The 115,343-nt window shown below is 60.8% G+C and carries 95 protein-coding genes and 1 pseudogene (1 of these 96 running past the window's edge); 57 read left to right on the top strand and 39 right to left on the bottom strand.

The window, feature by feature from the left end:
• On the bottom strand, window positions 1-484 hold the 5' end (the start) of the coding sequence (locus ACIPZF_RS20130; RefSeq protein ID WP_400802422.1) for a class II fumarate hydratase. It extends 911 nt beyond the left edge of the window; the window shows 484 of its 1,395 coding nt (coding positions 1-484); its start codon is at window positions 482-484; its stop codon lies off the left edge, out of view.
• A gap of 152 nt (window positions 485-636) precedes the next feature.
• Between ACIPZF_RS20130 and ACIPZF_RS20125 the strand changes: the two genes are divergently transcribed.
• From ACIPZF_RS20125 to ACIPZF_RS20095, 7 genes are all read left to right on the top strand, one after another.
• Complete coding sequence (locus ACIPZF_RS20125; protein ID WP_400802420.1) at window positions 637-1,161, top strand: DUF2059 domain-containing protein; 525 nt, start codon at window positions 637-639, stop codon at window positions 1,159-1,161.
• Window positions 1,162-1,171: 10 nt separating this feature from the next.
• Window positions 1,172-1,471: a BolA family protein gene (locus ACIPZF_RS20120; protein WP_400802418.1), complete on the top strand. Its 300-nt coding sequence runs from the start codon at window positions 1,172-1,174 to the stop codon at window positions 1,469-1,471.
• Between the two features lie 226 nt (window positions 1,472-1,697).
• A complete protein-coding gene (locus tag ACIPZF_RS20115) occupies window positions 1,698-2,630 on the top strand; it encodes a rhodanese-related sulfurtransferase (protein WP_400802416.1) in 933 nt (310 codons plus the stop codon).
• Between the two features lie 3 nt (window positions 2,631-2,633).
• The gene (locus tag ACIPZF_RS20110; protein WP_400802414.1) at window positions 2,634-3,266 is read left to right on the top strand and encodes a DsbA family protein; all 633 of its coding nucleotides are present in this window, start codon (window positions 2,634-2,636) and stop codon (window positions 3,264-3,266) included.
• A complete protein-coding gene (locus ACIPZF_RS20105) occupies window positions 3,259-5,091 on the top strand; it encodes an ABC transporter ATP-binding protein (RefSeq protein WP_400802412.1) in 1,833 nt (610 codons plus the stop codon). The genes ACIPZF_RS20110 and ACIPZF_RS20105 overlap by 8 nt, the downstream gene beginning before the upstream one ends.
• A gap of 221 nt (window positions 5,092-5,312) precedes the next feature.
• Window positions 5,313-7,769 carry an EAL domain-containing protein gene (locus ACIPZF_RS20100; RefSeq protein ID WP_400802410.1) on the top strand — a complete coding sequence of 819 codons (2,457 nt, stop codon included), beginning with the start codon at window positions 5,313-5,315 and terminating at the stop codon, window positions 7,767-7,769.
• Between the two features lie 40 nt (window positions 7,770-7,809).
• Window positions 7,810-8,595, top strand: coding sequence for a TenA family transcriptional regulator (locus ACIPZF_RS20095; RefSeq protein WP_400802408.1), 786 nt, complete (start codon window positions 7,810-7,812; stop codon window positions 8,593-8,595).
• Window positions 8,596-8,704: 109 nt separating this feature from the next.
• Here ACIPZF_RS20095 and ACIPZF_RS20090 read toward each other — a convergent pair whose 3' ends face one another.
• The 3 genes from ACIPZF_RS20090 to ubiG form a co-directional block, all read right to left on the bottom strand.
• Complete coding sequence (locus tag ACIPZF_RS20090) at window positions 8,705-9,445, bottom strand: YciK family oxidoreductase (protein ID WP_400802406.1); 741 nt, start codon at window positions 9,443-9,445, stop codon at window positions 8,705-8,707.
• 148 nt (window positions 9,446-9,593) lie between these two features.
• Window positions 9,594-10,265: an N-acetylmuramic acid 6-phosphate phosphatase MupP gene (gene mupP / locus ACIPZF_RS20085; RefSeq protein WP_400802404.1), complete on the bottom strand. Its 672-nt coding sequence runs from the start codon at window positions 10,263-10,265 to the stop codon at window positions 9,594-9,596.
• Window positions 10,266-10,267: 2 nt separating this feature from the next.
• Entirely contained in the window at window positions 10,268-10,966 is a 699-nt protein-coding gene (gene ubiG / locus ACIPZF_RS20080; RefSeq protein WP_400802402.1) for a bifunctional 2-polyprenyl-6-hydroxyphenol methylase/3-demethylubiquinol 3-O-methyltransferase UbiG, read from the bottom strand.
• Window positions 10,967-11,075: 109 nt separating this feature from the next.
• Here ubiG and mtnA point away from each other — a divergent pair, with 109 nt between their 5' ends.
• The 23 genes from mtnA (at window position 11,076) to ACIPZF_RS19965 (ending at window position 42,237) form a co-directional block, all read left to right on the top strand.
• Window positions 11,076-12,152, top strand: a complete 1,077-nt coding sequence (gene mtnA, locus ACIPZF_RS20075) for an S-methyl-5-thioribose-1-phosphate isomerase (RefSeq protein ID WP_400802400.1) — start codon at window positions 11,076-11,078, stop codon at window positions 12,150-12,152.
• 358 nt (window positions 12,153-12,510) lie between these two features.
• Window positions 12,511-15,273 (top strand): DNA gyrase subunit A, encoded by a 2,763-nt coding sequence (gene gyrA / locus ACIPZF_RS20070; RefSeq protein WP_400802398.1) that lies wholly within the window; start codon window positions 12,511-12,513, stop codon window positions 15,271-15,273.
• A 71-nt stretch (window positions 15,274-15,344) separates the two neighbouring features.
• Window positions 15,345-16,430, top strand: coding sequence for a 3-phosphoserine/phosphohydroxythreonine transaminase (gene serC, locus ACIPZF_RS20065; RefSeq protein ID WP_400802396.1), 1,086 nt, complete (start codon window positions 15,345-15,347; stop codon window positions 16,428-16,430).
• Window positions 16,430-17,524 (top strand): prephenate dehydratase, encoded by a 1,095-nt coding sequence (gene pheA / locus ACIPZF_RS20060; protein WP_400802394.1) that lies wholly within the window; start codon window positions 16,430-16,432, stop codon window positions 17,522-17,524. The genes serC and pheA overlap by 1 nt, the downstream gene beginning before the upstream one ends.
• A 156-nt stretch (window positions 17,525-17,680) precedes the next feature.
• Window positions 17,681-19,921, top strand: a complete 2,241-nt coding sequence (locus ACIPZF_RS20055) for a bifunctional prephenate dehydrogenase/3-phosphoshikimate 1-carboxyvinyltransferase (RefSeq protein ID WP_400802393.1) — start codon at window positions 17,681-17,683, stop codon at window positions 19,919-19,921.
• Window positions 19,918-20,604, top strand: a complete 687-nt coding sequence (gene cmk / locus ACIPZF_RS20050; RefSeq protein ID WP_400802392.1) for a (d)CMP kinase — start codon at window positions 19,918-19,920, stop codon at window positions 20,602-20,604. The genes ACIPZF_RS20055 and cmk overlap by 4 nt, the downstream gene beginning before the upstream one ends.
• Window positions 20,605-20,728: 124 nt before the next feature.
• Window positions 20,729-22,405 carry a 30S ribosomal protein S1 gene (gene rpsA, locus ACIPZF_RS20045; RefSeq protein ID WP_400802390.1) on the top strand — a complete coding sequence of 559 codons (1,677 nt, stop codon included), beginning with the start codon at window positions 20,729-20,731 and terminating at the stop codon, window positions 22,403-22,405.
• 280 nt (window positions 22,406-22,685) lie between these two features.
• Entirely contained in the window at window positions 22,686-22,988 is a 303-nt protein-coding gene (gene ihfB / locus ACIPZF_RS20040; protein ID WP_400802388.1) for an integration host factor subunit beta, read from the top strand.
• Window positions 22,989-23,007: 19 nt separating this feature from the next.
• Window positions 23,008-23,271, top strand: a complete 264-nt coding sequence (locus tag ACIPZF_RS20035; RefSeq protein WP_400802386.1) for a LapA family protein — start codon at window positions 23,008-23,010, stop codon at window positions 23,269-23,271.
• Window positions 23,272-23,374: 103 nt separating this feature from the next.
• The gene (locus ACIPZF_RS20030) at window positions 23,375-24,823 is read left to right on the top strand and encodes an MBL fold metallo-hydrolase RNA specificity domain-containing protein (RefSeq protein ID WP_400802384.1); all 1,449 of its coding nucleotides are present in this window, start codon (window positions 23,375-23,377) and stop codon (window positions 24,821-24,823) included.
• A gap of 308 nt (window positions 24,824-25,131) precedes the next feature.
• Window positions 25,132-26,574 carry a mannose-1-phosphate guanylyltransferase/mannose-6-phosphate isomerase gene (locus ACIPZF_RS20025; protein WP_400802383.1) on the top strand — a complete coding sequence of 481 codons (1,443 nt, stop codon included), beginning with the start codon at window positions 25,132-25,134 and terminating at the stop codon, window positions 26,572-26,574.
• Window positions 26,575-26,702: 128 nt separating this feature from the next.
• Complete coding sequence (locus ACIPZF_RS20020) at window positions 26,703-28,064, top strand: phosphomannomutase (RefSeq protein WP_400802381.1); 1,362 nt, start codon at window positions 26,703-26,705, stop codon at window positions 28,062-28,064.
• 2 nt (window positions 28,065-28,066) lie between these two features.
• Window positions 28,067-28,861, top strand: a complete 795-nt coding sequence (locus tag ACIPZF_RS20015; protein ID WP_400802379.1) for an ABC transporter permease — start codon at window positions 28,067-28,069, stop codon at window positions 28,859-28,861.
• The gene (locus ACIPZF_RS20010; protein WP_400802377.1) at window positions 28,858-30,072 is read left to right on the top strand and encodes an ABC transporter ATP-binding protein; all 1,215 of its coding nucleotides are present in this window, start codon (window positions 28,858-28,860) and stop codon (window positions 30,070-30,072) included. The genes ACIPZF_RS20015 and ACIPZF_RS20010 overlap by 4 nt, the downstream gene beginning before the upstream one ends.
• Window positions 30,072-31,478: a class I SAM-dependent methyltransferase gene (locus tag ACIPZF_RS20005; protein ID WP_400802375.1), complete on the top strand. Its 1,407-nt coding sequence runs from the start codon at window positions 30,072-30,074 to the stop codon at window positions 31,476-31,478. Before ACIPZF_RS20010 ends, ACIPZF_RS20005 begins: the two co-directional genes overlap by 1 nt.
• Before the next feature lie 5 nt (window positions 31,479-31,483).
• The gene (locus ACIPZF_RS20000; RefSeq protein ID WP_400802373.1) at window positions 31,484-34,003 is read left to right on the top strand and encodes a glycosyltransferase family 4 protein; all 2,520 of its coding nucleotides are present in this window, start codon (window positions 31,484-31,486) and stop codon (window positions 34,001-34,003) included.
• 163 nt (window positions 34,004-34,166) lie between these two features.
• Entirely contained in the window at window positions 34,167-35,249 is a 1,083-nt protein-coding gene (gene rfbG / locus ACIPZF_RS19995; RefSeq protein ID WP_400802505.1) for a CDP-glucose 4,6-dehydratase, read from the top strand.
• Window positions 35,246-36,055 (top strand): NAD-dependent epimerase/dehydratase family protein, encoded by an 810-nt coding sequence (locus ACIPZF_RS19990; RefSeq protein WP_400802371.1) that lies wholly within the window; start codon window positions 35,246-35,248, stop codon window positions 36,053-36,055. Before rfbG ends, ACIPZF_RS19990 begins: the two co-directional genes overlap by 4 nt.
• 32 nt (window positions 36,056-36,087) lie before the next feature.
• Complete coding sequence (locus ACIPZF_RS19985) at window positions 36,088-37,050, top strand: glycosyltransferase family 2 protein (protein WP_400802369.1); 963 nt, start codon at window positions 36,088-36,090, stop codon at window positions 37,048-37,050.
• A 10-nt stretch (window positions 37,051-37,060) separates the two neighbouring features.
• Entirely contained in the window at window positions 37,061-37,828 is a 768-nt protein-coding gene (gene rfbF, locus ACIPZF_RS19980) for a glucose-1-phosphate cytidylyltransferase (RefSeq protein ID WP_159409301.1), read from the top strand.
• 8 nt (window positions 37,829-37,836) lie between these two features.
• On the top strand, window positions 37,837-38,844 hold the full coding sequence (locus ACIPZF_RS19975; protein ID WP_400802367.1) for a lysylphosphatidylglycerol synthase transmembrane domain-containing protein: 1,008 nt from the start codon (window positions 37,837-37,839) through the stop codon (window positions 38,842-38,844).
• 31 nt (window positions 38,845-38,875) lie between these two features.
• Window positions 38,876-40,180: an NAD(P)/FAD-dependent oxidoreductase gene (locus ACIPZF_RS19970; protein WP_400802365.1), complete on the top strand. Its 1,305-nt coding sequence runs from the start codon at window positions 38,876-38,878 to the stop codon at window positions 40,178-40,180.
• A gap of 242 nt (window positions 40,181-40,422) precedes the next feature.
• Window positions 40,423-42,237: a hypothetical protein gene (locus tag ACIPZF_RS19965; protein ID WP_400802363.1), complete on the top strand. Its 1,815-nt coding sequence runs from the start codon at window positions 40,423-40,425 to the stop codon at window positions 42,235-42,237.
• 56 nt (window positions 42,238-42,293) lie between these two features.
• Here the strand turns inward: ACIPZF_RS19965 and ACIPZF_RS19960 are convergent, their stop codons facing one another.
• From ACIPZF_RS19960 to ACIPZF_RS19950, 3 genes are all read right to left on the bottom strand, one after another.
• On the bottom strand, window positions 42,294-43,400 hold the full coding sequence (locus ACIPZF_RS19960; RefSeq protein ID WP_400802362.1) for an acyltransferase family protein: 1,107 nt from the start codon (window positions 43,398-43,400) through the stop codon (window positions 42,294-42,296).
• Between the two features lie 207 nt (window positions 43,401-43,607).
• Window positions 43,608-44,753 carry an acyltransferase family protein gene (locus ACIPZF_RS19955; protein WP_400802360.1) on the bottom strand — a complete coding sequence of 382 codons (1,146 nt, stop codon included), beginning with the start codon at window positions 44,751-44,753 and terminating at the stop codon, window positions 43,608-43,610.
• A gap of 151 nt (window positions 44,754-44,904) precedes the next feature.
• Window positions 44,905-46,002, bottom strand: coding sequence for an FkbM family methyltransferase (locus ACIPZF_RS19950; RefSeq protein WP_400802359.1), 1,098 nt, complete (start codon window positions 46,000-46,002; stop codon window positions 44,905-44,907).
• A gap of 1,237 nt (window positions 46,003-47,239) precedes the next feature.
• Between ACIPZF_RS19950 and ACIPZF_RS19945 the strand changes: the two genes are divergently transcribed.
• Window positions 47,240-49,960 carry a hypothetical protein gene (locus ACIPZF_RS19945; RefSeq protein ID WP_400802357.1) on the top strand — a complete coding sequence of 907 codons (2,721 nt, stop codon included), beginning with the start codon at window positions 47,240-47,242 and terminating at the stop codon, window positions 49,958-49,960.
• Between the two features lie 261 nt (window positions 49,961-50,221).
• Here ACIPZF_RS19945 and ACIPZF_RS19940 read toward each other — a convergent pair whose 3' ends face one another.
• The 14 genes from ACIPZF_RS19940 to ACIPZF_RS19875 form a co-directional block, all read right to left on the bottom strand.
• On the bottom strand, window positions 50,222-51,154 hold the full coding sequence (locus tag ACIPZF_RS19940) for a GSCFA domain-containing protein (protein ID WP_400802356.1): 933 nt from the start codon (window positions 51,152-51,154) through the stop codon (window positions 50,222-50,224).
• Window positions 51,155-51,240: 86 nt separating this feature from the next.
• Window positions 51,241-51,789 (bottom strand): dTDP-4-dehydrorhamnose 3,5-epimerase, encoded by a 549-nt coding sequence (rfbC, locus tag ACIPZF_RS19935; RefSeq protein WP_400802355.1) that lies wholly within the window; start codon window positions 51,787-51,789, stop codon window positions 51,241-51,243.
• Entirely contained in the window at window positions 51,789-52,670 is an 882-nt protein-coding gene (rfbA, locus tag ACIPZF_RS19930) for a glucose-1-phosphate thymidylyltransferase RfbA (RefSeq protein ID WP_400802353.1), read from the bottom strand. Before rfbA ends, rfbC begins: the two co-directional genes overlap by 1 nt.
• Before the next feature lie 12 nt (window positions 52,671-52,682).
• A complete protein-coding gene (rfbD, locus tag ACIPZF_RS19925) occupies window positions 52,683-53,585 on the bottom strand; it encodes a dTDP-4-dehydrorhamnose reductase (RefSeq protein WP_400802352.1) in 903 nt (300 codons plus the stop codon).
• Window positions 53,582-54,682: a dTDP-glucose 4,6-dehydratase gene (gene rfbB, locus ACIPZF_RS19920; RefSeq protein WP_400802351.1), complete on the bottom strand. Its 1,101-nt coding sequence runs from the start codon at window positions 54,680-54,682 to the stop codon at window positions 53,582-53,584. The genes rfbD and rfbB overlap by 4 nt, the downstream gene beginning before the upstream one ends.
• A 34-nt stretch (window positions 54,683-54,716) precedes the next feature.
• Window positions 54,717-55,898: a hypothetical protein gene (locus ACIPZF_RS19915; protein WP_400802349.1), complete on the bottom strand. Its 1,182-nt coding sequence runs from the start codon at window positions 55,896-55,898 to the stop codon at window positions 54,717-54,719.
• A 106-nt stretch (window positions 55,899-56,004) separates the two neighbouring features.
• Window positions 56,005-57,141, bottom strand: a complete 1,137-nt coding sequence (locus ACIPZF_RS19910) for a polysaccharide pyruvyl transferase family protein (protein WP_400802347.1) — start codon at window positions 57,139-57,141, stop codon at window positions 56,005-56,007.
• 109 nt (window positions 57,142-57,250) lie between these two features.
• A complete protein-coding gene (locus ACIPZF_RS19905) occupies window positions 57,251-58,537 on the bottom strand; it encodes a glycosyltransferase family 4 protein (RefSeq protein ID WP_400802345.1) in 1,287 nt (428 codons plus the stop codon).
• A 5-nt stretch (window positions 58,538-58,542) separates the two neighbouring features.
• Window positions 58,543-60,327, bottom strand: coding sequence for a glycosyltransferase family 2 protein (locus tag ACIPZF_RS19900; RefSeq protein WP_400802343.1), 1,785 nt, complete (start codon window positions 60,325-60,327; stop codon window positions 58,543-58,545).
• A 22-nt stretch (window positions 60,328-60,349) separates the two neighbouring features.
• On the bottom strand, window positions 60,350-61,393 hold the full coding sequence (galE, locus tag ACIPZF_RS19895) for a UDP-glucose 4-epimerase GalE (RefSeq protein WP_400802341.1): 1,044 nt from the start codon (window positions 61,391-61,393) through the stop codon (window positions 60,350-60,352).
• Window positions 61,390-63,846, bottom strand: coding sequence for a glycosyltransferase (locus ACIPZF_RS19890; protein ID WP_400802340.1), 2,457 nt, complete (start codon window positions 63,844-63,846; stop codon window positions 61,390-61,392). The genes galE and ACIPZF_RS19890 overlap by 4 nt, the downstream gene beginning before the upstream one ends.
• Complete coding sequence (locus ACIPZF_RS19885; RefSeq protein WP_400802338.1) at window positions 63,846-66,305, bottom strand: glycosyltransferase family 2 protein; 2,460 nt, start codon at window positions 66,303-66,305, stop codon at window positions 63,846-63,848. Before ACIPZF_RS19885 ends, ACIPZF_RS19890 begins: the two co-directional genes overlap by 1 nt.
• Window positions 66,306-66,448: 143 nt before the next feature.
• Window positions 66,449-67,849: a DUF4214 domain-containing protein gene (locus ACIPZF_RS19880; RefSeq protein ID WP_400802337.1), complete on the bottom strand. Its 1,401-nt coding sequence runs from the start codon at window positions 67,847-67,849 to the stop codon at window positions 66,449-66,451.
• A gap of 17 nt (window positions 67,850-67,866) precedes the next feature.
• Window positions 67,867-68,748 carry a hypothetical protein gene (locus tag ACIPZF_RS19875; protein WP_400802503.1) on the bottom strand — a complete coding sequence of 294 codons (882 nt, stop codon included), beginning with the start codon at window positions 68,746-68,748 and terminating at the stop codon, window positions 67,867-67,869.
• 590 nt (window positions 68,749-69,338) lie between these two features.
• On the opposite strand from ACIPZF_RS19875, the gene ACIPZF_RS19870 reads away from it, so the two are divergent.
• The 11 genes from ACIPZF_RS19870 (at window position 69,339) to ACIPZF_RS19820 (ending at window position 83,039) form a co-directional block, all read left to right on the top strand.
• Window positions 69,339-71,150, top strand: coding sequence for a type I secretion system permease/ATPase (locus tag ACIPZF_RS19870; protein ID WP_400802335.1), 1,812 nt, complete (start codon window positions 69,339-69,341; stop codon window positions 71,148-71,150).
• A gap of 12 nt (window positions 71,151-71,162) precedes the next feature.
• Window positions 71,163-72,488 carry an HlyD family type I secretion periplasmic adaptor subunit gene (locus ACIPZF_RS19865; RefSeq protein WP_400802334.1) on the top strand — a complete coding sequence of 442 codons (1,326 nt, stop codon included), beginning with the start codon at window positions 71,163-71,165 and terminating at the stop codon, window positions 72,486-72,488.
• A 35-nt stretch (window positions 72,489-72,523) separates the two neighbouring features.
• A complete protein-coding gene (locus ACIPZF_RS19860) occupies window positions 72,524-73,891 on the top strand; it encodes a TolC family outer membrane protein (RefSeq protein ID WP_400802501.1) in 1,368 nt (455 codons plus the stop codon).
• 309 nt (window positions 73,892-74,200) lie between these two features.
• Window positions 74,201-75,232, top strand: a complete 1,032-nt coding sequence (gmd, locus tag ACIPZF_RS19855; RefSeq protein WP_400802332.1) for a GDP-mannose 4,6-dehydratase — start codon at window positions 74,201-74,203, stop codon at window positions 75,230-75,232.
• Complete coding sequence (locus ACIPZF_RS19850) at window positions 75,232-76,128, top strand: GDP-mannose 4,6-dehydratase (RefSeq protein ID WP_400802330.1); 897 nt, start codon at window positions 75,232-75,234, stop codon at window positions 76,126-76,128. The genes gmd and ACIPZF_RS19850 overlap by 1 nt, the downstream gene beginning before the upstream one ends.
• On the top strand, window positions 76,125-77,270 hold the full coding sequence (locus ACIPZF_RS19845; protein WP_400802328.1) for a glycosyltransferase family 4 protein: 1,146 nt from the start codon (window positions 76,125-76,127) through the stop codon (window positions 77,268-77,270). Before ACIPZF_RS19850 ends, ACIPZF_RS19845 begins: the two co-directional genes overlap by 4 nt.
• Window positions 77,267-78,385 carry a glycosyltransferase gene (locus ACIPZF_RS19840; RefSeq protein WP_400802327.1) on the top strand — a complete coding sequence of 373 codons (1,119 nt, stop codon included), beginning with the start codon at window positions 77,267-77,269 and terminating at the stop codon, window positions 78,383-78,385. The genes ACIPZF_RS19845 and ACIPZF_RS19840 overlap by 4 nt, the downstream gene beginning before the upstream one ends.
• 50 nt (window positions 78,386-78,435) lie before the next feature.
• Complete coding sequence (locus tag ACIPZF_RS19835) at window positions 78,436-79,404, top strand: UDP-glucose 4-epimerase family protein (protein WP_400802325.1); 969 nt, start codon at window positions 78,436-78,438, stop codon at window positions 79,402-79,404.
• A complete protein-coding gene (locus ACIPZF_RS19830) occupies window positions 79,401-80,405 on the top strand; it encodes a glycosyltransferase family 4 protein (protein WP_400802323.1) in 1,005 nt (334 codons plus the stop codon). Before ACIPZF_RS19835 ends, ACIPZF_RS19830 begins: the two co-directional genes overlap by 4 nt.
• Window positions 80,406-80,509: 104 nt before the next feature.
• Window positions 80,510-82,519, top strand: a complete 2,010-nt coding sequence (locus ACIPZF_RS19825) for a polysaccharide biosynthesis protein (RefSeq protein ID WP_400802322.1) — start codon at window positions 80,510-80,512, stop codon at window positions 82,517-82,519.
• A 187-nt stretch (window positions 82,520-82,706) separates the two neighbouring features.
• Window positions 82,707-83,039, top strand: a complete 333-nt coding sequence (locus ACIPZF_RS19820) for a ComEA family DNA-binding protein (protein ID WP_400802321.1) — start codon at window positions 82,707-82,709, stop codon at window positions 83,037-83,039.
• Between the two features lie 51 nt (window positions 83,040-83,090).
• On the opposite strand, the gene ACIPZF_RS19815 is transcribed toward ACIPZF_RS19820, so the two are convergent.
• Window positions 83,091-83,258 carry a DUF2897 family protein gene (locus ACIPZF_RS19815; protein ID WP_008089871.1) on the bottom strand — a complete coding sequence of 56 codons (168 nt, stop codon included), beginning with the start codon at window positions 83,256-83,258 and terminating at the stop codon, window positions 83,091-83,093.
• 182 nt (window positions 83,259-83,440) lie between these two features.
• Here ACIPZF_RS19815 and pyrF point away from each other — a divergent pair, with 182 nt between their 5' ends.
• Window positions 83,441-84,142: an orotidine-5'-phosphate decarboxylase gene (gene pyrF / locus ACIPZF_RS19810; protein WP_400802319.1), complete on the top strand. Its 702-nt coding sequence runs from the start codon at window positions 83,441-83,443 to the stop codon at window positions 84,140-84,142.
• Window positions 84,143-84,335: 193 nt separating this feature from the next.
• Here pyrF and kdsA read toward each other — a convergent pair whose 3' ends face one another.
• Both kdsA and ACIPZF_RS19800 read right to left on the bottom strand, forming a co-directional pair.
• Window positions 84,336-85,178, bottom strand: a complete 843-nt coding sequence (gene kdsA, locus ACIPZF_RS19805) for a 3-deoxy-8-phosphooctulonate synthase (RefSeq protein ID WP_400802317.1) — start codon at window positions 85,176-85,178, stop codon at window positions 84,336-84,338.
• Window positions 85,179-85,288: 110 nt separating this feature from the next.
• Entirely contained in the window at window positions 85,289-86,290 is a 1,002-nt protein-coding gene (locus ACIPZF_RS19800; RefSeq protein ID WP_400802315.1) for an NADP-dependent oxidoreductase, read from the bottom strand.
• Window positions 86,291-86,550: 260 nt separating this feature from the next.
• Between ACIPZF_RS19800 and ACIPZF_RS19795 the strand changes: the two genes are divergently transcribed.
• Window positions 86,551-87,312 (top strand): SDR family oxidoreductase, encoded by a 762-nt coding sequence (locus ACIPZF_RS19795; RefSeq protein WP_400802314.1) that lies wholly within the window; start codon window positions 86,551-86,553, stop codon window positions 87,310-87,312.
• Here the strand turns inward: ACIPZF_RS19795 and ACIPZF_RS19790 are convergent.
• Complete coding sequence (locus tag ACIPZF_RS19790) at window positions 87,299-88,468, bottom strand: MFS transporter (protein WP_400802313.1); 1,170 nt, start codon at window positions 88,466-88,468, stop codon at window positions 87,299-87,301. The two genes, ACIPZF_RS19795 and ACIPZF_RS19790, sit on opposite strands and share 14 nt — an antisense overlap.
• A 211-nt stretch (window positions 88,469-88,679) precedes the next feature.
• Between ACIPZF_RS19790 and ACIPZF_RS19785 the strand changes: the two genes are divergently transcribed.
• Window positions 88,680-90,065 carry a PLP-dependent aminotransferase family protein gene (locus ACIPZF_RS19785; protein ID WP_400802311.1) on the top strand — a complete coding sequence of 462 codons (1,386 nt, stop codon included), beginning with the start codon at window positions 88,680-88,682 and terminating at the stop codon, window positions 90,063-90,065.
• Between the two features lie 15 nt (window positions 90,066-90,080).
• Here the strand turns inward: ACIPZF_RS19785 and ACIPZF_RS19780 are convergent, their stop codons facing one another.
• From ACIPZF_RS19780 to ACIPZF_RS19765, 4 genes are all read right to left on the bottom strand, one after another.
• On the bottom strand, window positions 90,081-91,913 hold the full coding sequence (locus ACIPZF_RS19780; RefSeq protein ID WP_400802310.1) for an ABC transporter ATP-binding protein: 1,833 nt from the start codon (window positions 91,911-91,913) through the stop codon (window positions 90,081-90,083).
• Between the two features lie 63 nt (window positions 91,914-91,976).
• Window positions 91,977-92,534 carry a peptidylprolyl isomerase gene (locus ACIPZF_RS19775; protein ID WP_400802308.1) on the bottom strand — a complete coding sequence of 186 codons (558 nt, stop codon included), beginning with the start codon at window positions 92,532-92,534 and terminating at the stop codon, window positions 91,977-91,979.
• Window positions 92,528-93,340 carry an alpha/beta fold hydrolase gene (locus ACIPZF_RS19770; protein ID WP_400802306.1) on the bottom strand — a complete coding sequence of 271 codons (813 nt, stop codon included), beginning with the start codon at window positions 93,338-93,340 and terminating at the stop codon, window positions 92,528-92,530. Before ACIPZF_RS19770 ends, ACIPZF_RS19775 begins: the two co-directional genes overlap by 7 nt.
• A 13-nt stretch (window positions 93,341-93,353) precedes the next feature.
• On the bottom strand, window positions 93,354-94,277 hold the full coding sequence (locus tag ACIPZF_RS19765; RefSeq protein ID WP_400802305.1) for a LysR family transcriptional regulator: 924 nt from the start codon (window positions 94,275-94,277) through the stop codon (window positions 93,354-93,356).
• Window positions 94,278-94,325: 48 nt separating this feature from the next.
• Here ACIPZF_RS19765 and ACIPZF_RS19760 point away from each other — a divergent pair, with 48 nt between their 5' ends.
• Together ACIPZF_RS19760 and ACIPZF_RS19755 are read left to right on the top strand one after the other, a co-directional pair.
• A complete protein-coding gene (locus ACIPZF_RS19760) occupies window positions 94,326-94,640 on the top strand; it encodes a 3-phosphoglycerate kinase (RefSeq protein WP_400802303.1) in 315 nt (104 codons plus the stop codon).
• A gap of 108 nt (window positions 94,641-94,748) precedes the next feature.
• Window positions 94,749-95,348 (top strand): FMN-dependent NADH-azoreductase, encoded by a 600-nt coding sequence (locus ACIPZF_RS19755; RefSeq protein ID WP_400802301.1) that lies wholly within the window; start codon window positions 94,749-94,751, stop codon window positions 95,346-95,348.
• Window positions 95,349-95,723: 375 nt separating this feature from the next.
• Here the strand turns inward: ACIPZF_RS19755 and ACIPZF_RS19750 are convergent, their stop codons facing one another.
• Window positions 95,724-97,862 carry a TonB-dependent siderophore receptor gene (locus ACIPZF_RS19750; RefSeq protein ID WP_400802299.1) on the bottom strand — a complete coding sequence of 713 codons (2,139 nt, stop codon included), beginning with the start codon at window positions 97,860-97,862 and terminating at the stop codon, window positions 95,724-95,726.
• Between the two features lie 186 nt (window positions 97,863-98,048).
• Window positions 98,049-98,429, bottom strand: coding sequence for a hypothetical protein (locus ACIPZF_RS19745; RefSeq protein WP_400802298.1), 381 nt, complete (start codon window positions 98,427-98,429; stop codon window positions 98,049-98,051).
• Between the two features lie 393 nt (window positions 98,430-98,822).
• Between ACIPZF_RS19745 and ACIPZF_RS19740 the strand changes: the two genes are divergently transcribed.
• From ACIPZF_RS19740 to ACIPZF_RS19720, 5 genes and pseudogenes are all read left to right on the top strand, one after another.
• Window positions 98,823-100,283: a serralysin family metalloprotease gene (locus ACIPZF_RS19740; protein WP_400802296.1), complete on the top strand. Its 1,461-nt coding sequence runs from the start codon at window positions 98,823-98,825 to the stop codon at window positions 100,281-100,283.
• A 70-nt stretch (window positions 100,284-100,353) separates the two neighbouring features.
• Window positions 100,354-100,713 carry an AprI/Inh family metalloprotease inhibitor gene (locus ACIPZF_RS19735; protein ID WP_400802294.1) on the top strand — a complete coding sequence of 120 codons (360 nt, stop codon included), beginning with the start codon at window positions 100,354-100,356 and terminating at the stop codon, window positions 100,711-100,713.
• A 47-nt stretch (window positions 100,714-100,760) separates the two neighbouring features.
• A complete protein-coding gene (locus ACIPZF_RS19730; protein WP_400802292.1) occupies window positions 100,761-102,482 on the top strand; it encodes a type I secretion system permease/ATPase in 1,722 nt (573 codons plus the stop codon).
• Window positions 102,479-103,771 (top strand): HlyD family type I secretion periplasmic adaptor subunit, encoded by a 1,293-nt coding sequence (locus ACIPZF_RS19725; RefSeq protein WP_400802291.1) that lies wholly within the window; start codon window positions 102,479-102,481, stop codon window positions 103,769-103,771. The genes ACIPZF_RS19730 and ACIPZF_RS19725 overlap by 4 nt, the downstream gene beginning before the upstream one ends.
• Before the next feature lie 10 nt (window positions 103,772-103,781).
• Window positions 103,782-105,113: pseudogene (locus tag ACIPZF_RS19720) on the top strand (TolC family outer membrane protein); the annotation flags it as partial.
• On the opposite strand, the gene ACIPZF_RS19715 reads toward ACIPZF_RS19720, so the two are convergent.
• Window positions 105,049-106,278: an MFS transporter gene (locus ACIPZF_RS19715; RefSeq protein ID WP_400802289.1), complete on the bottom strand. Its 1,230-nt coding sequence runs from the start codon at window positions 106,276-106,278 to the stop codon at window positions 105,049-105,051. The pseudogene ACIPZF_RS19720 and the gene ACIPZF_RS19715 sit on opposite strands and share 65 nt — an antisense overlap.
• A 49-nt stretch (window positions 106,279-106,327) precedes the next feature.
• Window positions 106,328-107,077, bottom strand: a complete 750-nt coding sequence (locus tag ACIPZF_RS19710) for a 3-oxoacyl-ACP reductase family protein (protein ID WP_400802287.1) — start codon at window positions 107,075-107,077, stop codon at window positions 106,328-106,330.
• A gap of 117 nt (window positions 107,078-107,194) precedes the next feature.
• Here ACIPZF_RS19710 and ACIPZF_RS19705 point away from each other — a divergent pair, with 117 nt between their 5' ends.
• Window positions 107,195-108,127: a LysR family transcriptional regulator gene (locus ACIPZF_RS19705; protein ID WP_400802286.1), complete on the top strand. Its 933-nt coding sequence runs from the start codon at window positions 107,195-107,197 to the stop codon at window positions 108,125-108,127.
• A gap of 103 nt (window positions 108,128-108,230) precedes the next feature.
• Here the strand turns inward: ACIPZF_RS19705 and ACIPZF_RS19700 are convergent, their stop codons facing one another.
• Both ACIPZF_RS19700 and ACIPZF_RS19695 read right to left on the bottom strand, forming a co-directional pair.
• Window positions 108,231-108,701, bottom strand: coding sequence for a GreA/GreB family elongation factor (locus tag ACIPZF_RS19700; protein ID WP_400802284.1), 471 nt, complete (start codon window positions 108,699-108,701; stop codon window positions 108,231-108,233).
• Window positions 108,701-109,093 carry a hypothetical protein gene (locus ACIPZF_RS19695; protein ID WP_400802282.1) on the bottom strand — a complete coding sequence of 131 codons (393 nt, stop codon included), beginning with the start codon at window positions 109,091-109,093 and terminating at the stop codon, window positions 108,701-108,703. The genes ACIPZF_RS19700 and ACIPZF_RS19695 overlap by 1 nt, the downstream gene beginning before the upstream one ends.
• Before the next feature lie 132 nt (window positions 109,094-109,225).
• Here ACIPZF_RS19695 and earP point away from each other — a divergent pair, with 132 nt between their 5' ends.
• Together earP and efp are read left to right on the top strand one after the other, a co-directional pair.
• Window positions 109,226-110,359, top strand: a complete 1,134-nt coding sequence (gene earP / locus ACIPZF_RS19690) for an elongation factor P maturation arginine rhamnosyltransferase EarP (RefSeq protein ID WP_400802280.1) — start codon at window positions 109,226-109,228, stop codon at window positions 110,357-110,359.
• A 48-nt stretch (window positions 110,360-110,407) separates the two neighbouring features.
• Window positions 110,408-110,977: an elongation factor P gene (efp, locus tag ACIPZF_RS19685; protein ID WP_133210833.1), complete on the top strand. Its 570-nt coding sequence runs from the start codon at window positions 110,408-110,410 to the stop codon at window positions 110,975-110,977.
• Window positions 110,978-111,037: 60 nt separating this feature from the next.
• Here the strand turns inward: efp and ACIPZF_RS19680 are convergent, their stop codons facing one another.
• The 3 genes from ACIPZF_RS19680 to ACIPZF_RS19670 all read right to left on the bottom strand — a co-directional run bounded on the left by ACIPZF_RS19680 (window position 111,038) and on the right by ACIPZF_RS19670 (window position 113,075).
• Window positions 111,038-111,466, bottom strand: a complete 429-nt coding sequence (locus ACIPZF_RS19680; RefSeq protein WP_400802278.1) for an organic hydroperoxide resistance protein — start codon at window positions 111,464-111,466, stop codon at window positions 111,038-111,040.
• Window positions 111,467-111,607: 141 nt separating this feature from the next.
• Complete coding sequence (locus tag ACIPZF_RS19675) at window positions 111,608-112,063, bottom strand: MarR family winged helix-turn-helix transcriptional regulator (RefSeq protein WP_400802277.1); 456 nt, start codon at window positions 112,061-112,063, stop codon at window positions 111,608-111,610.
• 55 nt (window positions 112,064-112,118) lie between these two features.
• On the bottom strand, window positions 112,119-113,075 hold the full coding sequence (locus ACIPZF_RS19670; protein ID WP_400802276.1) for a LysR family transcriptional regulator: 957 nt from the start codon (window positions 113,073-113,075) through the stop codon (window positions 112,119-112,121).
• Between the two features lie 114 nt (window positions 113,076-113,189).
• On the opposite strand from ACIPZF_RS19670, the gene ACIPZF_RS19665 reads away from it, so the two are divergent.
• Window positions 113,190-113,939: a sulfite exporter TauE/SafE family protein gene (locus ACIPZF_RS19665; RefSeq protein WP_400802274.1), complete on the top strand. Its 750-nt coding sequence runs from the start codon at window positions 113,190-113,192 to the stop codon at window positions 113,937-113,939.
• 4 nt (window positions 113,940-113,943) lie between these two features.
• Here ACIPZF_RS19665 and ACIPZF_RS19660 read toward each other — a convergent pair whose 3' ends face one another.
• Complete coding sequence (locus tag ACIPZF_RS19660; RefSeq protein ID WP_400802272.1) at window positions 113,944-114,795, bottom strand: LysR substrate-binding domain-containing protein; 852 nt, start codon at window positions 114,793-114,795, stop codon at window positions 113,944-113,946.
• 96 nt (window positions 114,796-114,891) lie between these two features.
• Between ACIPZF_RS19660 and ACIPZF_RS19655 the strand changes: the two genes are divergently transcribed.
• The gene (locus tag ACIPZF_RS19655) at window positions 114,892-115,110 is read left to right on the top strand and encodes a DUF1127 domain-containing protein (protein WP_400802270.1); all 219 of its coding nucleotides are present in this window, start codon (window positions 114,892-114,894) and stop codon (window positions 115,108-115,110) included.
• Window positions 115,111-115,343 lie beyond the last annotated feature (233 nt).

Genomic DNA, 115,343 nt, shown 5'->3' with positions numbered 1-115,343 from the left:
TCGCTGGCAGCAGATGCGCATGCACGGCCTGCGCGGCGGCGATGTGCATGGCGGTGGGGAAGCAGTCGTTGGAGCTCTGCGAGCGGTTGACGTGGTCGTTGGGGTGCACCGGCGCCTTGCCGCCGCGGCCCTTGCCGGCCAGTTCGTTGGCCCGCCCGGCAATCACTTCGTTGACGTTCATGTTGCTTTGCGTGCCACTGCCGGTCTGCCAGACGACGAGCGGGAATTGCGCGTCATGCTCACCGTCCAGCACTTCGTCGGCGGCCTGCTCGATCAGCCGGGCGATGTCGGCCGGCAGGTCGCCATTGCGGTCGTTGACACGCGCAGCGGCTTTTTTGATGAGTGCCAGGGCGTGCAGCACCGCGAGCGGCATGCGTTCCTTGCCAATGGCAAAGTTGATCAGCGAGCGCTGGGTCTGCGCGCCCCAGTAGGCGTCCTCAGGAACTTCGACCGGGCCCAGGCTGTCTGTCTCGATACGGCTCATGCTGCTTCACTCCTTTGTCAGTCAGAATCAGCAGTTTAGGCCCTCATGCGAACGTGCGGTTCATTCGCTCGTCGTGCTACTTGAGCGCTGTGCCTGTGCAGGCGCAGAATGCTCTACTCTGAGGTACCGCCTCCCCCCTTGAAGGAAATGCAATGACCCGTGTCCGTGTCCTCTGTGCCGCCGTCGCCCTGGCCTGTGCCAGCGGCCAGGTACTCGCTGCCACCGCCAGCCACAACGCTGCCGCCGAGAAATTCCTGACCCTGGCCCACGCCGACAAGCTGGGCACCCCGGTGTACATGCAGGTCCAGCAGATGTTCGCCCAGCGCTTTGCCCAGACCAAGGCCCCGGCCGCCAAGCAGAATGTCCTGGAAAGCTACCAGGCCAAGGCCAACGCCGCGCTGGACGGTGCCATCGGCTGGAACAAGCTGAAGCCGAAGATGGTCGACCTGTACACTCAGACCTTCACCGAGCAGGAGCTCAAGGACCTGGTCAAGTTCTACGAGTCGCCACTGGGCAAGAAAGTCCTGACCCAGATGCCGAAAGTCACCCAGCAGTCGGCCCAGCTGACCCAGCAGAGCCTCGAGCCTGCGGTACCGGTGGTCAACAAGCTGCTCGAAGACATGACCAAGGAGCTGGACCCGAACGCCGGCAAGGCCGCCGCGCCTGCGAAGAAGTGAGTAACACCCGATGACCATGCAGCAACGCATCGAGCAGCAGCTGGCCGCGCTGGCGCCGCAGCACCTTGAAGTGCTCAACGAAAGCCACATGCACAGCCGTGGCCAGGAAACCCACTACAAGGCGGTGATCGTCAGCGAGCAGTTCGCCGGGCTCAACAGCGTCAAGCGTCACCAGAAGGTCTACGCCACCATGGGCGAGCTGATGGGCGAAATCCACGCCCTGGCGATCCACACCTACACCGCCGAGGAGTGGGCTCAGGTGGGCGCCGCTCCGGCCTCGCCGGTGTGTGCAGGTGGCGGCAAGCACTGAATCCTTTCCGTCATTCTGGTAGACTGCGCGAAAACCGGGGCCGCTCTGCGGCCCATTCGCGGCACAAGGCCGCTCCCACAGGTTCCCTGCTGCTCTCATGAGTTACGCGGTCTCTGTGGGAGCGGCCTTGTGCCGCGAATGGGGCGCGCAGCGGCCCCTTGCATGACCCCGTTATAACAACCCGGTTCGCCCCTTACGAGGGCACCCACCTGGAGATCTACCGCAAATGTCCCAAGCTATCGTCGTGGCGGCGCTGTACAAGTTCGTCACCCTGGAAGACTACGTCGAGCTGCGCGAGCCGCTGCTCAAGGCCATGGCCGACAACGGCGTCAAAGGCACCCTGCTGCTGGCTCATGAAGGCATCAACGGCACCGTCTCGGCTACCCGCGAAGGCATCGACGGCCTGCTCGCCTGGCTGCGCAACGACCCGCGCCTGGTGGATGTCGACCATAAAGAGTCCTACTGCGATGAGCAGCCGTTCTACCGCACCAAGGTCAAGCTCAAGAAAGAGATCGTCACCCTCGGCGTGCCGGGCGTGGACCCCAACCAGGCGGTCGGCACCTATGTCGAGCCCAAGGACTGGAACGCCCTGATCAGCGACCCGGAAGTGCTGCTGATCGACACCCGCAACGATTACGAGGTGGCCATCGGCACCTTCAAGGGCGCCATCGACCCGAAGACCGAAACCTTCCGCGAGTTCCCCGAGTACATCAAGGCCAATTTCGACCCGAGCAAGCACAAGAAAGTCGCCATGTTCTGCACCGGCGGCATCCGCTGTGAAAAAGCCTCCAGCTACATGCTCGGTGAAGGCTTCGATGAGGTCTATCATCTTAAAGGCGGCATCCTGAAATACTTCGAAGAAGTGCCTCAGGAACAAAGCCTGTGGGACGGTGACTGCTTCGTCTTCGACAACCGCGTCACGGTGCGCCATGACCTGAGCGAAGGCGAGTACGACCAGTGCCATGCCTGCCGCCACCCGATCAATGCGCAGGAGCGCGCGTCCGAGCACTATTCGCCAGGTGTGAGCTGCCCGCATTGCTGGGACAGCCTGAGCGAGAAGACCCGGCGCAGCGCCATCGACCGACAGAAGCAGATCGAGCTGGCCAAGGCCCGCAATCTGCCGCACCCGATCGGTTACAACTACAAAGCCGAGGCCTGATGCATGACTGCTCGCCTGCTTTATGTGATGGACCCGATGTGCTCCTGGTGCTGGGGTTTCGCGCCGGTGGCCGAGGCCCTGATCGCCCAGGCGCGTGAAGCGGGCGTGGCCACGCGGCTGGTGCCGGGTGGCCTGCGCAGCGGCGGCAGCGCGCTGGATGCCTCGACCCGCAAGTACATCCTCGAACATTGGCAGGCGGTGGCCGAGGCCACCGGTCAGCCGTTCCGTTTCGAGGGGGCAATGCCTGACGGCTTCGTCTACGACACCGAGCCTGCCTGCCGAGCGCTGGTCACCGCCCGCGAGCTGGATGCCGAGCGCGTATGGCCGCTGCTCAAGCTGATCCAGGGTTCGTTCTACGCCCAGGGCGTGGACGTCACCACCGCACCGCAGTTGGTCGAGCTGGCGGAGCAGGCCGGCTTCGATCGCCCTGCCTTTGCCGACGCCTTCACCCGTGCCGAAACCCGCGCCGCCACGGCCGCCGATTTCAGCTGGGTGCAGGGCCTGGGCATCGCCGGCTTCCCGACCCTGCTGGCCGAGCGCAACGGCCAGCTGGCGCTGTTGACCAATGGCTACCAGCCGCTGGACAGCCTGCAACCCTTGCTTGGCCGCTGGCTGCAGCAGGCCGTCTGTGCTTGACCTGCCAGGGTCGCCCGACCCTGTGCCAGGGAAGCCTGCTGCTGTGCCTGATCGCCTGAGCTGGGCGGAAATCCGCCGCCTGGCGCTGCACCACAAGAAAAACCTCTGGACCGCCAACCTGATCGCCGTGCTTGCAGCCTGCTGCAGCGTGCCGATCCCCTTGCTGCTGCCGCTGCTGGTCGACGAAGTGCTGCTTGGCCATGGCGATGCGGCGCTCAAGTTCATGAACCATCTGCTGCCCAGCGGCTGGCAGGTGGCAGCGGGTTACATCGGCCTGATGCTGGTGGTCACGCTGTGCCTGCGCCTGTTCGCGCTGGGGTTCAACGTGGTCCAGGCCAAGCTGTTCGCGGGCCTGGCCAAGGACATCGTCTACCGCCTGCGCATTCGTCTGATCGAGCGGCTCAAGCGCATCTCGCTCAAGGAATACGAAAACCTCGGCAGTGGCACCGTGACCACGCACCTGGTCACCGACCTGGACACCCTCGACAAGTTCGTCGGCGAGACCCTCAGCCGCTTCCTGGTGGCCATGCTGACCCTGACCGGCACGGCGGCGATCCTGATCTGGATGCACTGGCAGCTGGCCTTGCTGATCCTGCTGTTCAACCCGCTGGTGATCTACTTCACCGTGCAGCTGGGCAAGCGCGTCAAGCACCTCAAGAAACTCGAAAACGACAGCACCTCGCGCTTCACCCAGGCGCTGGCGGAAACCCTTGATGCCATCCAGGAAATCCGCGCCGGCAATCGCCAGGGTTATTTCCTCGGCCGCCTGGGCATGCGTGCCCGTGAAGTGCGCGACTACGCCGTGGATTCGCAGTGGAAAAGCGACGCCAGTGGCCGCGCCAGTGGCTTGTTGTTCCAGTTCGGCATCGATATCTTCCGTGCCGCGGCGATGCTCACGGTGCTGTTCTCCGATCTGTCCATCGGGCAGATGCTGGCGGTGTTCAGCTACCTGTGGTTCATGATCGGGCCGGTGGAGCAGCTGCTCAACCTGCAATACGCCTACTACGCCGCCGGTGGCGCGCTGAGCCGGCTCAACGAGTTGCTGGCGCGTGATGACGAGCCGCAGTACCCGGCCGCCAGCGATCCGTTCACGGGTCGCGAAACGGTGGGCATCGAGGTGCGCGACCTGCGCTTCGCCTACAACGACGAGCCGGTGCTCGAGCACCTCGACCTGTCCATCGCGCCCGGCGAGAAGGTCGCCATCGTCGGCGCCAGCGGCGGCGGCAAGAGCACCCTGGTGCAGTTGCTGCTGGGCCTCTACAGCGCCCAGGCCGGGACCATCCGTTTTGGCGGCGCCAGCCTGCAGGAAATCGGCCTGGAGACTTTGCGCGAAAACGTCGCCGTGGTGCTGCAGCACCCCTCGCTGTTCAACGACACGGTGCGCGCCAACCTGACCATGGGCCGCGATTGCACCGACGAGGCCTGCTGGCAGGCGCTGCGCATCGCCCAGCTGGACGCGACCATCGCCGCCTTGCCGCAAGGGCTGGACAGCGTGGTCGGCCGCTCCGGTGTGCGCCTGTCCGGTGGCCAGCGCCAGCGCCTGGCGATTGCCCGCATGGTCCTGGCAGAGCCCAAGGTGGTGATCCTCGACGAGGCCACCTCGGCGCTGGACGCCGCCACCGAGTACAACCTGCACCAGGCGTTGGCGCGCTTTCTCAGTGGCCGCACCACGCTGATCATCGCTCACCGCCTGTCTGCCGTTAAGCAGGCCGACCGGGTGCTGGTGTTCGATGGCGGGCATGTGGCCGAGGACGGCGACCACCAGCAGCTGATTGCCGACGGGGGCTTGTATGCCAAGTTGTATGGGCATTTGCAGCAGACCTGACGCTGTTTTCTAGATTGGGCGGTCCATTCGCGGGGCAAGCCCGCTCCCACAGGTATTTCACTGAATTCAATGCAGTGAAATACCTGTGGGAGCGGGCTTGCCCCGCGAAGCATTCAGCGCGGATCTTGCGTCATAAAAATCCCTCCATGCAGATGGCAAATGGCCTACGCTGTGCTTGTCTGGGTTGATTCGAGCCTTATCTGCTCTGTGACAGGGACTTCATGAAGGGAAATCGCACGCTAGAGGCGCCAAGGTTGCTGGGTATCATCTGGCCCTTCATCGCCGTTGTCATCTTCCAGGTCTTGTTGGGCAGCCTCAGCCTTTATGCGCTGTCGGCCGTTCGCGCCTATGTCGCGGGCGAAAGCCTCTGGTCCAAGGCGCAGAAAGACGCCATCTACTACCTCAACCTGTATGCCGACAGCGGCGATGACAGCGCCTACCAGCGTTATCGCCAGGTGATCAGCGTGCCCCAGGGCGACCACCAGCTGCGGGAAGTGCTGGACCAGCCCGATCCGGACCTTGAGGCGGCGCGCCAAGCCGTGCTGCAAGGGGGCAACCACCCGAACGACGTCGATCGGATCATCTGGTTCTATCGCAACTTCCGCCAGATCAGCTACATGCAGACGGCAATCGCCTACTGGAACATCGGCGACGATTACCTCGCCCAGTTGGATGTACTTGCCAATGACATGCGTGATGGTTTTGCCAAAGGCCAGGTCGGGCCTCGCCAGGTCAGCGAATGGCGGGCGCGCATCGTTGCCATCAACGAAGGCGTGACGCCGGCGGCCAAGGCGTTCAGCGATGCCCTGGGCGAAGGTTCGCGAATGCTGCTGCGGGTGCTGATGATCACCAATCTGCTGACCGCGCTGTTTCTCATCGCCTTCGCCTGGCATCGTTCAAGCAAGTTGCTGGCCCAGCGCCAAGCGTTCGCCAGCGCCCTTCAGGAGGAGAAAGAGCGTGCGCAGATTACTCTGCAGGCCATTGGCGATGCGGTGATCACCACCGATGTCGATGGCTGCATCGCCTACATGAACCCGGCCGCCGAGCAGCTGACCCACTGGCAGGCCGGCCAGGCCCAGGGGCTGCCGTTGACGGCGCTGTTCAGCCTGGTCGATGAGCAGGCTGAGAACGAGGATGGCACCGTCCTCGAACAAGTGCTCAGCGGTAGCCTCAAGGGTGGCGCCGAGCATGCGCGGTTGATCCAGCGCCTGGACGGCAGCACGGTGTCGATCAACCTGGTGGGTTCGCCGATCATCAACGACGGCCAGATGGCCGGCATCGTCCTGGTGCTGCACGACATGACCCAGGAACGCCAGTACATCGCCAATCTGTCCTGGCAGGCTACCCACGACGCCCTGACCGGCCTGGCCAACCGCCGAGAGTTCGAGTATCGCCTGGAGCAGGCGCTCAATGGCCTGGTGCGCCAGGCGGGTCGGCACGCGTTGATGTTCCTTGACCTCGACCAGTTCAAGCTGGTCAACGACACCTGCGGCCACGCCGCTGGCGACGAGCTGCTGCGGCACATCTGCGCTGTGTTGCAGTCAGGCTTGCGTGAAGGCGACACCTTGGCGCGCCTGGGCGGCGACGAATTCGGCGTACTTCTTGAAAATTGCCCACCCGACCAGGCCGAGCGCATAGCCGAGAGCCTGCGCCAAGCGGTACAGAGCCTGCACTTCGTGTGGAAGGGCAGGCCGTTCGTGACTACCGTCAGTATCGGCCTGGTGAACATGGCTCAGGCCCCGTCTACTCTGGAGGCATCCCTTCGCGCAGCCGACATGGCGTGCTACATGGCCAAGGAAAAAGGCCGCAACCGCGTGCAGGTCTACCACGCCGACGACAGCGAATTGTCGATGCGCTTCGGCGAAATGGCCTGGATCCAGCGCCTGCACGTGGCGCTGGAAGAAAACCGCTTCTGCCTGTACGCCCAGGAGATCGCCCCCCTCACGGCCATCGACGGGCCAGGCCATATCGAAATCCTGCTGCGCCTGCACGACGAAGGTGGCCGCACCATCCTGCCCGACAGTTTCATTCCCGCCGCCGAGCGCTATGGCCTGATGACCGCCCTTGACCGTTGGGTGGTGCGCAACGTGTTCCAGGTCATTCGCCAATGCCTCGATGAGGAGCGCGAGGGCCCGCTGTCGATGTGCGCGATCAATTTGTCGGGGTCGAGCATCGGTGACGACAAGTTTCTCGACTATCTGCAACGACTGTTCGTCGAATATTCCATCCCGCCGCGGCTGATCTGCTTCGAGATCACCGAAACCATCGCCATCGCCAACCTGGGCAGTGCCATCCGCTTCATCAATGAATTGAAAGGGCTGGGCTGCAAGTTCTCGTTGGATGACTTTTGTGCCGGAATGTCGTCATTCGCTTATTTGAAACATTTACCCGTCGACTTCTTGAAGATCGACGGAAGTTTTGTCAAAGATATGCTTGATGATCCGGTCAACCGGGCCATGGTCGAGGTGATCAACCACATCGGCCATGTGATGGGTAAGCGGACCATCGCCGAGTTTGTGGAAACTCCGTTGATCGAGCAGGCCTTGCAGGAGATCGGCGTGGATTACGCCCAGGGCTATCTGATCGAACGACCGCAGGTATTCACCTGCGACAGTCTGCAGCGCCAACGGATTGCTGCACGGCCCCTGTTGCATCGGGCGCCTGGAACCTTTCGCTGAACAAGCGTCGGCAAAATCACAAGGATCAAGGAGCTGAATCGTGATTGATGCATTCGTTCGTATCGGGCCATTGATGGACCCCGCCAGTTACCCCCTGTGGGCTCAGCAACTGATCGAGGACTGCCGCGAGAGCAAGCGCCGGGTGGTGGAGCATGAGTTCTACCAGCGCTTGCGCGACGGCCAACTGCGACAGACGACCATTCGTCAGTACCTGATCGGCGGCTGGCCAGTGGTCGAGCAGTTCTCGCTGTACATGGCGCACAACCTGACCAAGACCCGCTTCGCCCGCCACCCCGGCGAAGACATGGCGCGGCGCTGGCTGATGCGCAATATCCGCGTCGAGCTCAACCACGCCGACTATTGGGTGCACTGGTGCCACGCCCATGGCATTCATCTGCACGAGCTGCAGTCCCAGGAGGTGCCGGCGGAGCTCAACGGGCTCAACGACTGGTGCTGGCGGGTGTGCACCACCGAATCGCTGGCGATCGCCATGGCGGCTACCAACTACGCCATCGAAGGGGCGACCGGGGAGTGGTCGGCGGTGGTTTGCGCCGAAGACACCTATGCCATGGGTTTCCCGGAAGATCAGCGCAAGCGCGCCATGAAGTGGCTGAAGATGCACGCGCAGTATGACGATGCGCACCCGTGGGAAGCGTTGGAGATTATCTGCACGCTGGCCGGTGAGAACCCGACCCTGGGGTTGCGCAACGAATTGCGCAGGGCGATCTGCAAGAGCTATGACTGCATGTACCTGTTCCTGGAGCGGTGCATGCAGATGGAGGGGCGGCAGCAGGGGCGTGTGCGCCCGGCGTTGGCTGCGGGTTAGGCAGTTCCGGCCTCTTCGCGGGCAAGCCCGCTCCCACAGGATTGCGAGCACCTCGGTATCTGTGGGAGCGGGCTTGCCCGCGAAGAGGCCGGTACAAACACCCCGGCAATTATTGGGCGTTAAAGGCCTGCCCATTCACCCCAGCACTGTCCGGCCCCATCAAATACAGGTACACCGGCATGATCTCCTCCGGCAGCGGGTTGTTCTGCGGGTTCTCGCTCGGATAAGCCTGCGCCCGCATCGCCGTGCGAGTAGCGCCCGGGTTGATGCTGTTGGAACGCACCGGCGCAACGCCTTCCAGCTCATCGGCAAGGGTCTGCATCAGCCCCTCGGTGGCGAACTTCGACACCCCGTAAGCCCCCCAGTAAGCCCGGCCCTTGCGCCCCACGCTGCTGGAGGTAAACACCACCGAAGCGTCCTCCGACAGCTTGAGCAGCGGCAGCAGCGTACTGGTGAGCATGAACGTGGCATCGACGTTGATGTGCATCACGCGCATGAAATTGTCGCCCGAGAGCTGCTCCAGCGGCGTGCGCGGGCCGATGATCGAGGCATTGTTGAGCAGCCCGTCGAGGCGGCCGAACTGTTCCTCGACCATCACCGCCAGTTCATCGTACTGGTGGGGCAGGGCGGTTTCCAGGTTGAACGGGATCACCACCGGTTGCGGGTGGCCGGCGGCCTCGATTTCATCGTAGACCTCGTTCAGGTTGGCTTCGGTCTTGCCCAGCAGCAGCACGGTGGCGCCCAGTGCGGCGTAGGCCTTGGCGGCGGCAGCGCCGATGCCGCGGCCGGCACCGGTGACCAGAATGACGCGGCCCTTGAGCAGGTCGGGGCGGGCGGTGTAGTCGAACATCAGTTTTTTCCCTTGTTCATTGGGTGCACCAATCCTTGTGGGAGCGGGCTTGCCCCGCGAAGCAGGCGATACGGTGGATGGCACGGGCTGCGCCCGTGTTCGCGGGGCAAGCCCGCTCCCACAGGGTTCGGTGGTCAGTCGTCATGGCTCAGCAGCCGCACAGGGCGCTGTCGATCACCTTGCGCAGTTCCAGCGGGTGGTCCACCACCACATCGGCGCCCCAGTTGTTCGGGTTGTCCTCTGGATGAATATAGCCGTAGCGCACGGCCGCCGTGCGGGTGCCGGCATCGCGGCCCGACTCGATGTCGCGCAGGTCGTCGCCGACGAACAGCACGCTGGCCGGGTCCAGGTCCAGCGTTTTGCAGGCGAGAATCAGCGGCTCGGGGTCAGGCTTGCTGTTCTTCACATGGTCCGGGCAGATCAGCAGCGCCGAACGCTCGGCCAGGCCCAGGCGCTGCATGATCGGCTCCGCGAAGCGCACCGGCTTGTTGGTCACCACGCCCCACAGCAGGTTGCCTTTCTCGATGTCGGCGAGCAGTTCGGCCATGCCGTCGAACAGCTTGCTGTGCACCGCACAGTCACGCTGGTAGCGCTCCAGGAATTCCAGGCGCAGGGCCTCGAAGCCCTCGGCGTCCGGACTCATGGCGAAGGTCGCGGCGACCATCGCCCGCGCACCACCGGAAACCACGTCGCGGATCAGCGTGTCGTCGATGGCCGGCAGGCCGCGCTCGGCGAGCATGGCCTGGCAGATGGCGATGAAGTCCGGCGCCGTGTCGAGCAGGGTGCCGTCCATGTCGAAGAGTACTGCTCGCAAACGCATGCTCATTCCTCGCGCAGAGTCTGGATCATGTAGTTGACGTCCACATCGCTGCTGAGCTTGTAGTGCTTGGTCAGCGGGTTGTAGGTCAGGCCGATGATGTCCTTGACCTCAAGGCCGGCGGTGCGGCTCCAGGCGCCCAGTTCGGAAGGGCGGATGAATTTCTTGAAGTCGTGGGTGCCGCGCGGCAGCATCTTGAGGATGTATTCGGCGCCGACGATGGCCAGCAGGTAGGCCTTGGGGTTGCGGTTGATGGTCGAGAAGAACACCTGGCCGCCCGGCTTGACCATGCGGTAGCAGGCACGGATGACCGAGGACGGATCAGGCACGTGTTCGAGCATCTCAAGGCAGGTGACCACGTCGAACTGCTCGGGCATTTCCTCGGCCAGGGCCTCGGCGGTGATCTGCCGGTACTCTACCTGCACGCCGGATTCCAACTGGTGCAGCTGGGCCACGGCCAATGGCGCCTCGCCCATGTCGATACCGGTGACGGTGGCGCCACGCAGGGCCATCGCCTCGCTGAGGATGCCGCCGCCGCAGCCTACATCCAGCACTTTCTTGCCCGCCAGGCCGACGCGCTCGTCGATCCAGTTGACGCGCAGCGGATTGATATCGTGCAGCGGCTTGAACTCGCTCTCGCGGTCCCACCAGCGGTGCGCCAAGGCTTCAAACTTGGCGATTTCGGCGTGGTCGACGTTGCTCATTGAACAGTCCTCTGAAACTTGTACGAATTGCGCCGGAGTATACCCGAGCGCCCAAGGCTGATGGTCGCTATAATCGCCGGCTTTTATATCCGAACGACGGGGAGAGGCAATGCGCGAGCAACTTTTGGCGGCGGAGAAGGTGACCGGCATCCGCTGGCACCGCGGCGCCCTGCACCTGCTCGACCAGCGCCTGCTGCCATCGGAAGAACGCTGGCTGGCCTGCGACAATGTCGCGCAGGTGGTGGCGGCGATTCGCGACATGGCCGTGCGTGGCGCGGCGGCCATCGGTATCGCGGCGGCCTATGGCCTGGTGCTGGCCCTTGAGGATCGCCTGGCCGAAGGTGGCGACTGGGAAATGGACCTGGAGGAAGACTTTCTCAGCCTGGCTGAGGCGCGCCCGACCGCAGCCAACCTGTTCTGGGCCCTCAACCGCATGCGCGAGCGCCTGCATCGCGTGCGCCCCGACGAGGACGTGCTGGCGCTGCTGGAAGCGGAAGCCATCGCCATTCACGACAGCGACCGCGAGGCCAACCTGACCATGGCCCAGCACGGCATCGAGCTGATCCGCCGCCACCAGGGCAATGCGCAGACCCTTTTGACCTACGGCAATGCCGGCGCCCTGGCCAGTGGCGGCTTCGGCACGGCGTTGGGGGTGATCCGGGCGGGTTTCCTCGAAGGCATGGTCGAGCGCGTCTACGCCGGGGAGACTCGCCCCTGGTTGCAAGGGTCGCGCCTGACCGCCTGGGAGCTGGCCAACGAAGGCATCCCGGTGACCCTGTGCGCCGACTCGGCGCTGGCCCACCTGATGAAGAGCAAGGGCATTACCTGGGTGGTGGTGGGCGCCGACTGCATCGCCGCCAACGGTGACATGGCTGGCAAAATCGGCACCTATCAGCTGGCCGTCAGCGCCATGCATCACGGCGTGCGCTTCATGGTGGTGGCGCCGAGCACCAGCATCGATCTGAACCTGGCCACGGGCGAAGACATTCCGCTGGAGGAGCGCGACGCCGACGAACTGCTCGATTACGCCGGCACCCGCGTGGCGCCGGATGTCGAGGTGTTCAACCCGGTATTCGATGTGACCCCCGCCGACCTGATCGACGTGATCGTGACCGAGCGCGGCATCGTCGAGCGCCCGGATACCGCCAAGTTGGCGCAATTGATGTGTCGCAAGCGGTTGCATTGATTCTGTCTGTGCCGGCCTCTTCGCGGGCAAGCCCGCTCCCACAGGGACATCACAGGTCTCGGTAATTGTGGAGAACCTGTGGGAGCGGGCTTGCCCGCGAAGAGGCCAGTACAGGCAGTAGAGAATCAAGAATCATAGGTGTTGAAGCCACTTCCCCGCTCTCCCCACCGCCCCGCCTTTGTGGTAACATCCGGCAGTTTCCAAGACCGCCCATCACGGCGGCCAATTTTGCGCAGATCCATGGCACAACTCATTGATTTGTCGTAAGTCGTCGCACCCCTATGCGCTGCGGCGGCGAGCTTCGTTCGGCCCTTGATGGAGCTGCGAAGTTTCACCAGAAAAAGGAATCAGGCTTCTCATGGGCGAACTGGCCAAAGAAATCCTCCCGGTCAATATCGAAGACGAACTGAGACAGTCTTACCTCGACTACGCGATGAGCGTGATTGTCGGGCGAGCGCTGCCCGATGCGCGTGACGGCTTGAAGCCCGTGCATCGTCGCGTTCTCTATGCGATGAGCGAACTGGGCAACGACTGGAACAAGCCGTACAAGAAATCCGCCCGTGTGGTCGGTGACGTGATCGGTAAGTACCACCCGCACGGCGACACTGCGGTCTACGACACCATCGTGCGTATGGCCCAGCCGTTCTCGCTGCGCTACCTGCTGGTCGACGGCCAGGGCAACTTCGGTTCGGTCGACGGCGACAATGCTGCGGCCATGCGATACACCGAAGTGCGCATGTCCAAGCTGGCCCACGAGCTGCTCGCCGACCTGCACAAAGAAACCGTCGACTGGGTGCCCAACTACGACGGCACCGAGCAGATCCCGGCGGTCATGCCGACCCGTATTCCCAACCTGCTGGTCAACGGTTCCAGCGGCATCGCCGTGGGCATGGCGACCAACATCCCGCCACACAACCTTGGTGAAGTCATCGACGGTTGCCTGGCGCTGATCGACAACCCGGAAGTCACCATCGATGAGCTGATGCAGTTCATCCCGGGCCCGGACTTCCCGACTGCCGGTATCATCAATGGCCGCCAGGGCATCATCGAGGCGTACCGCACCGGCCGTGGCCGCATCTACATGCGTGCGCGCTCCGAGATCGAAGACATCGACAAGGTCGGTGGCCGCCAGCAGATCGTCGTGACCGAGCTGCCGTATCAGCTGAACAAGGCGCGTCTGATCGAGAAGATCGCCGAGCTGGTCAAAGAGAAGAAGATCGAAGGCATCACCGAGCTGCGCGACGAGTCCGACAAGGACGGCATGCGCATCGTTATCGAGCTGCGCCGCGGCGAGGTGCCGGAGGTGGTGCTCAACAACCTCTACCAGCAGACCCAGCTGCAGAGCGTGTTCGGCATCAACGTGGTGGCGCTGATCGACGGTCGCCCGCGCCTGCTCAACCTCAAGGACCTGCTCGAAGCGTTCGTCCGCCACCGCCGTGAAGTGGTGACGCGCCGGACCGTGTTCGAGCTGCGCAAGGCGCGCGAGCGCGGCCACATCCTTGAAGGCCAGGCGGTTGCGCTGTCCAACATCGACCCGGTCATCGCCATGATCAAGGCCTCGCCGACGCCGTCGGAGGCCAAGGAAGCGTTGGTTTCCACCGCCTGGGAATCCAGTGCCGTGCAGGTCATGGTCGAGCGCGCCGGCGCCGATTCCTGCCGCCCTGAAGACCTCCCTGAGCAGTACGGCCTGCGCGATGGCAAATATTTCCTGTCGCCGGAACAGGCCCAGGCGATTCTCGACCTGCGCCTGCACCGCCTGACCGGCCTGGAGCACGAGAAGCTGCTGGCCGAGTACCAGGAGATTCTGGAGCAGATCGGCGAACTGATCCGCATCCTCAGCAGCGCCGAGCGCCTGATGGAAGTGATCCGCGAAGAACTCGAAGCGATCCGCGCCGAATATGGCGATGCCCGCCGTACCGAGATCCTCAACGCCAGCCACGACCTCAACTACGGCGACATGATCCCGGAAGAAGAGCGCGTGGTGACCATTTCCCACGGCGGCTACGCCAAGACCCAGCCGTTGTCCGCGTACCAGGCCCAGCGCCGTGGCGGCAAAGGCAAGTCGGCCACCGGCGTGAAGGACGAGGACTACATCGAACACCTGCTGGTCGCCAACAGCCACGCCACCCTGCTGCTGTTCTCCAGCAAGGGCAAGGTGTACTGGAAGAAGACCTACGAGATTCCTGAAGCCTCCCGCGCCGCGCGTGGTCGCCCGCTGGTCAACCTGCTGCCGCTGGAGGAGGGTGAGCGCATCACCGCCATGCTGCAGATCGACCTCGAGGCCCTGCAGCAGAGCGCCGATCCGGACGAAGAGCTGGAGGACGGCGATGAGAACGTGATCGAAGGCGAGCTGGTCGAAGTCGAAGAAGTCGATGAAGAAGACGGCGATACCCCTGAGTGGGTGGCGGAGCCGACCGGCGCGTACATCTTCATGGCCACCGCTTCCGGTACGGTCAAGAAGACCCCGCTGGTGCAGTTCGCCCGTCCGCGCTCCAACGGCCTGATCGCCCTGAAGCTGAAAGAAGGCGACACCCTGATTGCCGCGGCCATCACCGATGGTGCCAAGGAAGTCATGATGTTCTCCGACGCCGGCAAGGTGATCCGCTTCGCTGAAAGCGTTGTGCGTGAAATGGGCCGTACCGCCCGTGGCGTGCGTGGCATGAAGCTGGGCAAGGGACAGCAGATCATCTCGATGCTGATTCCAGAGTCCGGCGCGCAGATCCTCACGGCGTCCGAGCGCGGTTTCGGCAAGCGCACCCCGCTGTCCAAGTTCCCGCGTCGCGGCCGTGGCGGCCAGGGCGTGATCGCCATGGGCACCAAGGGGCGCAACGGTCTGCTGATCGGCGCCATCCAGGTGCAGGAAGGCGAAGAGATCATGCTGATCTCCGACCAGGGCACGTTGGTGCGTACGCGGGTGGGTGAGGTGTCCAGCCTCAGCCGAAACACCCAGGGCGTGACGCTGATCAAGCTGGCGGCGGATGAAACGTTGGTTGGCCTGGAGCGGATCCAGGAGCCCTCCGAGGAAGAACTCGACGATGTGATCGAGACGGACGAGGAGGGCGTCGAGACCGACGCGCCGGATAACGAAGCTGCGGATGCCGAACAGGCCCCGCAGGAGTAAGCAAGCGTAAATCCCGAGCGGGGCGACCAAGGTCGCCCCGTTTGACTGATAAGAGCAGAGCGAGAGTGGATGTGAGCAAACGAGCCTTTAACTTCTGCGCAGGCCCTGCCGCGCTTCCTGAAGCTGTCCTGCAGCGTGCCCAGGCCGAGATGCTCGACTGGCGCGGCAAGGGTTTGTCGGTGATGGAAATGAGCCATCGCAGCGACGATTACGTGGCCATCGCCGAAAAGGCCGAGCAGGACCTGCGTGACCTGCTGTCCGTCCCCTCCAACTATAAAATCCTGTTTCTGCAGGGCGGCGCCAGCCAACAGTTCGCCGAGATTCCGCTGAACCTGCTGCCGGAAAACGGCACCGCCGACTACATCGAGACCGGCATCTGGTCGAAAAAGGCGATCGAAGAAGCGCGCCGCTTCGGCAACGTCAACGTCGCCGCCAGCGCCAAACCGTACGACTACCTGGCCATCCCTGGCCAGAACGAGTGGCAGCTGAGCAAGAACGCGGCCTACGTCCACTATGCATCCAACGAAACCATCGGCGGCCTGCAGTTCGACTGGGTGCCAGAAACCGGTGACGTCCCGCTGGTGGTCGACATGTCGTCCGACATCCTCTCGCGCCCGATCGACGTCTCGCAGTACGGCCTGATCTATGCCGGTGCGCAGAAGAACATCGGCCCGAGCGGCCTGGTGGTGGTGATCGTCCGTGAAGACCTGCTGGGCCACGCCCGCAGCAGCTGCCCGACCATGCTCGACTACAAGGTCTCGGCCGACAACGGCTCCATGTACAACACCCCGGCGACCTATTCCTGGTACCTCTCCGGTCTGGTGTTCGAGTGGCTCAAGGAGCAGGGCGGCGTCGAAGCCATGGAGCAGCGCAACCGCGCCAAGAAGGAGCGCCTGTACGGCTTCATCGACGCCAGCGAGTTCTACACCAACCCGATCAGCCACAACGCCCGTTCGTGGATGAACGTGCCGTTCCGCCTGGCAGACGAGCGCCTGGACAAGGCCTTCCTCGCCGGTGCCGATGCTCGCGGCCTGCTCAATCTCAAGGGCCACCGTTCGGTAGGCGGCATGCGCGCCTCGATCTATAACGCCCTGGGCCTGGATTCGGTTGAAGCCCTGGTCGCCTACATGGCCGAATTCGAGAAGGAGCACGGCTGATGTCCGAACACGAGCTCAAAGCGCTGCGCGTGCGCATCGACAGCCTCGACGAGAAGATCCTCGAGCTGATCAGCGACCGCGCCCGCTGCGCCCAGGAAGTGGCCAGGGTCAAGACCGCCACGCTGGCCGAAGGCGAAAAGCCGGTGTTCTACCGCCCCGAACGTGAAGCTGCCGTGCTCAAGCGCGTCATGGAGCGCAACAAGGGGCCGCTGGGCAACGAGGAGATGGCGCGGCTGTTCCGCGAGATCATGTCGTCCTGCCTGGCCCTGGAAGAGCCGCTGAAAGTCGCATACCTGGGCCCGGAAGGTACCTTCACCCAGGCGGCGGCGATGAAGCACTTCGGCCATGCCGTGATCAGCCGCCCGATGGCGGCCATCGATGAAGTGTTCCGCGAAGTGGCGGCCGGTGCCGTCAACTTCGGCGTGGTGCCGGTGGAGAACTCCACCGAGGGCGCGGTCAGCCATACCCTGGACAGCTTCCTCGAACACGACATGGTGATCTGTGGCGAAGTCGAGCTGCGCATCCACCACCACCTGCTGGTGGGCGAAAACACCAAGACTGACAGCATCACCCGCATCTACTCCCACGCTCAGTCCCTGGCCCAGTGCCGCAAATGGCTGGACGCGCACTACCCGAACGTCGAGCGTGTGGCGGTTTCGAGCAATGCCGAGGCGGCCAAGCGGGTCAAGGGCGAGTGGAATTCGGCGGCGATCGCCGGCGACATGGCGGCCAACCTGTATGGGTTGACCCGCCTGGCCGAGAAGATCGAAGACCGTCCGGACAACTCCACGCGCTTTTTGATGATCGGTAATCAGGAAGTGCCGCCGACCGGTGACGACAAGACTTCGATCATCGTTTCGATGAGCAACAAGCCGGGTGCCTTGCACGAGTTGCTGGTGCCGTTCCATGAGAACGGTATCGACCTGACCCGCATCGAAACCCGTCCGTCGCGCAGCGGCAAGTGGACCTATGTGTTCTTCATCGATTTCGTCGGCCACCACCGCGACCCACTGATCAAGGCGGTGCTGGAGCAGATCAGCCAGGAGGCTGTGGGGCTCAAGGTGTTGGGGTCTTATCCGAAGGCGGTGCTTTGAATTGGGATTGTTGGGGCCGCTGTGCGGCCCATCGCGGTTAAAACCGCTCCTACAGGTTGCGCGATAGCTGTAGGAGCGGCTTCAGCCGCGATGGGCGCCAAAGGCGCCCCAATGGTCCAGCTGAACTGCCAAGATTTCTGAACAGGGTTCGCACCAGTGGTAAATGCCGTAACAACCAAACCCGCGTCAATCATCGGTCGCCTCGTCGTCGTAGGCCTCGGCCTGATCGGCGGCTCCTTCGCCAAAGGCCTGCGTGAAAGCGGCCTGTGCCGCGAAGTGGTCGGCGTCGACCTGGACGCGTCTTCGCGCAAGCAGGCCGTGGCCCTCGGCGTGGTCGACCGCTGCGAAGAAGACCTCGCCGCCGCATGCCTCGGTGCCGACGTCATCCAGCTCGCCGTGCCGATCCTGGCCATGGAAAAGCTTCTCTCACTGCTTGCCGGGCTCGACCTGGGCAACGCCGTCATCACCGACGTCGGCAGCGCCAAAGGCAACGTGGTGCGTGCCGCGCGCGCAGTCTTCGGCGAGCGCCTGCGCCACTTTGTGCCAGGCCACCCGATCGCCGGCTCCGAGCAGAGCGGGGTGGAGGCCTCCAACGCTACCCTGTTCCGCCGGCACAAAGTCATCCTCACGCCGCTACCGGAAACCGACCCCGCCGCTTTGGCGCTGGTCGACCGCCTGTGGCGTGCGCTGGATGCCGATGTCGAGCACATGCCGGTGGAGCGCCACGACGAAGTGCTGGCGGCCACCAGTCACCTGCCGCACCTGCTCGCCTTCGGCTTGGTCGATTCGTTGGCCAAGCGCAATGAAAACCTCGAGATCTTCCGGTACGCTGCGGGTGGTTTCCGCGATTTCACCCGAATCGCCGGCAGTGACCCGACCATGTGGCACGACATCTTTCTCGCCAATCGCGAGGCTGTCCTGCGCACCTTGGACACATTTCGCAGCGACCTCGACGCCTTGCGCGACGCGGTCGATGCAGGGGATGGGCACCAGTTGCTGGGTGTATTCACCCGCGCTCGGGTAGCCCGCGAGCATTTCAGTAAAATCCTGGCCCGCCGGGCCTATGTGGACGCTATGAACGCCAACGATCTGATTTTCCTGGCCCAACCTGGTGGCCGCGTGTCCGGACGGATCCGCGTTCCAGGCGACAAGTCGATTTCCCACCGTTCGATCATGCTCGGCTCGCTGGCTGAAGGCACGACCGAAGTCGAAGGCTTCCTCGAAGGTGAGGATGCCCTGGCGACCCTGCAGGCTTTCCGTGACATGGGTGTGGTCATCGAAGGCCCGAACCACGGCCGCGTGACCATTCACGGTGTTGGCCTGCACGGCCTCAAGCCGCCACCTGGGCCGATCTACGTGGGTAACTCCGGTACCTCGATGCGCCTGCTTTCCGGTTTGCTGGCCGGCCAGCCGTTCGATGTCACCATGACCGGTGATGCCTCGCTGTCCAAGCGCCCGATGAACCGCGTCGCCAACCCGCTGCGGGAAATGGGCGCCGTGGTCGAGACCGGCCCGGACGGCCGTCCGCCATTGACCATTCGCGGCGGCAGCAAGCTCCAAGCGCTGACCTACACCCTGCCGATGGCCAGTGCCCAGGTCAAATCCTGCCTGCTGTTGGCTGGCCTGTATGCCGAAGGCAAGACCACCGTCACCGAGCCTGCGCCGACCCGCGACCACACCGAACGCATGCTGCGCGGTTTCGGCTACGCAGTAGAGTCGAATGGCCCGGTTGCCTCGCTGCAGTCCGGTGGCAAGCTCATCGCGACCCGTATCGAAGTGCCGGCGGACATCTCGTCTGCGGCATTCTTCCTGGTGGCCGCGTCGATCGCCGAAGGCTCCGAGCTGGTCCTCGAGCATGTCGGCATCAACCCGACCCGCACCGGTGTCATCGACATCCTGCGCCTGATGGGCGGCGACATCACCCTGGAAAACCAGCGTGAAGTCGGCGGCGAGCCGGTGGCCGACCTGCGTGTGCGGGGCGCCAAGCTCAAGGGTATCGACATCCCCGAAGAGCTGGTGCCGCTGGCCATCGACGAGTTCCCGGTGCTGTTCGTGGCTGCGGCCTGCGCCGAGGGCCGCACCGTGCTGCGTGGTGCCGAAGAGCTGCGGGTCAAGGAATCCGACCGCATCCAGGTCATGGCCGACGGCCTGATCACCTTGGGCGTGAAGTGCGAGCCGACCCCGGACGGCATCATCATCGACGGCGGCCAGATCGGCGGCGGCGAAGTGCATGGTCACGGTGACCACCGTATCGCCATGGCCTTCAGTGTCGCCTCGCTGCGTGCCAGTGCGCCGATCCGTATCCATGATTGCGCCAACGTTGCGACTTCGTTCCCGAACTTCCTAAAGCTGTGCGCCGAAGTGGGTATTCGCGTCGCAGAAGAGGGCAAGTCGTGAGTGCGCAGGCGCCGGTCATCACCATCGACGGCCCAAGCGGATCGGGCAAGGGCACGGTCGCCGGCCTGCTGGCCCGCGAGCTGGGCTGGAAGCTGCTGGACTCCGGCGCGCTGTACCGCCTGCTGGCGTTCAACGCCAGCAATCACGGCGTCGACCTGACCAACGAAGAGCTGCTCAAGGCCCTGGCCGCCCATCTGGATGTGCAGTTCATCGCCGCCGAGCCGGGTAAGCTGCAACAGATCATTCTCGAAGGTGAGGATGTCAGCAATGTCATCCGCACCGAGACGGTCGGTGCCGGCGCGTCGATGGTCGCGTCCTTGCCGGCGGTGCGCGAAGCGCTGCTGCAGCGCCAGCGCGCCTTCCGCGAAGCGCCGGGGCTGATCGCCGATGGCCGCGACATGGGCACCGTGGTATTCCCGGACGCGCCGCTGAAGGTCTTCCTCACCGCCAGCGCCGAGGAGCGTGCCCGCCGCCGCTACCTGCAGTTGAAGGGCAAAGGCGAAGATGTTAGTCTGTCGAGTCTGCTAGATGAGATTCGTGCGCGCGATGAGCGCGACACCCAGCGCGCAGTGGCCCCGCTCAAGCCGGCGGCCGATGCCATTCAGCTGGACTCCACCGAGTTGTCCATCGAGCAGGTGTTGCAACGTATCAGGAGCGAGCTCGCCCAGCGCGATCTTCTCTGATAGCCAGGAAAGCAGGCAGGGGCACCAGTCAACGTCCTGCCGGCTTTCCTTTACTTAAAACAAACCCACATTGTCTGGAATGTGGCGATGGGCGTCTGTTTCGCCCGAATCTACAGGAATTAAAATGAGCGAAAGCTTTGCAGAACTCTTTGAAGAAAGCCTGAAAACCCTCAATCTTCAGCCGGGTGCGATCATCTCCGGTATCGTTGTCGACATCGACGGCGACTGGGTTACCGTACACGCTGGCCTGAAGTCCGAGGGCGTCATCCCGCTCGAGCAGTTCTACAACGAAGCTGGCGAGCTGACCATCAAGGTCGGTGACGAAGTTCACGTTGCGCTGGACGCGGTCGAAGACGGCTTTGGCGAAACCAAACTGTCCCGTGAAAAAGCCAAGCGCGCCGAGTGCTGGATTGTTCTGGAAGCAGCTTTCGCCGCCGAAGAAGTGGTCAAGGGCGTTATCAACGGTAAGGTTAAAGGCGGCTTCACTGTCGACGTTAACGGTATCCGTGCGTTCCTGCCAGGTTCGCTGGTTGATGTCCGCCCAGTGCGCGACACCACCCACCTCGAAGGCAAAGAGCTGGAATTCAAGGTCATCAAGCTGGACCAGAAGCGCAACAACGTTGTTGTTTCGCGTCGCAGCGTGCTGGAAGCCGAGAACTCCGCCGAGCGCGAAGCCCTGCTGGAAACCCTGCAGGAAGGCCAGCAAGTCAAAGGTATCGTCAAGAACCTCACCGACTACGGCGCATTCGTGGACCTGGGCGGCATCGACGGCCTGCTGCACATCACCGACATGGCTTGGAAGCGCATCAAGCACCCATCGGAAATCGTTAACGTTGGCGACGAAGTCGACGTACGCGTTCTGAAGTTCGACCGCGAGCGCAACCGCGTTTCGCTGGGTCTGAAGCAGATGGGCGAAGATCCGTGGGTAGCTATCACTGCCCGTTACCCAGAAGGTACTCGCGTACAAGCGCGCGTTACCAACCTGACCGACTACGGCTGCTTCGCTGAGCTGGAAGAAGGCGTTGAAGGTCTGGTACACGTTTCCGAAATGGACTGGACCAACAAGAACATCCACCCGTCGAAAGTCGTTCAGGTTGGCGACGAAGTGGAAGTCATGGTTCTGGACATCGACGAAGAGCGTCGTCGTATCTCCCTGGGCATCAAGCAGTGCAAGTCCAATCCATGGGAAGACTTCTCCGGCCAGTTCAACAAGGGTGACAAGATCACCGGTACCATCAAGTCGATCACCGACTTCGGTATCTTCATCGGCCTGGACGGCGGCATCGACGGTCTGGTTCACCTGTCCGACATCTCCTGGAACGAAACCGGCGAAGAAGCCGTGCGTCGCTTCAAGAAGGGCGACGAGCTGGAAACCGTCATCCTGTCGGTTGACCCAGAGCGCGAGCGCATCTCCCTGGGCATCAAGCAGCTGGAAGACGATCCGTTCTCCAACTTCGTTGCTGTCAATGACAAGGGCGCTATCGTCCGTGGCACCGTGAAAGAAGTTGACGCCAAAGGCGCCATCGTCACTCTGGCCGACGACATCGAAGCCACTCTGAAAGCTTCCGAAATCAGCCGTGACCGCGTTGAAGACGCGCGTAACGTCCTGAAGGAAGGCGAAGAGATCGAAGCGAAGATCATCAGCGTTGACCGCAAATCGCGCGTCATCAGCCTGTCGATCAAGTCGAAAGACGACGCTGAAGAGCGTGAAGCCATCCAGAGCCTGAAAAACGCTCCGGAAGCGGCTGCCGACACCACCATGGCCGCGCTGCTGCGCGAAGCTATGGCCAAGCAGAACTGAGTTCTGGTTGATCGGTAAAAAGGGGCGGCCTTCGGGTCGCCCTTTTTTTTCGCTTGAGTTTTGTGGTGGTAATGAAATCGAGCGCCGCGCGGGCGGCGCTCAATTCAAAAACCACCGGACCCCGTGCGTCATGCGCTTCTCGGCCACCGCACGGCGCATTTGCTCTCATTTCATTCTTGAATTTTTTTATTAAGTCAAGAACCACCCTGTTCAAATCCCTCCGAGCGTGCTACAAACTGATTAAGCAATGATCTAGCTGCTTGATAACGAAGGGAAAAATATGACGAAGTCGGAGCTGATCGAACGTATTGTCACCCATCAAGGGCTGCTCTCGTCCAAGGATGTGGAGCTGGCCATCAAGACCATGCTTGAACAGATGTCCCAATGCCTTGCCACTGGCGATCGCATCGAGATCCGTGGTTTTGGCAGCTTTTCCTTGCACTATCGTGCGCCGCGGGTGGGGCGCAACCCTAAGACCGGGCAGTCGGTGGAGCTCGAAGGCAAGTTCGTGCCGCATTTCAAGCCGGGTAAAGAACTGCGTGACCGGGTCAATGAAGAAGAGCACGAGCACGAGCATCCCTGAGCGATGAAGGAGCAATCTGATGCGTAATCTCAAGCGCGCCCTGGCGGTGTTGTTCGTGCTGCTGCTGGCGGCTGTCGTGCTGTTTTTCGTGCTGGAGAATCAGCAGGCTGTTTCGCTGGTGCTGTTTGGTTGGTCAGCTCCGCAAGTGCCGGTGGCCGTCCCTGTGTTGGCTGCGCTTGTGGTGGGGCTGGCGGTTGGCCCTCTGTTGGGCGCCTATGGCGTACAACGTAGCAAGCGCAAGATTCGCGCCTCGGCGCGTCAGGCAGTGTTGAACGGCAATTGATGAAAACACCACCTTTCCATAGGAAAGGTTCACCTATGCGCGCGGCCGCTGAAGTGGAGTAATACCCACTTCATTTTGTCATTGCAGGCGAGCGTGCAGCGGTATGGATTTTCCCAAGATTTCCCATCATGGTGGTGCTCGGGGTGTCACCGGCTCCTGTCACCAGCTCCATCTCGATGCCTCTCACAGTTTGCTGATCGACTGCGGGCTCGAGCAGGGCGCCGGTGCTGAGCAGGATGGCGAAATTGCGCCGATCCGTTTCGATGTCACGAATATTCAGGCGCTGATCGTTACCCACGTTCATCTGGATCACGTGGGGCGCATTCCGGCATTGCTCGCCGCCGGTTATCGCGGGCCGATCTTCTGCAGCGAGCCTTCGGCCAGATTGCTGCCACTTGTTCTGGAAGACGCCTACAAGCTCGGCATCAGTACCGACCCGGTGCAAGTCGATCGCTATCTGGCGTTGCTGCGGCGGCTGATCGTGGCGCTGCCTTTTGAGCAATGGCATCCGTTGGTCGTACAAGAGGGTGTGGTCTGCTCCATACGCTTGCAAAGGGCTGGTCACCTGTTGGGTTCGGCGTATGTCGAATGCGACGTGCGTTATCCAGGTGTCCAGGCCAGCAAGCGGATTGTCTTCTCCGGCGATCTCGGCCCTGCCTCCAACCCGCTGCTACGGGCTGTACGCTCGCCTGAGCGCGCCGACTGGCTGATTCTGGAAAGTACCTATGGCGACCGGCTGCACCCTGATCGCACTGATCGCCAGCTGCGGCTCGAGGCCGCCATCGATCGTGCGCTGGCCGACAATGGCACCCTCCTCATTCCCGCCTTCAGCCTGGGCCGTACCCAGGAATTGCTGTACGAAATCGAAGATGTCCTCCATCGCAAAAACCTGCTGAATGACAGCAATGGCAAAGAGCAGGGCGACCTCGACTTGGGGGTGGACTGGGCGCGCCTGCCCATCATCCTCGACTCGCCGCTGGCTCAGCGTGTTACCCAGGCTTACCGCGATCTGCATGAGTACTGGCGCTGTGAAGCCCGGGAGCGTTTGGGGCAGGGCAGGGATCCACTGGGTTTTGGTCAGCTGGTTTGTGTGGATACCCATGCCAGGCATCAGCAGGTGGTGAACTACCTCAAAAGCACGGGCCGACCGGCGATAGTCATAGCCGGTAATGGCATGTGCTCGGGAGGACGCATCGTCAACTACCTCAAGGCGATGCTGGGCGATTCTCGCCATGAGGTTATGTTCGTCGGTTACCAGGCGAAGGGAACCCCAGGGGCGGTGATTCAGGCCTGTGAAAACGCGCAAGGCTTCGTTCAGGTCGACCTGGATGGGCAGTTCCATGAGGTCAGGGCGAAGGTCATCAGCCTGGGCGGCTATTCAGGGCATGCTGATCAGGCGGGGCTCGTCGATTATGTTGCTGGTATGCCGTATGTCCCGCAAAAGATCATTTTAGTGCATGGGGAGAAACGCGCGAAATTTGCGTTGGCAGATGCATTGATGCGCCGGTTCGCGAATGAGCAAGTCCGTCCGGGTATTTCCATTGCGCAATAGTTGGCCGTTCACGAAACATTGACGCCAATTGTTGTCTGATGCCCGCCTCGGCATGTTTCAGGGGCTTTACAGGCGTTGCCATTTTGTCCTGAACGTCCCGTAGCTCGCCAGCTGGCAGGCGAGCTACGACGAAAAATCTCTGGTATTCTACAGGCCGATGCTTGCGTCTTGAGCCTATGGATGGCCAGGGAAAAATACGCTGGGCGCGTACAATTAGCGCCGTTGCGGCCCATCGCGACGGCGGTCAGAAATAAGACACATGCAGGTTCCCTGAGGTTATAACTCAAGTGGCCGTTAAGGACTCGAATATGGAATTGATCCCGGTAATCCTCTCCGGTGGCGTTGGCAGCCGTCTGTGGCCAGTATCCCGTGAGGCTCATCCCAAGCCGTTCATGACCTTGCCGGACGGGCAGAACCTCATTCAGAAGACGTTCCTGCGTGCTGCCCGGCTGGACGGTGTGGTTGAAGTACTCACCGTTACCAATCGTGAGCTGCTGTTCAAAACCGAAGATGAATACCGCACGATCAATTCCCAGGGCCACGCCCAAGGCTACATTCTCGAGCCGTTCGGCCGAAACACCGCCGCTGCCGTCGCCGCTGCAGCGCTGCAGTTGCACCAGTCTCACGGCCCGCAAGCGCACATGCTGGTATTGGCAGCCGACCACCTGATCCAGAACGAAGACGCCTTCAGCGAAGCCGTCACCAAAGCCGTGAACCTTGCATCCCAAGGTTGGCTGGTAACCTTTGGCATCAAGCCCCAGTACCCTGAAACCGGCTTCGGCTATATCGAAGCCGCCGCTGGCGGCGTACTGGAAGGCGGCCTGAAGGTCGAGCGTTTCGTCGAGAAGCCTGACCTGAAAACCGCAGAGACTTACGTCAAGGCCGGCAACTACTTCTGGAATGCCGGCATGTTCTGCTTCCAGGTCGGTGCCGTCATCGAAGAGTTCAAGGAGCATGCGCCGGACGTGCTCGATGCAGTGTCGAAAACCCTCGAAGCCTCGCGTCGTTCCACCTCCAAGGGTTACAGCTGCCTGGCACTGGACGCAGACAGCTTCGCCACTGTCCCGGACATCTCGATCGATTACGCCCTCATGGAGCGGTCGCAGAAGGTCGCCACCATTCCGTGCGACATCGGCTGGAGCGATATCGGTTCGTGGAACGCTGTCAGTGAACTGACTCCACCGGACGAAAACGGTAACCGCTTCGAAGGCGAAGTGATGGCCTACGCTGCCACCAACAACTACGTCAGCACCGAAGATCGCCTCGCTGCACTGGTTGGCGTTCAGGACCTGCTGGTTGTCGACACCCCCGATGCGCTGCTGATCGCCCACAAGGACCACGCGCAGGACGTGAAGCACATCGTCAAGCGCTTGAAAAGCGATGGCCATTCCGCGCACTTGCTGCACCAGACCGTCCACCGTCCCTGGGGCACTTACACCACGCTGGAAGAGGGCGAGCGCTTCAAAATCAAGCGCATCGTGGTCAAGCCCAAGGCATCGCTGTCGCTGCAGATGCATCATCACCGCAGCGAGCACTGGATCGTGGTCAGCGGCATGGCCGTGGTGGTCAACGATGACCAGGAACTGATGCTCAACACCAATGAATCCACCTTCATTCGTGCCGGCCACAAGCATCGTTTGGAAAATCCAGGTGTCATAGACCTGGTCCTGATCGAAGTGCAGAGCGGCGACTACCTCGGCGAAGACGACATCGTGCGTTTCGAGGATAAATACGGCCGCTGCAACGCCTGAGATCCTGGCCTACCCACTGGCCCGCAAGCATCTTTCAAGGTGCCGGGCCAGCCTCCGCTGGCAGTCCAAAGCCAAAACTCGTCTGCAAATCGGCCGCTGCTCGCGCAGCGTCGTATCAAGTGAGATGTATGCACGCACCTATCCAGACCCGTTGCTTCAAAGCCTATGACATCCGCGGCCAAGTGCCCGCCGACCTCAACGACGACGTTGCCTACCGCATCGGTCGCGCCCTGGTGGCCCAATTGGGCGGGCGTACCTACGTGGTCGGCCGCGACATGCGCCTGGAAAGCCCAGGCCTGTCCCGCGCCCTCATGAAGGGCCTCACCGAGGGCGGTGCCGACGTGATCGACATCGGCCTGTGCGGTACCGAAGAGGTCTACTTCGCCACCAGCCATTACCAGGCCGACGGCGGCATCATGGTGACTGCCAGCCATAACCCCAAGGGTTACAACGGCATGAAGCTGGTGCGCGAGCAGTCGCGCCCGATCAGCGGCGACACTGGCCTGAACGACATCCGTCAGCGCGTCGAAGCCGGTGACCTGGGTGCCGAAGCAGCCACGCCGGGCAGCGTGCGTGAAGCGTTCGACAAGACGGCCTACATCGATCACCTGCTCACCTACGTCGACCTGGCTGCCCTCAAGCCCCTGAAAGTGCTGGCCGACCCTGGCAACGGCGCGGTCGGCCCGGTACTGGAGCTGCTCAAGGCACGCCTGCCGCTGGATCTCACCATCATCAATGGCGAGCCCGATGGCAACTTCCCCAACGGCATTCCCAACCCGCTGCTGCCAGAGAACCGCGATCTGACCCGTCAGGCCGTGCTCGACACCAGCGCCGACATGGGCATCGCCTTCGATGGCGACTTCGACCGCTGCTTCTTCTTCGACAACCAGGGCCGCTTCATCGAGGGCTACTACGTGGTCGGCCTGTTGGCCGAAATGCTGCTGGCCAAGCACCCGGGCAGCAAGATCATCCATGACCCGCGCCTGACCTGGAACACCATCGAGCAAGTCAGCGCCGCCGGCGGCCAGGCCATCCAGAGCAAAACCGGCCACGCGTTCATCAAGGAGCGCATGCGCGCCGAAGATGCCGTGTATGGCGGCGAAATGAGCGCCCACCACTACTTCCGTGACTTCGCCTATTGCGACAGCGGGAATATTCCGTGGCTGTTGGTTGCCGCGCTGATGAGTGTCAGCGGCAAGAGCCTTGCTCAGCTGGTGGACGAGCGAATTGCCGCCTTCCCTTGCAGTGGCGAGATCAACTACGAAGTGGCTGATGTGAAGGGTACCATCGAGAAGATCCTTGCCTTCTACCTGCCGCACAACCCGAGCGTCGACCGCACGGATGGTATCAGCGTCGAATTCGCTGACTGGCGTTTCAGCCTGCGGGGGTCGAACACCGAACCGTTGCTGCGCCTGAACGTCGAGAGCCGCGCCGATGAAGCGCTGGTAGCGCAGCGTGTCGCTGAAATCGCCAAGCTGATTCAAGGATAACTATGTTCGGTATGCTCCGGGGCATCTGGGACTACAGAGGCTTCATCCTCACGTCCATCAAGAACGAGTTCATTTCGCGCTTCGCACGCAGCAAGTTGGGCGGCTTGTGGATGATCATCCATCCGCTGTCGCAGGTGGCCATCTACGCCTTGATCCTGTCCAATGTCCTCGGCGCACGCCTGCCGGGCATCGACAACAAGTACGCCTACGCGCTGTACCTGATCGCCGGCATCCTGGCCTGGAACCTGTTCGCTGAAATCGTCGGGCGTTGCCTGACGGTGTTCATCGAGCAGGGCAACCTGATGAAGAAGATGCGCTTTCCGCGCATTGCCCTGCCAGTGATAGTGGTGGGCTCGTGCCTGCTCAACAACTTGCTGTTGTTTGCCGCTGTGATGATCATCTTCGCCGTGCTCGGCCATGCGCCCAACCTGCAGATGTTCTGGTTGCTGCCACTGACACTGGTGGTAGTGGCCTTCGCCGTGGGACTTGGGCTGGTGCTAGGGGTGATGAACGTGTTCCTGCGCGACATCGGCCAGGTGATCCCGATCATCCTGCAGGTGTGGTTCTGGTTCACGCCGATCGTCTATTCGGTGAATATCGTCCCGGATTACCTCAAGGGCACGCTGGACCTCAACCCGATGTTCGGCATCGTCAGCGCCTACCACAACGTGCTGGTCTACAAACTCGCGCCTGACTTGGCCGCACTCGCTGTCCCGGTCGGCATTGCCCTGGGTCTGATGGTGCTGGGCTTGTTCCTGTTCCGTCGCGCTTCCGCGGAAATGGTGGACTCCCTATGACACTCATGTCCGTCAACAATGTCGGCAAGGCCTACCGCAGCTACCGCTCGGAATGGCAACGCATCGCCCGCTGGTTCTACCTGCCGGTCAAGGCCAGCAGCGAGCACTGGGTCCTTAAGCACATCAGCTTCAACATCGAGGCCGGCGAGGCCATCGGCCTGGTGGGGCAGAACGGTGCCGGCAAGTCGACCTTGCTCAAGATGATTACCGGCACCCTGCAGCCGACCGAGGGCAGGGTCCTGGTGCACGGCCGCATCGCCGCCATTCTCGAACTGGGTATGGGCTTCAATGCCGAGCTCAGCGGGCGCCAGAACGCCTACCACGCAGCCGGGCTGATGGGATTCACAACCGAGCAGATCGACAGCGTGATCGACGACATCGAGGACTTCGCCGAAATCGGCGAATACTTCGACCAGGCAGTGCGCACCTATTCCAGCGGCATGCAGATGCGTGTGGCGTTTGCCGTGGCGACTGCCTTCCGCCCGGAAATCCTTATCATCGATGAAGCCTTGTCGGTCGGCGACAGCTACTTCCAGCACAAGAGCTTTGGCCGCATCAAGGAGTTCCAGAAGGCTGGCACCACGTTGCTGATTGTCTCGCACGACCGCGGTGCCATTCAGGCCCTGTGCAACCGGGCGATCCTGCTCGACGGCGGTACCGTGATCAAGGACGGCCCGCCCGAGGAGGTGATGGATTATTACAACGCCATCATCGCTCAGAAGGAAAACGCCACCGTTGAAGTGCAGACCTTGGCCGACGGCACTGTGCAGACCCGCTCGGGCAACGGCAAGGCCAATATCGACAGCGTGGCTCTCTACAATGCCGAGGGCCAGCCCGTCGAGTACATTGCGGTGGGCGAGGACGTGTGCCTGAGCATTCGGGTCAAGGTCAACGCTCCCTTGCCCGAGCTGGTAGTCGGTTACGTTATCAAGGACCGCCTCGGCCAGGACGTGTTCGGCACCAACACACATCACCTGGAGTGCGTGCGCCACGACCTGAGCGTGGGCACTGTGTTGGATTACCGTTTCCGCTTCCCGGTCAACCTGGGCGTGGGTTCGTACTCGGTGGCGATCGCCCTGCATACCACTGACAGCCACATTGCCGATAACTATGAATGGCGCGACCTGGCGTTGCTGTTCAACGTAGTCAACATGTCCGAAAAAACCTTCGTCGGCCTGGCATGGATTCCGCCGACCGTGGAGTGCAAGTAATGAGTGCTGGTTTCTATAGGGCTTTCGAGGATCGCTACCGCGGCTCGAGAGATCTGATCACACAGCGGCTTGAAGCCTACCTGCCGTTTCTCGAACCCTTGAAGTCGATTTACCCCGACTGCCCGGTGCTCGATATCGGTTGCGGCCGCGGTGAGTGGGTACAACTGCTGCTGCGCGAAGGCTATGCGCCGGTCGGCGTGGATCTCGACGAAGGCATGCTCGAAGCCTGCCAGGCGCTGCAACTGCCCGCCCACAAGGACGACGCGCTCAGCGCCTTGCGCAAGTTGCCGGATGACAGTCAGGTGGTGGTCAGTGGTTTCCACATCGCCGAGCATGTACCGTTCCCCGTGCTCGAAGAACTGGTCGCCGAGGCCCTGAGGGTGTTGCGGCCGGCCGGGATGCTGATTCTGGAGACGCCGAACGCCGAAAACGTCATGGTTGGTACCAACAATTTCTACCTTGACCCTACTCATGAGCGGCCATTGCCTAATCAGCTGCTATCGTTCCTCACCGAGCATGCCGGCTTCGCGCGTTCCAAGGTCGTGCGCCTGCAGGAGGCTCCCGAGCTACGTGACGAGCTGGGCAAAATCGGTGTTCGGCATGTTCTATGCGGTGCAAGTCCCGACTATGCTGTCGTCGCACAGAAAAATGGGGAGCCTTCAGTAATGGATGCATTCAAGGTATTTGAGGCTGACTATGGTGTTTCGCTCGACCAGTTGGCCGAGCGTTTTGACCAGGCATTGGAAGCGCGCCTGGTCAAACTGGAAGAAAAACTCGAGGTCGTTCATCGCCACCAGGCTGATCACAGCCGTGTCGCGGGGCCCGAGGCTCCGTCGCAGGGGCATTTTGAACACCTGTTGGCGGTGCAGGAGATGCATGAAACCGCAATGGCGGCGTTGCAGCGGCAGTTCGGTGCGCTGCAGGAGCGGCTGGAACAGGCTCAGGCCAGTGCATCTAACGCGCAGGCAAGTGCCGAAAACGCAGCGAAAGAGCGCAATGTGGCGCTGGAAAACTGTCATCACCATTACTTGCGTGCGGCGGCAGCCGAGCAACAGGTACAGTTGATGCGCAGGAGCAGCTCGTGGCGCCTTACCGCGCCACTTCGTTGGCTTGCTAGCTTGTTGCAGGAGCCTACCCAGCATGGCAAGGCTTCACTGCTTAAGCTTCTGCGCCGTGCTGCCCCCCATGCCCACCTCTGGGTGGAGCGACGTCCGGCTGTTCGTCGTTTGGCCATGGCCGTGCTGCGGCGTTGTCCGGGGCTCGCCGACAAGGTGCGTGCACTGCTTGCGCCAGAACCTGTGGTAGTAGCCAATGAACTCCAGCATGGCGTTATCGACCATGCACCTTTGACCCCGCGAGGCCGTACTATCGAAAGCGCCCTCCGATCTGCAATGAAGAAGGGCTGAAACGAATGCGTATTGTAATTGACATGCAAGGCGCGCAAACCGAAAGCCGCTTCAGAGGTATTGGGCGCTACAGTTTGTCCTTGGCACAGGGCATTGTGCGCAACTGCGCAGACCATGAGGTTTATCTGCTGCTCAATGGCATGCTGCGCGAAAGTATCGAGCCGATCCGCGCGGCTTTCATTGGTCTGCTGCCGCAAAGCCAGATTCGCGTGTGGTATGCCCAAGGGCCGGTATCTGACCGTGCCCCCGCGAACCACGGCCGCCGGTTGGTCGCAGAGCGTATTCGCCAGGCCTGCATCGATGAACTCATGCCTGATGTGGTGCATATCACCAGTTCAGTGGAAGGTTTCATTGACGACGCGGTGATCGGTCCCCCGCAACTCGGCAGCCAGGCACTGGTCAGTTGCACGCTCTACGACCTGATTCCGCTGATCAGTCCCGAGAAGTATCTGGACAACAATCCGGTCTACAAAAAGCATTATCTGGAGAAGGTCGAGGCCTACAAGCACTACGATCTGCTGCTGTCGATTTCTGAGTTCGCGCGCCAGGAGGCGCTTTCGCTGTTGCCGCTCGAGCAAGCGTGCGTGATCAATGTATCCACTGCAGCGGACGCTGTTTTTCGCCCCATTATCCAGGACGAGACACAGTGCAAGGCCCTGGCTGCCAAGTTCAGGTTGCGAGAGCCGTTCGTGCTTTATTCGGGCGGGGCAGATGAGCGCAAGAACCTCGTCCGCCTGATCGAAGCCTTCGCCAAAATCAAACGGGACGTTGCCAATGTCCAATTGGTTTTCGCCGGCAAGATGCCGCAGTTCCATATCGACCAGTACCGTGCTGCTGCATTGAGCCAAGGGCTGAGCGAGACTGACCTGGTGTTCACCGGTTATATCACCGACGAAGAGTTGGTGGCCTTGTATAACGCCTGCCGGGTGTATGTATTCCCCTCCTGGCACGAGGGCTTTGGCTTGCCGCCGCTTGAGGCCATGAAGTGTGGCGCTGCGGTGATCGGAGCCAGCACCTCTAGCGTGCCTGAGGTGATCGGTTGGGACGATGCGACGTTCGACCCGCTGGACGTACAGGCGATCGCTGGCAAGCTGCTGCAGGCTCTGAGCGACGACGAGTTCCGTAGTGCGCTGATTGCACACGGCTTGCAGCGTGCCGAGACGTTCTCGTGGGACCGCACAGGCAAGGCGGCGGTCGCAGCTTTTGAGCAAGCCATGAAGCAGCTGGATGGCAAAACGAAACCCGCTGCCGCGGCCGACCCAACGGAAGCGTTGATCGCGCAGTTGGCTGAGAGCAACCTGTTGCATGACAGCAGCCTGGATATCCATCGTCTTGCCAAGGCTATCGATTACTCGCTGCAAGGGCTGTCAGGCAAACCTCAGCTTTTGGTCGATATTTCCGAGCTGAGCAAACATGACGGCAAAAGTGGCATCCAGCGCGTGGTGCGCAGCATCTTGCTGGAGTGGTTGAACCACCCGCCTGCCGGTTATGACGTCCAGCCTGTGTACACGGTGGCGGGCGAAGCTTTCTACAGGTACGCCTCGCGCTTCACTGCCAAGTTCCTTGGCAAGCCCTTCGAGGGCCTTGAGGATGAAGCTATTACGTATCGGGCAGGTGATGCCTACCTGTGCCTGGACTTGTTGATGGATGTGCTGCCCCACAAGCGCAGCTACCTGGACACCCTTCGCGCGCATGGCGTGAGCATATTCTTCGTCGTCTACGACCTGCTGATCCTGCAGTTGCCTCACTGCTTCGTGGACAGCCTGCAGAGCCACTACCTTAAATGGATCCAGGCCGTCGCACAGTATGACGGTGCGTTGTGCATCTCCCATGCTGTGGCCGATGAACTTCGCGAATGGCTGGGTGAACACTATCCAGAGCGTCTGTCAAACTTCCGCATCGGTGCCTTCCATCTGGGTGCGGATATCGACCAGTCGATGCCGTCCAAGGGGATTCCAGAGGACCCGGCGATGCGCCTGGAGGCGCTGGAGCCGAATCCCAACTTCCTCATGGTGGGAACCCTCGAACCGCGCAAAGGCCATGCGCAGGCCCTGGCGGCCTTCGAGTTGCTTTGGGCGCAGGGCGTGCAGGCCAACCTGGTCATCGTCGGCAAGCACGGTTGGCTGGTGGATGAATTGGCGGCAAAGCTGGCCAACCACCCCGAGCGAGGCAAGCGCTTGCTGTGGCTCAACGGCGCGAGTGATGAGTACCTTGAGCATCTCTACAAGTCGTGTGATTGCCTCATCGCAGCGTCGTATGGCGAAGGGTTCGGCTTGCCGTTGATCGAGGCCGCGCAACATAAGCTGCCGATCATTGCAAGGAACTTGCCGGTGTTTCGTGAGGTGGCAGGCGAGCATGCCTGGTACTTCGAAGGGCAACAGACCCAGGAAATCGCTGACAGGCTCAAAGCATGGCTCGTGGCGTTCGAGCAGGGCCAGCACCCGCAATCTGCTGATATGCCATGGCTGACATGGCAGGCCAGCGCAGAGCAGCTGATGGGTGAAATCAACCGGTTCAGGTACTAATTGGCAGTTACTCAGTCGACCTTTCCGTAACCCGGCACCCAGGGTGCCGGGTATCCGTGAACCACTGGGGCACGGTATGCTTGCCCGCTGTAGTTTTTGGGCCTCCGTTTACGGATTTGGTGGCATCGAGAGTGCCTGTCAGGATTCAATGAGCATGGAAAAAATGACCTCTTCGCTAGATTTTGAAAAAGCGCTCGCAAATAAAAAGGTATTTGTGACAGGCCACACCGGGTTCACTGGGGGCTGGGCCTGCTTGTGGCTTCAGGCACTAGGCGCCAAGGTAGCTGGCTACTCGCTGCAGCCGGAAACCACACCGGCGCTGTTCGACGAACTGAAACTGGCCGACAGCGTCGATAGCACCCTTGGGGATATTTGCGACTTTGCCAAGTTGAAGGAAGCGGTGGAACGCTTTCAGCCAGATGTCATCCTGCACCTGGCGGCCCAGCCATTGGTTCGGCGCTCCTACCGCGAGCCGTTGGAAACGTTCCTGGTGAACGCCCAGGGCACTGCACATGTGCTCGAAGCTGCGCGTCAGGTGAAGAGCGTGCGTGGCGTGTTGTGTATTACCACCGACAAGGTCTATCGCAACAACGAATGGGCCTGGCCTTATCGTGAAAATGATCCCCTCGGCGGGAAAGACCCCTACAGCGCCTCCAAGGCCGCTGCGGAAATGATCATCCAAAGCTACGCCGCCTCCTATCCATTCGCTTCCGGGCAGGGCCCAGCCATCGCAACGGCGCGTGGCGGCAACATCATCGGTGGCGGTGACTGGTCCGAGGACCGTTTGATTCCAGACTTCGTGCGCGCCGTTGTCGACAAGCAAAGCCTGACCCTCCGCTACCCGGACGCGACCCGCCCATGGCAGCATGTTCTGGCGCTGGTGCATGGTTATCTGGTGATTCTTGCAGGCCTGCTTTCCGACACGCCGGAGCGCGTAGCCAAGGCCTGGAACCTGGGCCCGCAGGAGCTCAAGCAGCATTCGGTGCGCGCCGTGTTGGAGATGATGAGCGCTCAGTGGCAGCGGCCAGATCTCGAATACATGAACAACCCCCTGCCGGAAGCTGGGGCCTTGGCCCTCGACAGCTCTCTGGCGCACAACCAGCTGGGCTGGAAACCGGTGTGGGACACCGAGGCTGTCGTGACCAAGACGGCCTCCTGGTACCGTGATTACTACGCCAACCCGGCAAAAGTGCGTGAAATTACCCAGGCGCAGATTGACGAGTGGCGTGCAGGTATCGCCGGATGATGTACGTCATCGGCAGTCGGGGAAGGCTAGGGCAGGCTATTTGCAGCCGCTACGCCCCGGCCGACGTCGTTCAGCTTGAGCGAGGTGCATACGCAGGTTGGTGCGCGGCAGATGCGCGAGCGCACATCGAAGCCTATTTCGCGCCACGCGTACAGCCAGGCGATGTGGTGTTTGTGTGCTCCGGCTTGCTCGACCCTGCCCTTGGTCGTGAAGCGCTTGCAGCGGTGAACCTCGACTTGCCGCGCAACCTCATCGAGGCGCTGGTGCCTATGGGGGTGCAGGTGGTGACCTTCGGCACGGTGATGGAGGAGATTCTGACCGCCAACCCCTACGTCGACAGCAAGCGCAGGCTTGGCGACTACGTTGCCGAACAGCACCGCCTGGGCGCCCCGGTGACCCACGTGCGCATCCACACGCTGTATGGCGGGGGCGAGCCAAGCCCGTTCATGTTCCTGGGTTTGATTGCCAAGGCACTGCGAAGCGACACTCGGTTTGCAATGACCTCAGGCCGACAGCTGCGCGAGTATCATCACGTGGATGACGATGCCGCGGCCATCTGCCAACTGGTGGATAAACGCGTGCATGGCGTCTTGGCGTTGAGTCATGGCCGGCCCGTGACCTTGGCCGCCTTGGCACAGTCGGTGTTCGCCGCCGCGGATAAACCCGAGCTGCTTGGGCTCGGAGAACTTGCCGACCCACCGCAAGAAAACTTCGAGCATATTTTCTCCCAGCCGCAGGTGCTGGCGGATTGTGTATTCCGCGACACTTTAGCCGGCGTCAATGATTACATGAAGGCTCTCGTGTAACCATGTTGGCAACTATTATCGGGGCCTGATCAATGCAAAATGATTTGCCATTAATTTCGATTTCAATTCCCGTGCTGAATGAAGCCGGAAATATCGAAGCACTGTATGCGCGGCTGGATGCTCTGGGCACCAAAATGCAGGATCGTTGCCGCCTTGAATTCCTCTTCTCCGATAACCACTCGGACGACAAGACCTGGGACATGCTGGCAGCGCTGGCAAGTAAGGACAGCCGCGTCAGGGCCATTCGCTTCTCGCGCAACTACGGCTTCCAGCGCTCGATTCTGGCCAACTACATGCATGCCCAAGGCGATGCGGTGATGCAGATCGATGCCGACCTGCAGGACCCGCCCGAACTGCTCGAGCAGTTCTTCGACCTTTGGCAGCAGGGCCACGAAGTGGTGTACGGCGTGCGCCGCAAACGCCCGGAAAGCTGGCTGCTGCATACCTTCCGGCGCTTTGGCTACTGGGCGATCGATAAAGTCAGCGAACACCCCATCCCGCGGGATGTGGGGGATTTCCGCCTGATCGACCGCAAGGTCATCGATGTACTGCTACAGACCAAGACGGCCAACCCCTACCTGCGCGGGATGATTGCCGGCATTGGCTTCAACCAGGTCGGCGTGCCGTATGACCGCGATGCGCGCATCGCCGGGGAAAGCAAATTCAATGTGTCGCGCCTGGTCAGGTTGGGCCTTACCGCTGTCTTGAACCACTCCACCGTGCCATTGCGCGCGGCGTCGTTCGTGGGGCTGGTGATTTTGGCGGCGAGCGTGCTGGGTGCGCTTTACTACCTGGTGTTGCGCATGTTCCATCCTGAACTTCCGCGTGGCCTCGCCAGTATTCACATACTGGTCTTGTTTGGTATTGGGTTGAATTCCTTCCTGCTGGGAATTATCGGTGAATACTTACTCAGGATCTATTTGGTACTGCGCGCCGACCCGGTCGCGGTGGTGCAGAAGAGTCTGAACTTTGATCCTGCAGATCTGAAACTATAAGGGAGCATTTATGAAAGCTGTAATCTTGGCGGGTGGCTTGGGTACACGGATTGCCGAAGAGTCCGATACCAAACCGAAACCGATGGTTGAAATCGGTGGCAAGCCACTGCTCTGGCACATCATGCGTAGCTACGCCAATCACGGTATCAAAGACTTTGTGATTTGCCTGGGCTACAAGGGCTATGTGATCAAAGAGTTTTTCTTCAACTACTACCGTCACATGTCGGACATGGTGATCGACCTCTCCACAGGCGAACACCAAGTCATCAACAGCCAGGCTGAAGACTGGCGCATCACCCTGGTCGATACCGGTGCCGAGACCATGACCGGCGGCCGTTTGAAGCGCGTTGCCCCCTATCTGAACGGCGAAACCTTCTGCCTGACCTACGGCGACGGGTTGTCGAACATCGATATCAGCGCGGAAGTGGAATTCCACCGCCAGCATGGCAAGCTCGCCACCGTGGCTGCTGTTCAGCCACCAGGCCGCTTTGGTGTACTCAATATCGATGAGCGCAACAACGTGTCCAGCTTCGAAGAAAAACCCAGCGATGAAATCGGTTGGATCAACGGTGGCTTCTTCGTACTGGAGCCATCGGTGATCGACTACATCGACGGCGATGCCACCTCCTGGGAGCGTGAACCGCTGATGAACCTGGCCCGTGACGGCCAGCTGTCGGCCTTCCATCACCACGGCTTCTGGCAGCCGTGCGACACGCTGCGCGACAAGCGTGAACTGGAAGCGCTGTGGGCCAACAACAAGGCGCCTTGGCGGATCTGACGTTACCTATGACAACAGCTACGTCTACCAAAGAACGCCGTTGGGTCAAGCACGCCATCGGCGCCAGTGTGTCCGTGTTGTGCATCCTGGCCGTGCTGCGGCTTGTCGACGTGTCCGAAGTATTGAAAGCCCTGGAAAGCTTCCAGTGGCACTACCTGGTGCTGGGCGTGCTTTCGTTGGCTTTCGGCTACGCGATCCGCATCCTGCGCTGGTCGCTGATGCTGTCGACGTCAAGCAAGACAGCCTCGTTTGGCAATTGCACGGCGCCTTTTCTTGGCGCTATCGCCTTGAACAACGTGCTGCCGCTCAGGCTTGGTGACGTCGTGCGTGCGCTGGTTTTCCCCGGTGCGATGGGCGTTACCAAGACCGCTGCCACCACGAGCCTAGTGGTTGAGCGCTTGATCGATCTGGTGACATTGCTGATCTGTCTGGCTGTCGGTGTACTGGCTATTCAGGTCATCGAAATCCCCGCACCGGTCTACCGGTCCGCGCAGGTACTGGCGTGTCTGGGTGGTTTGACCCTGGCAATCGGGTTTTTCTTTTCCGGCACCTTTGCCCGGCTGTTTGCCTCATGGGCAGAGCGCGTGGGGGAGGGCGGCAAGCAGTCGAAGCTGCGAACGATTCTGGCGATGGTGGCCAGCCTGTTCGAAAGCTTCGAGGTCATGTCGCGGCCGCGTATCCTGATCGCCATGCTGCTGCTGTCGATGCTGGTATGGGCCGGTGAGTCGGGGTTGTTCTACTTCGCCCTGAAAGGCCTGGGGCTGGATGTCAGCCCGTTCATGGCGCTGCTGGTCATGGCGATCACGACACTTTCCACCCTGGCACCGTCCTCGCCCGGTTATGTCGGGCCGTTCCACTTGGCGGCGTTCACCGCCGTCACCCTGATCGGTGGCAGCTCCGCCCAGGCGGGCAGCTATGCCGTGATCGTTCATTTAGCGCTTTGGGTACCCACCACGTTGGCGGGGGCGCTGGCCATCTGGTCAAGGCCTGCATTGTTCAAGGCGGCTCGAAAGTGATTATGACCAACTTCTATCTTGGTACAGAAATATGACGGATTACGATGTGGTTATCGTGGGCGGTGGTTTCACCGGCCTTACGGCAGCTTACGCATTGTCGAAACAAGGAAAGCGCGTAAAGGTTCTGGAGGCGGACTCCACCGCCGGCGGGCTGGCGGGCGTATTCGAGTTCAACGACGGCGTCAAGGTAGAGAAGTTCTACCACCACTGGTTCAACAATGACGTGTTCGTGCCTGAGTTGGTCAAGGAGCTGGGGTTGGACGGCGACGTCATCCTGCTGCCGACCCGTACTGGCATGTATTTCAACGGGCGTATGTGGAAGTTGTCTACTCCCCTTGATCTGCTGCGCTTCAAGGCCCTGTCGTTCATCGACCGGATTCGCCTGGGCCTGCTGGTGTTCCAGGTACGCAAGATCAAGGACTGGAAAACCATCGAGCACCTGAGCATCCGCGAATGGCTCGAAAGCATGTGCGGCAAGTCGGTGTACAAGGTGGTCTGGGAGCCGCTGATCACCTCCAAGTTCTCCGTCTACGCAGAAGCCGTGAACGCGGTGTGGATGTGGAAGAAACTGGTGTTGCGCGGCAGCACCCGTAACGACAAGGGCGGCGAGGAACTGGCTTACTTCAAAGGTGGCTTTGGCCGCCTTGCCGATGCCCTGGTAACCGCCATTCGCGCCAATGGCGGTGAAGTCGAGTTCAATACGCGGGTCGATGGCGTCGTGGGCGAAGGCCGCAAGATGCTGGCGGTGAAAACCCCTGACGGCGAAGTTGCGGGCAAGAAGTTCCTGTTCACCCCGTCGTTCCCGTTGATTGCCAACATGTTCGAAGGGGCTGCCGAACCGCAGTGGCAAGAGCGCCTGCGTCGCGTGAAGTACCTGGGCAACATGTGCCTGGTGCTGCGCCTGAAGCAAAGCCTGTCGGACACCTACTGGCTGAACGTCAATGACCCGGGGTTCCCGTTCGTGGGGGTGATCGAGCACACCAACTTCGATACGCCGGACAACTACAAGGGCACCCACATCGCCTACCTGTCCCGCTACCTGGCCACCGAAGACCCGGTGTGGGCCTACAACGACGAGCAGTATCTGGACTTCGCTTTGGGCCACCTCAAGCGCATGTTCCCGAACTTTGAAAAGCACTGGGTCGTCGATTACAAGGTATGGCGTTCGGAGTATGCGCAGCCGGTGACCGAGCGCAATTACTCCAGCTACGTGCCTGATGCGTCCACGCCGTTCGACAACGCCCTGATCTCGACCATGGCGCAGATCTACCCGGAAGACCGCGGCACCAACTATGCGATTCGTGAGGGGCGCAAGGTAGCCGAGCAGCTTCTGTAATCATCGGCTTCACCGAAAGCGGGCACGGGTCTGTGCCCGCCTTCGCCGAGCAGCGTGCGCACGCAGGCTGTGATAAATAGAATTTAGGGGCGGTTATGCGGATGCATAAAGATGTCGATTCCAGTGCGGCGCGGGGAGGTTCGACGCCTTACTTTGGAATTGCCATAGCGTTTTTGATTGTTTTTGCCGCACTCAGCCATCTGCAGGCGCAGAGAGTGGGTGACGGCTCAGAATATTACGGCATGCTCTTGGCCTGGTTGCAGACCCTGCGGCCATGGATGACGGCACCCGCCTTCGATGCTTACCAGCAACTGTTTCTGTCGCATACGATCAGCGGTTTCATGCCAGCAGACTTCCTGGCCAACATGTTCCCAGGGTTGCGATTGGGCGCCACCGCCGACTTCAACCACTTCTGGTTCTACAGTTTCCTGGCATTTCTGCCGGCCAAGCTTGCAGGTGTCTTTGGGCTGACGCTGCAGCCGCACACTGCATTTCTGGTGCTGCACTATGTGCTGGTCAGCTTCTCGGCCATGGTTGCCTACCGCCTGTACGGTCGGCCAGGGCTCATTGCTTTCACGCTAATGACGCTGTGCTCGCCAATGCTGTGGTTCTTCGACAAGGTTCACACAGAGCTGTTTACCTATTGCTTCACCATGCTCGGCGTGATGTTCATGTTCTCACGGCGGCACTTGGCAGCAGCTTTGTGTATTGCCCTGGCGTCTACGCAAAACCCAAGCTTCGCACTGATTGCCTTCTTCCCGTTCGCCTACCGTTTCGTAGTAATGCGGGCCCAGGCGTTCACGATGTGGGAAGTGTGCATGGCCGTGGCAACCGCGTTCGCGGTGCTGGCGCACCCGGTTTACTATTTCCTGCGTTTTGGCGTACTGACGCCTCAACTGCTGGCGGGCGGGGCTTCCCTCGGGCTCAACCTTTCAACCTTCTATATCTGGATTTTCGACCCAGACCTGGGGCTGCTGCCGAACTGGCCGTTGGGCGTCTACTTCTCGCTGCTGGCGCTGGTTTACCTGAAGGTGGCCCGTTCCGGGCGGAAACGCCTGGACGTTGTCTACCTGCTGTTCTCGTTGGTGTTCCTGCTGGTCAACTTCTTTGCCCATGCCTCCACCACCAACCTGAACTCGGGCGCAACCCCAGGCCTGGCTCGCTACTCGCTGTGGTACCTGCCGCTGTGGTTCCCGGTGGTGCTGCATGTGCTGCGTAACCTGTCGCTGCGCAGCAAGCTCAGCTGGCTTGTGGCAGGGGGCGCTGGGGTACTGGCAGTGGCCAGTATCATCACCTATAACCCCAAGCAGCCAGAAAGCTATTCAAGCCCCACGCCGTTCTCCAACTTGCTTCAGAGCAAATTGCCAGGCCTCTACACCCCGCCCGCAGAAGTGTTCATCGAGCGGTTCTCGGGCTACGGTGAAACAATCTACCAGTACAAGTTGCTCGGTGTTCTGGGTCCGGACTGCCGCAAACTGTTGCTGCATCCTGGCGATGGCGACATGGTGACCATCCCGGCGCACTGCACGGTAGAACCGGAAAAACTGCAGGCTTTTGCCAAGGCCAAGGCAGGCACCTCTGGCGCAGAGCACTTCGTGCGCTTGACCGATGACGAATACGGCTCAATGTTGCTTAAGGTAAAACCTGGTGCCTACAGCGTGGGCGTCAGTGGCACTGGCAATTTCGCCTTGTATTCGGGCTGGTACGCACTTGAGCAGTGGGGCGTATGGTCGAAGAAGACCAAGGCTTCGTTGGCGTTGCCGTGCAAGGAGCACCAGTTCTATGAGGACAAATCCTCACTGAAGATTGTGCTGGGTTTGCAGGGCTTCGGCCAGCAACCGATCGAGATAGCCCAGCGAAAAGGCGACGTGCTGTATCAAGGCGTGATAGGTCCAGCCCAGGAGATCCCGCTTGACGTGGACGTCTCGCGTTGCACTCGCGGTGTGCTGCGTATCGATATCAACATCGCCAAGCCCGTTTCACCTGCCGAACTCGGCCAGCCGGGTGACACGCGAATGCTAGGTGTAGGCCTGTCGAAGGTCACTATCCTGCCGTGATGCCTGCGAGGGGGCGCGCACCGCCCCTTTCGCCTATCTTGCCCGGGGCCTTGGGCTCATACCTGTACCTGCACCGGCGAGTTACGCCGTGCCAACTTGGCGCGCAGGTAACGCTGCGCCGGGCGCTCCAGTAGGCGGTGGCTCGCCAGGCTCAGGGGTACGAGCAGGGCAAAGAACACCAGCATTACCCAGGGCTGGTAGAAGATTTCCCGGGCAAAGCCCAGGCCGTCCATTGCCATGGCGAACACCACCTGCAAGGGGAAGTGCAGCAGGTAGGACGAGTAGCTGATATCTCCTACCCACCCCGTAGAACTCAGCAGGCCCGGCCAGTGCAGCCCGGCGGCCGCCAGCATCGCCAGTGTGGCAGGGAAGCAAAGGCACATGACCCAGTAGCTATTGACGGCTTCGGCTACCTGCAGTTGCCAGAACCAGGCCGCCAGCGCGATTGCGCAGCTTATCCCCAGGGCGATACTACTGCCTAATTTCGCCCGCGACACTGCCAGCAAGGCGTAGGCGATGCCGCCCAAGTAGAAGCACAGCAAGCCACTGCCAACCTTGTGGCCATTCGGGTAAAGCATCAACCCCAAGCCAAAGGCTGCAGCAGCCAGCAACCAGCGCCAGCGCCCGGCAAGGCAGATGATGAAGAACGAGGCATACAGCAGCACCTCCACCGACACCGACCACACCGGTGCATTGAATGACCAGCCTTTTTCGAAGCCCCAGGCTGGTGCGAGCAGCAGATTGAGCAGGGCATGGTAGCCATCGTTGAAGGGGTAGACGAAGTAGCTGGAATGCTTGGCCAGGTACATGGCCTGCAGTGCGCCGACCAGCCCGAAGGTCACCAGGTGGAGCGGATATAGCCGGCTGAAACGGTCGACAGCGAACTGGCGGGGTGAAACCTTGCCTGTGGCGATGCCCGATGAAAACAGCCAGAAAAAGACGAAGCCCGAAATCGAGAAGAACAGTTCCACGGCCAGGCCGCCATGGTGGTAAAGCGGCGCCAGGGCCGTATAGAACGGCTGGCGCGTAGGGTCGAAGCCAGCGGGACTGTCGCCCACATAGAAGAAGTGCTGCCAATGCCAAAACACGACACAGAGCGCGGCGATACCCCGTAAGGTATCGAGGGTGTACAACCGTTCGGCTGAGGTGGCGGGGGCAGTCATGAAGGATTCACTGGCGGGTAAAGTCGAAATGCTGTCATTGCCGGCTCAAGGCTGTCAATGCAGCGCCGCGCAGGCAGTGTAGCCTGCGGGGTATGCTCGATTGTGTGGTTCAAGGGCTGGCAGTCACTGCGCCCTCCCGGCCTCGGCATCATCTATCCGCGCCTAGGCCAGCGCTCCGAGCTAACAGGCCCTGGAGGGCCTGCTCGCTTACTGGGCTGCTTCAACGCCCGCAGCGGACTGGGCTTCGGCCTGTGTCGGCTTCTTTTTGAACAGCCGCTTGCCCAAGTGCATGGTCGGCACTTCTACCAGGCGATGCAGCGCATAGGATAGCGCCACTACGAAAATCAGCGTCAGCAGCCCAGACACCGGGAACGATAGCCCCTGGTCCATGAGGATCCGGATGGAGAGATAGCCGATGATCGAGTGCAGCACGTAGATCGAATAGCTGATGTTCGCAATGAAGTCCAACGGTGCGAAGGGCCTGAAATAGCCACGGAACAGGTAGCTGAAGGTAAACACGATGAAACCGTAGAGATAGTTCTGCGGCACGGTGGGAATTTGCTCGCGCCAGCCGGTGTGTGGCCCGCAGAGCAGGAACAGGATCATCAGAATCGCGGTATAGGTAGCCAGCTGACGGGTGGAGTAGGTACCGGTGTAGTGATGATAGAAGCCTGTGCCGATAAACATGAAGATCACACACATGAGCTCGGTTTTGAGCGACTCGATCAGGCCCGGACTCATATGAGTAATGCTGGCAACGGTTGCAGAGGCCTCACTGATACCCAGTACGGCCGCAGCGAACAGGAATATTGGGTAGGCATTGCCCGTTTTGATCGCACCGTAGAGCACGGCTGCGATTATGTAGAACTTGATCTCGACGGACAGCGTCCAGTTGACCAGATCGATGGTCGGCTGCGCCACGTTCCCCTGAATCAGCATCAGGTTGGCCAGCAGACGGTCCATCGGCATGGAAAACGCCTGACCCCAGTAACGGCTGGAGAGGTAGACCAGTGCCAGCATCACCAGCGAACCGACGATATAGGTGGGGTAAATGCGCAGGAAGCGCGCCACGAGGAACTGCCTGGGTGCAAGGCGGTTCAGAGAGAACGGGATGACAAAGCCGCTGATCAGGAAGAACACTGAAACGCCGAACGGCCCGTAGTTGAATGTCGGGATGGTCAGGAAATAAATCATGCTCGAAGAAGGACCTTCCACCACCGGCGCGTGGATGTAGGACGCAACCGTGTCACGGGCAAACCAATAGATGCCGCACCAATGTACGATGATGACGGCAACGATCGCCAAGCCCCTGAGTTGGTTGGCGAACAAAGCCCTGTCTGAAGGTTGCTGCATGTGTGTTCTCCTGATAGTGGCGCTATTGTAGCTAGAGAGCCATCACAGGAGAAGCAATTGGCCGCCTTCCCTTGCCTCGGTTGTTGTCGACACAGCCCCATCGTCCAGGTAGCGCGTCAGCGCGACTCAGCGTTGCGCTTACGCAGGGGCGTCAACCCGTCAGTTGCGTTTTCAGCCAGCGTATCGGCCCGGTAATTCGCCAACTGGTAGAGCGATAAACCGCATCGAGGCGTTGTTTGTGCACGCATTCCGCCGGGTGCGCAGAGGGTTGTTCGACGGCGGACTGTGGCTGAGCCGGGCTGCCGAAGCGGGTATTGACCCATACCTGGGTACCATCAAGGTAAGTGAGGGCCGTAAGATCGATGCCACTGCCGGGGGTGAACTTGCAGGGCTTCTCGTAGAGCAGCTTCCAGCCATTGTCGTGGAGCAGGTCGATGATGCCACCCTCCAGTGCCCGGCTGTGTGTCGCGACCAGCAGCACACGTACCTTTCGCTGCAAGGCGTCGAGGGCGGCGCGAATGGCCTTGAGCTCGAAACCCTGGATGTCCATGTGCATGAAGTCCACTTCGGCCAGGTCGGCGAGTACCGTTCCAATCGAATAGGCATCGATTTCTTCGGCCTCGACGGTGATGCCGCGGTAATCCTCGGTACCGCCATCGGTGATGGGTGCTGCCCCCCAGTCCAGCAGACTTTGCGAACCGAATGACAGCTTGCCGTCGACATCGGCAATTGCTCCGTGAATACAGCGTACCTGGACGTTGCTTGCGTTAGCGGTGGCGGCGGGCACCGGGTCTGCTGGCAACGGAAGGCCATTGTCGCGCAGGTTGGTGAAAAACAGTTCATGGCGCTGCAGGTCCGCTTCCACGGCAAGCAGGTTGATATGAGCGATACCGCGCTGCTGGGCTGCTTTTGCCGCAAATACCAGCCAAGGGCCATAACCGGCGCCCAGCTCGACGACCGTGAAACTGTCCCTGGCCTGCTCCAGCGCCACGAGTGCTGCGATGTACTCGATGGCCTCGGCATGCAGGGCGTCATCGGGGAAGGGGATTCTGCCTACATGCTGTTCCCCTGGGTGGCTATCGATACCGAAGAACGACAAGCGGGTTCTGACCCCCGAAAAGTCGGTGTAAAAGCCTTGGGCAGGACGCGCGTCGGGGGCAGCATACTTGTCCAGCAGTTGAAGGTCGGCCAGCTGGATGCCCAGGTAGACCTGATTATCGGTGAGCGCCTCGCGCAATATCATGTCCATGTCGAACTTACCTGTGATGATTTGTAAGTCATCCACTCGCGCCAGGCGAGACTGCTGGGTGTGGGTTACCGCAGTGGTGCAAGTCAACTACGCACGGATGTCGATCCCTCAGGGAAGGATGGAGCACGGTAGAAACAGAACAGCACTTTGACGCCATTTGAAGTTCCGACAGCTAGTTTGGCACGGAGGTGTGGATTCGCCAGTTTTTGGCTATGAGCCGGGACTGGAGTATCAATCGCCCTCTGCACCCAAGTGTGCCCAGGTTGTTTTACCGGAAACGGAGTAGCGCGCTATCAACCGATCGTCATTCCGTCTGGCCAGGTCATGCGAGTTGGGATCCACGCCGAGATGGATCGGTGGCTGGGTTTTTATCCATCAAACCGCTGATGGAGAGTTCCTGCGCAGAGCCCATCAGCTCGGATGCCTGCTCGCGAGCGTGCAGGCAGGGAATGCCGGGCTCGATTCAGAAAGCGTGGTGGCTGTAGTCATTGTTCAATCTCCCTGAACGTTACGCAGCCTGCACAGGCTTTTTCCGGCGTACATCCGCAGCGTAAACCTGAGGTCTGCGGCGATCCCGGTGGGAGCGGGTTTACCCGCGAAGTGGCCAGCCCAGGCTGCACATCACTTAAGCCTTAGTGGACAGCATTCAACGGGTTGGTTGAGTATTACTGCCTGAAGTGTGTCCAGATCGCTTTGCAGTAGCTTCTCATTCAGCCCGTGCCTGGCAATGGTATGCGCTATCGAGTTCGGCATGGTAGATACCCTGTCGCTGGGCAAGGATCAAGCAATCGCGGCATGGTTAGGGGGGCGCAGCAGCCCGAGCTCGTTTGCCTCTACCCCATTTCTGGCGGTCAATAGGGGCACCGAAACGGCTAGGGTTAACCGGCAGCCGCTATGATACCCAGCAGACGCCGAAGGCTTCTCCACCTCAAGTAGCAATTGAACCACGGTGCCTGACTGTGCCGGTAACTGAAGCGCGCGCTAATCGAGTGTGAAGTCAATGTTCCGCCAGTGCTCTTGCGGTTCCCGTGGTCTAGATCGACTGGAAAATTGTGAAACGTGTACATGCCGGGAATGCAGTGGTGATAATGGCAAGTTGCCACTGATTTGTCTTGGCCGTCCAGATGTCTTTCGGTAGGATTTGGTCGACCTCCGGCACCGTTCAAAGCAACGCGTATTTTCAAAGGCGCTGGGGGCTAAACACGAATGAAGCTTCCTAATTTATGGATGAAATATGATGAGCCTCGCTGCCGATGATTTTGCACCCCATCTCGTTTCCTTAATTATTCCCAATAAAGTCGATCTGTCCTCTGGTGTTGGCATGTTGACAGTCGGTGCGTCTGTCTCTGATGAGGGGGCAGGCGTCAAGAGCATGCAGGTGTGGTTTGACAAGAGTTTTTCATACGGCTATACCAGCGGGGGTAGTTATAACACCTACCTGAATCTCCTATATAACCAGGGGAGTTATGATGCGTGGTCGGATGGCAGCTCTTCGCAAACGTGGTTCGTTGCGGCTAGCAATTTATCCGGCGCCTATAATGTTGTCAGTGTTGTGGTTGAAGATTTTCAGGGTAATACGAGGTCCTATTCTGCGGCTGAATTGATGAATATGGGCGCGAATACCAGCATCGCTTTTGTGAATTCTATGCCCGATGTCACGCCACCGAAACTATTGTCATTGCTCATTCCTAGGGAGGTAGATCTTTCATCTGGAGCGGTGGGGTTGGAAATTACTGCTGCCGTGACAGATGATATCTCAGGCATAAAAAATTTACAGGTTTGGTTCGATAAGGAGTTTTCTTATTCGTATTTTGAGGATGCTAGTTCAAGTTCTTACACTAATCTAATTTATAATCAGGGCAGCTTTGACTCTTTCGACGATGGCTTTTCGTCGCAGGTTATGTATGTTTCGCAGAATAATTTAGCGGGTACTTATAATGTAACTCGCGTTGTGGTTGAAGATTTTCAAGGTAATGTGCAGGTTTACACAGCAGGTGAGTTGGCAGAGTTGGGGGTGAATACTAGCATTGACTTCAAGGGCTCTAAGCCTGATGTAACGCCGCCAAAATTGCTTTCATTGGTTGTTCCTGGAGTGGTTGATATCTCGGCGGATAGTGCTGGGCTCACAGTGGCTGCATCGGTGGTGGATGATCAATCTGGGGTGAAGAGTCTTCAGGTTTGGTTTGATAAAAGTTTTGCTTATTCGTATTCTCAAGGAGGTGATGCAATATCTTTTAGCGCACTTTTATACAATCAAGGAAGCTTTGACTCATGGGGGGATGGGTACTCTGCGCAAACTTGGTTTCCGGCGGCAACCAATCCGCTTGGAGTTTATAGTATTACTAGTGTGGTCATTGAGGATTTCCAGGGTAACTCTAGAATCTATTTGGCGAGCGAGTTGGCGGAGTTGGGGGTTAATACCAGCGTCAGGCTGGTCGCCAGCAAGTCTGCGCTGACGCCAGCGGATGACTACTTCATCGGTCGTGAAACTGATGATTGGGTATGGGGTGGCGACGGCAATGATAAGTTGTATGGGGTGGGCGGCGATGACGTATTGGAAGGCGGAGATGGAAACGATATTCTTGACGGCGGAGTAGGGGCAGATAAACTAATTGGCGGCTTGGGTCATGACACTTACTATGTCGATAGTGGTAAGGATATGGTTGTTGAAGCCTCTGCGGGTGGCATTGATACCGTAATTTCCAGTGTAAGTCGTACCTTGGGCGCGAATCAGGAAAACCTCATCCTTACTGGCACTGCGGTACTCAACGGAAGCGGTAATGGACTGGATAATACTCTAACGGGCAATGGTTCCGATAACGTGCTGAATGGCGCGGCTGGAGCCGATAGAATGATTGGCGGTTTGGGTGACGACACTTATTATGTCGATAGTGGGAAAGATATTGTCGTCGAATTCGCTAATAGCGGTATCGATACTATTATTTCTAGTGTCAGCCGCACGTTAGGTGATTATCAAGAAAATCTGATTTTGTCCGGTGCTATTTCGCTGAATGGTACTGGTAATAGCTTGGACAATAAATTGACGGGCAACCGTGGCGATAACGTGCTTATCGGAGGCGCCGGGGCGGACACGATGACCGGTGGACTAGGTAACGATACGTACCATGTCGACAGCGGTAGGGACATTGTTGTCGAGTACGCCAATGGTGGTATCGACACAGTGATTGCGAGTGTGAGTCGCACCTTGGGAGATAACCAGGAAAATCTTACGCTTTCTGGTAATACTTCTCTGAATGCCACGGGCAATAACCTGGATAATATATTGAAGGGTAACAGTGGGAATAATGTGCTCAACGGCGGATCTGGGGCAGATACAATGGTCGGCGGCCAGGGTGACGATACCTACTACGTAGATAGTGGCAGGGATGTGGTTCTCGAAATGAATGGCGCCGGTATTGATACGGTTGTTTCGAGCGTCAGCCGCACGCTTGGGGAAAACCAGGAAAATCTCGTGCTCTACGGAGATTTAGCGATCAATGGTACGGGTAATCGCCTGGACAATGCATTGTCAGGCAACAGAGCAGATAACATGCTCAATGGTGGGTCAGGTGATGACACGCTTTGGGGAGGGGGTGGTAATGATCGTCTGGTCGGTGGAGCAGGTAAGGATATTCTCACTGGAGGGAGTGGGAATGACATATTCAGTTTTAATTCGTTCGGTGAGACGGGGATTGCTAGCAATACCTGGGATGTGATTACCGATTTTGAACACGGTAAAGATAAAATCGATTTGTCTGCGTTCGATGCAAATACTGCTACAAGTGTCAATGACGCATTTAATGTATTAATAGGTAGTGGAGACGCATTCACTTTGCCTGGGCAATTGAAGTTTGCAGGGGGCATGCTTTATGGTAATGCCAATGCGGACAATGGTCCAGATTTTGCTATTCAACTCGTTGGGGTTTCAAATTTAACGCTATCGGACTTTGTCCTTTGATAGTCAAGTGAGAGGTGCGGGCTCAATGTCTCAGGTGCATTGAGCCTCCCTAGGCTATGTACGAAATAGGTTGGAACTTGGTTATGCTGCGTTAAAGACCGGCTCGGAATGCTCATTGACAACCAGTCAACTCCGTTTCCTCGCCGGTTTTTGCCTTGCCTAACCTACGTTTCAAGCTATTTCGTACACAGCCTAGTATGACTTATTTTTTGAGTTTGTTATGCTCTGGCTCGCTGATACCACGCTTGCTCGTAATTTTGTTTAATCCAGGTACAGATGTTTGAATTGCCGAATCACATTGTCAACCGCTTCTGATCTGACATGGATGCCATCCTCCAAGAACGTTTGAGCGCGCTCGGAGTTCATGATTATCTCGTAGCTAGGAAAATAGTCGACGTGGCTGTACTTGTCGGACAGGGTTGAGGCAACAATACGAAGGGTGGATTTCGACAGCTGATTGGCTGATACGATATCTTTGTTTGAGAATGTCGCACTCAATGGGACGGGGGAAACTGTAAGGATAATCTTGCAGTTAGGAGCGATCTCGTTCACCAGTTGGATGGCGCGTTCGATAAGATTCAGTGATGTTGCGTAATCGAGTAGTTCGAACTCGAATTCGTCAATGAGCCTTCTCAACATAACATGTGAGGGGGTCCGATTGATATAGCATGCAGAGGGTGTGTGATACCAGGATTCATTATATCCAAGCGTGAGAATCAGCGCGTCAGCTTCCGGAAGTTTCCGATACATGCTTACGAGGCTGTCTCTAATACCTTTTACGGTATCCATATCCATAGGCTTTAAGCCGGAGGTCAGCAAGTCGATTGACTTGTCGCTGGCGCCTACGATGCCATTGTGCGGCGTCTGTGTAGTCGCTAGCTTTATGGCTTCCAAAATAGAGCCTGGTGTATAAACATTCTGGTAGCCAGAGCGCGCCTCGCCCCCGATTTCGAAAAAGTCGCCGGGTAGCTTGTCGACTGTGCTGAGAACATCAATGCCTGTAGCTCGCAGCGAGTTCTCAATATTTCGTGCGAAGCATGAGCCGATTGTGAAGTATTTTCCGGTAGAGGGTAATTTGAATTTTGGATTATGCGGAATGGTTGGGTAATTGCTCCGCGAGGCGGACCATGGTTGCATTAGGCGGTTGTGATTTTTCTTGGCTGTTTCGAATGCTTCCTGCCCGCTGAGTTTCATTGGCAATTTCCCGAGTAACTTTAAGTTGTAAGAAAATTTTTGAGCAAGGGGTGCTGATATTCGAGCACCCGTCTTGTTTAATGTATTTAGTCAAATAAGTCGGCGTTATTTAGTGTAAGGCCTATACTATCTTTTTCGGATAAGCAGGGAGGGGAGTCAATTGGCCACTCAATTCCAATGTCTTGGTCGTTCCAAGCAATACAGCGCTCGCTACCTGGCGAGTAGAAGTCGGTGGTCTTGTAAAGGAATTCTGCCGTCTCACTCAAGGTGATAAAACCGTGCGCAAACCCTGGTGGAATCCAAAGCTGGTTATTGTTCTCGGCCGACAATACTGCCCCGACCCATTTCCCAAAAGTAGGAGAGGAGCGTCGGATATCCACCGCCACATCGAACACCTCGCCCTGTACCACGCGTACGAGTTTACCCTGCGCATGCGGTGGCAACTGGTAGTGCAGCCCGCGCAGCACACCTTTCACTGAACGCGAGTGATTGTCTTGGACGAAATCGGGACGCTGGCCAGTAACTTCGCTAAAGACGTTGGAATTGAAGCTTTCATAAAAAAATCCGCGCGCATCACCGAATACCTTAGGGGTGAACAGGAAGACATCGGGGATTGCCAAAGGAATAGCGTGCATCAATAGGCCTTGTCTGTAAGCAAGTTTTTCAGATACTGCCCGTAACCGTTCTTGAGCAATGGTTGGGCCAGACGCTCGAGCTGTTCAGCATCGATCCAACCGGCGCGGAAACAGATCTCTTCAGGGCATGCGACTTTGAGGCCTTGGCGTCGCTCCATGGTCGCAATGTATTGACTGGCGTCCAGCAGGCTGTCGTGAGTGCCAGTATCCAGCCATGCATAGCCTCGACCCATGATCTCCACTTGCAGTTGTTCCTGGTGAAGGTACAGGTTGTTGAGATCGGTGATTTCCAGCTCGCCACGGGCGGACGGTTTCAGACCGCGAGCTAGGTCCACAACCTGGTTGTCGTAAAAGTACAGGCCGGTTACCGCGTAGTTGGATTTTGGCACTTTGGGCTTTTCTTCAAGCGACAGAACACGTCCTGAGGCATCGAACTCGGCTACGCCATACCGCTCCGGGTCGTTAACGTGATATGCAAATACCGATGCGCCGGTTTCAACTCGGCCAGCATTGAGCAGCAGCGACTGGAAGTCGTGGCCGTAAAAAATGTTGTCGCCCAGCACCAGGGCCGACGTATCGTTACCGATGAAATCGGCACCGATGGTAAATGCCTGTGCCAGCCCATCCGGACTTGGCTGCACCGCGTAGGTAAGGTTAAGACCCCACTGACTGCCATCACCCAGCAGTTGCTCGAAGCGCGGCGTGTCCTGCGGCGTGGAGATGACCAGAATGTCCCGAATCCCGGCCAGCAGCAAAGTGCTGAGCGGGTAGTAGATCATCGGTTTGTCATATACCGGCAACAATTGCTTCGAAACCGACAGTGTGGCGGGGTGCAGGCGTGTGCCCGAACCGCCTGCCAGAATAATTCCTTTACGAGCCATGGGAGTCCCTATTTAAAGAGTTTCGTCCAACATACGCTGCACGCCTTGCTGCCAAAGCGGCATCTTCAATTTGAAAGTGCTTTCAAGTTTACCCAAATGCAGGCGGGAATTGCGCGGCCGGGGCGCAGGTACCGGGTAGGCCTCAGTGCTGATTGCCCCCACCTGCTCGGCAGCAACCTTCAGCGCAACACCTTTATGGCTCGCATGTGCCAGTACGAACTGGGCAAAGCCATGCCAGCTGGTTTCGCCTGCTGCCGCCAAGTGGTAAGTGCCGGCCAACTGCTCAGCGCCATTCTCTCCGATAACCTGGCGTAGAACATGTGCGGTCACATCAGCGATGAGGTCCGCACCAGTAGGGGCGCCAAACTGGTCCGCTACCACGTTCAGCGTCTCGCGCTCCGCAGCCAGTCGCAACATTGTCTTGGCAAAGTTCTGGCCGCGCGCTGCATATACCCAGCTGGTGCGCAGCACTATGGCGCGAGCGCCGCTCGCCTCGATGGCGTGCTCACCCTCAAGTTTGGTGCGACCGTACACCGACAATGGGCCTGTACGGTCATCTTCCTGCCAGCGCGACTGGCCACTTCCATCGAATATGTAATCGGTGGAGTAGTGGATCAGCCATGCACCCAGCTCTGCCGCCTCACGTGCCAAGACGCCGGGTGCCTCGGCATTGATACGCGCGGCCAGAGTCTGATCGCTTTCGGCCTTGTCCACTGCGGTATAGGCCGCCGCATTGACGATTACGTCAGGGGCCAGTTGGCGGACAGTGCAAGCCAAGCCATCAAGGTCGGCCAAGTCGCCGCACAAGCCATCGGCGCCCTGGCGATCCAGTGCGACCACTTCGCCGAGCGGGGCCAGTGCGCGTTGCAGCTCCCAGCCTACCTGACCATTCTTGCCCAGCAGCAGTATCTTCACGCTTCGCTCGCCCCATATTGTTTCGCTACCCAGTCACGGTAACTCCCGTCCATGACACCCTTCACCCAGTCCTGATTGGCGAGGTACCAGGCGACGGTCTTGCGGATACCGGTATCGAAGGTCTCTGCAGGTTTCCAGCCGAGTTCGCGCTCAATCTTGCGGGCGTCGATCGCGTAGCGACGATCATGGCCCGGACGGTCGGTCACATAGGTGATCAGCTCGGCATAGTTCTCAACTGGCTTTCCAGTCGTCTGGTTGATCACCTGGCGATCAGCAGGAGGTGCCATCTCGTCGAGCAATCCGCAAAGGGTTTTGACGATGTCGATGTTGGCCTTTTCGTTCCAGCCACCGATATTGTAGGTCTCACCGAACGCGCCAGCTTCCAGGACGCGACGAATGCCCGAGCAATGGTCTTCAACATACAGCCAGTCGCGGATCTGCTGGCCGTCGCCATAGACAGGCAGGGCCTTGCCGGCCAGGGCGTTGACGATCATCAGTGGAATCAGCTTTTCCGGGAAATGGAACGGGCCATAGTTGTTCGAGCAATTGGTGGTGAGCACCGGCATGCCGTAGGTATGGAAGTAAGAGCGCACCAGGTGGTCACTGGCAGCCTTGCTCGCTGAGTACGGGCTGTTGGGGGCGTAGGGCGTGGTTTCGGTGAAGGCGGGGTCGTTCGGCGCCAGGGTGCCGTAGACCTCGTCCGTGGAAACGTGGAGGAAGCGGAAGGCTTCTTTTTCTGCACCTTCGAGGGTATTCCAGTGTACCCGGGCGGCTTCCAAGAGACGGAAGGTACCGACTACGTTGGTTTCGACGAAGGCTTCTGGGCCGGTGATAGAGCGGTCTACGTGGGACTCGGCAGCGAAATGCACCACTGCACGGGGGCGATGCTCGGCAAATAGTTTTGCCAACAGATCTGCATCGCAAATGTTGCCTTGGATGAAATGATGCTGAGCGTTGCCTTCCAGCGATTGCAGGTTGGCGAGGTTGCCGGCGTAGGTCAGAGCGTCGAGATTGAGGACGTGTTCCTCGTTTTGGGCGCACCATTGAAGCACGAAATTCGAGCCGATGAAGCCGGCGCCACCTGTTACTAAGATCATGATATCTCTCGTGAAATTATTGAAACGGATCGCACTAACGACTGGAGATCAAGCGTACCCGGATAGGAATTCTGACCAGATCTCTGTCCAGTGTTAGGCGGCAATTAGCTTGTAGGTTGAACTTTGTGTAGTAAAGATAGGCGTGATCGTCGACGGTGCCGAAATTTATGTCTGAGGATTGACTGTCGATGATCGACGGATAAGCGCCGGCGACTTGAGGGGTACTGCAGTTGCTTGCACCCTTCAATGTGGTAATGGCTACCGGGTCGCTCCAGACCTTCAGGTCCCTAGACCAAGCAAAACCGAATGTTACATCTGTTCTCGGCGACGGGTCCTTGATTCGCATCGTTTTCTCAAAGGTTGCAACGTAGCCGTGGCTCGGCGCGTGCCAAAGTAAGCTGCGAATCTTGTATGGCAAGTTTGCCAGCGGGGTGCATGTGCGGCCCCCATGCGCCGACCCTGACGCATTATAGAGCGGTTGATCAAAGTTATCGCCATCCCAGGCGTGCCACGAACGTGGGTCAGCAAGATTGTCTGTTCTCGCTAAGCAGTTGCCACCAGTTTGGTTTTTGAAAGCGCTGGCATAGAACAAAGAGTAGAAGTGCTGGTCAACTTTCACGATATTGGAGGTCGTGAGAAAACCAGCACTTCCTCTTTGATGGGAAGAGTATTTTTCTGGGGAGTTGGCGACAATGTGTTTTGGAGGGGAGGCTGTCGAAAAAGTCTGCCCTCCATCAGTGGATCGCGCCAATACAATTGCACTCATCCAGCAGTCGTGGTTTGAGCTCTTTTTTAGTGTGCATTTTCCGAACCACTTTCCATGATAGTCGGAACTGCCCAGGCTGTAGACATCTTTGCCCATCCCGGTGCTATAGAATGATTGCAGCCAGATACGAGCATCATAGTTTTCAGGCTTGGCATCGAAAGTAGCGGCGAATTGTGTGTGGCACGCAGGTTTAACGTCGTCCAGCGTCGATCCAACGAAAGGAACGTTTTTGAAATGGGTCGCATAAAGCTGGACCTGTTCGCTGTTGACGCGAAAAGCCCGGGCTGCGGAATCGGGAATGTTTTCGTCGAAACAGCGGTCTTTATTCCACTTGAAAACTATCTCTGGATTACCAGGCAGAACGTCAACGCGTACCGGTGCTGGAGCCCCCAATGCCGTAAGAGGTATAAATAATGCTATCGATAACAGCGCTTTTAGCGTGTTTAGCATGAGTGAACCTCCTTGGTTTCTTGCATTATAACGCCAGCTGGGGGCTGCCCCCTTCAGTGAAGGCTGGTAGCCACGACTCTGGAATACACCGCCAGCCCTTGATGACTTAGAGCAGAATATTGCCTTGTCGGAGAGGCAAACCATTATTGGCGAAGAACGTCTGATATTCTTCCGCGATGCTTGCCCTGTTTTGATCGAATGCCTTGCCATCGAAGCCGGCCAGGTGTGGAAGGTCCTCCAGTGTGATGCCGCCTTTTACGTCGTTAGCCATGACATAAGGAATCATGCATTTTTCGCATAGTTCGCGGATGCGCGAATCGTGAGCGATGCAAAGGCCTGGAACACCCGCCTGTATGGCAAGCATAACCCCATGAATACGGGCGCCGACTATGAAGTCAAAGCGTCTCAAGTATTCCATCCACGCCGGAATGTTGTAGAAGGAAATGAAATACTTGCGGATCCATTGAATGAACTGGTCGTCACTGAGGTTCAGCTTTAAGTAGTTCTTCAATTTTGTAATGTATTCAGGATTTACCAAGTTGAAGTCGTTACGCGACAGCGCTACGGCCTCATCCGTCGCTTGGACGATGTACATGCCGTTGGTGTCTTCCATGATGCGGACCAATGAAGCTTCCAATACGCTCATAGCCTTCCAATTAGGATGCCCTGCTGCGATAGCGACCTTGCTGATCTTGTTTTTGTAGCGCTCCTGCAAACGGACACCGTGATCGGCAGATTTGTTGATCAACAATGAGGGGCAGCCAAGCGAGACGGCTTTATCACCAAAACCATAGTGGTCGAGTACGCGCAAGGTGTAATCGCCACGCACCGTAATGTTAGGTTTACTTGAGGCTGCACGTGCTACCAGTGCATCCAGCCAAGCTAGTGTGCCTGCTGGAAGCTCGGGGATGTCATCGTGGCTTACGCCACCTTGAGCACCGAGGCCAATCGCCAGGAAATTGGGTTTGAACTGCTGGAAGGCATTTGCCATCCCTCCCATGTTCATGTGAGGACCCAACTGATTTGCACATGGCATGATGCCAATATCGCCTAGGGAGTTTACGAACTCGGGGGTTGAGCTCCACGGCGCCGTTCTAGGCACGCTGCCAATAAGACGGTTGATAGCGTAATGGAAGGCCAGATTGCCAGTATTATGGCCAACTAGGTTATACAGGTCATTCGTAGCTATGCTATGAGATGCCGCCACCGATTCATTCAGGCCGTAGGTGAAAATGCTTGGCATGCTGGTCTCCGTAGTCATTCTGCGCAGTGGTAAAACACCTGGTTTTCCACTGCATTACATCGATATTTGGCGAAACGACCAGCGTCGTTTCGCTCTTCACTGCGAGCGCTTATGCGTTTGACAAGGCCCTGACAGGGATTTTTCGGCTCGTACTATTAACCTTCATTACAATGTTTAGGTGCTCGACAGCGCACTCAGTGTAACTGATCGGCCTCTCAATGCCATTCTGCAGGGTTTCCCACAACCCATCGGAAGTCGCGGCCTCTAGAAGCGTGTCGGCCAGGTCGATGGGGTTGCGCGCTTCGAAGTGCAGGCCATTGACGGCGTGTGTCACTTTCTCGGCCATGCCGCCGATGTTTGCACAGATGACGGGTCGTCCATGGATGAACGCTTCCTGAATGACCATCGGTGAGTTCTCCCACCAGATCGAAGGGACGAGCACCCAGTCGATTTTCGATAGCCTACTCTTGAGCTGCGAGGCTTGATAAGGGCCAGCCCAGCGAACACAGCCTTCGGCGATCAGCGGGTCCATCAGTGCTCTGATCTTCTGCTGGAACTCATGCGACTGATGTTCAAGATTGGCACCGTGGAATTCAACCACGAGGCGTTTTCTCTGTTTTGGCGTGAGCCTGGAAATAGCTTCCAGCAAAAGATCCGCTCCCTTGAACTCATTGATTTGCCCAAAGAAGCCAAATCGATTGCGCTGCGAGTCAGTCGCCCTTGGTGGCAGCGGCTCAGCTTCTTCCTGCCCGTTTTCGATGACGGTAATCTTTTGAGGATCTAGGCCCCAGGCAATGTAGCGCTGGCGCAGGAATTCAGAGGGAGAAACAAAATGGTCAACGAACTCGAAGTGTTCTTTAATGAACATTTCTCGCAACCAGAACTGTTCTCGGCTGAAAGCTGGGAGGCATCGATGGCAGTCATCGATGGAGGATTCATAGCAAAGTTTTTTGCTTCCAGCCTTGACCATTTGGCCTTGCTGGTGACAGATGGCCATGTACTCGTGGAGTGTGACGATCAGTTGAGCGTCTGGAAGCTCTTGCTTAATGATCCGGAAGTACTCGAGCCCGAGGTGGAAATAGTGGTGGGCATAAATCTTGGTCGGTTTCAGCGCGGCGATCATTGCGCGGAAGCCGTGCCATACGGCATGGGCGTTAGCAGCCTTGATGAGGAAGGAGTTACCCAGAGACTGCTCCCACAGGTATTCGTCTTCTCTACGCAAGCTGAAACTGCCGGTTGGGCCATTGCCACGGTCTACCCGGCCGATGAACCAAGCTTTCTCCACACCAGGCTGAGTTTTGAAGGCTTTGAACAAATTGTAGGCGGCAATTTCCCCGCCGCCCAGGTTAAAGTCGGGGTGGCCGTGCGCCAGGACTAGAATGCGTTCTTTGCTCATGGTATTTACTCCGACGCGAACTTGTTCATGATCTGTTCAATTTGCTTGCCCCATTTCTTGGTGTGGCGCCAAGCATTGAATCTAACTACTAGAGTCCTGTAGGAAACATCACCGAGCAACGTGAAGGATTGTCGTTCAAGGTGTGTCAGCACCACGGAGGGTAGGTATCCAACTTTCAGACCTTCCGCGTGAACTTTCAAGCATAGGTCAGAGTCTTCAAAGTCGCCGATCAGATAGCCCTCATCAAGGCCGTCGATCTGCTCATAAATGCTTCGTTTGATCGCCACGCATGCCCCTGTGATAGCTGGCTTTTCAGTCAGCCCTTGTGCGGTATCGAGCGATGGATCCAGGCCCGCCAATGGGTGTTTGTTGAGCCACACACTCCAACTTTGCGAGTAGATAAACTGCATGCCGCAATGTTGGATGCTTCCATCTGGGAACAACAGTTTTGCACCAATCATCCCGTAGTCGGGATTGTCAGCAAGGCACTGAGTGAGTTGTTCTGTCCAGCCAGTATGACGAGGGAATACGTCGCTGTTCAGCAAGATCAGTGTTTCCCCGTGAGAGTGCTTCACGCCTAGGTTGTTGGCGCCGGAGAAGCCTCTGTTACGATGTCCCCAGATAATAGAGAAGGGTACTTGATACAATTTGAAAAGCGACTCCGCCTCGTTGACGAAGGCATTGATCAGCGCGGGGTCGTCAATGACGTAGACGATCTCGACTTCTTTGGCGAATGCAGGATCTTTGGCAAACGCGCTCAGTTGATGTTCGACGAAGTCCCAGCGGCCATACAGAGGAATAATGACGCTAGTTTTGATTTCTTCACTTGCCCGACTGCCGAAATGCCAAGTCGTCGCGGGACGTTCATTTCGCTGGTTTTCAAGGTTTCGCTCGAAAATCAGTGAATTCACCACATCACCTTCCCAATTGTCGAGGCGGGTGTTGAAATCTTGAGCAGGGGTGGCTAGCGAGAACGAAAATTTCGCGTAGTTGACAGGATCATCTGCAACAGGGGCCCAAGGGTTGAGCGCAATGAGTTTAAATTTTCCGGCGTTTTCTTCAATGATCCCAATCTGATCACCCAACTCTTGAGGAAATGGCCAGTCAGTGACAAATCCACCATAGTTAATTTGCGAAGAAAAGTCATTGCTAAAAATTTTTGCGACGTCATCCCGGTGGTAGCGCAGGCAGGTCGCAAGATCTTTCTTATTGCCTTTGGTATCTACAAGCCAAAGGGTTACGCCCGGTTTGGCGATGCTCCACCCAGACAATCCCCCCACCTTGCCCGGAATCGCACCACAGAGGTCAATGTGGGCCTTCGAGTGAGTGGAATCTTCTAATGCCAGTTCGGCGAGGGAGCAGTCGTATCCAGAAGTCTTCTTGAAGGGGAGTTTGTAGGCGTAGAGAGTGCCCTCAAAACTGAAAGTGAGGTATATCGCTTCTGTCACTGGATGCGGAAGTTCTGCGGCGAGATGATAGCCCGAAACTTGCTTCTTAGACTCGCTATCAAGTGTGGCTTCTACGTCTGGACGGGTGACATTAGTAGCTTTGCATGAGATAGCTTGACTCGCAGTGGCCAAGCAGAATTGCAGCGCGGGTTGCGTGGACCAGAGGCTCAAATGGATACGTTGCTTGTGTAGCTCGACCTCATCCAGTTTGATGAAGACTTTTTTCAAGCCATCCTTTGAGTTCAACTCAATTGGGTGCGAGCGAATATCCTGAAGCATGACAGGCGTGCTGGTAGCGGGTTTGGTTCTATTGGGCTCAGGTGACACGGTTTTGGTATTCACTGGTTTTTCCCTAAGGTGAATATTATGCTGTTTTAGCGGGCGCTGGCTTGGCATAGCCCGCAGGATAGTTGACTTGCCAGCGCCATGTATCGCGGATCATGTCTCGCAGATTGCGTGTCGCCACCCAATTCAACTCACGCCTTGCTTTGCTCGGGTCCGACCAGCTCTCCGCTACATCTCCGGCACGACGGGGCGCAATGGAAAAGGGTATCGGTTGCCCGGTGACCTGCTCGAATGAATCAATTATTTCTAGGACGCTGTATCCGGTGCCAGTGCCGAGGTTCCAAAAGTGCAAGCCCTTGTGCTGGCATATGAAGGCCAAGGCTTTTAAATGTCCATCTACCAGATCGACCACGTGGATATAGTCCCTGATCCCCGTGCCGTCAGGGGTCGGATGATCGTTACCAAATACTTTCAGCTCTTGTAGGGTTCCGATTGCCACTTGGCTTATATAAGGTAGCAAGTTGTTTGGAATGCCCTGCGGGTGCTCCCCAAGCAATCCGCTTTCATGGGCGCCAATCGGATTGAAATAGCGGAGTAATGCAATGTTCCAGCGCGCATCGGCATCGCTGAAATCCCTGAGCATGTCTTCGATGATCAGTTTGCTGCGACCGTAAGGATTGGTCGGCCGGCCAAGCGCCGCCTGCTCGCTGATAGGCATGATCGAGGGGTTGCCGTACACGGTCGCTGAAGAGCTGAATACAAAATTATAAACGCCATGCTTTGCCATGGCTTTGAGCAATGTAAGGGTGCCGGCTACATTGTTTTCGTAATACTTACCGGGCTCTCTGACGCTTTCGCCTACGGCTTTGAGCCCTGCAAAATGGAAAACCGAGTCTATGCTGAACTGGCTAAATAACTTATCCAACAAATCTCTGTCGCCAATTTCGCCCTGTACGAACTCAGGGCGCTTTCCGCAGATTTTTTCGATATGGAGTAGCGCTGTAGGCATGCTGTTGCTGAGATTGTCGAGCACTACAACGTCATTACCGCTTTCCAGCAGTGCCAGAACCGCATGGGAGCCAATGTAACCAGTGCCTCCGGTTACCAGAATGGTTTTCTTCATGATTCAGTCCTTTGGATAGAGCCCTCGACTCCGGATGGGGGCACTCGCGTCCCGCGCTTTTGCAACACCTGTGATCTCCCAAGCTTGTTTTGCACTCTAGGTGGAAGTGCCAGGCTGCCATAGGGGCCGCTAAGATAGTCGGAGCTCAGCGCCGGATGATAGTGGTTGTCAGAGATATCGCGGGCAAACCATCGTTCAACAAATCCCTTCTGCTCTCGCTCTGCCCGGGCCCGCCTCTCCGGCGTCTGGTCTTTACCTCGACTAGCCGATTCCGCATGAATAAGCTCCGCGAACGCGGTCCAGATCATGTGCATGCCTTGCTGCTGAATCCGCAAGCACAAGTCCACATCATTGAAAGCTACCGGAAATGCGTGTTCATCGAGGCCACTGACGCCATCAAACACTGATTTGCGTAACAACATGCACGCTGCTGTCACGGCGCTTTGCCTGCGGGTGATCTGATTTATCCCCATGTAGCCAGCATCGCGCTGTTCGAGATTGTTTCCGGCATGCGCTGCCAGTCCGTTGATACCTACCACCACGCCACCATGTTGCACCATGCGATTTGGCCATAGCAGCTTCGCACCCACTGCACCAACGCCTGGGCGGTGAAGCTGTGCGACCATCTCCTTGAGCCAGCCACCCTGGATAATCTCGATATCGTTGTTGACCAGCCCGATCACTTCACCCGTGGCAATGCTCGCGGCGTGATTGTTGATCGTCGAATAGTTGAACGGGTAAGGGTGCTCCAAAACGGTCACGCCCCGATCCTTGATGTTCTCGAAGTACGCCAAGGTCTCGGGATCGCTGGACTGGTTGTCGACTACGATTATTTCCATGTCCGGGTAATCGGTGTTGTTCAGCAGGCCTTCGACACACGCGTGCAGCAGCTTGTACTGGTCCCTCGTGGGTACGATCAGGCTCACGCGAGGCAGCTGCTCGGGCAGCGGCCAGTGTGCCCTGAGCAGAGCTGGGTAATCGGCTACACGACTAACTGTTGCGCCGGGTGCCAACGCGTTGCTCAACCACTCAATGGCCTGCAGCCGTTGTGGCGAGGGTGCTGCCTGCTCCGGGCTGGCGGGCGATGGGCTGGCGCGGTGATACAGCACGCGCGGCAAGTGGACGACGCTGGCTTCGGCGTTTTGCGTGGCCAGTGCGATGGCCGCGGTGAAGTCATACCAACTGACGGCAGGTTGCTCGCTGCGCGCTGCCAGCAGTGTCAGGGCCTGCTTGACGATGCCTCCCCCGTAGATAGCGCCAGGCGTGAAGATATCCGCACCAATGAACAGGTCGATATCCCACACCGGCTTCAGCCACGGCAAACTGCGCTCGCCATTAGGCCCATCGCGGTCACAGTCGGCAAATGCCCAGGCACTGCCGTCATCCAGCAGCGCGCTGAGGTGTGGCAACGCCAACGGCGCCAAGCGGTCACCGGCCATCATCGGCAGAATGCGATCACAGCCGGCCGCCAGCAATTGCTGCAACGCCTCATGCAGGTCAGCCGGTGTTGCTGTGGCTGTTCGATGCAGGTGCGCTCGGTCCTCACCCAGGCTCGCCAGGCTGGCTTGCTCCAGTGCGCTGTCACCCTCGCTGATCAGCAGCAGACCGAGCTTGCCGTGCAGGGGCGGGCGCTCCAGGCCCTCCAGGCGCTGGAAAGCATCAAACCATTGCGGATAATGCTGCCAGCCTACGCTCTTGGGCAGGCGCAGGTTCTGTTCTTTGGCCACCTCGGTGAGCAGCGCCACGGTGGCGGTGTCGTGCGCCGGGTCGAGCTTGCGCAGCAGGCCTTCCACGCCCTCCGGCCAGCAGCACAGGCGGATTGGGCTGCCGGCCAGCGGTTGGCCGAGGTCATTGACGATGTCCAGAATGTGCACCTTGCCGTCGGCCAGTGCCCAGGGCAGGTCGATGGCAAAGCCGTGGTCGCTGGTGTCGCGGTAGGCCAGGGCCTGATTGTGTTCGTTGCAGGTGGCGGTGCAGATGACCTGATTGCCCTCGCGCACGGTCACCTGCACATGGCGGCGGGGGGTTTGTGGATCCCATGACCAGCCGCCCACGCGCAGGCCACCGGTGTGCCACACCTGAGAGGCAATGGCCGCGGCTTCCTGGGTGGGGGCGACGGGCAACAGGATATCGCCGTCCAGGGCATAGGCCTGGTTGGCAATGCGGGCAGTGATCACTCGCGCTTCGGCCAGCCAGCTCTGGCGCAACTGCACGGTAAAACCGTGGTACTGGTCACCGGTCGGTGCCTGAGGCTCGTATTGGTCGGCGCGGGCCAGGGCGACACCGGCGCCATCGATGAACACTTCCACCACCGGGCGTTGTTCGGGTTGCGCCGTGTCCATGGCCCAGCCCTGCAACACGTCACCGTGCAGGCCCAGAATGGCGCCTTTGAACGCATGCAGGGCAACGGGGGGCTGGCCCGCCTGGGGCTTTTCCAGCAAATCTTGGGTCATCAGGCTTGGCCTACTGAAAAGGGAAGGGCGGCCAGCGCATGCGCGCCGGCTTCGGTGGCGACCGGCCTGGGGCTGGCGAACAGCGCGACGCCGAGTTCGTCGGCAAGGCGTGGCGCTTGCCAGCCGGCGCCGGGGGTGTCATCCAGGCTGAGCACGGCGTCGCAGCCGGCGGCGCGGGCGCGCTCGGCAAGGCTGAAGCCCTGTAGTGTCGGTAGCCGGTGCACGGCGTTGGTCGCCTGCAGGGCTTTGAGCCAGGGTGTGTCGTCCTTGGCCAGTAGCACCAGTGGCAGTTGCTCGCGGGTAACCTGCCTGGCCAATGCCAGCCAGCGCTGGGCAATGGCGGGGCTGTGCAGGGCATCGCCTATCAGCAGTACCCGAGGTGCCTCGGTTGCCTCGAGCTGGCGCCGAGTCGCCGTGGGCAGCGCCAAGTTGGCAGCGGCCGGGGCGCTTTGCAGGGCGTGCCACGGCAGTTGCACGCTGGCGGCTTCGCGGGCGAAGCGTTGCCAGTCGTAGTCGCCGGCCGCGGTCAACAGGCGGTCGTCACGGCAGGTGATGCGGTAGGGCAGGCCCAGCAGGGCGGGTACATCGCACAGGGCCACGGGGCAGCGCGCCAGCTGTTCGAACGCCAGGGCGTTCAGGGGCAACGGGCGCAGGGCGTCGAGCAGCGCGTCGAAGTCGCCGGGCAATTCGAAGTCCAGGTGCAGCGGTAGCGGCTGCAAAGGGGCTTGCAAGGTTACCAGGGTGCGGTGGCTTTCCTGGCGCCAGGCTAGGCTGAACGCGGCGTCAGTGTGCGAGCCATCGTGCAGGTACAGGGTCTTGTCTGCCTGTGCCGGCCAGCAAGCGCTGCGTGCAGGTAACGGCAGGCCCGCCAGCTTTGCCAAGCGGGCACGCTGCAGGGCATCGCGGGCCGGCTTGATCGGGTCGCGCAGGGTGAAGGCGTTGTATCGGGCCGAGGCGTCCGGGTAACGCTGGCGCAAAATGGCGTTGTTATGCGCCACGCGCATGATCTTTTCGGCGCCGAACGAGATACCGCCCTGGTGCGCGACGAACACGTTGGGCGCACCCATGTGCCGCCATCCATGCTCGCGGGCTCGCAGGCACCAGTCGGTTTCCTCGCCGTAGCCACGGGCAAGGTGCACTTCGTCCAGGTAGCCGACCTGGTCCAGGGCGGCGCGCTTGATGTACAGGCAAAAGCCGCAGCCGGTTTCGATTTCCATCGGCGGGCTGTTCACTTGCCGGGCCAGTTCATCCAGTTCGGCCTGCGCCTTGGCGCTTGGCATGTCATGGCACACCTGGCTGCGCGGGAAGCTCATCAGCTCGCCGTTGTTGGTGAACGGGGTGACCGAGGCAATGTCGTCAGCGCTGTAGGCCACCTGCCGCAGGCGGTCGAGCCAGGCGCCGTGCACGCGGGTGTCGGCGTTCAGCCACACCACGTCCTTGTTCGGGCTCATGGCCATGGCGCGGTTCATGGTGCGGATGAAGCCGAGGTTCACGGCGTTGTGCACCAGGGTAATCTTGCCTTTGGCGGCCAGCACCTTCAGCGCCTTGGTCAGCTTGGGCTGTGGCGAGGCATCATCGACCACCACCAGGCGGTGAGGTGTGTGGTTGAGCTTGCGGGCTTCGAGGGCGCTGTTGATGCACTCGAGGGTTTCTTCCAGGCCATCGTAGACCGGGATCAGCACGTCGACCGGTTGCTCCAGGCCGCCACCACCTGCGGCCGCAGGGGGGACCAAGGCTGGCATGGCGTACACCGGGCTGCCGAGCAGCGGCGTGCCGTCGGCGAAGCGCACGTGCACGGCGGCCGTCGGGTTGGGTACGCTGATACGGATGCCACCATGGGTGGCCGGCAGGCCGGCGGCACTCAGCAACGGATGTGGGGCGCTGGCACTGGTTGCGACCTTGGCGCCATTAGCTTCCAGTTGCAGGGTAACAGGCGTTTGCAGGCTGCGCAGGTCGATGGCCCAGCCGTGGATTTCGCGGCGTTCTTCGACGTAGCGCATTACACCGACCGTGCGGGGGGCGTCGGGTTGCGCGGCCAGCAGCTTGAGCAGCAGGGCCAGCTCTTTGCCGGAGGCGATTTCCGGCAGGTAGGCAAGGATCATCCTGCGCAGCTCGGCAGGCGTCTGCGCCAGGTTGCGGGCCTGCCACAGGGTCATCCGGATCGCGGGTTCGTTGGGCTGCTTGCGCCAGGCGGTGGTCAAGTACCGACAGGCGAGGTCATTGTGCCCCTGGGCCAACAGGCTGCGGCCGATCAAGGCATGAATGTCGGCGCGCTCGGGCAGGGCCTGGGCGGCATTGCTGAAAAACAAAAAAGCCAGCTCGGGCGTCTGCGGCAACGCCGCGATGCCTTTCCACACCAGTGCCTCCGGCCGGTAGTCGGCGGTGTGCATGGCGCGCTCGAGTGCGGCGGCCGCCAGTTCAGGCTCGTTGGCCTGGCGGTGGCGGTGGAAAATGTCCATGAGCGTTTCTCGCCCATGGTCGAGGAGTCTGGACATAAGCTTGGCTTGGCTACAAAAAATAAAAAGAGGGGCGACCCGGAAGTCGCCCCTTTGCATACACCCGACCTTGCGGCCGGGCATACGCTTCGCTACGGCAGGGCTAGTTACACTTGGCCGTGCAGCACAACGACGTTGTCGATGTGACCTTCGGCTTCAGCGGAACCAACGATGCCCAGGGCGACCTCGGCGTGGGTGCCGCCATTGTCCAGCACTTGCATCCAGCCAGCTTTGCCAGCTTCGTCCGCAGCACGACCCAGGGCCGACTGGTACAGCGTGTCGATGAAGTCGCTGTCAGACTTGTCGCCTGCTTCCAGCGAGCCGACGATGCCGTTGGCAACGTCTGCACGGCTGGCGCCGTTAACCAGCAGGCTTACCCAACCTTGCAGGCCGGCATCATCTGCATCGCGACCCAATACGTTGCTGTACAGGCTCGAAACGAAGTTGGCGTTCGACTGGTCGAAGGCCTGCGCTTCGGCAGACAGCGCGATAGCGGCGGCTACGTCAGTCAGAGAGCCACCGCTGGCCAGCACTGCTTGCCAGCCTGCCAGGCCTGCGTCGTCGGCATTGCGACCCAGCATGGCTTGGTACAGCTCGTTGATGTCGGTAGCCTTGACCGCATCGCCGAACTCAGCCGAGTTCAGGAACGTATCGGCGATATCGGTCAGCGTAGAACCCGAGTTGACCGCTTCGACAAAGCCCTTCGCGCCGAATGCATCGGCGTTACGGCCCAGGATGCCTTCGTACATGCGCAGCGCGACTGCTTCGGCTTCGCTGTGAGCCAGGGCAACGGTGTCACCGTTGGCGAAGGTCAGGAACTCAGCGTTGCTGATCAGGGCAGTCTGGTTGCCAGTCAGGTTCACGGTGGAGTTGTTGACCACAGCGAAGTCGTAGTCATCACGCGAACCGTCCAGCTGGACAACGTCGAAGCCTGCGCCGGTGTCAACCACGTCAGCGTGGTTGCTGCCGCTCAGGATGACGGTGTCGGAGCCCGAACCGGTCTTCACGAAGTTGTTGCCTTCGCCAGCGACTACGGTGTTGTTGCCGTTGCCGGTGATGATGGTGTCGTTGCCGGCACCTGCGTCGATGTAGACATTCTGATCGCCAGATACGTTGATCACGTCATCGCCGCCGCCAGTGGTGATCAGCTGATCGACCTGGGCAGTGGTATCGGCCACGCGGGCAGCAACCTGGGCAGCCGGGGTTGGAACGTTGACGACCAGGTTGGCGTCGCTTTCCAGGATGAAGGTGTTGGCGCCAGCATTGACCGCTTTGGTCAGATCAACAGTAACCTGATCGTTCTTCGCGCCCACGACCACGCCGGTGACCACGTTCGCAGTGCCGCTTTCTGGCAGTACCAGATTCACGCCGTCGAAGGTGGCAACGTTGACGGTTGCGCCTTCAGCGTCCAGGCCCAGCAGCGAGGTGATGGCATCGATGGTGCCAGTCGACAGCTGGGAATTGGTCAGGTGCTCTTGCAGTTCCGCTACGGGATTATCGTATTGCATCATTCATTCCTGTTACTTCAAGCCAACTGGCTTGTTGCACTGAGGTTCTGCTGAAACGCAGAGTTTTCCCACGGAGACTTAGAGCGGGCAGCGTTCATCTTCGTAACGGGAGTAATGGCGATATGCAGCGCCACCAGCGGCTCGGTGCCGGTGGGGCCATGCATCATCTGATTGGCGACCAGGCGTTGCGGCTCGGCGTTGCCGAACACGATGTGGCCTGTCAATTCGTAGCCTTTGCGGTGCGGGCCGACCAGGCTGAAGCCTGCGCAGATCAGCGGCAGGCCTTGGCCTCGGGCACCCACGAAAGTGCCAGTGGAAACATTACGGCTGGGGCCGGAGCCGGCCACCATGCAGGTGTACAGCAGGTCGACGCCTGCGGGCTTGTCTGCCCATTCGATGGCGAAACCTTCAATGAATTCGTCGCTGTCGGGCGCGCCGACCCAGCCCTCGCTGGAGCTCACTTCACCGCTGTTCTGCAGGTGGGCGGTGATGGCTACCGGCATCCCTGGTTGTTCGGTGGCGATGGCGGGTGCCGGCTCTGCGTTCGCGACCACGGCGAAGGTACGCATGATGGCGGGCGAGGTGTCGATGCGGTCAATGCGCAGGTCGATGGGTTCGATCACGTCGTCGAACATGTGATATTCGGTGATCAGCACGGTGGTGACACCGGCTTTCACGCGCGCGACGATCGTGTCGCCGAGCTTGCTCAGCATGTTCTTGCTGACGCCTTCGGCGGGGAAGAAGTCGATGGAGCCTTTGCCGAGTGGTGCTTGTTGTAAAGCAATGCACACCGGCTTGTTGGCCGGTGGCTGGGAGGCATAACGAAAGATATACATCCCTGGCTCGAGCAGCGTAACTCGAGAGCTTATTTTCAAGCCATCAAGGGTGTGTGAAGGCAAAGACATGGCCTTGTTAAGCTCCTTTTAAATCGAAACACCGGCAGCTAACTTGCTCAAACCTGTGCATGCACTAAACGGCCATTGGAGGCTCCCTGCGAAGGGCGAAGATGCAGGGATGTGAAAAAGTTGTCAACCAGCAAAGATAAAAAAAATTTCACGTTTTGTGGGAACCAAACGTTCTGTGTAGCGATCGCAGGGTGCAATGTGGGCATAAGGATCCATTTTGCACGACCGTTCTATCTTTGAAAAAAGTCATAAAAATCAAAGATTTGCGATGTTAAATTTTATTGGCGTCAATATTCTATCCTTTACGGGTTCTGCGCCGATCATTTCGTCGCCTGACCAGGGCTTATGGCGTTTCATGGTCGAATCATGGCAATTTGCTGTGTAAGTTAGCGATTGTCGACCGGCTGGCACGTATTGCTGCGCCCTTGGTGTCAGCTGTTACTAGCATCGTCATGTTTCATAAACAGGTTGTTTAAACGACAGTTCGTCGGCTCGTTACATTTCAATGTGGGCAATCAAGCACTCCGTGCAACCAAGTGGGTGTTACACTGCCGGCCGTTTTCGCACTTCTCAGTATGGATACCATGAGTTCTCTACCCGAAAATAACCTGCACGCCGCCCTCAAAGCCTGTAAAAGCAGCTTCCTTTCGGTCGGTTTCTTCAGCTTCTTCGTCAATGCCCTGATGCTGGTGCCCACCTTCTTCATGATCCAGGTGTCTGGCCGCGTCGTACCCTCCAGCAGCACCTCCACGTTGCTGATGCTGACCCTGATCCTGACCGTTCTGGTCGCGACCATGGGGGCGTTGGAGTGGGTGCGCTCGCGCATCATGGTGCGTATCAGCAACCGTCTGGATGTGATGCTGAGCCGCGATGTGTATCGGGCGAGCTTCAAGCGCGCCCTGACCAGCGGTGGCTCGGATGCCACTGCGCAGTCTCTGAACGATCTGACGTCGCTGCGCCAGTTCTTCACAGGCCCGGGGCTTTTTGCCTTTTTCGATGCGCCGTGGTTCCCCATCTACACGGCGGTAATGTTCCTGTTCCACCCTTGGTTCGGTTTCATGACACTTGCCTGCGGTGTGGTACTCACCGCCCTGGCTGTGGTTAACCACCGGGTGACCGGGAGCGCGTTGGCTACAGCGAACAAAGAGAACGTCGCCTCCAATGTCATCACCACCAAGACCCTGCGCAATGCCGAAGTCATCGAGTCGATGGGCATGCTGGAAACGCTGATGAACCGTTGGGCCAAGCGCCAGCGCAACATCATGCTGCTGCAGTCCGAGGCGAGCGACAAAGGCGGCATCGTCAGCTCGACTTCCAAGACTTTCCGTACCTGGTCGCAGTCGATCATGTTGGCGATCGGCGCCTATCTGGTGATTACCCATGAGATCAATCCGGGCCTGTTGATGGCTGGATCGCTGCTCCTGGGGCGGGCGCTGGCGCCGATCGACCAGATGATCGGCAGCTGGAAAGGCTTCGTTTCCGCCAAGGTCCAGTACGACCGCCTGAGCAAGGTGATGGACGACCTCAAAAAAGAGCCAGAGCGCATGCCGCTACCCGCTCCGCAAGGTCACATCCAGGTAGAAAACCTGATCGTAGCGCCACCGGGTGCCAAGGCCCCCGTCCTGCGCAGCATCAGTTTCGTGGTTCCCGCCGGCTCCATCGTCGGTATCGTCGGCCCCAGCGCCGCGGGCAAGTCCACACTGGTTCGCGCCTTGATGGGCATCTGGCCGGCGCAACATGGCGTGGTGCGCCTGGATGGTGCCGACATCGCCAGCTGGGACAAGCATGCCCTGGGCCCCTACGTGGGTTATCTGCCGCAAGACATCGAGCTGTTCGAAGGCAGCATCAGCGAGAACATCGCTCGGTTCGACAAGGTCGACCCGGAGAAGGTCGTGCAAGCCGCGCAATTGGCGGGCGTGCATGAGATGATCCTGATGCTCCCCGACGGCTACGACACGGTCATCGGCAGCGACGGCGTCAACCTGTCCGGCGGCCAGCGCCAGCGCATCGGCCTGGCCCGCGCTGTCTACGGCAGCCCGCGCCTGATCGTGCTGGACGAGCCCAACTCCAACCTGGATGACGTCGGTGAACGCGCGCTGGGCGTAGCCCTGCAAAAACTCAAGGAAAGCGGCGCCACCGTGTTCATCGTGTCGCACCGCCCGAACATCCTCACCCGGCTGGACCGCATCCTGGTGATGGCTAACGGCACGGTGTCGTTGTACGGCGAACGTGACCGTGTGATCGCCGAGCTGGCCGCGCAACAGGCCAAAGCCCAGCAGCGCGTCGCCCAGCCGGCCGCGCCGCAACCGCCAGCGGCCGCACCTGTCGCTCCACCTTCGGCTCCCCCCGCGGCGGCTGCCGCTGCGCCGGTCATTACGACCAGCACCGGCGCGTGAAAGGATTTCCAGATGAGCAGTAAAGCGATCACCACGTTCGACCACAATTTCGACGACATGCCCACCTCCGATCGCGGTATTCGCCGCGTCGGCCTGACCATCGTGTTCGTCACCTTCGGCATCTTTGGCACCTGGGCCGCGTTTGCGCCTTTGAGCAATGCCGTGCACGGCTCCGGCACCGTCACCGTGCAGAACTACCGCAAGACCGTACAGCACCTTGAAGGCGGCATCGTCAAGGAGCTGCTGGCCCGCGACGGTGACCTGGTAAAGCAGGGCGATCCGCTGATCGTGCTGGACGAGGCCCAGCTCAGTTCCGAGTACGAGTCCACCCGCAACCAGCTGATCGTGGCCCGCTATAAAGAAGCGCGGCTGCGCGCGGAGCGCGATGGCATGCAGGCCATTCCGGCGGTGACCATGAATGGTACCGATTCGGAGCGTGCCCTGGAGGCGCTGGCCGGTGAGCAGCAGGTGTTCAAGGCGCGGCGCGATTCGCTGCAGGGCGAGATCTCGGTCAACCGCGAGCGCATCGAGCAGATGAAGCAGCAGATCGTCGGCCTCAACGACATGATCCGCACCAAGCGTAATCTGGAGAAGTCCTATTCCGGTGAGATCAAGCAGCTCAGGGAGCTGTTGGCCGAGGGCTTCGTCGATAACCAGCGCCTGCTTGAGCAGGAGCGCAGGCTCGACATGCTCAAGACGGAAGTGGCGGACCACGAGTCGACCATTACCAAGACCAAGCTGCAGATCGGCGAGACCGAATTGCAGATCGTGCAGCTGGAAAAGAAGTTCGACGCCGATGTGGCCAAAGAGCTCTCCGATGTCCAGGCACAGGTTTTCGACCTGCAGGAAAAGGAAGCGGCCTTGCGTGATCGCCTGTCGCGCGTGGTGATCCGTGCGCCAGAGAGCGGCATGGTGCTGGACATGAAGGTGCACACCATCGGGGGTGTGGTCAGCGCGGCAACACCGCTGCTGGATATCGTGCCGGCGTCATCGGAGCTGGTGGTCGAGGCCAAGGTGGCACCCAAGGACATCGACCGGTTGGAGCTGGGCAAGACTGCCGACATTCGTTTCAGCGCCTTCAACCAGGCCACGACGCCGGTCATCGAAGGCAAGCTGACCCGTATCTCTGCCGACAGCCTGACCGAAGAGCGTAGCGGTGACGCCTACTACCTGGTGCGGGTCAAGGTCACCGAAGACGGCATGAAAAAACTCGGCAACCGCAAGCTGCAACCCGGCATGCCAGCCGAGGTCCTGATCAACGCAGGTGACCGCACGATGTTGCAGTACCTGCTGAAACCGGCGCGCAACATGTTTGCCGAATCGCTGATCGAGGAATGATTGTGCTGCGTTTGCTACCCGGTGTATTGATGTGCATGACCGCCTGGCAGGCGATGGCTGTCGAGTCTCGAAGCGAAGCGCCACGGGCTGTCGCTGCCTCGACCTACGCGCTGGACCTTGCCGGCCTGTATCGCGAAGCCCGTCTTGAGGACCCGCGCGTGCTCACGGCCTACGCCCGCGCGCGTTCTGCGGCAGAACAGCAACGTGAAGCCCTCGGTGGCTTGCTGCCGCAGGTGTCGGCCAACGCCAACTCCAGCCGCGTGCTGCGCAAGAATGAAACCACCCGTGACCTCTATAACAACGAAACCTACTCGCTCAGCCTGACCCAGTACCTGTACAACAAGCCGGCCTGGGAACGTTACCAGAAATCCAAGAGCGTCAAGGACCAGAAGGGGCAGCAGGCTGAAGATACCCTGGCCGAAGCGACCGTCGACCTGGCCAAGCGTTATTTCGTCGCCCTGGCTGCGGACGATGAGTTGGCCCTGGTGCAGGCTGAGCGCCGCGCCACGCAATTGAACCTCGACCGGGTCAGCATGATGTTCGACCGGCAGATGGCCAAGATCACCGACAAGCTCGACATGCAGGCGCGTGTCGATGCCCTGGCGGCGCAGGAGGTCGACGCGCGCAATCAGGTGCAGGTCAGCCGCGAGGCGTTGGCCGAGATCGTCGGGCGGCCGATCAACGAACCGCTGAGCCGGGTGCGCAATGATGTCGCGTTGCAGGCCCCGACGCGGCCGCTGCAGAGCTGGATCAGCCAGGCGATCGAAACCAACCCCTTGCTCAAGTCGTACCAGAGCGGTGCCGAAGCTGCCAACGCAGCGGTGCGAGAAGGCAAGGGCGAGCATTACCCGCAGCTGACCTTGAGTTTGAGTGCGCAGCAGAGCGACCAGGGCTACGACAACACCCAGGCGCCCCGCAGCGACAGCTATGTCGCCACCTTCGGGGTGCGCGTGCCCATCTACAGCGGCGGCTCCACCTCCGCGCGGGTACGCGGCCTTTACGATGAGCAACTGGCGGCTGAAGAACAGTTGGAAGGCATCCGCCGCCAGGTGGTGAAAGAAACCACCACGGCGTACCTCACTGCCCAGTCCAGCGTCGAGAAGATCCGTGCCAACCGCAACGCGCTGTCCTCGGCCCAGAAGTCCAGCGAGGCCTCGCAGAAGGCGTTCAGCTATGGCGTGGTCAATGCGGTGGACGTGCTGACCAGTGTACAGAACGAGTTCAAGGCCCGGCGCGACCTGTTGAAGTCGCAGTATGACTTCATTACCAACCTGTTCCTGCTCAATCGCTGGGCTGGGGAGTTGAATCAGGACAGTGTCGACAGTGTCAACGTGTGGCTCAGCCCAGTGCCCGAGAAGAGCCTGCCGGGTGGTGACGTGGCACGGCTTGACGCCAGTCGCTGAGCATCTCCGGGATAGGATCTCGTAAAGGGGCGGGTAGATTCAGAAGCTTCCTACGATGTAAGTTCTGGATTCGCTCGCCTTCCGAACTTATCCTACGGCGCCTGTCAAAAGGTGCCAGGTATGAGGTTGCCCTGATCTTGCCAAAGGGTAGTTTCTGCCAGTGTTCTTCCGGGCTTTTTTCAGAGTCGAGCAGACCGGGCAACAGATGTATACTCCGTCTTCGAACCCCAGAGCGCGCGGCAGGAATCGCCCGCGCCGGTCTCATCATCACACATGCCCGCACGGCACTATCGGAGTTGGTTAAGTCGCATGAAAGCAATCGTCACTGGGATCACTGGTCAAGACGGCGCCTACCTGGCGGAACTGCTGCTGGAGAAGGGCTATACGGTCTATGGCACCTATCGTCGCACCAGCTCGGTCAACTTCTGGCGCATTGAGGAACTGGGGATCCACACCAACCCCAACCTGCACCTGGTCGAGTACGACCTGACCGACCTGTCCGCCAGCATTCGCCTGCTGCAAACCACCGAAGCCACCGAGGTCTACAACCTCGCGGCGCAAAGCTTCGTTGGCGTGTCGTTCGAACAGCCGCTGACCACCGCCGAAATCACCGGCCTGGGCGCGGTGAACCTGCTCGAAGCCATCCGTATCGTCAACCCGAAAGTGCGCTTCTACCAGGCGTCCACCTCGGAGATGTTCGGCAAGGTCCAGGAAATTCCGCAGGTCGAAACCACCCCGTTCTACCCGCGCAGCCCTTACGGCGTGGCCAAGCTGTACGCTCACTGGATGACCATCAACTACCGTGAGTCGTACAACATCTTCGCCACCAGCGGCATCCTGTTCAACCACGAGTCGCCACTGCGCGGCCGTGAGTTCGTGACCCGCAAGATCACCGACTCGGTGGCCAAGATCAAACTCGGCCTGCTCGACAAGCTCGAACTGGGCAACCTCGACGCCAAGCGCGACTGGGGCTTCGCCAAGGAGTACGTCGAAGGCATGTGGCGCATGCTGCAGGCTGACGAGCCGGATACCTTCGTGCTGGCCACCAACCGTACTGAAACCGTACGTGACTTCGTTACCATGGCCTTCAAGGCCGTAGGCATCGAAATCCAATGGAGCGGCAAGGACGAGGCAGAGCAGGGCACCTGCGCCGCCACCGGCAAGGTTCTGGTTGTGATCAACCCGAAATTCTACCGCCCGGCCGAAGTGGAGCTGCTGATCGGCAACCCGGTCAAGGCCAAGGAAGTACTGGGTTGGGAGCCAAAAACCAGCCTCGAAGAGCTGTGCCGCATGATGGTCGAAGCCGACTTGCGTCGTAACGAAAAAGGGTTCTCGTTCTGATGCAAATGGCCAGCAAACGCGCACTCATCACAGGGATCCAGGGTTTCACCGGCCGCTACATGGCGGCCGAGTTGCGAGCCAGTGGCTATGAAGTGGTCGGTACGGGCAGCCAGGCGCTGGATGCCCCGGACTACTACCAGGTCGATCTCACCGACGGCCCGGGTGTGCGCGCATTGCTGGCCGAAGTGCAGCCGGATGTCATCGTGCATCTGGCTGCCATTGCGTTTGTCGGGCATGGGGCTGCCGATGCGTTCTACCAGGTCAATCTGGTGGGCACGCGCAACCTGCTCGAAGCCATCGCAGCCTGTGGCAAGACACCTGATTGCGTGTTGATTGCCAGCAGTGCCAATGTGTATGGCAATGTTTCCGAAGGGATGCTGGACGAGCAGACGTTGCCCGCACCGGCCAATGATTACGCAGTCAGCAAGCTGGCCATGGAATACATGGCCCGGCTGTGGTTCGACCGCCTGCCGATCGTCATCACGCGTCCCTTCAATTACACCGGTGTCGGGCAGGCAGAAAACTTCCTGCTGCCCAAGATCGTTTCGCATTTCCGCCGCCAGGCCGAAACCATCGAGTTGGGCAACCTCGACGTCTGGCGCGACTTCAGTGACGTGCGTGCGGTGGTCCAGGCTTATCGCGGTCTGATCGAAGCGCGCCCGCTGGGGCAGACGGTGAACGTCAGTTCCGGGCACACCCATTCGTTGCGCGAAGTCATTGCCAAATGTTCGGCCATTACCGGCCATTCGATCGACGTGCAGGTCAACCCTGCATTCGTGCGCGCCAACGAGGTGAAAACCCTGTGTGGCGACAATGCGCTGCTGCGCAAGCTGGTGCCGGGCTGGCAAACCCCATCGCTGGATGAAACCTTGGGTTGGATGCTTGCTGGTAAATGAAGCTCATTCTTTCTGTCGAGCCGATCCGCTTCCCGCTGACCGGCATAGGGCGCTATACCTACGAGCTGGCTTCACGGCTGCAACAGAGTAGCGAAGTTACCGACCTGCGGCTGTTCGCGGGCCGGCGCTTCCTGCCGGCGTTGCCCAAGCCATCCGATCAGTCCGATGCGGTTCACGGCTTCAAGCGTGTGGTGCAGAAGAACGCCTTGGCCGTCGAAGCCTATCGGCGGCTGATGCCCTACCTGCGCAAGCGCGCACTGCGCGGCTGCGAGGACTATCTTTACCACAGCCCGAACTATTACCTGCCGCCGTTCGCCGGCCGCAGCGTGGCGACCTTCCATGATTTGTCGCCGTTCACCTGGGCCCATTGCCATGCGCCGCAAATCGCGCGTTATCTGCAAAAAGAGCTGAAGCTCACGCTGGAGCGGGCCGATGCCTTGATCACCGACTCGCATTACACCCGCCAGGAGCTGGCCGATTACTTCGCCTGGCCCATCGAGCGGATTCATGCCGTGCCGTTGGCCAGTTCGCCTGAGTTTTACCCACGCAGCCCTGATCTGCTGCGCGAAACACTCGCGCGTCACGGGCTGCAGCCCGGTGGTTACAGCCTGTTCGTGGGCACCATCGAGCCGCGCAAGAACATCGAAACCTTGCTGGATGCGTACAGCCGGCTGCCGCTCCCGCTGCGTCAGCGCTGGCCGCTGATTCTCACCGGCTACCATGGCTGGCGGAGCGAGGCGATCCACGCACGCATTGCCCAGGCGCAACAGCAAGGATGGGCACGCTACCTGGGTTTCGCGGCCAGCGAAGACCTGCCGTTGCTGTTCGCCGGGGCGAGGCTGTTCACCTTCCCATCGCATTACGAAGGGTTTGGTTTGCCCGTGCTCGAAGCCATGAGTTCCGGGGTGCCGGTCGTGTGCTCCAACAGCTCGTCGCTGCCGGAAGTGGCAGGCGAAGCCGCCTTGATGTGCGCGCCTGATGATGTCGAGGGCCTGAGCGCATTGCTGCAGCGGGGGCTCGAGGATGAGGCCTGGCGTGCGGCGGCCGTGGTGCAGGGCCTGCGCCACGCCAGCGGGTTCTCGTGGGAGCGTTGCACGCAAGCCACCCTCGAGGTTTACCAGAAGGTCAGGGAAGGGCGATGATCAAGGTTCTGCACTTTTTCAAGACCTACTACCCCGACTCCATGGGCGGTATCGAACAGGTCATTTTCCAGATCGCCGAAGGTGGCCGCGCTCAGGGCATCGATTCGCAAGTGCTCTATCTCAGCCCTCGTGGTGCGGCGCGCAACGAGCCGGTGGCCAACCACCTGACCCACCGTGCCAAGCTGGATCTGCACGTCGCCTCCACCGGGTTTTCGCTGTCGGCGCTGAAGGACTTCACCGAACTTGCCAGGCAAGCGGACATCGTGCATTACCATTTCCCCTGGCCGTACATGGACCTGGTGCACTTCATCGCGAGGCTGAACAAACCGACCGTGGTGAGCTACCACTCGGATATCGTCAAGCAGAAGTGGCTGCTCAAGCTCTATCAGCCGTTGATGAACCGGTTTTTCTCCAGTGTCGACAGCGTTGTAGCGTCTTCGCCCAACTATGCCGCCCACAGCCCGGTATTGACGCACTTCAAAGACAAGGTCTCGATCATTCCCTATGGCCTTGACCGGTCGACTTACCCCAAAGCGTCCGCGCAAAAGCTGGCGTATTGGCGTGAGCGGCTGGGCGAGCGGTTCTTCCTGTTCGTCGGTGCGTTGCGCTACTACAAGGGCTTGGACTACCTGCTGCAGGCGGCAAAGCTCAACGGCTTGCCTGTGGTGATCATGGGTGGCGGCTTTCTCGAGGCGCAGTTGAAACAGCAAGCTGCCGACCTGGGCCTTGGCCATGTGCATTTCCTCGGCGGCCTGCCGGATGAAGATAAAGCGGCGCTGCTGGAGTTGTGCTACGGCTTCGTGTTCCCGTCGCACCTGCGTTCCGAGTCGTTTGGTATCTCGCTGCTGGAGGCGGCCATGTACGGCAAGCCGCTGATTTCCTGTGAAATGGGCTCGGGTACCACCTTCATCAACCTGGCCGACCAGACCGGGCTGGTGGTGCCGCCTCGCGATGGGCCGGCGCTGGCGCGGGCCATGCAACGCTTGTGGGACGAGCCCGGTTTGGCGCAGGCCATGGGCGCCGCAGCCTTGCAGCGCTTCGAGGCGGTGTTTACCGCGCCGGCGATGGCCGCTTCGTACGCCGAGCTGTACCGAAGCCTGCTGCAAGGCAAGTAATGCCTCTGGGTGCCAATCGCTGCGAGGTTAAACAGGCTGGATGACCACTCATGGATAGAAGAACCATTCTTGTCACCGGGGCCAATGGTTTCGTGGGCAGTGCGCTATGTCGGCAATTGGCGTTGCTGGATTGCCTGGCTCCTCGGGCAGCCGTGCGCGGCGCTGCAAGGGGCCCTGCCGAAGTGCCGACGGTCACCGTAGGCGATTTGGCCGCCTCGACCGACTGGAGCGCTGCGCTGGCCGGCGTCGATACCGTGGTACACACCGCCGCCCGGGTGCATGTCATGAAGGAAACTGCCGTCGACAGCCTGGCCGAATTCCGCCGGGTCAATGTCGAAGGCACGCTCAGCCTTGCCCGGCAGGCAGTTGCCGCTGGAGTCAGGCGTTTCATTTTCATCAGCTCGGTCAAGGTCAATGGCGAAGTCAGTCACCCTGGCCACCCCCTGAGCGCCGATGACGCTCAGATGCCGCTGGATGCTTACGGTATTTCCAAGCATGAGGCGGAGCAGGCGTTATGGCAGCTGGCGGTGTCCATGGCGATAGAGGTCGTGGTCATTCGCCCAGTGCTGGTATACGGCCCAGGCGTCAAAGCCAACTTCAACAGCATGATGCGCTGGGTAGCGCGTGGCGTGCCGTTGCCGTTGGGCGCTGTAGATAACCGCCGCAGCCTGGTTTCGGTGGATAACCTGGTTGATCTGGTGATTACCTGCATCGATCACCCGCAGGCCCGCAATCAGACGTTCATGGCCAGCGATGGCGACGATATCTCCTTGAGCCAGCTCTTGCGCGCCCTGGGCCGAGCGCTTGGCCGCCCGGCGCGCCTGCTGCCGGTACCGCCCGCGATCCTGCAGGGCGCGGCAACCTTGCTCGGCCGTCATGACCTGGCCCAGCGATTGCTCGGCTCGTTACAGGTGGACATCGCCAAGAATCAACGATTGCTGGGCTGGCAGCCGCCGTTCACGTTGCAGCAGGGGCTCAACGACACCGCTCGATCTTTTCTGGAAAACCAACGCACATGATCTGGCTGATTATCGCTGCTGGCCTTGTTTCGCTTGCCATGACCGCTGGGCTGCGTCGCTACGCGCTGTCCCGCAGCCTGCTGGACATTCCCAATGCTCGCAGCTCGCACACCCTGCCGACCCCCCGTGGCGGCGGCCTGGCGTTCGTCATTACCTTTCTGGGTGCCTTGCTGGCGCTGGGATGGAGCGGGGTGGTACCTGCGCCCATGCTGGTCGGCCTGCTCGGGGCCGGCGGCCTGGTTGCGCTGATCGGCTTCATGGACGACCACGGGCACATCGCCGCACGCTGGCGTCTGCTCGGCCATTTCGTGGCGGCGGCCTGGGGCTTGTACTGGCTTGGCGGCATGCCGGCCCTCAGCCTTTTCGGCGTGCAGCTTGATATTGCCTGGCTAAGTGCCATCCTAGGGGCGTTCTATCTGGTCTGGCTGCTCAACCTCTATAACTTCATGGACGGCATTGACGGCATCGCCAGTATCGAGGCGATCAGTGTATGCCTTGGTGGCTGCCTGTTGTACTGGATCACCGGCAATACCCAGGCGATCTGGCTGCCGTTGTTGTTGGCCGCGACAGTCGCGGGCTTTCTGGTCTGGAACTTTCCACCGGCGAAGATTTTCATGGGCGATGCCGGCAGTGGTTTTCTCGGCATCGTGTTGGGGCTGCTGGCTTTGCAGGCAGCCTGGATAAACCCGCTATTATTCTGGGGATGGTTAATACTTTTGGGTGTGTTCGTGGTAGATGCCACGTTCACCCTGGGTAGGCGATTGCTACGTGGCGAAAAAATCTATGAAGCCCATCGCAGCCACGCCTACCAGTACGCATCACGGCAATACGGCAGCCATCTGCCGGTGAGCCTGGCAGTGGCGGCCATCAACCTGGCCTGGTTGCTGCCGGTGGCGATTGCGGTGTTGTTGCTGAAGCTGGACGGTGCACTGGGAACCTTGGTTGCCTATGTGCCTCTTACACTGCTGGCGATCAACTATCGCGCAGGCAAATGTGAATAACATCGCCTAAAGGACTGGGCATCGTGCAATCGCGCTCGATGCGCGGTTTGGCTGATGGCCGCCGGGTCTCAGGATCGGGCCTTCAAGGTAAACAGGAGAACCGGATGAGTGATGCGAACAAAGACAGGCTACGCCAGTATCTGGTGAACCTGTCCCGACAGCAGAAGCGCCTTATACAAGTGTGCACTGACGTCGCGCTGATCTGGTTTGCGTTGTGGCTGTCATTCATCGTCCGTTTGGGCATCGATGAAATGTACAACCCGATCATCGAACATACCTGGCTGTTCCTGGCTGCGCCGGCAGTGGCCATTCCATTGTTCATCCGGTTTGGCATGTACCGCGCGGTGATGCGTTACTTCGGCAACGATGCGCTGGTTGCCATCATCAAGGCAGTGACATTGTCCGCTTTGATTCTGGCCGTGGTGGTTTACTGGTACAGCAACCATCAAGTCATCGTGCCGCGCTCGATCATTTTCAACTACTGGTGGTTGAGCCTGGTGATCATCGGTGGCTTGCGCCTGATCATGCGCCAGTACTTCCTGGGTGACTGGTTTACCGGTGCCCACCAGATTCCATTCGCCAACCGCGACGACGGCCTCATCAAGGTCGCCATCTATGGCGCAGGCACGGCCGGTAACCAGTTGCTGGCGGCTTTACGCATGGGCAGGGTGATGCGGCCTGTCGCGTTCATCGATGATGATGGCGACCTGGCCAACCGGGTCATCTCCGGCCTGCAGGTGTACAAGCCCAAACACCTTGCACAGATGATCAAGGAAAGCGGCGCCCAGGAAATCCTGCTGGCCCTGCCATCGGCTTCGCGTGCGCGACGCAAGGAGATTCTGGCGTTTCTCGAACCTTATCCGCTGCATGTGCGCAGTGTGCCGGCGTTTGCCGACCTGGCCAGTGGCCGGGTCAAGGTCGACGACATCCAGGATGTCGACATTGCCGACTTGCTCGGGCGCGATCCGGTGCCTGCGCAGGACAAACTGCTCTGGCGCTGCAACAAGAAGCAGACCGTGCTGGTCACCGGCGCAGGGGGGTCGATCGGCTCGGAGCTGTGCCGGCAGATCATCGGCCTGGAGCCCAAGACGTTACTGCTGTTCGATCACAGCGAATTCAACCTGTACAGCATCCTCACCGAGCTGGAGCAGCGCATCACCCGTGAATCGCTGTCAGTACAGTTACTGCCGATATTGGGCTCGGTGCGTAACCAGCAGCATCTGGCAGATGTGATGAGCACTTGGCGGGTAGACACCATCTATCACGCCGCAGCCTACAAGCATGTGCCGATGGTCGAACATAACGTTGCCGAGGGCATACTCAACAATGTGTTCGGTACGCTGTGCACTGCACAGGCCGCGCTGCAATCGGGTGTGGCCAACTTCGTGCTCATCTCGACCGACAAGGCAGTGCGCCCGACCAACGTGATGGGCAGCTCCAAGCGCCTGTCCGAGTTGGTCCTGCAAGCGCTGAGCCGTGAAGCCGCGCCGGTGATGTATGGCGACAGCAGCAAGATCTCCCGCGTCAACAAGACCCGCTTCACCATGGTGCGCTTTGGTAATGTGCTGGGTTCCTCTGGCTCGGTGATCCCGTTGTTCCACCAGCAGATCAAGGCTGGGGGCCCGCTGACGGTCACCCACCCGAAGATCACCCGGTATTTCATGACCATCCCCGAAGCTGCGCAATTGGTGATACAGGCAGGAGCGATGGGGCAGGGTGGCGATGTGTTCGTGCTGGACATGGGCGAGCCGGTGAAGATCGTCGAACTGGCCGAGAAAATGATCCACCTGTCGGGCTTCAGTGTGCGCAGTTCAAGCAATCCACAGGGCGATATTGCCATTGAATTCAGCGGCTTGCGGCCTGGTGAGAAGCTTTATGAAGAGCTGTTGATTGGCGATGACGTATCCCCGACGGCGCACCCGATGATCATGGCGGCCAACGAAGACTTCGTGGCCTGGGACCTGTTGCGCGAGCGTCTGGCCTCGTTGTTCAAGGCCGTGGCGGAGGATGATTTCACCCGAGTGCGGCAACTGCTGCGCGAGCTGGTCAGTGGCTACGCGCCGGAAGGTGAAATCGTTGATTGGGTGTACCAGCAACAGCGTCAAGACCGCTAGGTGCTCCTGCATTCGCTCGAATGTCTGGGTATCTTCCTACAGCTGATGTTTTGCAGCGCTGTCGGCCGTTGAATCTGGTTACCATTGACCTGTTCATCGTGCTTTATTCGTGGCCTTCGAGCCGCTAGTTTTACCGGGCAGCCAAGGAAACGCTGCCTTGTAATTCAGCCTCGAAGGAGTGTGCATCATGCGTAACACCGTTCTGTCCTATCTGTTCCTGCCATTATTCACCGGTCTGTCTTTTTCCCTCAGCGCAGCCCCGGCCAGCAACGTTCCTTTGGCCGAGCCACCCGCGCTGGTCAGCCAGGCGCAAACTTCCTCCACGCGGGTAAACCTGAACCAGGCAGACGCGCCAACGCTGCAACGCGAACTCAACGGCATCGGCAAAGCCAAGGCTGAGGCCATTGTCGCCTACAGAGAGGCAAATGGGCCCTTCGCTTCGGTGGATGAAATGCTGGAAATCAAAGGCATCGGCAATGCACTGCTTGAGCGCAATCGCGACAAGTTGATGGTGGAGTAGCGCTTGAACCGCTGGGGCCGGTAGCTATCACCGGTCCCAGTACCCAGAGCCTCAGCGATCCTGCGCATCCTTGGCATCCGCCTCGGCATTGCGTTCACGCACCTTGCGCAATTGCTCCTCCGTCAGCGGCAGCTTTTTCGCCGTATCACGCAACATCATCAGCCCGCCAACGATCGAGCCGAGGGCTATGATGAGTATCAGCCAGGCATACCAGGGCATTGTCGTTCTCCTGTGAACATCAGCGGCTTCGCTTGTATGAATGTTGAGCGATTGCCTTGACCGTTGGTTCAATTATAGGAGCCGCACCTGCGCAGGCCAATTCTCATGACCCACGGCCCCCAAAGCCTGCGCCACTTCGTTTACAATGCGCGCCGTTTACGACTTGCCAAGAGACCCCGACCATGTCCGCCTGCCAGACGCCCCTGATCGTCGCCCTGGATTTCCCTACCCGCGAAGCCGCCCTGAAACTGGCCGACCAGCTCGACCCTGCCCTGTGCCGGGTGAAGGTGGGCAAGGAGCTGTTCACCAGCAGCGCTTCGGGCATTGTCGAAACCCTGTGCGCCAAGGGCTTCGAGGTGTTTCTCGACCTCAAGTTTCACGACATCCCCAACACCACCGCCATGGCGGTGAAAGCAGCGGCCGAGATGGGCGTATGGATGGTCAATGTGCACTGCTCCGGGGGCCTGCGCATGATGTCGGCCTGCCGTGAAGAGCTGGCCAAGCGCAGCGGCCCGCAGCCGTTGCTGATTGGCGTTACCGTGCTGACCAGCATGGAGCGTGAGGACCTGGCCGGTATCGGCCTGGATGTCGACCCGCAGGAGCAGGTGCTGCGCTTGGCGGCGCTGGCCGAGAAGGCGGGCATGGACGGTCTGGTGTGCTCGGCACTGGAGGCTCCGGCGCTGAAAGCTGCGCATCCGTCGCTGCAGCTGGTCACACCGGGTATCCGCCCAGCCGGCAGTGCGCAAGATGACCAGCGCCGCATCCTGACGCCGCGTCAGGCACTGGATGCCGGCTCCGATTACCTGGTGATCGGTCGCCCGATCAGCCAGGCGGCTGACCCAGCGCAGGCGCTGGCGGCAGTGGTAGGCGAAATTCGCGGCTGATAGATATATCCAAAGTCTGCGGCAATCTCTGTGGGAGCGGGCTTGTCCCGCGAAGCAGGCGCCGCGCTGGATGGCACGGGCTTCGCCCGTGTTCGCGGGACAAGCCCGCTCCCACAGGTTAGGCGATGTCTACCGCAAGATGAAAAAGGGCCGACATGCAGTGCGCATGTCGGCCCTTTTTGTTGCCCTCGAATCAGGCAATGACCAACGGCGTAAACGACTTCACCAGATCATCCAGCGCCTTGATCTGCGCCAGGAACGGCTCCAGCTTGTCCAGCGGCAGCGCGCTCGGGCCGTCGCACTTGGCCTGGTCCGGGTTCGGGTGGGCCTCCAGGAACAGTCCAGCCAGGCCAACGGCCATGCCGGCACGCGCCAGGTCGACGACCTGCTCGCGGCGCCCGCCGGAAGCCGCGCCCGACGGGTCACGATTCTGCAGGGCGTGGGTCACGTCGAAAATGATCGGCAGGTCGTTGCAGGTGCGCTTCATCACGCCGAAGCCGAGCATGTCGACCACCAGGTTGTCGTAGCCCATGCAGGTGCCACGGTCACAGAGGATCAACTGGTCGTTCCCGGCTTCGTTGAATTTCTGCACGATGTTCTGCATTTGCGAAGGGCTGAGGAACTGCGGCTTCTTGATGTTGACCGGCTTGCCGGTCTTGGCCAAAGCGACTACCAGGTCAGTCTGGCGGGCCAGAAAAGCCGGCAGCTGCAGCACGTCGACCACTTCGGCAACCGGCGCGCACTGATGGATTTCGTGGACGTCGGTGATGATCGGCACGCCGAACTCGGCTTTCACCTTCTCCAAGATGCGCAGGCCTTCTTCCAGGCCTGGGCCACGGTAGGAGTGGATCGAGGAGCGGTTGGCCTTGTCGAAACTGGCTTTGAAGACGTAGGGGATGCCCAGTTTCTGAGTGACGCGCACGTACTCGGCGCAGGCCTTGAGGGCGAGGTCCTCGGACTCGAGGACGTTGATGCCGCCGAACAGGACGAACGGGGCGGTGTTGGAGCACTCGATGGTTGGGGTGATCTTGATCATGGTCTTCTCTGCAAATCCCTGTCACTGAATCAGTGGCGATGGGGAATCTTACAAGATCTCAGCTGCCTGTGCCGGCCCTTTCGCCGGGCCGGCACAGGCTTGACCGATCTTCAGACCTTCAACACCAACTTGCCGAAGTTTTCGCCACTGAACAATTTGAGCAAGGTTTCGGGGAAGGTCTCCAGGCCCTCGACCACATCTTCCTTGCTCTTGACCTTGCCGCTGGCCAGCCACCCGGCAATCTCCTGCGCCGCCTTGCCGTACTCCTTGGCATGGTCCATCACCACGAAGCCTTCCATCCGCGCCCGGTTGACCAGCAGCGCCAGGTAGTTGGCCGGGCCTTTGACCGCTTCCTTGTTGTTGTACTGGCTGATCGCGCCGCAGATGACGATGCGGGCCTTGAAGTTGATGCGGGTGAGTACGGCGTCGAGGATTTCGCCGCCGACATTGTCGAAGTACACGTCAACGCCCTTTGGGCATTCGCGCTTGAGGCCAGCGAGCACGTCTTCGGCCTTGTAGTCGATGACGCCGTCGAAACCAAGCTCTTCCTTGAGGTACTGGCACTTCTCAGCGCCCCCAGCAATGCCAACTACGCGGCAGCCTTTGAGCTTTGCGATCTGGCCGACAATGCTGCCGACCGCACCGGCGGCGCCGGAAATGACCACGGTGTCACCGGCCTTGGGCTGGCCGACGTCGAGCAGGGCGAAGTAGGCGGTCATGCCGGTCATGCCCAGGGCCGAGAGGTAGCGGGGCAGGGGCGCCAGGCTGGGGTCGATCTTGTGCAGGCCCTGGGGTTCGCCGGTGAAGTAGTCCTGCACGCCGAGGGCGCCACTGACGTGGTCGCCGGGTTTGTAGTCCGGGTGGCTGGAGGCGACCACTTCGCCGACGCCGAGGGCACGCATCACCTGGCCGAGGGCAACGGGTGGGATATACGACTTGCCTTCGTTCATCCAGCCACGCATGGCCGGGTCCAGTGACAGGTACAGGTTGCGCACCTGGATCTGACCATCGGCGGGGGTTTCGGCGGGCACGCTTTCAAAGGTGAAGTCGTCACGGCGCACGGCGCCGACCGGGCGTTTGGCGAGCAGGAAGCGGCGGTTGGTCTGGGGCATGGCGGGGTCCTTGTGGGCAGGAGGCATAAGTGGGCAATTTAACGCGGTGATGCCGGTTGGTCTGCAAAATCACTGGTAAGCATGGTAGCCCAACCGCTGGCCTGATGATGCTGCCCAGTTGGACGGTGGGCTGACTACTATTGTGCTGACCTCTTCGCGGGGCAAGCCCGCTCCCACAGGTCTGAAGAGATCTTCTGTGGGAGCGGGCTTGCCCCGCGAAGAGGCCGGTGCTGACAGCCCATGACCCTCAGGAGCAAGCAATGAGCATGACCTTTTCCGGCCAGGTAGCCCTGGTCACCGGCGGCGCGGCAGGCATTGGCCGGGAGACGGCATTGGCGTTCGCCCGTGAGGGCTTGAAGGTGGTGGTGGCCGACCTCGATCCGGTTGGCGGCGAGGCCACGGTCGCGCTCATTCAACAAGCCGGTGGCGAGGCGCTGTTCGTGGCCTGCGATGTCACTCGCGAGGCTGATGTGCGCCAGTTGCACGAGCGGGTCATTCAGGCCTATGACCGCCTGGATTATGCGTACAACAACGCCGGTATCGAGATCGAGCAGGGCCGCCTGGCCGAAGGCAGCGAGGCGGAGTTCGATGCCATCATGGGCGTCAACGTCAAAGGCGTGTGGCTGTGCATGAAGTACCAGCTGCCGTTGCTGCTGGCCCAGGGCGGTGGGGCGATCGTCAATACCGCATCGGTCGCCGGCTTGGGTGCAGCGCCGAAGATGAGCATCTACAGCGCTTCCAAGCATGCGGTGATCGGCCTGACCAAGTCGGCCGCCATCGAATACGCCAAGAAGGGCATTCGGGTGAATGCGGTGTGCCCGGCGGTAATCGACACCGACATGTTCCGCCGGGCCTATGAGGCCGACCCGCGCAAAGCCGAGTTTGCCGCGGCGATGCACCCGGTCGGGCGCATTGGCAAGGTCGAGGAAATCGCCAGCGCGGTGCTGTATCTGTGCAGTGACGGCGCCGCGTTCACCACCGGGCACAGCCTGACGGTGGATGGTGGGGCTACTGCAATCTGAGTGATTCGCTGCGGGTGCTGTCGCGGGCGGATACCAGCAAGGCCAGCGCGACAGCTGCACACCCCAGCAGCAGGACACCGCCGAACACCAGCAATGCCATCTCTGTCCCCAGCCGATCACTCAATACCCCGGTGAAGATCACCGGGACGCTGAACCCCAGGTAGGCGAGCAGGAAGAATCCGGCACTGGCCCGGGTCTTCTCGCTGCCCGCCAGCTGGTTCACCGCCGCCAGCCCGCCCAGGTAGATGAATCCGTAGCAGGCGCTGCTGGCTGCCACGGCGCCCAGCAGTACGGCACCCAGATGCCCTGCATTGGCGCCCCAGGCCAGCAGCGCGTAGCTGCTCGGCAGGATCGCCATGCCCAAAAGCGTGGCTTTCTTGCTGGGTAGGCGCCGGGCCAGGGGCTGGAACAGCAGGCCGCAACTGGTGACGCAGAAGGTCGAGAAGCCCGACCAGGCGCTCAGGCCATGCTCGCGCAGTATGCCCGGCAGCAAGGCGATGACCAGGCCGGTGCCAGCCCAGGCCAGGAGAATGGCCAAGCCATACACCACGCTGCCAGGAGGGTAGAAAGGCAGGCGCAGCATGGCGCCACGTTGTGCCGGGCGTGGGTCGGGCAGGCGCCAGGCCAGTACCAGGGCGATGCCGGCCAGCAGCAGTTGCAGGTGGAAACTGCCTGGCGTCAGGCTTGGCCCGCGCAGCAGAAACAGGCTGGTCAGCGCTGCGCCAAGGCCAAAACCCAATGATGTGCTGGCGGTAACCCAGTTGGCGGCGCGGGCGCTGCAGTCGCCACCCATCAACTCGCCCATGTAGGCCGTGGCTGTGGCTGTGGCCAGGCCCGTGCCCAGGCCCAGCACCAGTCGCGCCAGAGCCAAGGTCTCAAGGCCTGGCGCCAGCAGCATGAGCAGGGTCGCCAGCATCGACAGCAGCAGTGCGGCGATGATCAGCGGCCGTCGCCCGACCAGGTCGGCCAGGCCGCCCAGGGCCAGCAGCACTGGGAGCACCCCGACCACGTAAGCGGAGAAGGCCACCGCGGTGGCGGCGGCGCCTTGGCCGGAGAGGTCGGCGTAGGCGATGTAGAGCGGGGCCTGCAGGTTGACTGCCAGGGTGATCAGGCACAGGGCGAAGGCCAGCAGGGCGGGGTTGGTGCTCGGGGGCATGGGTTGATCCTGGTTTTTTAGGAGACAGTGCCGGCCCTTTCGCGGGGCAAGCCCGCTCCCACAGGGGATCTCCACACACCCTGTGGGAGCGGGCTTGCCCCGCGAAAGGGCCGGTACTGCCCACAGTGCTGCCAGGCCGATCCCTCAACAAGGCACACCTCCCAGCCATTTATGCTTAACTGTTCGCTCAAAACTACCAAACACTGAAGCCATGCACCTGCCTCTAGACCGCCAAAGCCCAATCCCCCTGGTCCAGCAGCTCACCGACCACCTGCAAGCCTGGATCGAACACCAGCGTCTGCGCCCCGGCGCACGCTTGCCATCGATCCGTGCCCTGGCCCGCGATCAGGCCGTCAGTGCCTCCTGCGTGATCGAAGCCTACGACCGTCTGGTCGCCAGTGGTTGGCTAGAGGCCCGCCACGGCACCGGCTTCTTCGTCGCTGAACGCAAACCCGGCTTGGCCGCGGACGATACGCCCGCCTGGGGCGAAGCCAGTGACGGCAGCTGGCGCCAATTCCGCGAAGGCCATGACCAGTTGCTCAAGCTCGGTTGCGGCTGGCTGCCCAGCGCCTGGCGCGCGGATACCGAACTGGCCCAGGCCATCCGCCAGGTCAGCCGCGGCAACCCGCAGGACCTGTTCGACTACTGCCCGCCCCAGGGCCTGGCCAGCCTGCGCCTGCAACTGCACAAGCGCCTGGCGCGCCTGGACATCGCCGCCGACCCCGAACACATCCTCACCACCCAGGGCGCCAGCCATGCCCTCGACCTGCTGGTGCGCACGCTGCTGCGCCCCGGCGACACGGTGCTGGTGGAAAACCCCGGCTACTACAACCTGTACAACCTGCTGCGCCAGCATCAGGTGCGCATGCTGCCGGTACCGCGCACGGTGGCCGGGCCGGATACAGTCGTGCTCGAACGCCTGCTGGCCGAGCACCGGCCGCGCTGCCTGTTCGTCAACAGCCTCTATCAGAACCCGACCGGGACGAGCCTGACGCCCAAGGTGGCTTACCGCCTGCTGGAGCTGGCCCGTGAGCATGACCTGCGCATCGTCGAGGATGATATCTACGCCGACTTCCAGGAAGGGCCGGCCACGCGCCTGGCTACCCTCGACAGTGAGCAGCGGGTGATCTACATGGCCAGTTTTTCCAAGACGCTGAGCAGCTCGCTACGGGTCGGTTACCTGGTGGCGGAACCGCCGCTGCTGGCGCAACTGGCCGAGCTGAAAATGGTCAGCGGCATCGGCACCTCGCGCTTCGCCGAGCAGGTGGTGGGGCAGATGCTGGTCAACGGCAGTTACCGCAAGAGCACGCAGCGGTTGAGAGGGCGGTTGGCCCAGCACATGGCCAAGCTGCTTGGGCAGCTCGAACAGTACGGTTGGCAAGTGTTCTGCGAGCCCTACGGCGGCATGTTCGTTTGGGCGCGTGTGCCGGGGCGCGACTTCGCCCGCCTTGAACAGCTGGCCTTGCAACATGAGGTGCTGCTCACCCCCGGCAGTGCCTTCGACTTCGAAGGCGCCGGCAGCGAGTGGCTGCGTATCAATGTTGCCTATGGGCAGGATTCCCGTGCCCAGGCTTTCTTGCAGCAGGCAGGGAAGTGAGGGGCAGGCGTGGAATCAATCCACGCCGACGAAGCCACCCGTCTGGTGGTGCCACAAGCGGGCATACAGCCCTTGTTGTTCCAGCAATTCGCTGTGGCTGCCGCTCTCCACGACATGCCCCTGATCCAGCACCACCAGGCGGTCCATCCGCGCGATGGTCGAGAGCCGGTGGGCGATGGCGATAACGGTCTTGCCTTGCATCAGGGTTTCCAGGCTTTCCTGAATCGCCGCTTCGACTTCCGAATCCAGCGCCGAGGTCGCTTCGTCCATGATCAGGATCGGCGCGTTCTTCAGCAGCACCCGGGCGATCGCGATGCGCTGGCGCTGCCCGCCAGACAGCTTGACCCCGCGCTCACCCACATGCGCATCCAGGCCGGTGCGCCCTTGGGCGTCCGACAATTGCGGAATGAATTCGTCCGCACGTGCCCGGCGTATCGCTTCGTGTAGTTCAGCCTCGCTTGCATCAGGGCGGCCGTAGAGCAGGTTGTCGCGAATCGAGCGGTGCAGCAGTGAGGTGTCCTGAGTGATCATGCCGATCTGCGCGCGCAGGCTGGCCTGGGTCACGTCGGCGATGTCCTGGCCATCGATCAGAATGCGCCCACCTTGCACGTCATAAAGGCGCAACAGCAGGTTGACCAAAGTCGACTTGCCGGCGCCGGACGGGCCGATCAGGCCGATTTTCTCGCCAGGGCGGATATCCAGGTTGAGCGCTTCGATGACGTTGCGCGCCTTGCCGTAATGGAAGTCGACGTCGTCGAAACGCACCGCGCCTCGGGTGACTTTCAGCGGCTGGGCGTTGGCCTTGTCTGAGACGGTCACGGGCTGGGCAATGGTCTGCAGACCGTCCTGGACCATGCCGATGTTTTCGAAGATGCCGTTGACTACCCACATGATCCAGCCCGACATGTTGACGATGCGGATCACCAGGCCAGTGGCCAAAGCAATGGCGCCCACAGTGATCAGCGATTGGCTCCACAGCCACAGCGCCAGGCCCGTGGTGGTGACCACCAGCAAGCCGTTGAGGGTGGTGATGACCACGTCCATGCTGGTGATCACCCTCGATGCCAGCTGGGTTTTTTCGGTCTGTTCGCGAATCGCTTCACGGGCGTACTGCTGCTCGTAGTCGGTGTGGGCGAACAGCTTGAGCGTGGCGATGTTGGTGTAGCCGTCGACGATGCGCCCCATCAATTTGGATCGGGCATCGGAAGAAATCACCGAGCGTTCCTTCACCCGTGGCACGAAGTAGAACAGCGCGGCGACATAGGCTGCAATCCACACCAGCAACGGCAGCATCAGCCGCCAGTCGGCCTCGGCGAACAGCACCAGCGAGGTGATCGCGTAGATCAGTACGTGCCACAACGCATCCACTGCCTGCACCGCCGAGTCGCGCAGCGAGTTGCCGGTCTGCATGATGCGCTGGGCAATGCGCCCGGCGAAGTCGCTCTGGAAGAAGTTCAAGCTCTGCTTGAGCACGTAGGTGTGGTTCTGCCAGCGGATCAGGCTGGTCATGCCGGGGTTGATGGTCTGGTGCACCAGCAGGTCGTGCAGGCCGAAGAAGATCGGCCGCAGCAGCAGGATCACCACCAGCATCCAGATCAGCTCGCCGCTGTGCTCGCTGAAGAAATTGGCGTTGGGCGTGCCCTGGGCCAGGTCGATGATGCGGCTGAGGTAGCTGAACATCGCCACCTCGATCAGCGAGGCGAACAGGCCGACCACCAGCAGGGCGAGGAAACTTGGCCACACCTGGCGAAGGTAGTAGAGGTAGAACGGCCACACCTGGGTGGGCGGCGACTCGCTGGGCGCGTCGCGGAAAATGTCGATCAGTTGCTCGAAACGGCGGTACAGCATGGGTGACAACACTCCTGTTCAACCCGACCCTGGGGCGGTTTCACGTCCCTGTGAAGCCTGCGGTCAGTCGATGCGTTTGGCGGACTTGATGAACACCGGGTCGGCCGGCACATCGCGCATGCCTTTCTTGACGGTGGTGGGCGAATTGACGATCTGGTCGACCACTTCCATACCCTTGGTCACCTTGCCGAATACCGCATAGCCACGGTCGCGGCCGGGGTTGAGGAAATCGTTGTCGGCGACGTTGATGAAGAACTGGCTGGTGGCCGAGTTCGGGTCGGAGGTGCGCGCCATCGACAATGTGCCGCGGGTGTTCTGCAGGCCATTACTGGCTTCGTTGCGGATCGGGTCCTCGGTCGGCTTTTGCACCATCTGCTCGGTGAAGCCGCCGCCCTGGACCATGAAGCCCGGGATCACGCGGTGGAAGATCGTATTGTTGTAGAAACCGCTGTCGACGTACGCCAGGAAATTCTTGGTACTGATCGGCGCTTTTTCTGCATTGAGCTCGATTTCGACCTGACCGAAGCTGGTGTCCAGCAACACGTGAGGGGTCTTGTCGGAGGCCATGACGCTGGTGGCGAAGGCAACCGAACAGGCGGCGAGCAGGAGTTTTTTCAGCATGGGCTCAAAGATCCTTGAGAGGTGGAAGCGGCTGCGAGGAACTGCAACAGCGTCTGGTTGAAGACCTCGGGTTGATCGAGGGGTGTAGCGTGCCGGGAATCGTCGATGACTACCAGCCTTGCCTGGGGCATCAGGGCCACATAGCGCTGTTTAAGTTGTACCGGGGTGTAATCGTGGTCGGCGGCGATCACCAGCGTGGGACAGTGGATCTGCCCGATGCGTTCCTGCACGCCCCAGTCGACGATGGCATCGAAGCTCTTGAGGTAGGCGCGCTTGTCGTTGCGCGCCCAGCGCTCGGCCATCTTGCGGCGCAGGTCGGCCTGGCCGGGCTTGGGGAACAGGCGCTCGGCCAGGCCCTTGCCCACCGTTTCGACACTGAGGATACGCGCCAGGCCCCAGCGCTTGGCCCACCACACCCAGTCGCTGCGGGTGCGGCGCTTGACTTCAGGGGCGCTATTGACGATGCACAGACTGCGCAGCCATTGCGGATGATCGACGGCGAACTGAAAACCGACCATGCCGCCCATGGACAGGCCGACGAAGTGCACCGGTCCCGTCTGCAGGTGTTCCAGCAGGGCCAGCAGGTCGGCGCTGAAGGTGGCGATCTGGTAGCCGTCGCGCGGCTTGTCGGAGCGGCCGTGGCCGCGGATGTCCATCAGGATCACCCGGTAGTGGCGGCTCAGCTCCGGCACCTGCAGCTCCCAGTCCTGGCTGCTGGAACCCAGGCCGTGCAGCAGCACCAGGGGTTCGCCCTGGCCGTATTCCTGATAATGCAGCGAGCATCCTTCATGTTCGAAATAGGCCATGGGCGCGGTCCTCTCAGGCTTGTGGGGGGGCTGCGAAGGGCACGTCCAGGGGCGCAGTATCGAAATTGCGCAGCAGGTCGATGAGAATCTGCGTGGCCGGGCCCAGGGTCTTCTCTTTGCTCGAATAAAGGTAGAACAGTGGGTGACGGCTGCCACCCTGATCCAGCGGCAATGGCTTGAGCACGCCGTCGCGCAGCTCGCGTTCGATCATGTGCCGTGGCAGCCAGGCAAAGCCCAGGCCGCTGCTGACGAAGGTGGTGGCGGTGCCCAGGCTGCCGACGGTCCAGCGCTGCTCGGCGCCGAGCCAGCCGACATCGCGCGGCTGCGAGCGGCCAGAGTCGCGGATCACCACCTGCAACTGGCTTTCCAGGTCCTGGAAGGTGATGTCTCGGCCGAGCCGATGCAGGCTGTGCTCGGGGTGGGCGACGGCGACAAACTCCACCGCGCTCAGCTCGGTGCCCAGGTAGCCGCCGATGCTGTAGCTGCTGATGGCAAGGTCCGCAATGCCTTCGTGCATCACTTCCTCGACCCCGGACAACACCTCTTCACGCAGGCGCACCCGGCAACCGCGGCTCTGCGGCATGAACGCGGCCAGGGCACGTACCAGGCGGGCGCTGGGGTAGGCGGCATCGACCACCACGCGCACCTCGGCTTCCCAGCCTTGCTCCATGTGGTGGGCCAGGTCTTCGAGCTGGCTGGCCTGCTTGACCAGGTGCCGCGAGCGGCGCAGCAGCACGTTGCCAGCCTCGGTCAGCACCGCCTTGCGGCCATCGATGCGCAGCAGCGGCACGCCCAGTTGCTCCTGCATGCGCGCCACCGTGTAGCTGACCGACGACTGCGAGCGGTGCAGGGCTTCGGCGGCCTGGGCAAACCCACCGTGATCGACCACTGCCTGCAGGGTCCGCCACTGATCCAGGGTTACGCGCGGCGCTTTCATCTTTGGCTCCTGTTGTCCTAAGCTGCGCTCTTTCAAGGAGAGCGCCCCATGAAGAAATGTTGTGCGGCAATACTGATGTGCCTGCCCCTCGGGGCCATGGCTTACCCCATCGACGTGGAGAAGGAACTGGCCGGGGTCAAGCTGGACTACACCGCCTACGACACCGCCTACGACATCGGTGCCATCACCCTGAACAACTATGGGCAAGTGCCGGCGGCCTGCAAGGTGACTTTCCGCAATGGCCCCGAGGCGCCACGGGTGCGCCGGGTCAACGTACCGGCGGGCAAAAGCGTGGACGTGACGGCCAAATTCAACCGGCAGATCATCAAGCTGCGCATCGCGCTGGACTGCAATGCGCAATAAAACTGATTAATCGATAGATTGAACCCACTTTTTACGCTTTTTTATCGATAGGTCAAGCCTTAATCTCACCTCCATCGAATCGCACCCTATTTGCCGATGGAGGCACCCATGTCCCGCGTACTGATCATCGAAAGCAGCGCCCGCCAGCAGGATTCCGTTTCCCGTCAACTGACCCGTGACTTCATCGAGCAATGGCAAGCGGCGCATCCGGCTGACGCGATCACCGTGCGTGACCTGGCCGTGACCCCGGTACCGCACCTGGACGCCAATCTGCTCGGCGGCTGGATGAAGCCCGAAGATCAGCGCAGCGCCGCTGAACTGGACGCTCTGGCGCGTTCCAACGAATTGACCGATGAATTGCTCGCCGCCGACGTGCTGGTGATGGCTGCGCCGATGTACAACTTCACCATCCCCAGCACCCTCAAGGCCTGGCTGGACCACGTGCTGCGTGCCGGCATCACCTTCAAGTACACCCCGACCGGCCCGCAAGGCCTGCTGACCGGCAAGCGCGCTGTCGTTCTGACTGCTCGCGGTGGTATCCACGCCGGCGCCACCAGTGATCACCAGGAGCCGTACCTGCGTCAGGTGATGGGGTTCATCGGCATCCATGATGTGAACTTCATTCATGCCGAAGGCTTGAACATGAGCGGGGATTTCTTTGAGAAAGGCATCAATCAAGCCAAGGCCAAGCTGGCGGCGGTGGCCTGAGCTTCAACGCATTCCCAACCCTGACACCTTGTTTTGCTCCTTTGGGTGTACCTGCCCGGCCTCGATGGTCGGGCTTTTTTTATGTGTTGGGGTGCTAGTCACAAGATCTTTTGTGCCTGGGAGATCGAGCGCCGCCCGCGCGGCGCATCGCGAGCAACGCTCGCTCCTACGTTTGTTTCGGGCCAGTTATGCCTGTGGGATTTGCGCGCGAACGCCTTGGCGCTTGACGCGATATCGAGTCGTACCAGCAAGGCGGTCGCGCGCGCCTGGTACTGGCGATATTGGCCCGAAACAAACGTAGGAGCGAGCGTTGCTCGCGATGCGCCGCGCGGGCGGCGCTCGATCTCAAGAGCGCTGCAGCTGTCATGGCTAGCCCTAGAAACTCACCGAAGCCGACAATCGCGCCGTCCGCGGCGCCCCCTGGAACAAGTAATTATCCCCCAGATAATCCCCCACATCCCGCCAATAGCGCTTGTCGAACACATTATCCACAGTCAACCGCAGCACCGTGTCATACCCCCCAATCCGCGTGCGATACCGGCTGCCAACATCAAACACGGTATACCCGCCGACTTCGACATTCCCGCCCTGGCTCGCATATTTGCTGGCGCTATACCGAGCCCCGCCAAGCAATGCCAGGCCCGGAACCGGCAAGCTGTAATCGGCCTGCAAAGCTGCACGCAGACGCGGCACGTTGATGGCCTGATGGTCCTCATAAGCCTCGGTGCCACTGTTCTCGACCCGTGCGCGAATCGCCGCGGCACTGGCCTGAATCTGCAGCTTCGACGTCACCCAGCCGCTGGCACCGAGTTCCAGGCCAATGTTCTTCTGCTGCCCCTGCTGCACGTAGGTGAAGCTGCCATCCTCTTGCGGGCGGGCGTACTGGTAGGCCTGGCGGATCTGAAACAGCGCGGCGCTGAAGCTCATGCCTTGCCAGTCGCGCTTGATGCCGAGCTCCAGTTGGTGCGACACGGTAGGGGCGAGGATCTCGGCCGCATTGCTGGCAAACCACGGGGCGGTGCCACCGCTCGAAAGTCCTTTGGCGTAGCTGGCATACAGCGTGGTGTCCGGGCGCGGTTTGTAGATCAGCGCGGCATTGGGCAGCAGCTGGTATTGCCGGGTATGGCGCCCGGCCACGCCGTTTTCGTCCCAGGTCTTTTCGTCCAGGCGCACTTCACGCGCGCCGAGCACGGTCTGCCATTGCTCGTTGAAGCTGATGCGGTCACTGACGAACACGCCGTACTGGCGGCTGTCCAGACGCCGCTCGCTGGCCCCGACGGGCCGGTCCGAGGGTTCCACGGCAGGCGCGCCGGTGTAGATATTGCCGCTGCCGACCAGCTCGTTGTAGTAGGGGCGTTGATCCAGCGTGCGACGTTGCGCGCTGGTGCCCACGGTCAGCTCATGACCCACGCCGAGCGCAGCGAAGTTGCCGTTGAGCACGGCCTGGGCTTCGTCGGTGCGGCGGGTGTCGTCGGGGCTGCGGAAGTCGTAGATGTCGTAATCGCCTTCCGGGCTGAAGTGCGACTGCCAGCCACCTTCGCTGCCCCAGGCGAACGCGCTGTAGTCATCGATCACCACCTTGCTGCGCGAGGCGCTCAGGGTGCCGCTCCAGGCATCGTTGAAGCGGTACTGGAAGCGCCCGCCGAGGTTCAGCGAATCGTTCTGCACAGGTTTGGCCCAGTGCTGGTAGGCCAGGCGGTCATCCGGGTCGATGCCGTGTGGCACTTCGCTGCCGCCGAGCAGCTGGTAGCCCGGCACGGAGCGTTGCTCGCGGTGCTGGTACTCGGCATCCAGCTGCAGGGTGGCGTCGGGGCTGATCTGCCAGTCGAAGGCCAGCGAGGCGAAGTCACGCTTGCCGTCGGCGTGGTCGACGTACGAGCGGATGTCCTCATGGGCGAGGTTGGCGCGCAGGCCGAACTGCCGCTCGCTGCCGAACCAGCCGCCCAGGTCGGTGGCCAGGTAACGCTCGCCGTGCTCGTTGGTGGAGACCGTGACGCTGCGCACATCTTCGGCACGCTTGGTCACGTAGTTGATCAGGCCGCCGGGCTCCGAGACACCACTCTGCAGGCCGGACAGGCCCTTGAGCAGCTCGACCTGCTGTTTGTTTTCCAGCGCCACGTTCTGCTCGCCGGCGATGCTCTGGCCGTTGATGCGGTAGCTGCTGGCGGCGTTCAGCTCGAAGCCGCGGACGTTGAAGTTTTCGTAGTAGCCGATCGGGGCATAGCTCTCGCCGACCGAGGCGTCGCTTTGCAGCACCTCGCTGAGCTTGCGCACCTGGCGGTCTTCGATCAGTTGCTGGCTGAACACGTTGACCGAGGCTGGGGTGTCGAGCAGGGGGGCGGGTTGGAAACCGCCCACTGCGGCCTCTCGCGCTTGATAGCCATCGGTGCCGTAGGTGTCGGAGACCTGCACCGGGGCGAGTGTCACGCTGTCTTCAGCCAATCCGTGAGGGCTGTGCAGGGCCAGGCCCAGGCTGAGCAGGCTCAGGGGCAGGCGAGGGCGGAGCGAGGGCATGCAGGGGTCCTTGAGCGGCAGCGAATGCACCGGCGCCTTCGCGGGGCAAGCCCGCTCCCACAGGTACACCACCGAACCTGATAGCAGTGATATACCTGTGGGAGCGGGCTTGCCCCGCGAAGAGGCCAGTGCAGACAAAAGGCCGCTATGTTATCAGGCGTGATCCCCTGAGCGCCGCTGAAAACTTCAGTCAGTAGTTGCCGGACGCCGATGCTGACGCCAGCTGTCGTCGATCTTCGACCAAGTCTTGCCGTCGGTAATGGCCAGCAGTTTGCGCCCGTCCTTGAATGTCGCCAGAAACGTGGCTTCTTCTTCCTTGCCACCAAGCCAAAGCCCGGCAATCAGGCCCACCGGGCCTGCCACCAGGGCACCGGCCACACCCCAGCCAAGTGCTGAACTCAGGCTGCGGCTGGATTCAAGGCTGGCCAGTTGCAAGTCAGTAATGCGGGTAAGCGAGATGCGCTCGCCAGGCGAGGGGCTGCGCGGGGTCTTGAGTGTGAGCGATCCATTGCGAAACTCGCCTTCACCTTGCAAGAAGTCGCCGGATTGCACCGTGAGTCTTGTCATTGAATGATCCTTCAGGGATAGGGCATCGACCAGCGCCTACTGAGCGCCCCATTAGCGGGCAAGTCAACGAGCAGGCGACGGAGGGTCATGTGGTGCTTCGTCGCACTTTGCCAGTATGTCGCTTTTTCATAATCAAACTTCCATTTATTGAATAAAACTTGTCGGTCATTCTTCGTGTGGCGGGTTTTGTTTTAGTTCTCATCCGTTTGCGCAAACAATAAAACCGCGTGCGTTTTTCGTTTTCGAATAAAAGTTTTCAAAAGTGCTGGACACGATGTTTCGACATATGTCAGTTTTTTTACGCCTCATAAAGGCGAGTGACAGGATGCTCTCGCCAAGGTGGAGAATCCTGTCGGACATCTACTGCTTTTTTGTAAACAAGGAAGTGTCTGTATGTCGAAAGTCAAAGCAAGCGCCATTGTTTCTGCGGGTGCCGCCGTGCAGCCGCAAGGGCCCAGCAGCGCATTCGGGCTGATCAATGGTTTTGGCCATCAGTACGATCGCGGTGGCGCGAACGTCAATGGCAAACCCTCGTTCACCGTCGACCAGGCGGCCATCCAACTGCTGCGCGATGGCGCCGCCTGGCAGGATGTGAACAAGGACGGCACCATCAGCCTCAGCTACACCTTCCTCAACCGCGCACCGTCGGACTTCTACAGCCGTGACCTGGGCAGCTTCAGCGCCTTCTCGGCGCAGCAGAAAGCCCAGGCCAAGCTGGCCATGCAGTCGTGGGCGGATGTGGCCAAAGTGACTTTCACCGAGGCCGCTTCGGGAGGCGACGGTCACATGACCTTCGGCAACTACAGCGACGGCAGCAGCGGTGGCGCGGCCTTCGCCTACCTGCCGTTCAACCAGCCGGGTTCGCACAAGGGCGAGTCCTGGTACCTGATCAGCCGCGACTACCAGGTCAACGTCAACCCCGACACCGGCAACTACGGGCGCCAGACCCTCACCCACGAGATCGGCCACGTACTCGGGCTGTCCCACCCCGGCGACTACAACGCCGGCGAGGGTTACCCGACCTACAAGGACGCCTCGTACGCCCAGGACACCCGCGGCTACAGCGTCATGAGCTACTGGAGCGAGAGCAACACCGGGCAGAACTTCATCAAGGCGGGCGGCCAGTACTATGCCTCGGCGCCGTTGATGGACGACATCGCGGCGATCCAGAAGCTCTACGGGGCCAACTACGCGACCCGTTCGGGCGATACCGTGTACGGCTTCAACTCAAGCGCTGACCGCGACTTCTACTCGGCCACCTCGGCCTCGTCGAAAGTGGTGTTCGCCGTGTGGGACGGGGGCGGTAACGATACTCTGGACTTCTCCGGGTTCACCCAGAACCAGAAGATCAACCTCAACGAAGCCTCGTTCTCCGACGTCGGTGGCATGGTCGGCAACGTGTCCATCGCCAAGGGCGTGACGGTCGAGAACGCCTTTGGTGGGGCCGGCAACGACCTGCTGATCGGCAATGGCGTGGCCAACGTGCTCAAGGGCGGTGCCGGCAACGACATCATCTACGGCGCGGGCGGCGGCGACCAGCTGTGGGGCGGCGCTGGCGCGGACACCTTCGTGTTCGCGGCGGTCAGCGACTCCACGCGGGCGGCGCCAGACCGGATCATGGATTTCACCTCCGGTCAGGACAAGATCGACCTGTCGGCGATTGCCGCGCTCGCCGTGGACAAGCTGCCGCTGCAGTTCGTCAACGCCTTTACCGGCCATGCCGGCGAGGCGCTGCTGAGCTACGACCAGGCGACTCACCTGGGCAGCCTGGCCATCGACTTCACGGGCAACAGCCTGGCTGATTTCCTGGTGACCACCGTTGGCCAGGCCGCTGTCACCGACATCGTGGTCTGATGCACAAGGGGCGGCGCTCACGCGTCGCCCTTCTGGCTGGCGAGGTCGAGGCATGCGAAGGTTCGAGCGAATGATCGCGCTGGGCGCGATCCCGTTGATGGTGATCACCGAGGTCTGTATGGCGAGCAGTCTGCTTCTCCCCAATGCCGCGCAACTGGCCGGTCGTTGGCAACTTTATTCTGACCTGCAACCGGCGTCGGTTTGCGCGCTGCATCTGGGTGCCAGCGCAGGCGAACTGAATGGCGATCTGGCGTGCGCCGAACGCCTGTTGGGCCTGCGCCCCGGTACTTGGCTGGTGACGCCGGACACCCTGGCGCTGGTCGGTGCCGACGGCAGCCAGGCCGTGCATTTCAGCCGCCACGGGGCCGGGCACTACGCCGGTACCAGCGCAGACGGCACACACCTGGTGCTCGAACGCCAGGACCCATAACCCCGGCCTGGAACTTCACGCAAGTTCCAGGTGAACAAGGGTCAATCATGAAACTACCGAGCAAACAGCCCGGGGCGCCTTTGTGGGCGGCACTCGGCGATTACAAGTCAACGCTGGTCAGTGTTGGCTGTTTCACGGCACTGATCAACCTGCTCATGCTGGTGCCTTCCATTTATATGCTGCAAGTGTACGACCGTGTACTGAGCTCGCAGAGTATTACAACTTTGTGGTTATTGACCCTGATGGTGGTCGGCTTCTTCATCTATATCGGTGCGCTGGAAGCGGTGCGCAGTTTTATTGTTATTCGCGTGGGCAATCAGTTGGAGAAAAGTTTCAACCTGCAGGTTTACCGCGCCGCCTTCGAGCGCAACTTGCGCCAGCGTGATGGCGCTGCGGGCCAGGCCTTGAATGACCTCGCGCAATTGCGCCAATTCGTTACCGGGCCGGCACTGTTCGCGTTTTTCGACGCGCCCTGGTTTCCGATCTACCTGGCGGTTATTTTCATCTTCAACCCCTGGCTGGGGCTGATGGCCAGCGGCGGTGCCGTGTTGCTGATCGCCCTGGCCGCGCTCAACGAACGCCTGACCCACGCCACCCTGGCCGAGGCCAGCGCTGTGCAGCAGCAATCGACGCTATTGGCCGGCAGTCAGTTGCAGAGTGCCGAGAGCATCCAGGCCATGGGCATGCTCGCAGCGCTGCGCCGACGCTGGTTCGCCCAGCATGGGCGTTTCCTCGACCTGCAGAACCAGGCCAGCGACACCACGGCGGTGATCAGCGCCACCAGCAAGGGCCTGCGCCTCTGCCTGCAATCGTTGGTCCTGGGGCTCGGCGCCTTGCTGGTGATCGACGGGCAGATGACCCCCGGGATGATGATCGCCGGTTCCATCCTCATGGGCCGGGTGCTGGCGCCGATCGACCAGTTGCTCGCCGTGTGGAAGCAGTGGAGCGGGGCAAAGCTGGCCTACCTGCGCCTGGACGGCCTGTTGCGCGCACACCCGGAGCCGCCCGCGCCGATGCCGTTGCCGGTGCCCAAGGGGCAACTGGCTGTAGAGCAGATCAGTGCAGGGCCGCCTGGGCGCGAGCTGGTCACCTTGCAACAGGTCGACTTCACCTTGGCCGCCGGTGAACTGTTGGGGGTGCTGGGGGCATCAGGGTCGGGCAAGTCGACGCTGGCCAAGCTGCTGGTGGGCGTTTGGCCGGCCCGCAGTGGCCATATCCGGCTCGATGGCGCCGAACTCGCCCAGTGGGATCGCGAGGCGCTTGGCCCGCATATCGGCTACCTGCCCCAGGGCATCGAACTGTTGCGCGGCAGCATCGCAGAAAACATCGCCCGTTTTGGCGACCTCGATGGCCAGCAGGTGGTCGAGGCGGCGCGCCTGGCCGGTGTCCACGAACTGATTTTGCGGCTGCCTCAAGGCTACGACACACGCCTGGGTGAGGCGGGTGTCGACCTGTCCGGCGGCCAGAAGCAACGCATCGCCCTGGCCCGTGCGCTATACGGCAACCCTTGCCTGATCGTGCTGGACGAACCCAACTCCAACCTCGATAGCCACGGCGAGACCGCGCTGGCCAACGCCCTGGCCCAACTCAAGGCCCTGGGCCGTACCGTGGTGCTGGTGACCCATCGCAGCGCCGCGCTGGCCCAGGCCGACAAGTTGCTGGTGCTGCACGAGGGGCGCATGCAAGGTTTCGGCCCCGCTCGCGACATCCTCCACGCCATGGGCCAGGCCCCGGCGCCGCGCCCATTGCAGGCCGGAGGTGGCGCATGAGCCGGCAGCAACGCGATGCGCGCTTCCACGTTCGCCTGGGCTGGCTGCTGACGTTGTTCGGTTTTGGCGGCTTCATGGCCTGGGCCAGCCTGGCGCCGCTCGACCAGGGCGTGCCAGTGCAGGGCACGGTGGTGGTGTCGGGCAAGCGCAAGGCGGTGCAGTCCATGGCCGGGGGTGTGGTCAGCCGGATTCTGGTCCGTGAGGGGCAGCAGGTTCATCAGGGTGAGCCGCTGTTCCGGCTCGATCCCACCCAGGCGCAGGCTGATGTCGAGGCGTTGCAGGCCCAGTACCGCATGGCGCGCGCCAGCCTGGCACGCTGGCAGGGTGAGCGCGACAACCTGAGCCAGGTGGCGTTTCCGGCTGACTTGCTGGCCAATGACGATGCCGGGCTCGGTCTGATCCTGGAAAGTCAGCGTCAACTGTTCGACAGCCGTCGCCAGGCCCAGGCCCGCGAGCAGGGCGCGTTGGCGGCCAGTATCGAGGGCTCACAGGGCCAGCTGGCCGGTATGCGCCGGGCCCGTGGCGACCTGCAAGCCCAGGCAGGCTCGCTGCGTGAGCAACTGGACAACCTGCGGCCACTGGCCGGCGACGGCTACATCCCGCGCAACCGCGTGCTGGAGTACCAGCGCCAGTTGTCCCAGGTGCAACGCGACCTGGCGCAGAACGCCGGTGACAGCGCACGCCTGGAGCAGGTGATCGTCGAAGCCCGGCTCAACCTGCAGCAGCGCCGTGAGGAATACCAGAAAGAGGTGCGCAGCCAGCTGGCCGAAGCCCAGGTCAAGGCCGCGACCCTGGAGCAGCAGATGAACGCTGCGCGCTTTGCCTTGCAGCACAGCGAGATCCTCGCGCCAGCCGACGGTATCGCCGTCAACCTCGGCGTGCACACCGAAGGCGCGGTGGTGAGGGCTGGCGATACCCTGCTGGAAGTCGTCCCCCAGGGCGCCGCGCTGGAAGTGGAAGGGCGCCTGCCGGTGAATCTGATAGACAAGGTTGCCCTGCAGTTGCCGGTGGACATCCTGTTCACCGCCTTCAACCAGAACCGCACGCCTCGGGTCAGCGGGGAAGTGACGCTGTTGTCGGCCGACCAGTTGATCGACGAGCGTAGTGGCCAGCCTTACTACGTGCTGCGCAGCACGGTCAGTGCCGAGGCCTTGGCACGCCTGGAGGGGCTGACCATCCGCCCGGGGATGCCGGCCGAGCTGTTTGTGCGTACCGGCGAGCGCTCACTGCTCAACTACCTGTTCAAGCCGCTGCTCGACCGCGCAGGCACTGCCCTGACCGAACAATAAGGACCGCGCTGTGAAGAACTTTCCGTTGATCGGGCTGCTGGCTGCCTGCGCCTGGCTGCCCGGCGTTGCCCTGGCAGCCATGGGGCCGTGGCAGATTTACGAGCAGGCCCTGCGCCGCGACCCGACCTACCTGGCCGCCTTCAAGGCCCGCGAGGCCGGCCAGGAATATCGCGCCATCGGCCGCGCCGGGCTGCTGCCGAGCCTGTCTTACAACTACAACAAAGGCCGCAACGACTCCGAGGTGAAGTACCTGGGGGATTCGCGCCGTCAGCAAGAGCACCGCCACTACGACAGCATGGGTTCGAGCTTCATCCTCCAGCAGCCGCTGTTCGACTACCAAGCCTATGCGGCCTACCGCAAGGGCGTCGCCCAGGCGCTGTTCGCCGACGAGACGTTCCGCGACCAGAGCCAGCAGTTGCTGGTGCGGGTGATGAGCAGCTACACCCAGGCGCTGTTCGCTGAAGACCAGATCACCATCAGCGTCGCCAGCAAGCGCGCCTACCGCCAGCAGTTCCAGCAGAACCGACGGTTGTTCGATGCGGGCGAAGGCACGCGCACGGATGTGCTCGAAGCCCAGGCGCGCTTCGAGCTGGCCGATGCCGAGGAAATCCAGGCCCGCAACGATCAGGACGCCGCCTTGCGTGAGTTGGGCGCGCTGATCGGCGAACCGGCGGTGCGCGTCGAGGACCTGGCGCCGTTGCGTGCCGGCTTTGCCTTGCCCAGCGTCGAGCCCAGCGGCTATGACGCCTGGCAGGCGCGGGCCCTGGCCAGCAATCCGCAGTTGGGGTCTTCGCGTCAGGCCTTGGAAGTGGCGCGTTTCGAGGTGGAACGCAACCGCGCCGGGCACCTGCCCAAGGTCACGGCCTTCGCCACTTCGCGGCGTCAGGAGTCCGACAGCGGCAATACCTACAACCAGCGCTACGCCACCAACACCGTGGGCATCGAAGTCAGTGTGCCGTTGTTCGCCGGCGGCGGCGTGTCGGCGTCGACCCGCCAGGCCAGCCGCCACATGGAGCAAGCCGAATACGAGCTGGATGGGCAGACCCGCGGCGCGTTGATCGAGCTGCGCAAGCACTACAACGCCTGCCAGTCCGGCGCCAGTCGCCTGCGAGCCTACGCGCGGGCGTTGGCAGCGGCCGAGTCACTGGTGGTCTCGACCCGCAAGAGCGTGCAGGGGGGCGAGCGGGTCAACCTCGATGTGCTCAATGCCGAGCAGCAACTGGCCAGTACCCGACGCGACCTGGCCCAGGCGCGCTATGACTACCTGCTGGCGTGGATCAAGCTGCACTATCAGGCCGGTGTCCTGAGCGAAGATCAGCTGGCCCAGGTGGATGAGGCGTTTGCTGTTTACGCTGAGCCCAGCCCCACACCAGCAGTGCCAGGGTACCGATCGCCAGGCCCGCCGTGACGATACCCATCCAGCCATGGTGCTGGAACAGCTGGGTGCCGAGCAGCGAACCCAATGCGCCGCCGATGAAGTAGCAAGTGATGTAGCCAGCATTCAGCCGGGTTCGGGCTTCAGGGCGCAGGGCGATCACTGCATTCTGGTTGCTCACGTGCACCAGTTGCACGGCCAGGTCGAGCAGCAGTACGCCGGCCAGCAGCGCCAGCAGCGAGCTTTGCGCAAAACCCAGCGGCACCCACGACAGCAGCAGCGCCACCAAGCCCACGGTGGTGCCCAGCGAGCCCTTGCCGCGGTCGGCCAGGCGCCCGGCCCAGTTGGCCGACAGCGCACCGGCCGCACCCGCCAGGCCGAACAGGCCGATGATCGCGTCGGAATACTGGTAAGGCGGTTGCGCCAGCAGGAACGCCAGCGGTGTCCAGAACAGGGCGAACAGGCTGAACGACAGCAACCCCAGCAGCGAGCGCAGGCGCAGCACCGGCTCTTCGATGAACAGGCGGAACACCGAGCCGATCAGCGCCGGGTACTTGAGCCCGGCATGGCTGTGGTGTTGCGGCAGGCTGCGATACAGGGCGAAGGCGGTGATCGCCATCAGCACGGCGGCCAGCACGTAGATGCTGCGCCAGCCGCCCAGCTCGGCCATGAAGCCGGCGGCGGTGCGCGCCAGCAGGATGCCCAGCAGCAGGCCGCTCATCAAGGTGCCCACGGCGCGCCCGCGCTGGTGCGGCTCGCTCAGGCTCGCGGCCATCGGCACGAGGATCTGCGCCACCACCGAGAACAGGCCGGTGAGCGCGGTGCCGAGGATCAGCCACGGCAGGCTGGGGGCGCAGGCACTGATCACCAGGCCCAGGGTGGCGATCACCGACATGATCACGATCAGGCGGCGCTGCTCGAACAGGTCGCCCAGGGGCGCCAGCAACAGCAGGCCGGCGCCGTAGCTGAGCTGCGCGGCGATGACGATGCTGCCGGCGCTGGCAGTGCTCAGGCCGAACTGTTCGGCGATGCTGTGCAGCAGGGGTTGGGCGTAGTAATTGCTGGCCACGGCCAGGCCGGTGGCGGTGGCCATCAACAGGATCAGCGCGCGGCTGAGGGTTGGGGAGGTCATGGGGTTCTCGTGTTCAGAAAAAAGCGGGGGGCACGTGGCCCCCAGTCTATCAGGCGGCAAAGCCACCATCGGCGGTCAGGCTGGCGCCGGTGATGTAACCGGCCTCCGGCCCTGCCAGGTAGGCCACGAAGCTGGCGATTTCATCGACCTGGCCATAGCGCCCGATAGCCATCAGCGGGATCAGGCTGTCGGCGAATTCGCCGCTGGCCGGGTTCATGTCGGTGTCCACCGGCCCGGGCTGCACGTTGTTCACGGTAATGCCTTGCGGGCCAAGGTCGCGTGCCATGCCCTTGGTCAGGCCGACCAGGGCCGACTTGCTCATGGCATAGGGGGCACCGCCAGCAAACGGCATGCGCTCGGCATTGGTGCTGCCGATGTTGATGATCCGCCCGCCCTGGCCCATGTAGCGCGCTGCAGCCTGGCTGGCGACGAATACGCTGCGTACGTTGATGGCCAGGGTGCGGTCGAAGTCGGCGAGGTCGAAGTCCAGCAACGGCGCCACGGCCAGTACGCCGGCATTGTTGACCAGGATATCGAGGCGGCCGAAGGCTTTCACGGTGTCGTCGACTGCCAGTTGCACGGCGGCGGCATCGGCGCTGTCGGCGCGCAAGGCGAGGGCTTGGCCACCGGCTGCCTTGACTTCGTCGACCAGGGCGTTGGCGGGGCCTTCGGAACTGGCGTAGGTGAAGGCCACCTGTGCCCCCTCGCGCGCCAGACGGCGGACGATGGCGGCGCCAATGCCGCGGGAACCACCCTGGATCAGGGCCACTTTGCCTTCGAGAGTAAGTTGCTTGGACATGCTGATCTCCTGCTGGAAGCAAGGCCGAATACCTTGGATGGGCGCAGTATCGACCGATGATTACCTGCTGATAAGATGGTAATCGCTATCAGCAGAGTAAACCTTTGGTTGGTAATCATGGCCATGGAATCCTTCAACGCCCTTGAGTGTTTCATCCGCAGCGCCGAGGTCGGCAGTTTCGCCGAGGCGGCCCGCCGTCTGAGCCTGACCCCGGCGGCGGTGGGCAAGCATGTTGCCCAATTGGAAGCGCGCCTCGGCGTGCGGCTGTTCCAGCGTAGTACGCGCAAGCTGACCCTGACTGAAGCCGGGCAGCGTTTTCTCGGTGAGGTCAGCGACAGCTTTCGCACTATCCAGTACGCCGTGGCCAACCTGGCCAGCGCCGAGGGCCAGCCGGCCGGGTTGTTGCGGGTGAGCATGGGGACTGTCTTTGGGCGCTTGTACGTGCTGCCGTTGCTTGGCGAGTTCTTGCGTCGTTACCCGGCGATCACCCCGGATTGGCACTTCGACAACCGCCAGGTGGACCTGATCGGGCAGGGCTTCGATGCCGCGATTGGCGGTGGTTTCGAGCTGCCGCTGGGGGTGGTGGCGCGCAAGTTGACGGTGGCGCATCGGGTATTGGTGGCCGCGCCCGCGTACCTGCGAGAACACCCTGGCATCGACGACCCGCAAACGCTGCAGGGCCATGCCGGGATCCTGATTCGCTCACCGCAGACCGGCCGCGTGCGTTCCTGGCCGCTGACCAGCCGCTGGCAGGACCAGCAGCCCTTGCAGTTGCGCCAGGCGATGACCATGAGCGACTCGGATGCGGCCTGCGCGGTGGCCCAGCAGGGCTTGGGCATTGCCCTGGTCAGCCTGCCGTTTGCCGTGCCGTACCTGGAGGCAGGGCTGCTGCAGCGGGTGTTGCCGGACTGGTATGTGGACGATGGGCATATCAGCCTGTACTACGCCGAGCACAAGCTGCTGCCCGGCAAGACCCGGGCGTTCATCGATTTTGTTCAGGAGCAGTTCGCCGAGCAGGGCTTGGCGGGGCGGTTTGATGCGCTGGCCTAGGGGCGACTGTGCCGGCCCTTTCGCGGGGCAAGCCCGCTCCCACAGTTATCCCACAATATCAGGGGCTGCTGTGGGAGCGGGCTTGCCCCGCGAAAGGGCCGGTTCAGGCAACTTCAACAATGAAGAAAACCTGGGCACCCAAGTTCACTTCATCATCGACCTTCTTGCCCATAAGCTGTTGCCCCAACGGTGAGCGCGGGGTGATGACTGTCACCATCTCAGCCCCTTCGCCAATCTTCAACCCGGCCGCTTCCGGCCCGAGGAACAGCACGCGCTGCTCACCGTGCTCATCTTCTAGGGTCACCAGGCTACCAATCTGTATCCCCCGCGCCGGGTCATAATCACGCAGTGCCAGTTGCTGATAGATCACCAGTGCCTGACGAATCTCGGCCGTGCGCCTGGCCTGACCGGTGGCCAGGTACGAAGCTTCCAGGCCAAGCGTGTCGTACTTGTTCTCGGCGATGTTCTCTTCGGCGGTGGCGGTTTCGTAGGCGGTCTGGGCGGCGCGGCGCAGCACCTCCATGTCGGCTTCCAGGGCGGTGACGATACGCGTCAACAGGCTGGCCTTGTCCATCAGTAACAAAACTCCAGCACGTTGGCCTGGCTCTTGTCGGTCGGGGCCGTACGATTCTGCGACAGCCAGAACTGGCACTTGGGGCTGTTGAGGTTGCGCGGATTGCCTTGGGCAGCCTCAGCGGCTTGCTGCACCTCCTGCTTGTGCAGGATGTCCTTGTAGCGCTCGAACATTTCGCCCTGCGCATCCAGCGGCTGAACGGGCGGGGCTGCCGGGCGGGCGAGGGCAGGAGCGACGGCCTGAGCCACCGGCTGCACCTGCTCCGGCCACCAGCGCGCGGCCAGCCACAGGCTCAGGGCAATGGCCACGGCGCCGAGCCACAGGCCGAATGCCACGCACAGGATCAGTTGCAGTGGCTTGAGGGTGATCTTCAATTCACGTGGGCGGGGCATGGCGGCCTCCTGGCAGGGCGGGACGAGGCGCCATTGTCGCATGGCCTCGGGCGATCTTTCAGTATTAGCGCTTTTGTCGGCGACGATTTGAACGCAGAATTCGCCGATTTGCGCAGGGCGAGGGCAGGATCAATGAAAGTCACGTGGGACATCTTCTGCAGCGTCGTCGACAACTACGGCGATATTGGGGTGACCTGGCGGTTGGCCCGGCAGCTGGTCGCCGAGCACGATCTGGCGGTGCGCCTGTGGGTAGATGACCTGAATGCCTTCGTGCCCATGTGCCCGGGCGCCGACGCCAGCGTTGCGCAGCAATGGCACGAGGGCGTCGATGTGCGTGCCTGGCCTGCGCAGTGGCAGCCGGCGGAACCTGCCGATGTGGTGATTGGCGCGTTTGCCTGCCAGTTGCCCCTGCCATACGTCGAGGCAATGCGCGCGCGGGCCACGCCAGTGCTGTGGCTTAACCTCGACTACCTCAGCGCCGAGGACTGGGTAGAGGGTTGCCATGGGTTACCCTCACCGCAGTCGAACGGCCTGCGCAAAATATTCTTCTTCCCAGGCTTTACCGAAAGGACTGGCGGGCTGCTGCGCGAGGCCTCGCTGATGGCGCGACGCCAGGCCTTCGAACAGTCTGCCGAAGCACGCGCCGCGTTCCTGCAAGGCTTGGGGGTTAGAGTGCAAGCTGATGCGCAACTGATCTCGCTGTTCGCCTACGAAAACCCGCAGCTGGGCGCCTGGCTCGATGCCTTGGCCGCAGATAACTGCGCCACTCATCTGCTGGTGCCGCAAGGCCGCATTCTGGGCGATCTGGGCCAGTGGCTGGGCGAGCCGGGGGTCAAGGTCGGTGATGTGTTCCAGCGCAACGCGCTGACCGTGCAGATCCTGCCATTCGTCAGCCAGGATGATTACGACCGCTTGCTGTGGGCCTGTGATTTCAACGCGGTGCGCGGCGAAGATTCGTTCGTGCGCGCGCAGTGGGCCGGCCGGCCGATGCTGTGGCACATCTACGTGCAAGAAGAAAACGCCCATTGGGAAAAGCTCGAAGCGTTCCTCAGCCTTTATCGACAGGGCTTGTCGGACGGCGCCGGTGAAGCACTGGTGGCATTGTGGCGCGCCTGGAACATGAACCACGACCTGCGACAGGCGTGGCAAGGGGCCCGTAAACATTGGTCGGAACTGCAGCAGCATGCCCGTGATTGGGCAGCCCGGCAGGCCGCTCGGCCGGACCTTGCCAAGGCGCTGGTACAGTTTTACCGAAATTGGCTATGATATGCGGCCTCGATTTTTATAAATCCATCCAGATTCGGATACTTCGTAATGAAAACTGGTAAAGAACTGAAACCCGGTACCGTACTGCGGATCGACAACGACCCGTGGCTGGTCCAGAAAGCCGAATTCACCAAATCGGGTCGCAACAGCGCGATCATGAAGACCAAGCTGAAGAACCTGCTGACCGGCTACAAGACCGAAACCGTCTACGGTGCGGACGACAAGCTGGACGACGTGATCCTGGATCGCAAAGAAGCGACCCTGTCGTTCATCAGCGGTGACTCGTACACCTTCATGGACACCACCGACTACACCATGTACGAACTGAACGCCGAAGACATCGAAGCCGTTCTGCCGTACATCGAAGAAGGCATGGAAGACGTCTGCGAAGCCGTGTTCTTCGAAGGCCGCCTGGTATCGGTTGAACTGCCGACCACCATCAGCCGTCAGGTTGTCTACACCGAGAACGCTGCTCGTGGCGATACCTCGGGCAAGGTCATGAAGCCTGCCAAGCTGAAGAACGGTACCGAGATTTCGGTAGCCGACTTCATCCAGATCGACGAGTGGATCGACATCGACACTCGCGACAACAGCTTCAAGGGCCGTTCCAAGAAGTAATCCTTCTTGCGACGCGCAAAAAAAACCCGGCGATTGCCGGGTTTTTTTGTGCCTGGGTTCTTACACCGTTACATGCAACCGCACATCCACGTTGCCGCGAGTGGCATTGGAGTAAGGGCAAACCTTGTGCGCTTTCTCCACCAGCCCTTCGGCGTCAGCCTGGGCCAGGCCCGGCAGGTTGATGTGCAGGTCGATATCCAGGCCGAAACCACCTGGAATCTGACCGATGCCGACCTTGGCGGTGATCGAGGCGTCGGCAGGTAGTTGCATTTTCTCCTGGCCGGCGACGAATTTCAGTGCGCCGATGAAGCAGGCCGAGTAACCGGCGGCGAACATCTGCTCAGGGTTGGTACCGTCACCGCCCGCGCCGCCCAGTTCCTTGGGGGTGCTCAGCTTGACTTCCAGCTTGCCGTCGCTGGAGCGGGATTTGCCGTCGCGACCGCCGGTGGAGGTGGCTTCTGCGATGTACAGCGGAGTGACCTTTTGCATCTTGAGCCTCGCTAGTGTGCTGTGCGCCCCGCTTCGAGCAGGTGCGCCGGGTGGGTACGGGATTTAAATTAGCGCGCAATTAGTTTGTGCGCAAGATAAATTTTCACCGCTCGTCCGAACGGGCATCGCACAGCATAGCCGTCAGAGGTTTTTTTGCAGGTTCTCGCGTAACGCCAGCAGGTCGGCCTGCAGCTTCTGCAGGCTTTCCAGGCTGCGGCCGCTGGCCTTGAGGATGCACTGCGGCACGTCTTTGGCCTGTTGTTGCAGGGCGCGGCCCTTGTCGGTCAATTGCACCAGCACCACCCGTTCGTCCTCGCGGCTGCGGGTGCGCTTGAGCAGGCCTTCACTTTCCAGACGTTTGAGCAAAGGAGTCAGCGAGCCGGGGTCGGTGAGCAGGTGCTGGCTGATCTCGCCTACGGTCATGCCGTCCTGCTCCCATAGCACGAGCATGGCCAGGTATTGCGGATACGTCAGGCCCAATGCCTGGAGCAACGGTTTATAGACCTTTGTCATCAGCAACGAGGTGGAGTGCAGGGCGAAACAGACCTGGTTGTCCAGCAGCAGCTCGTCACAGGAAGCTTGGATGTCGGCGTTCATGCAGGTCCTTGAGAATGATCAATGTGGAAATCTAGCACGCTGAATGTTTGCGCGCTCATTGCCAGCGCAGTTCACTTCGCAGCGCCAGATCCCATGGTGGAATCGGGCTGAAGCGGCTCTTGAGGAATTCGAGCAGCAAGCGGCTGCGAGAGTTCGTTTCATGTGCCAAGCGGAGCGCATAAATACCGCTGGTTTCTGCAGCGGGCAGGCCCTCATCGCAAAACAGCGGCACCAGTTCGCCACGCAGCAGGTAGTCGCTGACGAGCCAGGTCGGCAGGTGGGCGATGCCCAGGCCGGCGAGGGCGCCGAACAACAGGGTTTCGGCATTGTTGGCGGCCATGCGCATGCGTGAGGGGCGATACAGGCGCTGTTGCCCGTCGACAGTGAAGCGCCAGGCGAAGGGTGGCGCCAGGCCATCCCAGTCGAGCCCGTCGTGTTCGGGCAGTTCGCTGGGGCAAGTGGGCACGCCACGGGCGGCCAGGTAGGCGGGGCTAGCGCAGGCGATGCGCACCATGTAGGCCAGCGGTGTGGCGACCAGGCGCGTGTCGGCCAGCGGCCCTGCGCGCAGCACCAGGTCGACCTCGCCCAGGTGGCTGCCATGCAGGTCGACGAAGCTGTCGATCAGCCGCAGGTGTACGTCCAGCCCCGGGTAGGCGACCAGGAAGTCGGCGATGGCCGGGGCCAGGTGACGGCGGCCGAAGGCGGCGGGTGCGTCGATGCGTATCAGTCCCTCCGGGGCGTTGCTCAGTGACACGGCCTCGGCGCGGGCCAGGCGCAATTCCTCGATGATGCGCCGGGCACGCTCGGCGAAGGCATTGCCAGCCGGCGTGGCCCGCACGGCATGGGTGCTGCGGGTGAACAGGTGGCTACCGACGGCGTTTTCCAGGTTGTCGATACGCCGCGCCACGGCAGAGGGGGTCAGGGGGTGCCGCCGAGCGGCAGCGGAAAAGCTGCCGGTCTCCAGCACATCGAGGAACAGGCTCAGTTGATCGGTGAGGATATCGGGGCTCATGAAAATTCCGCTTTTGCGAGAAACGCATAGCCATTGTGCGTTGCTGTGCGTTTCGCCGCCAGCCTGTAATCGTTAGCATGCTCGGATTCCAGAACACAGGCGGACGAGGCCCTGATGATCGAGTGGTTGTTGTATATCGGATTGGGCGCCGCCTTGGGCACCCTGGGCGGGTTGTTCGGCATCGGTGGCGGGTTGATCGCCATTCCTGCGCTGGGCGTGCTGTTCGGCCTTGACCAGCAGCTGGCCCAAGGCACGGCGCTGGTGATGGTGGTGCCGAACGTGCTGCTGGCGCTATGGCGCTACCATCAGCGCAATCGCATCGAGTTGCGCCACGCCTTGCCGCTGGCGGCCTGCAGTTTCCTGTTTGCCTGGCTCGGGTCGATCTGGGCGGTAGGTATCGATGCGCAGTCCATGCGTCTGGGCTTTGTCGGCTTCCTGGTAGCGCTGGCAGTGTGGAACGTGGCGCGAATGTTCCTCAAAGTTTCGCCGCCGAGTGCCGAACTGCGCTATCCCTGGCCGTGGCTGGGCGTGCTGGGCAGCTTTGCCGGGACCATGGGCGGCTTGTTCGGGGTAGGCGGTGCAGTGGTTGCCACGCCCATTCTGACCAGCGTGTTCGGTACCACCCAGGTGGTCGCGCAAGGCCTTTCGCTGGCGCTGGCGGCGCCGAGCACCACGGTGACCTTGCTGACTTACGGCGTGCACCACAGTGTCGACTGGAGCGTGGGCATTCCCATGGCGGTCGGTGGGCTGCTGAGCATCAGCTGGGGGGTGCGCTTGGCCCATGCGCTGCCGGAGAAAGCGCTGCGTGCGATGTTCTGCGTCTTCCTGGTGATCTGTGCACTGATGTTGGGCTTCGAGCTCTGAAACCCTACATGAACCCTTCGATGATGTAATCGGCCATGCAGTCGGTGATCGGCGACTGGCTCTGGCTGTTGCGCAACAGCATCACGTTAGCCATGGGTAGTTGCGGCAAGCCGTCCTGCTCGCCAAGGATGCGGATATTGCCGCCTATCAGGCTCTGCAACTGGGCCGTCACCGCCAGCCCGGCGGTGACGATGGCGAAGATCGCCGCCAGGCTGGGGCTGGTGTAGGCAATGCGGTAGTCGATGCCCTGGGCCTCCAGAGCATTGCAGGTCCAGGCGCGGCAGAAGCAATCGGTATTGAACAGCGCCAGCGGCATCGGCCGCTGTTCCTGCGGGCAGAAGCCTTCGGCGGCCGCCCACACAAGACGCTCCTGGCGCAGCAATTGGCCGATTTCATTGCCGGGTTCTCGGGTGACGATGGTCAGGTCAAGGTCCTGGCGCAGCATCAACTGCTTTGACGAATCGCAATGCACTTCGACCTGGATCAGCGGGTAAGCCTGGGCGAAGCTTGACAGGATGCGTGGCAGAAAGCGCATGGCATAGTCGTCCGGTGTGCCGATGCGCACCAACCCGACCATGTGCGGCATGCGCAGGGTGTTGAACACCTCGCCATGCAGCTTGAGGATGCGCCGGGCATAGCCAAGCAATACCTGTCCCTCGGCCGTCAGGCGCACCTGGCGGCCGTCGCGTTCGAACAGCTGGCGCTGCAGGATATCTTCCTCCAGGCGTTTCATCTGCATGCTCACCGCCGACTGGGTGCGGTTGACCACTTCGCCGGCACGGGTGAAGCCACCTTGCTCGGCGATGGCGACGAAGGTGCGCAGCACGTCGGCATCGAGGCTTTGATACTGGGACATTGCATCAATCTCCGAGATGCGTGGCATCAGAAACATTCGTTGGATTGATCTTAAGCCCGGCCTGACACTGAAGCCATCAACACGGAGGGCTTCACGATGAAAGGTCATGTCAGCAGCATCCAGCAACCTGCCTTTACCCTGAACCACCTGTGGCACGCGGTTAGCGACCGCCCGCTGCGCTGGTACGAGCTGTATCGCCAGCGTCGAGAGCTGGCCCGCCTCAGTGATGCGACTTTGCACGATCTGGGGTTGAGCCGGGCGGATATCCAGCAAGAGGCCGAGCGGCATTTCTGGGATGACCCGCTGCGCAAATGATGTCGAGCGCCGCATCCGCTCTTGCTCTTGCTCTTGCTCTTGCTCTTGCTCTTGCTCTTGCTCGGTTTTTGCTTCTAATGCGCGATAGTTCAGACGACGCAGATTGCGACTTCAGGAGGCCGAACGGAGGTCTTGCGGAGGGAGGTGACGGGCAGGAGCCCGTCAAGCGCCTCGGCCCATGGATGGGCCGTGGGCGCGGTCCTCCCGGGAGCAAGGCCGGAGTGAGGGAACCC

Origin of the sequence: Pseudomonas sp. NPDC089752, from assembly GCF_044748725.1 — a bacterium.
Taxonomy (GTDB): domain Bacteria; phylum Pseudomonadota; class Gammaproteobacteria; order Pseudomonadales; family Pseudomonadaceae; genus Aquipseudomonas.
Note: the sequence above shows the minus strand (reverse complement) of the source record. Positions and strands in the feature narration are given on the sequence as shown.

Excerpts from the sequence above, each read along its gene's own strand:
- ACIPZF_RS20125 (WP_400802420.1), top strand. The coding sequence starts at position 637 with ATGACCCGTGTCCGTGTCCTCTGTGCCGCCGTCGCCCTGGCCTGTGCC.
- ACIPZF_RS20120 (WP_400802418.1), top strand. The coding sequence starts at position 1,172 with ATGACCATGCAGCAACGCATCGAGCAGCAGCTGGCCGCGCTGGCGCCG.
- ACIPZF_RS20115 (WP_400802416.1), top strand. The coding sequence starts at position 1,698 with ATGTCCCAAGCTATCGTCGTGGCGGCGCTGTACAAGTTCGTCACCCTG.
- ACIPZF_RS20110 (WP_400802414.1), top strand. The coding sequence starts at position 2,634 with ATGACTGCTCGCCTGCTTTATGTGATGGACCCGATGTGCTCCTGGTGC.
- ACIPZF_RS20100 (WP_400802410.1), top strand. The coding sequence starts at position 5,313 with ATGAAGGGAAATCGCACGCTAGAGGCGCCAAGGTTGCTGGGTATCATC.
- ACIPZF_RS20090 (WP_400802406.1), bottom strand. The coding sequence starts at position 9,445 with ATGTTCGACTACACCGCCCGCCCCGACCTGCTCAAGGGCCGCGTCATT.
- mupP (WP_400802404.1), bottom strand. The coding sequence starts at position 10,265 with ATGCGTTTGCGAGCAGTACTCTTCGACATGGACGGCACCCTGCTCGAC.
- ubiG (WP_400802402.1), bottom strand. The coding sequence starts at position 10,966 with ATGAGCAACGTCGACCACGCCGAAATCGCCAAGTTTGAAGCCTTGGCG.
- mtnA (WP_400802400.1), top strand. The coding sequence starts at position 11,076 with ATGCGCGAGCAACTTTTGGCGGCGGAGAAGGTGACCGGCATCCGCTGG.
- gyrA (WP_400802398.1), top strand. The coding sequence starts at position 12,511 with ATGGGCGAACTGGCCAAAGAAATCCTCCCGGTCAATATCGAAGACGAA.
- pheA (WP_400802394.1), top strand. The coding sequence starts at position 16,430 with ATGTCCGAACACGAGCTCAAAGCGCTGCGCGTGCGCATCGACAGCCTC.
- rpsA (WP_400802390.1), top strand. The coding sequence starts at position 20,729 with ATGAGCGAAAGCTTTGCAGAACTCTTTGAAGAAAGCCTGAAAACCCTC.
- ihfB (WP_400802388.1), top strand. The coding sequence starts at position 22,686 with ATGACGAAGTCGGAGCTGATCGAACGTATTGTCACCCATCAAGGGCTG.
- ACIPZF_RS20035 (WP_400802386.1), top strand. The coding sequence starts at position 23,008 with ATGCGTAATCTCAAGCGCGCCCTGGCGGTGTTGTTCGTGCTGCTGCTG.
- ACIPZF_RS20030 (WP_400802384.1), top strand. The coding sequence starts at position 23,375 with ATGGATTTTCCCAAGATTTCCCATCATGGTGGTGCTCGGGGTGTCACC.
- ACIPZF_RS20025 (WP_400802383.1), top strand. The coding sequence starts at position 25,132 with ATGGAATTGATCCCGGTAATCCTCTCCGGTGGCGTTGGCAGCCGTCTG.
- ACIPZF_RS20020 (WP_400802381.1), top strand. The coding sequence starts at position 26,703 with ATGCACGCACCTATCCAGACCCGTTGCTTCAAAGCCTATGACATCCGC.
- ACIPZF_RS20015 (WP_400802379.1), top strand. The coding sequence starts at position 28,067 with ATGTTCGGTATGCTCCGGGGCATCTGGGACTACAGAGGCTTCATCCTC.
- ACIPZF_RS20010 (WP_400802377.1), top strand. The coding sequence starts at position 28,858 with ATGACACTCATGTCCGTCAACAATGTCGGCAAGGCCTACCGCAGCTAC.
- ACIPZF_RS20005 (WP_400802375.1), top strand. The coding sequence starts at position 30,072 with ATGAGTGCTGGTTTCTATAGGGCTTTCGAGGATCGCTACCGCGGCTCG.
- ACIPZF_RS20000 (WP_400802373.1), top strand. The coding sequence starts at position 31,484 with ATGCGTATTGTAATTGACATGCAAGGCGCGCAAACCGAAAGCCGCTTC.
- rfbG (WP_400802505.1), top strand. The coding sequence starts at position 34,167 with ATGACCTCTTCGCTAGATTTTGAAAAAGCGCTCGCAAATAAAAAGGTA.
- ACIPZF_RS19990 (WP_400802371.1), top strand. The coding sequence starts at position 35,246 with ATGATGTACGTCATCGGCAGTCGGGGAAGGCTAGGGCAGGCTATTTGC.
- ACIPZF_RS19985 (WP_400802369.1), top strand. The coding sequence starts at position 36,088 with ATGCAAAATGATTTGCCATTAATTTCGATTTCAATTCCCGTGCTGAAT.
- rfbF (WP_159409301.1), top strand. The coding sequence starts at position 37,061 with ATGAAAGCTGTAATCTTGGCGGGTGGCTTGGGTACACGGATTGCCGAA.
- ACIPZF_RS19975 (WP_400802367.1), top strand. The coding sequence starts at position 37,837 with ATGACAACAGCTACGTCTACCAAAGAACGCCGTTGGGTCAAGCACGCC.
- ACIPZF_RS19970 (WP_400802365.1), top strand. The coding sequence starts at position 38,876 with ATGACGGATTACGATGTGGTTATCGTGGGCGGTGGTTTCACCGGCCTT.
- ACIPZF_RS19965 (WP_400802363.1), top strand. The coding sequence starts at position 40,423 with ATGCTCTTGGCCTGGTTGCAGACCCTGCGGCCATGGATGACGGCACCC.
- ACIPZF_RS19960 (WP_400802362.1), bottom strand. The coding sequence starts at position 43,400 with ATGACTGCCCCCGCCACCTCAGCCGAACGGTTGTACACCCTCGATACC.
- ACIPZF_RS19955 (WP_400802360.1), bottom strand. The coding sequence starts at position 44,753 with ATGCAGCAACCTTCAGACAGGGCTTTGTTCGCCAACCAACTCAGGGGC.
- ACIPZF_RS19950 (WP_400802359.1), bottom strand. The coding sequence starts at position 46,002 with ATGGACATGATATTGCGCGAGGCGCTCACCGATAATCAGGTCTACCTG.
- ACIPZF_RS19945 (WP_400802357.1), top strand. The coding sequence starts at position 47,240 with ATGAGCCTCGCTGCCGATGATTTTGCACCCCATCTCGTTTCCTTAATT.
- ACIPZF_RS19940 (WP_400802356.1), bottom strand. The coding sequence starts at position 51,154 with ATGAAACTCAGCGGGCAGGAAGCATTCGAAACAGCCAAGAAAAATCAC.
- rfbC (WP_400802355.1), bottom strand. The coding sequence starts at position 51,789 with ATGCACGCTATTCCTTTGGCAATCCCCGATGTCTTCCTGTTCACCCCT.
- rfbA (WP_400802353.1), bottom strand. The coding sequence starts at position 52,670 with ATGGCTCGTAAAGGAATTATTCTGGCAGGCGGTTCGGGCACACGCCTG.
- rfbB (WP_400802351.1), bottom strand. The coding sequence starts at position 54,682 with ATGATCTTAGTAACAGGTGGCGCCGGCTTCATCGGCTCGAATTTCGTG.
- ACIPZF_RS19915 (WP_400802349.1), bottom strand. The coding sequence starts at position 55,898 with ATGCTAAACACGCTAAAAGCGCTGTTATCGATAGCATTATTTATACCT.
- ACIPZF_RS19910 (WP_400802347.1), bottom strand. The coding sequence starts at position 57,141 with ATGCCAAGCATTTTCACCTACGGCCTGAATGAATCGGTGGCGGCATCT.
- ACIPZF_RS19905 (WP_400802345.1), bottom strand. The coding sequence starts at position 58,537 with ATGAGCAAAGAACGCATTCTAGTCCTGGCGCACGGCCACCCCGACTTT.
- galE (WP_400802341.1), bottom strand. The coding sequence starts at position 61,393 with ATGAAGAAAACCATTCTGGTAACCGGAGGCACTGGTTACATTGGCTCC.
- ACIPZF_RS19890 (WP_400802340.1), bottom strand. The coding sequence starts at position 63,846 with ATGACCCAAGATTTGCTGGAAAAGCCCCAGGCGGGCCAGCCCCCCGTT.
- ACIPZF_RS19885 (WP_400802338.1), bottom strand. The coding sequence starts at position 66,305 with ATGGACATTTTCCACCGCCACCGCCAGGCCAACGAGCCTGAACTGGCG.
- ACIPZF_RS19880 (WP_400802337.1), bottom strand. The coding sequence starts at position 67,849 with ATGCAATACGATAATCCCGTAGCGGAACTGCAAGAGCACCTGACCAAT.
- ACIPZF_RS19870 (WP_400802335.1), top strand. The coding sequence starts at position 69,339 with ATGAGTTCTCTACCCGAAAATAACCTGCACGCCGCCCTCAAAGCCTGT.
- ACIPZF_RS19865 (WP_400802334.1), top strand. The coding sequence starts at position 71,163 with ATGAGCAGTAAAGCGATCACCACGTTCGACCACAATTTCGACGACATG.
- ACIPZF_RS19860 (WP_400802501.1), top strand. The coding sequence starts at position 72,524 with ATGACCGCCTGGCAGGCGATGGCTGTCGAGTCTCGAAGCGAAGCGCCA.
- gmd (WP_400802332.1), top strand. The coding sequence starts at position 74,201 with ATGAAAGCAATCGTCACTGGGATCACTGGTCAAGACGGCGCCTACCTG.
- ACIPZF_RS19850 (WP_400802330.1), top strand. The coding sequence starts at position 75,232 with ATGCAAATGGCCAGCAAACGCGCACTCATCACAGGGATCCAGGGTTTC.
- ACIPZF_RS19845 (WP_400802328.1), top strand. The coding sequence starts at position 76,125 with ATGAAGCTCATTCTTTCTGTCGAGCCGATCCGCTTCCCGCTGACCGGC.
- ACIPZF_RS19840 (WP_400802327.1), top strand. The coding sequence starts at position 77,267 with ATGATCAAGGTTCTGCACTTTTTCAAGACCTACTACCCCGACTCCATG.
- ACIPZF_RS19835 (WP_400802325.1), top strand. The coding sequence starts at position 78,436 with ATGGATAGAAGAACCATTCTTGTCACCGGGGCCAATGGTTTCGTGGGC.
- ACIPZF_RS19830 (WP_400802323.1), top strand. The coding sequence starts at position 79,401 with ATGATCTGGCTGATTATCGCTGCTGGCCTTGTTTCGCTTGCCATGACC.
- ACIPZF_RS19825 (WP_400802322.1), top strand. The coding sequence starts at position 80,510 with ATGAGTGATGCGAACAAAGACAGGCTACGCCAGTATCTGGTGAACCTG.
- ACIPZF_RS19820 (WP_400802321.1), top strand. The coding sequence starts at position 82,707 with ATGCGTAACACCGTTCTGTCCTATCTGTTCCTGCCATTATTCACCGGT.
- ACIPZF_RS19815 (WP_008089871.1), bottom strand. The coding sequence starts at position 83,258 with ATGCCCTGGTATGCCTGGCTGATACTCATCATAGCCCTCGGCTCGATC.
- pyrF (WP_400802319.1), top strand. The coding sequence starts at position 83,441 with ATGTCCGCCTGCCAGACGCCCCTGATCGTCGCCCTGGATTTCCCTACC.
- kdsA (WP_400802317.1), bottom strand. The coding sequence starts at position 85,178 with ATGATCAAGATCACCCCAACCATCGAGTGCTCCAACACCGCCCCGTTC.
- ACIPZF_RS19800 (WP_400802315.1), bottom strand. The coding sequence starts at position 86,290 with ATGCCCCAGACCAACCGCCGCTTCCTGCTCGCCAAACGCCCGGTCGGC.
- ACIPZF_RS19795 (WP_400802314.1), top strand. The coding sequence starts at position 86,551 with ATGAGCATGACCTTTTCCGGCCAGGTAGCCCTGGTCACCGGCGGCGCG.
- ACIPZF_RS19790 (WP_400802313.1), bottom strand. The coding sequence starts at position 88,468 with ATGCCCCCGAGCACCAACCCCGCCCTGCTGGCCTTCGCCCTGTGCCTG.
- ACIPZF_RS19785 (WP_400802311.1), top strand. The coding sequence starts at position 88,680 with ATGCACCTGCCTCTAGACCGCCAAAGCCCAATCCCCCTGGTCCAGCAG.
- ACIPZF_RS19780 (WP_400802310.1), bottom strand. The coding sequence starts at position 91,913 with ATGCTGTACCGCCGTTTCGAGCAACTGATCGACATTTTCCGCGACGCG.
- ACIPZF_RS19775 (WP_400802308.1), bottom strand. The coding sequence starts at position 92,534 with ATGCTGAAAAAACTCCTGCTCGCCGCCTGTTCGGTTGCCTTCGCCACC.
- ACIPZF_RS19770 (WP_400802306.1), bottom strand. The coding sequence starts at position 93,340 with ATGGCCTATTTCGAACATGAAGGATGCTCGCTGCATTATCAGGAATAC.
- ACIPZF_RS19765 (WP_400802305.1), bottom strand. The coding sequence starts at position 94,277 with ATGAAAGCGCCGCGCGTAACCCTGGATCAGTGGCGGACCCTGCAGGCA.
- ACIPZF_RS19760 (WP_400802303.1), top strand. The coding sequence starts at position 94,326 with ATGAAGAAATGTTGTGCGGCAATACTGATGTGCCTGCCCCTCGGGGCC.
- ACIPZF_RS19755 (WP_400802301.1), top strand. The coding sequence starts at position 94,749 with ATGTCCCGCGTACTGATCATCGAAAGCAGCGCCCGCCAGCAGGATTCC.
- ACIPZF_RS19750 (WP_400802299.1), bottom strand. The coding sequence starts at position 97,862 with ATGCCCTCGCTCCGCCCTCGCCTGCCCCTGAGCCTGCTCAGCCTGGGC.
- ACIPZF_RS19745 (WP_400802298.1), bottom strand. The coding sequence starts at position 98,429 with ATGACAAGACTCACGGTGCAATCCGGCGACTTCTTGCAAGGTGAAGGC.
- ACIPZF_RS19740 (WP_400802296.1), top strand. The coding sequence starts at position 98,823 with ATGTCGAAAGTCAAAGCAAGCGCCATTGTTTCTGCGGGTGCCGCCGTG.
- ACIPZF_RS19735 (WP_400802294.1), top strand. The coding sequence starts at position 100,354 with ATGATCGCGCTGGGCGCGATCCCGTTGATGGTGATCACCGAGGTCTGT.
- ACIPZF_RS19730 (WP_400802292.1), top strand. The coding sequence starts at position 100,761 with ATGAAACTACCGAGCAAACAGCCCGGGGCGCCTTTGTGGGCGGCACTC.
- ACIPZF_RS19725 (WP_400802291.1), top strand. The coding sequence starts at position 102,479 with ATGAGCCGGCAGCAACGCGATGCGCGCTTCCACGTTCGCCTGGGCTGG.
- ACIPZF_RS19715 (WP_400802289.1), bottom strand. The coding sequence starts at position 106,278 with ATGACCTCCCCAACCCTCAGCCGCGCGCTGATCCTGTTGATGGCCACC.
- ACIPZF_RS19710 (WP_400802287.1), bottom strand. The coding sequence starts at position 107,077 with ATGTCCAAGCAACTTACTCTCGAAGGCAAAGTGGCCCTGATCCAGGGT.
- ACIPZF_RS19705 (WP_400802286.1), top strand. The coding sequence starts at position 107,195 with ATGGCCATGGAATCCTTCAACGCCCTTGAGTGTTTCATCCGCAGCGCC.
- ACIPZF_RS19700 (WP_400802284.1), bottom strand. The coding sequence starts at position 108,701 with ATGGACAAGGCCAGCCTGTTGACGCGTATCGTCACCGCCCTGGAAGCC.
- ACIPZF_RS19695 (WP_400802282.1), bottom strand. The coding sequence starts at position 109,093 with ATGCCCCGCCCACGTGAATTGAAGATCACCCTCAAGCCACTGCAACTG.
- earP (WP_400802280.1), top strand. The coding sequence starts at position 109,226 with ATGAAAGTCACGTGGGACATCTTCTGCAGCGTCGTCGACAACTACGGC.
- efp (WP_133210833.1), top strand. The coding sequence starts at position 110,408 with ATGAAAACTGGTAAAGAACTGAAACCCGGTACCGTACTGCGGATCGAC.
- ACIPZF_RS19680 (WP_400802278.1), bottom strand. The coding sequence starts at position 111,466 with ATGCAAAAGGTCACTCCGCTGTACATCGCAGAAGCCACCTCCACCGGC.
- ACIPZF_RS19675 (WP_400802277.1), bottom strand. The coding sequence starts at position 112,063 with ATGAACGCCGACATCCAAGCTTCCTGTGACGAGCTGCTGCTGGACAAC.
- ACIPZF_RS19670 (WP_400802276.1), bottom strand. The coding sequence starts at position 113,075 with ATGAGCCCCGATATCCTCACCGATCAACTGAGCCTGTTCCTCGATGTG.
- ACIPZF_RS19665 (WP_400802274.1), top strand. The coding sequence starts at position 113,190 with ATGATCGAGTGGTTGTTGTATATCGGATTGGGCGCCGCCTTGGGCACC.
- ACIPZF_RS19660 (WP_400802272.1), bottom strand. The coding sequence starts at position 114,795 with ATGTCCCAGTATCAAAGCCTCGATGCCGACGTGCTGCGCACCTTCGTC.
- ACIPZF_RS19655 (WP_400802270.1), top strand. The coding sequence starts at position 114,892 with ATGAAAGGTCATGTCAGCAGCATCCAGCAACCTGCCTTTACCCTGAAC.